79 protein-coding genes (2 of these 79 running past the window's edge) are annotated in these 115,343 nt (G+C 33.2%); 32 read left to right on the top strand and 47 right to left on the bottom strand.

The genetic code is table 11. The features are described from left to right. A protein-coding gene (locus ATE84_RS06305; RefSeq protein WP_101446802.1) for a hypothetical protein crosses the window boundary here: on the top strand, positions 1 to 1,191 show its 3' portion. Its footprint begins 30 nt before the window's first position; 1,191 of the gene's 1,221 nt are visible here — the last part of the coding sequence; its start codon lies beyond the left edge, outside the window; it ends in the stop codon at positions 1,189 to 1,191. Between the two features lie 56 nt (positions 1,192 to 1,247). On the opposite strand, the gene ATE84_RS06310 is transcribed toward ATE84_RS06305, so the two are convergent. Both ATE84_RS06310 and ATE84_RS06315 read right to left on the bottom strand, forming a co-directional pair. Then, positions 1,248 to 2,639, bottom strand: coding sequence for a hypothetical protein (locus tag ATE84_RS06310; RefSeq protein WP_101446804.1), 1,392 nt, complete (start codon positions 2,637 to 2,639; stop codon positions 1,248 to 1,250). A gap of 25 nt (positions 2,640 to 2,664) precedes the next feature. Further along, positions 2,665 to 4,296, bottom strand: coding sequence for a hypothetical protein (locus tag ATE84_RS06315; RefSeq protein ID WP_143273583.1), 1,632 nt, complete (start codon positions 4,294 to 4,296; stop codon positions 2,665 to 2,667). A gap of 277 nt (positions 4,297 to 4,573) precedes the next feature. Here ATE84_RS06315 and ATE84_RS06320 point away from each other — a divergent pair, with 277 nt between their 5' ends. The 4 genes from ATE84_RS06320 (at position 4,574) to ATE84_RS06335 (ending at position 7,580) form a co-directional block, all read left to right on the top strand. Continuing rightward, entirely contained in the window at positions 4,574 to 5,158 is a 585-nt protein-coding gene (locus ATE84_RS06320; RefSeq protein ID WP_101446808.1) for a HupE/UreJ family protein, read from the top strand. An 86-nt stretch (positions 5,159 to 5,244) separates the two neighbouring features. Then, positions 5,245 to 5,676 carry a dCMP deaminase family protein gene (locus tag ATE84_RS06325; protein ID WP_101446810.1) on the top strand — a complete coding sequence of 144 codons (432 nt, stop codon included), beginning with the start codon at positions 5,245 to 5,247 and terminating at the stop codon, positions 5,674 to 5,676. Next, entirely contained in the window at positions 5,676 to 7,259 is a 1,584-nt protein-coding gene (locus ATE84_RS06330; RefSeq protein WP_101446812.1) for a S41 family peptidase, read from the top strand. The genes ATE84_RS06325 and ATE84_RS06330 overlap by 1 nt, the downstream gene beginning before the upstream one ends. A gap of 15 nt (positions 7,260 to 7,274) precedes the next feature. Continuing rightward, a complete protein-coding gene (locus tag ATE84_RS06335) occupies positions 7,275 to 7,580 on the top strand; it encodes a hypothetical protein (RefSeq protein WP_101446814.1) in 306 nt (101 codons plus the stop codon). Positions 7,581 to 7,643: 63 nt separating this feature from the next. Here ATE84_RS06335 and ATE84_RS06340 read toward each other — a convergent pair whose 3' ends face one another. After that, positions 7,644 to 7,844 (bottom strand): hypothetical protein, encoded by a 201-nt coding sequence (locus ATE84_RS06340; RefSeq protein ID WP_101446816.1) that lies wholly within the window; start codon positions 7,842 to 7,844, stop codon positions 7,644 to 7,646. Between the two features lie 14 nt (positions 7,845 to 7,858). After that, on the bottom strand, positions 7,859 to 8,431 hold the full coding sequence (locus tag ATE84_RS06345) for a MarC family protein (protein ID WP_101446818.1): 573 nt from the start codon (positions 8,429 to 8,431) through the stop codon (positions 7,859 to 7,861). Between the two features lie 115 nt (positions 8,432 to 8,546). On the opposite strand from ATE84_RS06345, the gene ATE84_RS06350 reads away from it, so the two are divergent. The 5 genes from ATE84_RS06350 to dgt all read left to right on the top strand — a co-directional run bounded on the left by ATE84_RS06350 (position 8,547) and on the right by dgt (position 16,086). Continuing rightward, a complete protein-coding gene (locus ATE84_RS06350; protein WP_101446820.1) occupies positions 8,547 to 9,116 on the top strand; it encodes a DUF3109 family protein in 570 nt (189 codons plus the stop codon). A 398-nt stretch (positions 9,117 to 9,514) separates the two neighbouring features. Next, positions 9,515 to 10,492 (top strand): ribonucleotide-diphosphate reductase subunit beta, encoded by a 978-nt coding sequence (locus ATE84_RS06355; protein WP_024772204.1) that lies wholly within the window; start codon positions 9,515 to 9,517, stop codon positions 10,490 to 10,492. 353 nt (positions 10,493 to 10,845) lie between these two features. Next, positions 10,846 to 13,308 carry a ribonucleoside-diphosphate reductase subunit alpha gene (locus tag ATE84_RS06360; RefSeq protein ID WP_101446822.1) on the top strand — a complete coding sequence of 821 codons (2,463 nt, stop codon included), beginning with the start codon at positions 10,846 to 10,848 and terminating at the stop codon, positions 13,306 to 13,308. Between the two features lie 401 nt (positions 13,309 to 13,709). Further along, a complete protein-coding gene (locus ATE84_RS06365; protein WP_101446824.1) occupies positions 13,710 to 14,666 on the top strand; it encodes a hypothetical protein in 957 nt (318 codons plus the stop codon). Positions 14,667 to 14,742: 76 nt separating this feature from the next. After that, positions 14,743 to 16,086, top strand: coding sequence for a dGTP triphosphohydrolase (gene dgt / locus ATE84_RS06370; RefSeq protein WP_101450862.1), 1,344 nt, complete (start codon positions 14,743 to 14,745; stop codon positions 16,084 to 16,086). 145 nt (positions 16,087 to 16,231) lie between these two features. Here the strand turns inward: dgt and ATE84_RS06375 are convergent, their stop codons facing one another. Together ATE84_RS06375 and ATE84_RS06380 are read right to left on the bottom strand one after the other, a co-directional pair. Beyond that, complete coding sequence (locus tag ATE84_RS06375; RefSeq protein ID WP_158237193.1) at positions 16,232 to 16,639, bottom strand: lipocalin family protein; 408 nt, start codon at positions 16,637 to 16,639, stop codon at positions 16,232 to 16,234. A gap of 106 nt (positions 16,640 to 16,745) precedes the next feature. Continuing rightward, a complete protein-coding gene (locus tag ATE84_RS06380; RefSeq protein ID WP_101446828.1) occupies positions 16,746 to 18,512 on the bottom strand; it encodes a 1-deoxy-D-xylulose-5-phosphate synthase in 1,767 nt (588 codons plus the stop codon). 98 nt (positions 18,513 to 18,610) lie between these two features. Between ATE84_RS06380 and ATE84_RS06385 the strand changes: the two genes are divergently transcribed. Further along, entirely contained in the window at positions 18,611 to 19,060 is a 450-nt protein-coding gene (locus ATE84_RS06385; RefSeq protein WP_101446830.1) for a nucleoside deaminase, read from the top strand. A gap of 84 nt (positions 19,061 to 19,144) precedes the next feature. On the opposite strand, the gene ATE84_RS06390 is transcribed toward ATE84_RS06385, so the two are convergent. From ATE84_RS06390 to aspS, 4 genes are all read right to left on the bottom strand, one after another. Next, positions 19,145 to 19,342: a cold-shock protein gene (locus ATE84_RS06390; RefSeq protein WP_074409501.1), complete on the bottom strand. Its 198-nt coding sequence runs from the start codon at positions 19,340 to 19,342 to the stop codon at positions 19,145 to 19,147. Positions 19,343 to 19,427: 85 nt separating this feature from the next. Continuing rightward, on the bottom strand, positions 19,428 to 19,685 hold the full coding sequence (locus ATE84_RS06395; RefSeq protein ID WP_101446832.1) for a hypothetical protein: 258 nt from the start codon (positions 19,683 to 19,685) through the stop codon (positions 19,428 to 19,430). A 90-nt stretch (positions 19,686 to 19,775) separates the two neighbouring features. Continuing rightward, positions 19,776 to 21,563, bottom strand: coding sequence for a chloride channel protein (locus ATE84_RS06400; protein WP_101446834.1), 1,788 nt, complete (start codon positions 21,561 to 21,563; stop codon positions 19,776 to 19,778). A 61-nt stretch (positions 21,564 to 21,624) separates the two neighbouring features. After that, the gene (gene aspS / locus ATE84_RS06405; RefSeq protein WP_101446836.1) at positions 21,625 to 23,373 is read right to left on the bottom strand and encodes an aspartate--tRNA ligase; all 1,749 of its coding nucleotides are present in this window, start codon (positions 23,371 to 23,373) and stop codon (positions 21,625 to 21,627) included. A gap of 407 nt (positions 23,374 to 23,780) precedes the next feature. On the opposite strand from aspS, the gene ATE84_RS06410 reads away from it, so the two are divergent. Both ATE84_RS06410 and ATE84_RS06415 read left to right on the top strand, forming a co-directional pair. Beyond that, positions 23,781 to 26,756, top strand: coding sequence for a SusC/RagA family TonB-linked outer membrane protein (locus ATE84_RS06410; protein WP_233195755.1), 2,976 nt, complete (start codon positions 23,781 to 23,783; stop codon positions 26,754 to 26,756). A 16-nt stretch (positions 26,757 to 26,772) separates the two neighbouring features. Then, on the top strand, positions 26,773 to 28,116 hold the full coding sequence (locus tag ATE84_RS06415) for a RagB/SusD family nutrient uptake outer membrane protein (protein ID WP_101446840.1): 1,344 nt from the start codon (positions 26,773 to 26,775) through the stop codon (positions 28,114 to 28,116). Between the two features lie 280 nt (positions 28,117 to 28,396). On the opposite strand, the gene ATE84_RS06420 is transcribed toward ATE84_RS06415, so the two are convergent. From ATE84_RS06420 to ATE84_RS06460, 9 genes are all read right to left on the bottom strand, one after another. Then, entirely contained in the window at positions 28,397 to 31,342 is a 2,946-nt protein-coding gene (locus ATE84_RS06420) for a T9SS type A sorting domain-containing protein (protein ID WP_101446842.1), read from the bottom strand. Positions 31,343 to 31,374: 32 nt separating this feature from the next. Continuing rightward, a complete protein-coding gene (locus tag ATE84_RS06425) occupies positions 31,375 to 34,350 on the bottom strand; it encodes a T9SS type A sorting domain-containing protein (protein ID WP_158237194.1) in 2,976 nt (991 codons plus the stop codon). A 4-nt stretch (positions 34,351 to 34,354) separates the two neighbouring features. Continuing rightward, the gene (locus ATE84_RS06430) at positions 34,355 to 36,418 is read right to left on the bottom strand and encodes a fibronectin type III domain-containing protein (RefSeq protein WP_101446846.1); all 2,064 of its coding nucleotides are present in this window, start codon (positions 36,416 to 36,418) and stop codon (positions 34,355 to 34,357) included. An 88-nt stretch (positions 36,419 to 36,506) separates the two neighbouring features. Then, on the bottom strand, positions 36,507 to 41,270 hold the full coding sequence (locus ATE84_RS06435; RefSeq protein ID WP_143273584.1) for a hypothetical protein: 4,764 nt from the start codon (positions 41,268 to 41,270) through the stop codon (positions 36,507 to 36,509). A 337-nt stretch (positions 41,271 to 41,607) separates the two neighbouring features. Continuing rightward, entirely contained in the window at positions 41,608 to 41,952 is a 345-nt protein-coding gene (locus ATE84_RS06440) for a hypothetical protein (RefSeq protein WP_101446849.1), read from the bottom strand. Between the two features lie 245 nt (positions 41,953 to 42,197). After that, positions 42,198 to 42,590 (bottom strand): hypothetical protein, encoded by a 393-nt coding sequence (locus ATE84_RS06445; protein WP_101446851.1) that lies wholly within the window; start codon positions 42,588 to 42,590, stop codon positions 42,198 to 42,200. A gap of 5 nt (positions 42,591 to 42,595) precedes the next feature. After that, positions 42,596 to 43,423, bottom strand: coding sequence for a hypothetical protein (locus ATE84_RS06450; RefSeq protein WP_101446853.1), 828 nt, complete (start codon positions 43,421 to 43,423; stop codon positions 42,596 to 42,598). Then, positions 43,383 to 48,866: a fibronectin type III domain-containing protein gene (locus tag ATE84_RS06455; RefSeq protein WP_101446855.1), complete on the bottom strand. Its 5,484-nt coding sequence runs from the start codon at positions 48,864 to 48,866 to the stop codon at positions 43,383 to 43,385. The genes ATE84_RS06450 and ATE84_RS06455 overlap by 41 nt, the downstream gene beginning before the upstream one ends. Positions 48,867 to 48,894: 28 nt before the next feature. Beyond that, the gene (locus tag ATE84_RS06460) at positions 48,895 to 51,381 is read right to left on the bottom strand and encodes a hypothetical protein (RefSeq protein WP_101446857.1); all 2,487 of its coding nucleotides are present in this window, start codon (positions 51,379 to 51,381) and stop codon (positions 48,895 to 48,897) included. A gap of 447 nt (positions 51,382 to 51,828) precedes the next feature. Here ATE84_RS06460 and ATE84_RS06465 point away from each other — a divergent pair, with 447 nt between their 5' ends. The 3 genes from ATE84_RS06465 to ATE84_RS06475 all read left to right on the top strand — a co-directional run bounded on the left by ATE84_RS06465 (position 51,829) and on the right by ATE84_RS06475 (position 55,782). Then, positions 51,829 to 52,557, top strand: a complete 729-nt coding sequence (locus tag ATE84_RS06465) for a LytTR family DNA-binding domain-containing protein (protein ID WP_101446859.1) — start codon at positions 51,829 to 51,831, stop codon at positions 52,555 to 52,557. A 2-nt stretch (positions 52,558 to 52,559) separates the two neighbouring features. Continuing rightward, entirely contained in the window at positions 52,560 to 54,491 is a 1,932-nt protein-coding gene (locus tag ATE84_RS06470) for a tetratricopeptide repeat protein (RefSeq protein WP_101446861.1), read from the top strand. 130 nt (positions 54,492 to 54,621) lie between these two features. After that, on the top strand, positions 54,622 to 55,782 hold the full coding sequence (locus tag ATE84_RS06475; RefSeq protein WP_101446863.1) for a hypothetical protein: 1,161 nt from the start codon (positions 54,622 to 54,624) through the stop codon (positions 55,780 to 55,782). A 98-nt stretch (positions 55,783 to 55,880) separates the two neighbouring features. On the opposite strand, the gene ATE84_RS06480 is transcribed toward ATE84_RS06475, so the two are convergent. The 4 genes from ATE84_RS06480 to ATE84_RS06495 are packed head-to-tail and all read right to left on the bottom strand — an operon-like array spanning position 55,881 to position 62,525. Then, on the bottom strand, positions 55,881 to 59,378 hold the full coding sequence (locus ATE84_RS06480; RefSeq protein ID WP_101446865.1) for an efflux RND transporter permease subunit: 3,498 nt from the start codon (positions 59,376 to 59,378) through the stop codon (positions 55,881 to 55,883). A 6-nt stretch (positions 59,379 to 59,384) separates the two neighbouring features. Then, positions 59,385 to 60,551, bottom strand: coding sequence for an efflux RND transporter periplasmic adaptor subunit (locus tag ATE84_RS06485; protein ID WP_101446867.1), 1,167 nt, complete (start codon positions 60,549 to 60,551; stop codon positions 59,385 to 59,387). 7 nt (positions 60,552 to 60,558) lie between these two features. Beyond that, on the bottom strand, positions 60,559 to 61,920 hold the full coding sequence (locus ATE84_RS06490) for a TolC family protein (protein WP_101446869.1): 1,362 nt from the start codon (positions 61,918 to 61,920) through the stop codon (positions 60,559 to 60,561). A gap of 5 nt (positions 61,921 to 61,925) precedes the next feature. Beyond that, positions 61,926 to 62,525: a TetR/AcrR family transcriptional regulator gene (locus tag ATE84_RS06495; protein ID WP_101446871.1), complete on the bottom strand. Its 600-nt coding sequence runs from the start codon at positions 62,523 to 62,525 to the stop codon at positions 61,926 to 61,928. A 183-nt stretch (positions 62,526 to 62,708) separates the two neighbouring features. Here ATE84_RS06495 and ATE84_RS06500 point away from each other — a divergent pair, with 183 nt between their 5' ends. The 3 genes from ATE84_RS06500 (at position 62,709) to ATE84_RS06510 (ending at position 64,723) form a co-directional block, all read left to right on the top strand. After that, on the top strand, positions 62,709 to 63,683 hold the full coding sequence (locus ATE84_RS06500; RefSeq protein WP_101446873.1) for a polyprenyl synthetase family protein: 975 nt from the start codon (positions 62,709 to 62,711) through the stop codon (positions 63,681 to 63,683). After that, positions 63,676 to 64,029 carry a hypothetical protein gene (locus tag ATE84_RS06505; RefSeq protein WP_233195756.1) on the top strand — a complete coding sequence of 118 codons (354 nt, stop codon included), beginning with the start codon at positions 63,676 to 63,678 and terminating at the stop codon, positions 64,027 to 64,029. Before ATE84_RS06500 ends, ATE84_RS06505 begins: the two co-directional genes overlap by 8 nt. 67 nt (positions 64,030 to 64,096) lie before the next feature. Next, positions 64,097 to 64,723: a hypothetical protein gene (locus ATE84_RS06510; protein ID WP_101446875.1), complete on the top strand. Its 627-nt coding sequence runs from the start codon at positions 64,097 to 64,099 to the stop codon at positions 64,721 to 64,723. Positions 64,724 to 64,729: 6 nt separating this feature from the next. Here the strand turns inward: ATE84_RS06510 and ATE84_RS06515 are convergent, their stop codons facing one another. Continuing rightward, the gene (locus ATE84_RS06515; RefSeq protein WP_101446877.1) at positions 64,730 to 65,254 is read right to left on the bottom strand and encodes an alpha-ketoglutarate decarboxylase; all 525 of its coding nucleotides are present in this window, start codon (positions 65,252 to 65,254) and stop codon (positions 64,730 to 64,732) included. 114 nt (positions 65,255 to 65,368) lie between these two features. On the opposite strand from ATE84_RS06515, the gene ATE84_RS06520 reads away from it, so the two are divergent. Both ATE84_RS06520 and odhB read left to right on the top strand, forming a co-directional pair. Further along, positions 65,369 to 68,143 carry a 2-oxoglutarate dehydrogenase E1 component gene (locus ATE84_RS06520; protein ID WP_101446879.1) on the top strand — a complete coding sequence of 925 codons (2,775 nt, stop codon included), beginning with the start codon at positions 65,369 to 65,371 and terminating at the stop codon, positions 68,141 to 68,143. Positions 68,144 to 68,212: 69 nt separating this feature from the next. Further along, positions 68,213 to 69,433: a 2-oxoglutarate dehydrogenase complex dihydrolipoyllysine-residue succinyltransferase gene (odhB, locus tag ATE84_RS06525; protein WP_101446881.1), complete on the top strand. Its 1,221-nt coding sequence runs from the start codon at positions 68,213 to 68,215 to the stop codon at positions 69,431 to 69,433. Between the two features lie 59 nt (positions 69,434 to 69,492). Here odhB and ATE84_RS06530 read toward each other — a convergent pair whose 3' ends face one another. From ATE84_RS06530 to ATE84_RS06540, 3 genes are all read right to left on the bottom strand, one after another. Then, the gene (locus ATE84_RS06530; RefSeq protein WP_101446883.1) at positions 69,493 to 69,903 is read right to left on the bottom strand and encodes a hypothetical protein; all 411 of its coding nucleotides are present in this window, start codon (positions 69,901 to 69,903) and stop codon (positions 69,493 to 69,495) included. A gap of 228 nt (positions 69,904 to 70,131) precedes the next feature. Next, positions 70,132 to 71,058 carry a GYDIA family GHMP kinase gene (locus ATE84_RS06535; RefSeq protein WP_101446885.1) on the bottom strand — a complete coding sequence of 309 codons (927 nt, stop codon included), beginning with the start codon at positions 71,056 to 71,058 and terminating at the stop codon, positions 70,132 to 70,134. Next, positions 71,059 to 72,375, bottom strand: a complete 1,317-nt coding sequence (locus ATE84_RS06540) for a hydroxymethylglutaryl-CoA reductase, degradative (protein ID WP_101446887.1) — start codon at positions 72,373 to 72,375, stop codon at positions 71,059 to 71,061. It abuts the gene before it with no gap. A 382-nt stretch (positions 72,376 to 72,757) separates the two neighbouring features. Between ATE84_RS06540 and ATE84_RS06545 the strand changes: the two genes are divergently transcribed. From ATE84_RS06545 to ATE84_RS06565, 5 genes are all read left to right on the top strand, one after another. Beyond that, the gene (locus ATE84_RS06545) at positions 72,758 to 74,929 is read left to right on the top strand and encodes a S9 family peptidase (protein ID WP_101446889.1); all 2,172 of its coding nucleotides are present in this window, start codon (positions 72,758 to 72,760) and stop codon (positions 74,927 to 74,929) included. Positions 74,930 to 74,946: 17 nt separating this feature from the next. Further along, positions 74,947 to 76,338 (top strand): peptide MFS transporter, encoded by a 1,392-nt coding sequence (locus tag ATE84_RS06550; protein ID WP_101446891.1) that lies wholly within the window; start codon positions 74,947 to 74,949, stop codon positions 76,336 to 76,338. A gap of 12 nt (positions 76,339 to 76,350) precedes the next feature. Further along, positions 76,351 to 77,898, top strand: a complete 1,548-nt coding sequence (locus tag ATE84_RS06555) for a peptide MFS transporter (RefSeq protein WP_101446893.1) — start codon at positions 76,351 to 76,353, stop codon at positions 77,896 to 77,898. Between the two features lie 101 nt (positions 77,899 to 77,999). Then, positions 78,000 to 78,539, top strand: coding sequence for a thioredoxin fold domain-containing protein (locus ATE84_RS06560; protein WP_101446895.1), 540 nt, complete (start codon positions 78,000 to 78,002; stop codon positions 78,537 to 78,539). A gap of 494 nt (positions 78,540 to 79,033) precedes the next feature. After that, positions 79,034 to 80,317 carry a serine hydrolase gene (locus tag ATE84_RS06565; RefSeq protein ID WP_101446897.1) on the top strand — a complete coding sequence of 428 codons (1,284 nt, stop codon included), beginning with the start codon at positions 79,034 to 79,036 and terminating at the stop codon, positions 80,315 to 80,317. A 13-nt stretch (positions 80,318 to 80,330) separates the two neighbouring features. Here the strand turns inward: ATE84_RS06565 and ATE84_RS06570 are convergent, their stop codons facing one another. Both ATE84_RS06570 and ATE84_RS06575 read right to left on the bottom strand, forming a co-directional pair. After that, positions 80,331 to 82,280: a ComEC/Rec2 family competence protein gene (locus ATE84_RS06570; RefSeq protein WP_233195757.1), complete on the bottom strand. Its 1,950-nt coding sequence runs from the start codon at positions 82,278 to 82,280 to the stop codon at positions 80,331 to 80,333. A gap of 298 nt (positions 82,281 to 82,578) precedes the next feature. After that, positions 82,579 to 83,094: a C40 family peptidase gene (locus tag ATE84_RS06575; RefSeq protein ID WP_101446901.1), complete on the bottom strand. Its 516-nt coding sequence runs from the start codon at positions 83,092 to 83,094 to the stop codon at positions 82,579 to 82,581. A 214-nt stretch (positions 83,095 to 83,308) separates the two neighbouring features. Between ATE84_RS06575 and ATE84_RS06580 the strand changes: the two genes are divergently transcribed. Next, positions 83,309 to 85,510, top strand: a complete 2,202-nt coding sequence (locus tag ATE84_RS06580) for a response regulator (RefSeq protein WP_233195758.1) — start codon at positions 83,309 to 83,311, stop codon at positions 85,508 to 85,510. 256 nt (positions 85,511 to 85,766) lie between these two features. Beyond that, entirely contained in the window at positions 85,767 to 87,977 is a 2,211-nt protein-coding gene (locus ATE84_RS06585; protein ID WP_101446905.1) for a response regulator, read from the top strand. Positions 87,978 to 87,981: 4 nt separating this feature from the next. On the opposite strand, the gene lpxB is transcribed toward ATE84_RS06585, so the two are convergent. The 3 genes from lpxB to surE all read right to left on the bottom strand — a co-directional run bounded on the left by lpxB (position 87,982) and on the right by surE (position 90,263). Further along, positions 87,982 to 89,097 (bottom strand): lipid-A-disaccharide synthase, encoded by a 1,116-nt coding sequence (gene lpxB, locus ATE84_RS06590; RefSeq protein WP_101446907.1) that lies wholly within the window; start codon positions 89,095 to 89,097, stop codon positions 87,982 to 87,984. Positions 89,098 to 89,191: 94 nt separating this feature from the next. Next, positions 89,192 to 89,488 carry a hypothetical protein gene (locus ATE84_RS06595; protein WP_101446909.1) on the bottom strand — a complete coding sequence of 99 codons (297 nt, stop codon included), beginning with the start codon at positions 89,486 to 89,488 and terminating at the stop codon, positions 89,192 to 89,194. Further along, entirely contained in the window at positions 89,481 to 90,263 is a 783-nt protein-coding gene (gene surE / locus ATE84_RS06600) for a 5'/3'-nucleotidase SurE (RefSeq protein WP_101446911.1), read from the bottom strand. The genes ATE84_RS06595 and surE overlap by 8 nt, the downstream gene beginning before the upstream one ends. A gap of 258 nt (positions 90,264 to 90,521) precedes the next feature. On the opposite strand from surE, the gene ATE84_RS06605 reads away from it, so the two are divergent. Further along, entirely contained in the window at positions 90,522 to 92,660 is a 2,139-nt protein-coding gene (locus tag ATE84_RS06605; protein ID WP_101446913.1) for a carboxy terminal-processing peptidase, read from the top strand. A gap of 9 nt (positions 92,661 to 92,669) precedes the next feature. Beyond that, positions 92,670 to 93,782: an ABC transporter permease gene (locus ATE84_RS06610; RefSeq protein WP_101446915.1), complete on the top strand. Its 1,113-nt coding sequence runs from the start codon at positions 92,670 to 92,672 to the stop codon at positions 93,780 to 93,782. Between the two features lie 91 nt (positions 93,783 to 93,873). On the opposite strand, the gene ATE84_RS06615 is transcribed toward ATE84_RS06610, so the two are convergent. After that, a complete protein-coding gene (locus ATE84_RS06615; RefSeq protein WP_101446917.1) occupies positions 93,874 to 94,077 on the bottom strand; it encodes a hypothetical protein in 204 nt (67 codons plus the stop codon). A 233-nt stretch (positions 94,078 to 94,310) separates the two neighbouring features. Next, complete coding sequence (locus tag ATE84_RS06620; RefSeq protein WP_158237195.1) at positions 94,311 to 95,903, bottom strand: vitamin K epoxide reductase family protein; 1,593 nt, start codon at positions 95,901 to 95,903, stop codon at positions 94,311 to 94,313. A gap of 420 nt (positions 95,904 to 96,323) precedes the next feature. Between ATE84_RS06620 and ATE84_RS06625 the strand changes: the two genes are divergently transcribed. Further along, the gene (locus ATE84_RS06625) at positions 96,324 to 97,124 is read left to right on the top strand and encodes a DNA/RNA non-specific endonuclease (protein WP_101446921.1); all 801 of its coding nucleotides are present in this window, start codon (positions 96,324 to 96,326) and stop codon (positions 97,122 to 97,124) included. Here ATE84_RS06625 and rodA read toward each other — a convergent pair whose 3' ends face one another. From rodA to purH, 6 genes are all read right to left on the bottom strand, one after another. Continuing rightward, positions 97,125 to 98,378 (bottom strand): rod shape-determining protein RodA, encoded by a 1,254-nt coding sequence (gene rodA / locus ATE84_RS06630; RefSeq protein ID WP_101446923.1) that lies wholly within the window; start codon positions 98,376 to 98,378, stop codon positions 97,125 to 97,127. After that, positions 98,378 to 100,249: a penicillin-binding protein 2 gene (gene mrdA, locus ATE84_RS06635; protein ID WP_101446924.1), complete on the bottom strand. Its 1,872-nt coding sequence runs from the start codon at positions 100,247 to 100,249 to the stop codon at positions 98,378 to 98,380. Before mrdA ends, rodA begins: the two co-directional genes overlap by 1 nt. Continuing rightward, positions 100,246 to 100,752: a rod shape-determining protein MreD gene (mreD, locus tag ATE84_RS06640; RefSeq protein WP_101446925.1), complete on the bottom strand. Its 507-nt coding sequence runs from the start codon at positions 100,750 to 100,752 to the stop codon at positions 100,246 to 100,248. Before mreD ends, mrdA begins: the two co-directional genes overlap by 4 nt. 3 nt (positions 100,753 to 100,755) lie before the next feature. Beyond that, the gene (gene mreC / locus ATE84_RS06645; protein ID WP_101446926.1) at positions 100,756 to 101,568 is read right to left on the bottom strand and encodes a rod shape-determining protein MreC; all 813 of its coding nucleotides are present in this window, start codon (positions 101,566 to 101,568) and stop codon (positions 100,756 to 100,758) included. Positions 101,569 to 101,698: 130 nt separating this feature from the next. After that, entirely contained in the window at positions 101,699 to 102,727 is a 1,029-nt protein-coding gene (locus ATE84_RS06650) for a rod shape-determining protein (RefSeq protein ID WP_101446928.1), read from the bottom strand. 43 nt (positions 102,728 to 102,770) lie between these two features. Continuing rightward, a complete protein-coding gene (purH, locus tag ATE84_RS06655; protein ID WP_101446929.1) occupies positions 102,771 to 104,303 on the bottom strand; it encodes a bifunctional phosphoribosylaminoimidazolecarboxamide formyltransferase/IMP cyclohydrolase in 1,533 nt (510 codons plus the stop codon). Between the two features lie 151 nt (positions 104,304 to 104,454). On the opposite strand from purH, the gene ATE84_RS06660 reads away from it, so the two are divergent. Continuing rightward, positions 104,455 to 105,708, top strand: a complete 1,254-nt coding sequence (locus tag ATE84_RS06660) for an ABC transporter permease (RefSeq protein WP_101446930.1) — start codon at positions 104,455 to 104,457, stop codon at positions 105,706 to 105,708. A 79-nt stretch (positions 105,709 to 105,787) separates the two neighbouring features. Here the strand turns inward: ATE84_RS06660 and ATE84_RS06665 are convergent, their stop codons facing one another. The 7 genes from ATE84_RS06665 to ATE84_RS06695 all read right to left on the bottom strand — a co-directional run. Continuing rightward, complete coding sequence (locus ATE84_RS06665; RefSeq protein ID WP_101446932.1) at positions 105,788 to 106,663, bottom strand: type IX secretion system membrane protein PorP/SprF; 876 nt, start codon at positions 106,661 to 106,663, stop codon at positions 105,788 to 105,790. Between the two features lie 63 nt (positions 106,664 to 106,726). Further along, on the bottom strand, positions 106,727 to 111,019 hold the full coding sequence (locus tag ATE84_RS06670; RefSeq protein ID WP_101446933.1) for an Ig-like domain-containing protein: 4,293 nt from the start codon (positions 111,017 to 111,019) through the stop codon (positions 106,727 to 106,729). A gap of 22 nt (positions 111,020 to 111,041) precedes the next feature. After that, complete coding sequence (locus tag ATE84_RS06675; protein WP_101446934.1) at positions 111,042 to 112,163, bottom strand: ABC transporter substrate-binding protein; 1,122 nt, start codon at positions 112,161 to 112,163, stop codon at positions 111,042 to 111,044. A 49-nt stretch (positions 112,164 to 112,212) separates the two neighbouring features. Continuing rightward, the gene (locus tag ATE84_RS06680; protein WP_101446935.1) at positions 112,213 to 112,779 is read right to left on the bottom strand and encodes a phage tail protein; all 567 of its coding nucleotides are present in this window, start codon (positions 112,777 to 112,779) and stop codon (positions 112,213 to 112,215) included. Positions 112,780 to 112,824: 45 nt separating this feature from the next. Next, the gene (locus ATE84_RS06685; protein WP_158237196.1) at positions 112,825 to 113,787 is read right to left on the bottom strand and encodes a methionyl-tRNA formyltransferase; all 963 of its coding nucleotides are present in this window, start codon (positions 113,785 to 113,787) and stop codon (positions 112,825 to 112,827) included. 616 nt (positions 113,788 to 114,403) lie between these two features. Beyond that, entirely contained in the window at positions 114,404 to 114,841 is a 438-nt protein-coding gene (locus ATE84_RS06690) for a retropepsin-like aspartic protease (protein ID WP_101446938.1), read from the bottom strand. After that, positions 114,838 to 115,343, bottom strand: partial view of a CHAT domain-containing protein gene (locus ATE84_RS06695; protein ID WP_158237197.1) — the 3' end only. 2,101 nt of this gene lie beyond the right edge of the window; only the last 506 of its 2,607 coding nucleotides appear in the window; its start codon lies off the right edge, out of view; it ends in the stop codon at positions 114,838 to 114,840. Before ATE84_RS06695 ends, ATE84_RS06690 begins: the two co-directional genes overlap by 4 nt.

Genomic DNA, 115,343 nt, shown 5'->3' on the forward strand with positions numbered 1-115,343 from the left:
GCACTAACCTTTTTTTTATTGGCAGCCGCACTTGGTGTCTTTTTAAGGTCTTTGTATGTTTTTGATATATCCTTTGATTATAGATATATTGTACATGCTCATTCTCATATAGCATTGCTAGGATGGGTATATGTTGGTTTAACGACGCTACTTTATAAACTATATTTGAATGATTGTAATGTTGGTAAACGATATAATATCATTTTTTGGTTTACCCAATTTACATTACTAGGAATGTTGTTTAGTTTCCCTTTTCAGGGGTATGCTTTATTCTCGATAACCTTTTCTACATTATTCCTTTTTACTTCGTATTGGTTTACTTGGTTTTTTGTTAAAAATATACCAGAGAAATTTAAGAATACAAAATCTTATAAATGTATAAAGATTGCTTTGTGGTATATGGTTGTTTCTAGTATTGGTCCTTGGGCTTTAGGAGCTATAATGAGTACCTTAGGAACGGATTCTATCTGGTATAGACTAGCTATTTATTTTTATTTGCATTTTCAGTATAACGGATGGATGATATTGGCTTTATTTGGATTACTATTTTTCGTTCTTGAACTTCGAGAAATAAAAATCTCCGACAAGCACTTTAATCGCTTTTCTTGGGCAATTAATCTTGGAGTTATTCTGAGTTTTTTCCTTTCTGTATTATGGACTAAACCAGCAGGAATTTATTATATTTTAGGAGGAGTAGGCGGCCTGTTTCAGATCATAGCATTTATGTTATTTGTTGAACTATTAATGAAATCAAAAACGATATTAAGCAATATATTCTCTGGTTTTCAAAAAAAACTCTTAAAAACCGTTGGTATTCTTATCATAATTAAATTTTTGCTGCAACTGATCTCTGCTTTTCCGTATGTTGCAAATCTCGCAACTACTGTTTTGGATTTTACCATAGGGTATTTGCATTGGACTTTTCTGGGAGTAGTAAGTATTGGTTTGTTTTTGTTTTTAGAGTATTTCAAACTTATTAAAATTCCCGAGAAAGGATATTACATCTATCTTTTAGGGTTTGCTCTAACAGAAGTGTTGATTTTTTATAAAGGAGCTGTCATTTGGCTTGATTTCATTTTTTTTGAACACTATTTTATTGCACTTTCAATAGCGAGTGTTGTGATCTTAATTGGTATTAGTTCTTTTTTTGTAGCAAATTTGAGATTGATTATAAAACACGATAATGCATGAGTTCGATGTAATAAAATTTACATCGAACTCAGTATTTTGTCATAAGAACCTTACTATTATTCTTGAAACCTATTGGTAATCACTTTATCAATGGTTCTTTTGATCATATCAGCATATTCTTTATCAGCTTCTTCAACTCTGTAATTAATATCTACAGCGTTTACTCCCGTGAAGAATTTAGCAAAAGATAAACCTACCATATACATCCCTTCTATAGAAAGATGAGTACTGTCGCTGTTTCCTGCATATAATCGATTATATAAAACTTTATCTGTAGAAGTATCATCCAGATATATCTGATGTACTACGGATGCTACATCTACGAATTGAATTCCAAGCTCCATACATAATTTCTTAGTTTCCTTAAGATTGGTGTCATAAGTGCTTTGACGATTTTTTAAAGACCAGGGATGATAAAGAATAGGAATACTTTTTTCTACTCTTATAAGGTCTACAAATATTTTTCCATAAGTTCTAAAATCTTCCAAGCCATCAAAAGGCTCATCTAGCATGGGCTGAAGTACAGTAACGTTGTGCTGCTCCTTGATTCGGGCTATTTCGTAGGTGTTTCCTGGACTATCTGGATCTGGGGGGTTATCGTATCCATAATGTCTTTTTAGAGTAGCTCCGCCTCGTATGGTTTCTACAAAACCATTATTCAAATTTAATTCATTATAAATTTGTTGTAAATGATATTTTACAGCTCCTTTTTTACTTTCACTGTCATTGCCCCAACGAGGACCAAAAGGATGTGTTAAACTATTACCTACAAACAAAATATCTGCTGGAGCTTCAAGGAATATAGGTTCTTTAACCGAAATTGTTATGTTTGCCTTGGTTTCTGTATTATCTTTTTCTTTGGCAGTAACGCTTAATATGTGCTTTCCTATAGTGCCGTTATTATATGTTATGGTATTTTCTGAAATACGGGTAAGATGCTCTTCTGGTGTAACCGTATAAGTAATTGGATTTCCATCTTTGTCTTTATCAGGACCTAGAGTAATTGTTAAGTCCTTGTTTTTATGAACACTTAAAAACTGATCTTTAATTATAGGTTCTTCCTCATTAGTATTCACTTCTTTGAAGACCAAGTTGTCAATAGTCTTTTCTGAGTCTTCTAGTATTATGTCTGTATTGGCATAGAACTGAACCTTATCATTTTCATAAAACGTGACCTCTAACTTATATTTTCCGTAGGGGATTTTGGATGATGTTCCATCAAAAACATGATTGTCGTGATCTATTTTTAAATCAAATGAGTTTTGATATGTTTCATTTTTGATAATAGCAGTTGCTTTTGATATCAAAAACCCAGCATCAAATATGATTTTATTATTGTGTTTGATATATAATAGTGCTTCATTATTTGTTTGTCCTGTGTCATCATCTTTATTACAGGCGAATAAAAAGGAAAAACAAATAATTATAAAAGTTAGTTTGGTTTTCATTTTTAATATAGAATTTGGGTTGTTTTTATAAATTAGGAATCTGATTTGGTTCTAATTCAATAATGTAGGCATTACTATCGTTATCACTTCCGGCAAACCATGTACTAGTAAATATTATTTTTGTAAAATCTCTATTTGTAGATGCTTTGGTTTCTGTCCAGTAATTTTTGCCAGGGAATTTTGCATGATCTCCGTAGGTGTTCGAGATATTCAGTATTCTTCCATCTTGCTTTAATTCTATTGCCATAATTTTGTTCTGTGCCCATCCATTCAGTGGATTTTCGCCTGAATAGGTGGATAATAGCGCCCATCCTGGTTTATTAAAGGCTTTTAATGAATAGTGATTTGAAGCATTAATTGGTTTGTCGCCACCAGTAGTATATTGATACAAATGGTTGAATTCAGTTTTTTTATTAGCTTGTATATCATACATAAAGATTTGACCTTCATTGTCTTGGTAATCGGCTGCTATATATACATCATGCCCATTGGGTAAAACCCCTAAATCAGAATGTTCTGAGGTGTGGTGCAATTGTACATAAGAAGAAAAATTTTTGGTATAAGCGCGTGTTCCTACTCCATTTTGTGTGCTAGAAGGAACTATGTAATCACCAGAGGGCGACATGCTTACATGATCTGGCTTATCTCCGTAATCTGCTTTGTTCAAATAGCCTACAATAGCATTCTCTTGTTGATCATAAACCATTAATCCTAAAAAATGGAAATCATTACCCACTACCTTTTCTATCATCAAACCTCGATATCTTCCATCTTTTGAGCTGGTTCCTTCGGCTTTTGTCCAAGCCACAGCAGCATCAGGCCATATTTGTTTTACAGAATTCAAACCTGTATCACCTTTTATAGAAGTAACTTTTGTAAGGTCTATTATTGTTTTAACTTCATCTGTTGCTATATTATGTTCAAAAAACTTAAGACCTACACCATTGTTACCAGTATATATAACCTTATTAGGGTCTGTATGATGCCAATCTATTTCACAATCTCCGGCAGGGCCTTGTAATTTTTTGTAATGACTTCCATCTGTGTTGTATACATGCCAAAACCCATCTGTTGCAAAGATTAAAATTTTGGTGTCATTACTATTAAATGATTGTTTTCTCGAATATTCATTGACCATGAAATCTACACCAGGACCATCTTGTGTAGGATTTGATATTCGTCTAACTGTTGTTTTGTAATGAGGGTTGGTGTACGATTCTCCGGGTAATAAAACAGAAGGTAAGTTTGGATCAGATTTTGGATTATAAAAATCATAACCTTCGATCAAGTCAAAACTATTGGTTTCAGTTTCTTTTACTGTAATATTTATTTTGGCAGTTATAGGTGTGTTTATATCATCTGTAGCAGTAACATTAAGTGTTTCAGGACCTACTTTGTCAGATTTGTATTCTATGATGTTTTTTTCTGATTTAAAAGTGATTTTGGAATCCGGAGTTACTGTATATATTAGGAGGTTACCTGATGAATTTTTAATATCCCCTAGGGTAATTTTTTTAGATTCATTTAGAATGATTGTTATGTTCTGATCTTTAAGTCTGTATGAATCAGTATTTTCGTTAGTAGAAATATTATTATCGTCTTTAGAACTACAGGATAAAAATAAAAAAGCTAATATAGCGTGTAATAGGATTTTCATGATTATGGAGGCATGTAAATGAATATCCAAAATTATTATTTTGATAATATAATTGACACCCGGTTTTCAGTGAAAAATACCCCTATTTTCAGTGAAATTAATACATTTTTTTTAAGGTATAATCAGTTACTTCTTCTATGCCGATTCGGCGGCAAGAAATTACCAAGCGATTACTGTTTTTTGTCAGAATTTCTTAAATTTTTGATAAGATTTTTTATGTATTTCTTCGTTCATGTATTTAGTTGTACATTAGTCGCACACCTCAAAACCTAAAATTATGTCAGAGTTTTGGCTTTATCTAAAGCTAGGTTTTGGTCACGTGCTGGATTGGCATGCTTATGACCATATTTTGTTTCTAATTGTGTTAACTGTAGGGTATACTTTTGATAGCTGGAAACGAATTTTAGTGTTAGTTACTTTATTTACAATTGGGCATACCTTTTCTTTATTCTTGGCAGCATATAATGTGGTGTCAGTGAATTCAAGATTGGTAGAATTTCTTATCCCCTTGTCCATTTTGATGACAGGTTTGTTTAACGTATTTACAGCAAAAAACACGTCAAAAAATAGTAAAATTGGAATCTTATATGGGGTAACGATCTTTTTTGGGTTAATTCATGGATTAGGTTTTTCTAGTTATTTCAAAGCAATTAGCAGTAATGTAAGTTCTAAGATTTTACCTTTGATTGAATTTGCATTGGGAGTTGAAGCAGCACAGATTATTATTGTTTTATTAGTCCTTATAGTTAGTTTTGTATTTCAGACCTTTTTTAGGTTTTCAAAACGAGATTGGATACTTGTTGTTTCTTCAATCGTGATAGGAATGGTGATCCCCATGCTTATTGCTAATAAAATTTGGTGAATAAGTAGTGATTAGGGTTGTATTTGCCATATCGTAATAATATATTCGTACTTTGATTGTTATCAATACACTAGTCATTCTATTTTATGTCCAAAAAAAAACAACTGAAGTACGATAAAGCCTATCTTAGGATTGCAAGAGAATGGGGGAAATTATCTCATTGTGATAGAAAAAAAGTTGGTGCGGTTATTGTAAAGGATAGAATGATTATTTCAGATGGATTTAATGGAACCCCAACAGGTTTTGAAAATCCATGTGAAGACGAAGAAGGATATACAAAGTGGTATGTATTACATGCAGAAGCAAATGCAATTTCTAAAGTGGCTTCATCTACTCAATCATGTAGAGGGGCAACATTATATATTACATTATCACCATGTAAGGAGTGTAGTAAATTGATCCACCAAGCAGGAATAAAACGTATCGTGTATCAAACAGGTTATAAAGATGACTCTGGCTTGCAGTTTCTTGCTAAAGCTGGAGTAGAGATAGAACAGATTACGGATTTAGAAGAATAATGGGATATTCAAAAAAATACTTGCCTTTGTTTTTGGGTTTGGCTGTAGGAGCCGGAGTGTTTTTGGGTAGCAAACTTGATTTTAGCAACCCTTCAGCAAAGTTATTTTCATATAACCCAAAAAAAGAAAAACTAAATAGGCTTATTGATTATATAGATTATGAGTATGTAGATGAAATCAATACAGATAGTATTGTTGAGGTTACAGTAAATAGGATATTAGAAAATCTAGATCCTCATTCAATATATATACCATCAGAAGAACTCGAAGGGATTACAGAAAATATGCAAGGGGATTTTATTGGTATTGGAGTGAGTTATTATCCTTATAGAGATACAATATCTGTAATTAATACCATAAAAGGAGGGCCAAGTGAAAAATCGGGAATTAAGGCAGGAGATAGAATATTAATGGCAGATAGGGATACCTTGTTTGGAGAACGACTTATAAGAGATGGTTTAGCTAATAGATTAAAAGGTGAGCTTAATAGTCAGGTACAGCTTAGGGTATATAGAAAAGGTAAAGGCACATTTGATGTTGTAGTAAAAAGAGGACGCGTACCTATACAAAGTGTTGATGCATCTTATATGCTAGATGATAAATTAGGGTATGTAAAAGTAAACCGTTTTGCAGAGACAACTTATAAAGAGTTTAAAACGGCAATGGATGAGTTAATTGATGAAGGGGCTGAAAATATGGTGATTGATCTTCGTAATAATGGAGGAGGATTTATTGCTCCGGCTCTAAAAATGGCAGACGAATTCTTGAAAGATGATGTGCTGATTATGTTTACCAAAAATAAAAAAGGAGCCATAGAAAATAATTTTGCTACTAATAGAGGAAGTTTTGAGAAAGGAAAAATCTATGTATTGATCAATGAAAATTCTGCCTCTGCCAGTGAGATTTTCGCCGGAGCAATACAAGATAATGATAGAGGAACTATTGTAGGTAGACGCTCTTATGGTAAAGGCCTTGTACAAAGAGAAATGGCACTAGGAGATGGTAGCGCAATACGATTAACAATTTCAAGATATTATACACCTACCGGGCGATCAATACAAAAACCGTATGCTAACGGAAATAAAGAGTATTTTAATGAGTATATGGAGCGATATAAAAATGGAGAATTGCAGAATGCAGATAGTATTCAGGTAGCAGATTCTTTAAAGTTTAAGACTCCGGGAGGCAAAATTGTTTATGGAGGTGGAGGTATTATACCAGATATATTTGTAGGTAAAGACACTACACGTGTTGGTGAAACATTAGATTATATGTTACGCTCTGGCCGTATGGGGGGATATGTATTCGAAGAACTGGATAAAAACAGATCGTATTATAATGATTTATCAGAAAATGAGTTTAATGAAAAAATCAATTTAGATAATACTTTTGCTGAAGATTTTTTAAAATATTCAAGACAAAGAGGAGTAGAAATTGAATTAAGAAATTATGAAGATCAATTAAAAAAATATTTGAAAGCGACAATGGCGCGACAATTATTTGGAACTGGGGCTTTTGAAAGAATTATAAATGAAGATGATGCAATGATTACTAAAGTATTATCACTTTCTAAAGAAGAATAATTTATACCAATATATATGTCAGAATTTGAGGAATATCTAGTAGCTATTGCAATATGCTCTCCGCTTTTTTTCTTTATTATAGGAGTTGCTTTTAGGTTATTGGATAATAGTGCTTCTATTTTTTTAAAACATGAGATATTAGTTGATACCTCCTATGTTTCTGGTGATATAATAAGAGAACACATACATAGTTCTGAAGATATAAAGCTCAAAAAATCCTTAATGCGAGCATTATTGTTTAGAAAGCTGCATAATTTTTTTATGATCCTAATGGTGATTTCGATACCACCTGTTATTATCGCTTGCTTCTTCGTATTTTAAGTAGTGCTTTTGAGAAAATATACGTTATTTAAAACAATAGCTATAACTAATAAGCTTCAAGAATTAGTTACCTCTTTTCTTCTTTTGAATACTTTTAGAAACCAATAAGATTGACATTAAAAGAATTACACAGGCAGAAGAAAAAATGCCAATAAGAGCCGTTTTGCTATCACCAGTCAATAAACTATCAAAATCTAGATAGGTTATATTGAAAATAATTAAACCTGTCGCAATCGCAATTAATAGGTATATAAAGTATTTCATGTGTTTAATTTTATTTAAAAAAGGCCTTTGATATTTGTAGCAAATAATTTAACAGCAATAGCAAGTAGAATTACCCCAAAAATCTTTCGAATCACATTAATCCCTTGTTTACCTATTATTTTTTCTATTCTTTTCGAAGATTTTAAAACGATATACACAAAAATAATATTAATCAGTATGGCAATTACTATGTTAATTGGATGGTATTCTGCTCGTAGAGAAAGAATAGAGGTCATGGTTCCGGCTCCAGCAATCAACGGGAAAGCTAAAGGGACTACTGCTGCTGTTTCTGGCTCATCATCTTTATATAATTGGATACCTAATATCATTTCTAAGGCTAGAAAGAAAATGATAAAAGCCCCAGCTACAGCAAAAGAATTAACATCGATTCCGATAAGATTTAAAATTTCTTTTCCTACAAAAAGAAAAACGACCATTAATATAGCAGCAACAATCGAAGCTTTTTCACTTTGGATATGCCCCACTTTTTTACGTAAATCGATGATAATAGGGATGCTTCCTATGATATCTATTACAGCAAATAAAATCATACTTGCAGTAAAAATTTCTTTAATGTCAAAGTTCATAGTAAAAATGGTTTCAAAAATTTGAGCAAATATAAATAGACTTTATTTAATAAAGGTATTATAAAAAGGTGAATAAATTGTAAAAAATCTATTGTATAAGATTTATCTTAGCGCCATGTTTCAATTAGGAAAAACCATAGTTTCTGAGGATATTATTGAGAAAGACTTTGTCTGTAATCTTTCTGCATGCAAAGGAGCTTGCTGTATTGATGGCGAGGCAGGAGCGCCCTTAGAAGAGTCAGAGACCCATAAGCTTAAAGAGATATATCCTATCATCAAATCTTATTTGAGAAAAGAAGGTATTGAAGCCATCGAACATTATGGAACTTCTGTCAAAACAGCTAATGGAGAGCTCGAAACACCTTTAATTGATGGCGCAGATTGTGCTTATGTGATTTTTGACGAAAAAGGCACAGCTACGTGTGCTATTGAAGAAGCATATAACCAAGGAGAGATCGACTGGAAAAAACCAGTATCTTGTCACTTGTATCCAATTAGAGTTCAGGAATACACAGAGTTTTCTGCAGTGAATTATCATAAATGGGAAATTTGTGATGATGCCTGTACATTAGGTAAAGAGTTTCAAGTACCGATCTATAAATTCGTTAAAGAAGCCTTAATCCGAAAATTTGGAGAAGACTGGTATATAGAACTTGAAAACGTGGCAGCAAAATTGAAAAAATAACCCCCTTCTTTATGTTTTTTGATGTAAATATGCCCCCTTTTTTATTCTTTTTTTTGTTAAAATAAGAGATTTTTTAGATTACGGGTTTACCGTAAACAGATGTATTTTCCCTTCTTTGTTTTTCTGCTGAAAAACCTCGGTTAGCAAGTGAAAAATAAGAGATTTTTGAAGATGATGTTCACATTATCTGTATTTTCTGAAAAACACTTAATATTTTGATTAACAAAGTGTTATATGTGTTTTTGTGAAAGATCATTTTTGTTGCAAATTCACTTCGTGTTGAAAACTTTGTTGAAAACGTTTGTTAACTTTCCGTAGAACTTTTAACCTATTTTTTGATCTTTGTAAGACCCTTAGGAAATAAGAAATTCTCAAAAAAAACAGCTAAAAAAAAAAGAATGAGCGCCGTAGAACCTATTTTGCAAGAAAACAAAGATCGATTCGTAATTTTTCCTATCCAACACCACGATATTTGGGAATGGTATAAGAAATCCGAAGCTAGTTTTTGGACAGCAGAAGAGATCGATTTGCATCAAGATATTACGGATTGGGCAACCAAACTTACTGAAGATGAGCAATATTTTATTAAACATATTTTAGCGTTTTTTGCAGCATCTGATGGGATCGTAAATGAAAACCTTGCAGAAAATTTTATAAACGAAGTACAGTATAGTGAAGCAAAATTTTTCTACGGTTTCCAGATTATGATGGAAAACATTCATTCGGAAACATACTCTTTACTAATCGATACTTATGTAAAAGATGAGAAAGAAAAGGATATATTATTTAATGCATTAGAGAATTTTCCTGCAATTAAGAAAAAAGCAGATTGGGCATTACAATGGATAGAATCTGATTCTTTTGCAGAACGTTTAATTGCTTTTGCAGCAGTAGAAGGGATATTCTTTTCAGGAGCATTCTGTTCTATATTCTGGTTGAAAAAACGAGGATTAATGCCAGGGCTTACATTTTCTAATGAGCTAATTTCAAGAGATGAAGGAGTACATTGCGATTTTGCAGTTCATCTTCATAACAAACATTTGATAAATAAAGTGCCAAAGGATAGAATTAGAAAAATCCTGATAGACGCATTAGATATAGAAAGAGAATTTATAACAGAATCTCTTCCGGTAAGTTTGATTGGTATGAATTCTAAATTGATGACTCAATATCTAGAATTTGTTACCGATAGATTATTGGTAGAATTAGGATGCGAAAAAGAATATGAGACATCAAATCCATTTGATTTTATGGATATGATCTCTTTACAAGGGAAAACCAACTTCTTTGAGAAAAGGGTTTCAGAATATCAAAAAGCAGGAGTACTTAATAAAGATACAGAAGACAACAAAATAAGTTTTGATGCAGATTTTTAATCGGAAAGAATATTAATTTCTTAAGATTATCATTCCAGCGAGAGTTGGATCCAAATGCTTAAAAATAAAGATATATTCATTCTGAGCTAGTCAAAAAACATTTCTTCTGTTTAATTCAGATTAGCTCAGTTTGATAAAGCTTTATAAAAAGCTACACAAAAAAACAAAAGGGACGAAAGTCATATTATTATTTACCTATAAAATTACTCTGATTTTTGGATGTAGAGATCGCTCTTTAGTATCCAATTTCAAGGAAAAGGAATATAATTTTTGACTTTCAAAATATAAAATTAGTAACGCGAATTATCATCAACTTCTTCATTAAGAGGAAAATTTAAAAACCAAAAAAAAATATGTATGTAGTAAAAAGAGATGGGCGTAAAGAACCAATTATGTTCGACAAGATTACCGCAAGGGTAAGAAAATTATGTTATGGACTTAATCCACTAGTTGATCCTGTAAAGGTAGCAATGAGAGTGATAGAAGGGTTGTATGATGGAGTAACGACTAGTGAGTTGGATAATTTGGCTGCAGAAATAGCAGCAACAATGACTATAACACACCCTGATTATGCGAAGCTTGCAGCTCGTATCTCTGTTTCTAATCTACATAAAAATACAAAGAAAACTTTTTCTGAAGTCATTACAGACTTATATGAGTATGTAAATCCAAGAAACGGTAAAAAAGGACCACTGATAGCCGATGATGTATATGAGGTAATTATGGCTAATAAGGAAAAGCTGGATTCTACTATTATATATAATAGAGATTTTGGCTATGACTATTTTGGTTTTAAAACATTAGAACGTTCTTATCTGTTAAAAATCAATGGCACAATTGCTGAACGTCCTCAGCATATGCTTATGAGAGTTTCTATCGGTATCCATCTTAATGATCTTGATGCTGCTATAGAGACTTATGAATTGATGTCTAAAAAATACTTTACACACGCTACACCAACATTGTTTAATTCGGGAACACCAAAACCGCAAATGTCATCTTGTTTCCTTCTGGCGATGAAAGATGATAGTATTGATGGTATTTATGATACACTTAAACAAACAGCAAAAATTTCTCAGTCTGCTGGAGGAATAGGATTATCTATACATAATGTACGTGCTACAGGTTCTTATATTGCTGGTACTAATGGAACATCTAACGGGATTGTACCTATGCTACAAGTATATAATGATACAGCTCGTTATGTAGATCAGGGTGGAGGAAAGCGTAAAGGGTCTTTTGCAATATATGTAGAACCCTGGCATGCTGATATTTTTGATTTTTTGGATCTGAAAAAGAATCATGGTAAAGAAGAAATGCGTGCGCGAGATTTATTCTATGCAATGTGGGTGCCGGATTTATTTATGAAACGTGTACAAGAAGATGCAGAATGGACATTAATGTGTCCTAATGAGTGTCCTGGTTTATTTGACATACATAGTGATGAGTTTGAAGAAGCTTACCTTCGTTTTGAATCAGAAGGAAAAGGACGAAGAACAATCAAAGCACGTGAACTTTGGGAAAAAATATTAGAATCTCAGATCGAAACGGGTACACCTTATATGTTGTATAAAGATGCTGCAAATCGTAAATCTAATCAACAAAATCTGGGAACCATACGATCCTCTAATTTATGTACAGAGATATTAGAATATACCAGTCCAGATGAAGTAGCCGTATGTAACTTGGCATCTATTGCGTTGCCAATGTTTGTGAAAAATGGGCAGTTTGATCATAAAGAACTCTTTAGAATTACAAAACGGGTGACTAAGAACCTGAACAGAGTAATTGATCGTAATTACTATCCGGTAAAAGAAGCAGAAAATTCTAATATGCGTCATCGTCCAATTGGATTAGGAGTGCAAGGATTGGCTGATGCATTTATCCAATTACGTTTGCCATTTACCAGTGATGAGGCTAAGAAATTAAACCAAGAGATTTTTGAAACTCTATATTTTGCTGCAGTAACAGCATCTATGGAAGAGGCAAAAGCTGATGGGGCATATCAAACTTATGAAGGCTCTCCAATATCTAAAGGAGATTTTCAATACAACCTATGGGGAATAAAAGATGAAGAATTAAGTGGTCGTTGGGACTGGGCAAAACTTCGTAAGCAAGTGCTTAAAAACGGAGTGCGTAACTCATTATTAGTTGCACCAATGCCTACAGCATCTACTTCTCAGATTTTAGGAAACAATGAAGCATTCGAACCGTACACAAGTAACATTTATACCAGACGTGTACTCTCTGGAGAGTTTATCGTAGTAAATAAACACTTATTAGAAGATTTAGTGAAATTAGGATTATGGAATGATAACCTTAAGGATGCTATTATGCGTGCAAATGGTTCAGTACAAAATATAGATATCATTCCGCAAGATTTAAAAGAACTGTACAAAACTGTTTGGGAAATGAGTATGAAAGATATTATCGATATGTCTCGTCATAGAGGGTATTTTATCGATCAGTCTCAATCTCTAAACTTGTTCTTAGAAGGTGCTACTATGGCCAAATTAACTTCAATGCATTTTTATGCATGGAAGAGTGGATTAAAAACGGGTATGTATTACCTGAGAACGAAATCTGCGGTAGATGCAATTAAGTTTACGCTTAAAAAGGAAACTAAAGAAGAGCCTAAACCAGAGCAAGTAGCCGTAGCTGCTGCACAAGTAATGGAAGCGCAAGCGACCAAAGAAGAACCAAAACAAGAAGCTGTTGCACCAGAAGGAACAGCTCTTACTCCAGAAGAACTTCGTGCAATCATTGCACAATCTAAAGAAGGCGAAGGAGACGATTGTTTAATGTGTGGGTCTTAGACCTAGATTTATATAGGGCAAAAGGGAAGTTTTCTTAGGATGCTTCCCTTTTATATGAAGCACTAATTTTAAATTTAAGAGTTTTGTGGCTTAAAAGCCAAAGAATTATTTTTGAACAGATTAAAATATTTATGCTGAGGTAAAGAAAATTTATAAAAAGAAAAAGGGACGAATGAACATCCCTAATTTGTAATTCTTAATAAAATTTAAAGTCGTCGAAAACCAGATTTTAATTAAGAAATGAAGAGAATGAGATAACCTCATCTCCGTATTTTGTTCTTCAAATGTACAGGATTAGACTCTTCTATACAAATTAAATTGTTCTATTTTTAATAAATAGTTTTTCAAAAGACTGATTATAAGTTAGTTATAAAAACTATAAACAATTAAATTAGAATATTATGAATATTATTAATATTTACAGATTGAGCTTAGAAAACAAGAAAAAAGAAGCTCAAATTTTAAGCCATTTCAATGGTGAAACCGATTTTTTGAACACTTTAGAAGAGTTTTGTAATCATACTTTTCGTGAAATACATTATTATACAGATAATAAGGGAAGACAAAGATCATTCAGTTTAGCTAGTCCGGCTGTAAAGGATTTAAATCAAAGATCTATTGTCGGAATTTTTGAACCGGGTTATACAGGCGATAAATTTAAAGTTAAAGATGGCATGACCAATTCTTTAAAGTATAGTGCTTCAAGAAGAGATCTTCAAAGTAGAGAATTATTTACTATGATCTATATTCCTAAAAACACTGAATATGCATATTTATGTATTGAAAAGAAGGAAAATTTTTCTATTAAAACAGTTATTGAAAACACGTTAAATAAGTTTTTAAAAGAATCTGGATATTTAGATTATAAATTGAAGATTGAAAATTCGCCAAATTATAATTATTTAAGAAGGATGATAATAGAAGGGGAGCTAAAAGAGATGAATTTGATAAGAGAAAAACCATTAACTTTTGATGAAAAACCATATTCTAGTGCTCTTGATAAAGCTCGAGTAAATAGAAATGAACAAGTTTATAAGTTTAATAAAGAATCTAATACAACTATACTGAAGAATGAATTGTTTAAGGTATTTAGGGAGAAATATTCAGAATTTCAAAAAATAAACTTTTTAGGTAGCCTAGAAGAATTTGATGAAATATCTTTTATACTTTCTTTAGATAAAATTACTAAAACATTTTATGTAAAGGATAAATCTAAAATAAGATCTAATATGGATATTACTAATTTGGTTGATATTGTAGAAGGCGAAGTTGTTTTAGACTCTTTGATTAAAGCATGTTTTATGTGTATTGGTAATATAGAAAACTCATCTTTTGATGATATCGAAGATGTTGCTTAAAAGTAGTATTTAGAATGTAATAAGGGGAGCAATTTTGCTTCCCTTTTTTGTATATTCGAATTTTCTTAGAAATATGATGAATTGGGAACAACTCCTGTCCTTAAAACGACAAGGAGATAGAAATAAAAGATTACGTAAAGAGCAAGACGAAACTCGATTAGGTTTTGAAGTCGATTATGATCGTATTATCTTCTCTTCGGCCTTTAGAAGTTTACAGGATAAAACACAGGTTATCCCGTTATCCAAAACGAGCTTTGTACATACACGATTAACACATAGCCTCGAAGTATCTGTAGTAGGACGTTCTTTGGGTAGAGTAGTGGGTAAGAAGATTTTAGAAAAACATCCACATCTTGCCGCTGTTCATGGATATCAGTTTAATGATTTTGGCGCTATCGTTGCGGCTGCCGCATTAGCACATGATATTGGTAATCCACCCTTTGGGCATTCTGGAGAGAAGGCTATAGGAGAATACTTCAAAACAGGAAGCGGTAACCGATATAAAGATTTACTTACTCCGAAGCAGTATCAGGACCTGATAGATTTTGAGGGAAATGCTAATGGATTTAAAATTCTTACAGAGTCTCGTGAAGGGATAGAAGGAGGTCTTAGGTTATCCTATGCGACACTAGGAGCATTTATGAAATATCCTAAAGAGTCGCTACCTAAAAAACCAACGACACATATTGCTCATAAAAAATTTGGGTACTTTCAGAACGATACTTCTTTTTTTAAAGAGGTAGCAGAAGAAGTGGGGTTGTTGCAATACCAGATAGGCGATGAGGTTACCTATAGTCGTCACCCACTAACTTTTTTGGTAGAAGCAGCAGATGATATTTGTTATACTATTATTGATTTTGAAGATGGTATTAATCTGGGGTTAATAGAAGAAGAATATGCTTTAGAATACTTGATTAAATTGGTGAAGGATACTATCAATACTTCAAAATATAATAAACTTATTACCACGGCAGATCGATTAAGTTATCTTAGGGCGCTAGCGATTAATACTTTAATAGGAGAAGCAGCAAGTATTTTTGTCGAGCATGAAGAAGCCATATTATCAGGAACTTTTGATATGGCATTAATAGACAAAAGTAAATACGAAGCTCAAATCGATGACATTATAAAAATAAGTGTTGCTAAGATATATCAAAGCCAGGAAGTCACCGAAAAAGAAATTGCAGGATATGAGATTCTAGCTACACTTTTGGATCGCTATTGCGTGGCGACAGATAACTTTAACAAGGGAGAGAGTTCTAACTATGATAAGCTTATTTTGAGAGCCGAAGGTATTAATTTTGATTATACAAATGCAGATCTCTATACTCGTCTTATCGGGATAAGTAACTATGTAGCGAGTCTAACGGATGGTAATGCATTACTGAAATTTCAGAAAATTAAAGGGCTACAGATATAAAAAAACCTATCTGTTTTTAATGTAGATAGGTTTTGTAAAGAGTATCAATAAAAAATAGCTTTTTATTTCTTTTTATAAATATAGGTTAGCAAAACTCGTTTGTGATTATAAGCCTTCGAAGTAGTTGTTTTTTTAGATTTAAAATCTATACTTTTTTATAGGTAAATGTTGAAATATCTCCTTCTTCTTCATATTTGAGTTTTAACATAGTTTCATTTAGTTCAAGAATAGTAGCATCTTCGGTAGTTTTATCATATTTTGCAGTTAAAATATTCTTAGAAATAGACCAGGTTTCCTTGCTTTCATATGGAATACAGCTTTCTGCAGTTTCTCCTCCATGTTCAATATATATAGCAGTTTTGTCAGATTTAAATTCATAGGAATCCATTAAATCACAAACATTAAGTGTTTCTGAACCTTGACTATCTGTTATTTCTGTAAGTTGCCATTTCCCGATAATTAATTCTTGATTTGTTGGAGTTGCGTCATCATCTTTAGAGCAAGAAATAAAAGTTGTTACAATAAGTAGGGTAATTAGACTTAGTTTTTTCATAGTTGTAAAAAATATTAATGTAATTGATTTAGATTTTATTCTAAGGTATATGTCATGACAAGAATAATTGTTACCATGCATATTGTCAAATTTTATAAATAAATACTTAGAGGTATGTATTGATTGTATTAAAGATTTTTTTAGGAGAAATCCCACAAATGTCATGTAATTGATCTACAGTACCATGATGAATAAATTGATCAGGAATACCTAGGGTAATGATAGTATTTTTAAAACCATACTGATTGGCAAAATCGAGTATTGAACTCCCAAAACCACCTTTGATGACTCCATCCTCTACAGTGATAATTGTTGAGTATTGTTGCAATATTTGTTTCAGTAGATCAATATCTAAAGGTTTTATAAAGCAAAAATGATAGTGGCTAATTGTTTCTTCTATAGTTGCTATAGCTTCGGTTACATTATGTGCAATAGTACCCGTAGAGATCACTGCGATTTTAGAACCTTTTTTTAGGCTAGTTGCTTTACCAATTTCTAGTTTTTGCATGGGAATTTCCCAGTCAACAATATGTCCTCTTCCTCTGGGATAGCGTATTGCTATGGGGTGGTCTAACCCCAATGAAGCAGTATAAAGTAGATGTCTTAGCTCAATTTCATTGATTGGAGCTGCAACAATCATATTAGGGACGCATGTAAGATAGGCAATATCAAAAACACCATGGTGTGTTGCGCCATCTGCACCAACAATACCTGCGCGATCAATGCAAAAAATTACAGGCAAATTTTGTAAGGCTACATCGTGGATTACCTGATCATAAGCGCGCTGTAAAAAAGTAGAGTAGATAGTGCAGAAAGGAATCATTCCTTGTGTTGCCATTCCGGCAGCAAGGGTGACCGCATGTTGCTCAGCAATACCTACATCAAAAGCCCGATCTGGTATTTCTTCCATCATATATTTTAGAGAACTCCCGGTAGGCATTGCAGGTGTAATACCTACAATCTTTTTGTTTTCTCTTGCCAGTTCAAGAATAGTAAACCCAAAAACATCCTGAAACTTAGGTGGTAATCCTGTATTATCTTTTGAAATTAGATCTCCGGTAGAAGCATCAAATTTACCCGGTGCATGGTACTTTACCTGATTTTCTTCAGCTTGTTTTAAACCTTTTCCTTTAGTAGTAATAATATGTAAAAGTTTTGGGCCTTTTGTTGTTTTTAGTTTTTCCAAAGTTTTGAGAAGCATAGGTAAGTCATGCCCATCGACAGGACCAAAATAATTAAAGTTCAATGCTTCGATAATATTATTTTTTCTTGGTCTAACTCCAATCTTAGCTTTAGTAAGGTATTCTTTCAAAGCACCTACACTAGGGTCGATACCGATAGCATTATCATTAAGAATAACTAACATGTTGGTGTCGGTTACTCCGGCATGATTAAGCCCTTCAAAAGCCATTCCGCTAGCAATAGAAGCATCACCAATTACTGCTACATGCTGTTTTGTGATATCTCCTTTTAGTTTAGAAGCAATTGCCATACCTAATACAGCCGAAATAGAAGTAGAAGAATGCCCAACTCCAAAAGTATCATAGTCACTCTCATTACGCTTAGGAAACCCACTTATACCACCCAATTGCCTATTGGTGTGAAATGTATCTTTTCTTCCGGTAAGGATTTTATGTGGATATGCCTGATGTCCCACATCCCAAACAAGGAGATCATTAGGGGTGTCAAAAATATAATGAAGCGCAATAGTAAGTTCTATAACTCCTAAACTTGCTCCGAGATGCCCCTCTTTAGCAGCAACAATATTGATCACAAAATCCCGAAGTTCTCTTGCCAGTTTAGGTAACTGATCAGGAGATAATTTTCTTAAATCAGATGGGTATTTGATATTGGATAGAAATGATTGTTGCATAGCACAAAAGTACTATTTTGTAATGGTTCTTTATATACTTTTTATTTCATTCAGAATGCAAATATTTTTATTTAGCTTTACCTAAAATTTAATAGTATATGTTAGACCCATTGGATGATTCTTACTATATGAAGAAAGCCCTTCAGGAAGCAGAATTGGCATATGAAAAAAATGAAGTTCCGATAGGAGCAGTTATTGTGGTAGGTGACCGAATTATAGCCAGAGCTCATAACCTTACAGAATTATTAAATGACGTTACAGCTCATGCTGAAATGCAGGCAATAACAGCGGCAGCAAATTTTTTAGGAGGAAAATACCTTAAAGAATGTACATTATATGTAACTCTCGAACCTTGTCAGATGTGTGCCGGAGCGTTATATTGGAGTCAGATCAAAAAAGTAGTATATGGTGCAGTTGATGAACGAAGGGGATGCGCTGCAATGGGAACAAAACTTCACCCAAAAACTGAAATTATAGGTGGTGTTTTGGAAGAAGAATGTGGAGAACTACTTACCCGTTTTTTTATTGAAAAACGAAATCTTAACTGAAGATTACTTTTTGTACCAAGAGGTAATAAAAAACAAAAAAAACACTACGATCGGTAGTGCTTTTGAAACTTAAGAGTATGCGTTTTATCCATGAATTATACGCACATTCGCTGCAGTAAGTCCTTTTCTTCCTTCTTCTTCATTATACTCCACTTTGTCACCTTCATTTAATGCCTCGCCATCAATTCCTGAAGCGTGGACAAAAATGTCTTTTCCTGTTTCGTCGTTGGTAATAAATCCGTAACCTTTTGATTCGTTAAAAAATTTTACTGTTCCTTCCATTGTGATAAGATAATAAGTATTTAAATAATAAAGGTAGTTTTAAATTTTTTATGAATTGTTATCAAAGTATGAATATTTTAAAAATTTATTGGGTATTATTTCCCTTATTCTTGTCATAATCTCTCATTTTCTTTAGGTTTTCTTCGGTAAGCATATAGTCTTTAACTTTTTTATTTTTCCATCTATGATAGATGAAAATGGGCATTAGAATAAAGGAAGATGCTAATATTCCAATCCCAACTAATTTATCTCCGGTACCATGATCTCCCGAATTTTTGAAGTAATATCCGACACAAATCAGGATGACAATAGCTATAAAAAGTATTCTAATAATATATTTCATGCGTTTAAATATTGTAAAAATAAATTCATTAAAAAATTGAGATCCTCAGCAATAGCAGTCATATAATATATTGACGATAGATTGAGGGGGTTATCGTGTAAAATTAATCAACTTTCTACGATATGCAGTAAGAAGTTTTGATTTTGAAATAAAACCAAAATACTTACCGTTTTTAATCACGGGTAGATTCCAGGCTCCGGTATCCTGAAATTTTTTCATTACCGTTTTGGCATTGTCATGCTCATAGATTATAGTAACCGAGGTTTGAGTCATCAAGGTGTCTACAGTTATTTTGTGATATAAAGTAATATCAAACATAATATCTCTAATGTCATCTAATGAAACCATTCCTATGAGATGATTAGATTCATCAGTAACGGGAAATAGGTTTCTATTTGATTTTGCCACAGCTTCACTTAAAAGTTGTTTTAAGGTATATTTTGGTTTTACAGGGATGAAATTAGTTTCTATACAGTCTTCAAGATTCATTAGGGTTAACACGGTTTGATCCTTATCATGAGTCAATAAATGACCTTGTTTTGCGAGTTCTCGTGTATAGATATTATGTTCTATTTTATTTTTTGAAATTATAAATGATATTGAAGTAGTAATCATTAACGGAACAAATAATTCATAACTAGAAGTGATTTCTGCAATGAGAAATATTGAGGTTAGCGGGGCATGTAACACTCCGGCAATAAGCCCAGCCATTCCTAATAATGTAAAATTGGCTTCAGAAACATGAAAACCTATTCCAGAATTATTAATTACTTTAGATACTACATTACCTAATGCGCTACCCATGACCATTGTTGGAATGAATATTCCTCCAGAGCCTCCTGCGGCAAAAGTAGCGGTCATAGCAACCGCTTTAAATATAGTAATACCGGTTAATAAAGCAATGACGATCCATATATTACTCGTCATAGTATCAAATGGAGTTTTACCAATAGCAGTTAGATGATCACCATGTAATAATCCATTTATAAAACCAAGGCCTTCACCATAGAGAGGGGGAATAAAATATAGCATGATCCCGATAGCAAGTCCGCCAATTAATAACCTATGAATCTTTTTAGAAAACCGATCAAAAAAATGTAGTATTCCAAAATACATCTTAGTAAAATATATAGAAGCAAAAGCTGTACCTACTCCTAAAATAACGTAAAATGGAGTATCATAGATATCAAATTTTTCTAGAACATTAAATCTAAATAAAACTTCATCACCCAAAAAAAAATAAGATGTAATTATCGACGATACCGAAGCAAAAAGTAATGGTAACAAGGAAGTTAATGTAAGGTCTAAACTAAATACTTCAACTGCAAAAACCAACCCAGCTAAAGGAGATTTAAAACCAGCAGAAATAGCTCCGGCAGAGGCACAACCGATAAGTAATACTCGTGTTTTTCGATTAACATGAAATAAGGTGCTAAAGCTAGAACTTAATGCTGATCCAGAACTAATTGCTGGACCCAAAAGCCCCACCGAACCACCAAAACCTACTGTGATCGGAGCAAGAATAAGTGGTAAATATCCATGAATAGGTCTGATGACTCCATTTTTTTTTGAAAGCGAATGTAAAATAAGCGGGATTGCTGATTTTATGTCTCTTTTAAATACATATTTTGTGAATATATAAACGATTAATAAGCCTATTATAGGAATGATAAAATAAAAAGAAGCTTGCCAGGAGATAATATCACTTTCTAAAACGACCTGGATTAAATGAGTAATATTTTTTAATAATAAAGAAACAAGTCCAGCTGTAAACCCAACAAGAATGCTTAAGATAAGAATAAAAGTCTTATCAGAAATATGACGATACCTCCATTTAAGTATCTTATAAAGTAGTGTCTTTTTCTTTTGGGGAGACATATGTACTTGACTTAAATCGTTTTAAAGGTAATAAAAATCCCGCTCGTGGCGGGATTTTATATTATAAATCAAGTTTTATATTTAATTCTTTGAGCTGTTCGCTATCAATGTCAGATGGTGCATCAATCATAACATCTCGTCCACTATTATTTTTTGGAAAAGCTATAAAATCCCGAATTGTTTCCTGACCGCTAAGAATAGCGACTAATCTATCAAATCCAAAAGCAATACCACCATGAGGAGGAGCTCCGTACTGGAAAGCATCCATTAAAAATCCAAACTGTGCTTTTGCTTCTTCTGGGGTGAATCCCAAATGATCAAACATTAATGCCTGTGTCTCTTTATCATGAATACGGATAGAACCTCCACCAATTTCATTTCCGTTTAAAACAAGATCATATGCATTTGCACGAACATCTCCAGGTTTGGTATCTAATAAAGCAATATCTTCTGGTTTTGGAGAAGTAAAAGGATGATGCATAGCGTGATAACGTTCTGTTTCTTCATCCCATTCTAATAATGGAAAATCTATTACCCATAGAGGAGCAAATTCCTCAGGATTTCTTAATCCTAATCGTTCTGCAAGTTCCATTCGAAGAGCACTTAATTGGGCTCTTACTTTATTTGTTTGACCAGAAAGTACACAGATTAAATCTCCAGTTTTTGCTCCTGTTTTCTCTGCCCATTTGGCCAGATCATCTTGATCGTAAAATTTATCTACAGAAGATTTGTATGTTCCATCTTCATTGCATTTTACATATACCATTCCTAGTGCTCCAACTTGAGGACGTTTTACCCAATCTATAAGCTTGTCAATCTCTTTTCTGGTATATGAAGCTCCGCCAGGAACAGCGATCCCAACAACTAATTCTGCAGTATTAAATACATTAAACTCTTTGTGTTGAGCAATATCGTTAAGTTCACCAAACTTCATCCCAAACCTGATATCAGGTTTGTCATTACCATAAGTCCGCATGGCTTCATCGTAGGTCATTCTAGGGAAATCACCAATGTTTACTCCTTTTATTTCTGATAGTAGATATCGGGTAAGCCCTTCGAATGTGTTTAAAATATCTTCTTGTTCGACAAAGGCCATTTCACAATCTATCTGTGTGAATTCTGGCTGTCTATCGGCTCTTAAATCTTCATCTCTAAAACATTTTACAATCTGAAAATATTTATCCATTCCACCAACCATAAGTAGTTGCTTAAAAGTCTGTGGAGATTGCGGTAATGCATAGAATTGCCCTTCATTCATTCTGGATGGCACAATAAAATCACGAGCTCCTTCGGGTGTAGACTTGATTAAATACGGAGTTTCAACTTCGATAAACCCTTCATTAGAAAGATAATTTCTTACTTGCATTCCCACTTGATGACGAAATATCAGACTGTTTTTTACTGGATTACGGCGAATATCGAGATAACGATATTTCATGCGTATATCTTCACCATCATCTGTTTGATCTTCAATAATAATAGGAGGGACAATTGATTCATTAAGAATGGTTAATTCATTCACCAGAATTTCAATTTCTCCTGTAGGGATATTTTGATTTTTAGATTCCCGCTCAATTACTATTCCTTTTACCTGAATTACATATTCTCTTCCTAAGGTTTTAGCCTTTTTGACAACAAGCGCAGGAGTACGTTCTTCATCAAATATCAATTGAGTGATACCATAGCGATCTCTAAGATCAATCCATATCATAAATCCTTTATCACGAGTCTTTTGCACCCATCCTGATAAGGTGACTTCTTTTTTGATATCCGAGGCGCGTAGTTCACCGCATGAATGACTTCTATACATATGTTATATATTAAGGCTGCAAAAATAAGAAGTTTTATGGATTAGTTGATGATTGATGGTTGATAGTTTTTGTGAGATATAATTAAGAAAGGTTGTTTTTATAGTTCTTAAAAGTATGGTCTATGTTTATACGTGATTATAGTAGTAGTAGATGACTGTCATATCCTGTCAAAACAAATGCCCAAGGAGGCATAAACTTCAATAAATTTATGTTTACTAAATATTAGGTAAAAAAGTAAATGGAATCATGAGATTAAGAGTTGAGTGATTTGTAAAAATCAAAATTTTTACGTTTTTAGTGCAGAATTAATAGTGTTTTACCAGATTTTATACGAACAATTGTTAGTTTTAACATTGTTTTATCAAAATCTTTTAATAGATTTAACCAAACATTTAAACAGATCATTATGAAAAAACACAATCATTTTTGCAAAATGAAGATTTTGCTATTACTAATTTTTGTTCCGACTTTGTTGTTGGCTCAGGAGACCATTACTGGAAAAGTAGTCGTTGAAGGGACTGGCGAAGGAGCTCCTTTTATGAATATTGTTGAGGAAGGAACAAATAATGGTACCTCTAGTGACATTGATGGTAATTTTAGTATTACCGTGAATAGTTTACCCGTCAATCTAAAAGTATTTGCACTAGGATTTGCAGAAAAAACAGTATCTGTAGCAACTGCGGGTAATATTACGATTCAAGTAGCTGAATCTACAGAATCATTAGAAGAAGTGGTAGTAACGGGGTTAGCTACTTCGGTAAAAAGAAGTAATGCAGCAAATGCAGTAGCATCGATTTCAGCGCAGGAATTAGTAGGGTCAACACCTCCACCAACATTGGATGGTGCGTTGTACGGAAAATTTGCGGGAGCTATAGTAAGTGCAAATTCGGGTGCTCCAGGAGGAGGACTGTCAGTAAAACTTAGAGGGATTACTTCAATTGCAGGAAATTCTCAACCTCTATATATTGTAGATGGAGTATATATTGATAATTCGTCTATTGCAGCGGGATTAAATACCGTATCGGGTGCGGCTGCAGGAGGAAGTACTTCAAATCAAGATAACCCTACTAATCGTATTGCTGATATAAATCCCGATGATATTGCTAATATAGAAATATTAAAAGGAGCTTCGGCTGCAGCCATATATGGATCAAGGGCCTCTGCTGGAGTAGTAATAATTACTACTAAAAGAGGTAAAGCAGGAAAAACAAATATTAATATTACTCAATCCAATGGTTTTACACAGGCAATCAGATTGCTAGGAACGCGTGACTATACGGAGGAGCGTATTACTGCTTCTAGTAGTTTTAATAATGATGATTTACAAAATTTTATTGCAGCTAGAAATGCTGGACGTTTAGTGGATTATGAAGAAGAACTTTTTGGTGAAGAAGGATTTATTTCAAAAACAAACCTTAATGTAAGTGGTGGTGGAGAGAAAACAACATTTTACGCAGGAATCTCACACCAAAATGAAGATGGAATAGTTAAGAGAACTGGGTATGAAAAAACATCACTTCGATTAAATATTGATCATAAAATTACAAATAATATTAAGCTTAGTATAAGTAATAATTATATCCAGTCGTCTTCTGATAGAGGGTTTTTTAATAATGATAATACGGGTACTACCATTGGAGTTGCTTTAACATCAACAACACCTTGGTTAAATTTATTCCCAGATGCTAATGGAGTTTATCCTGATAACCCTTCTGGGGCTTCAAATATTCTTCAAACTAGAGATCTAATCACAAATAATGAAAAAAATAAAAGATTCATTTCAGGTGCTAACTTAGATATTAATATCTATAAAGCTGATCATTCCAATTTGAAAGCTGTTTTAAGAGCAGGTATAGATGCATACACTTTTGAAACTTTGGCGATATTTCCAAAGACATTACAATTCGAAAACCCGGATAATGGTGGTGTAGGAGGTGTTTCTGCTCAAGGAACCACAAGAAATACGAATAATAACTATTCTGGATTTTTAGTACATAATTATTTTACTGATAGTAATCTTAATTTCAGGACTCAAGTAGGTTTAACAAGAGAGCTTTTTGATCAAAATTCAATATTAACTACAGCGACTGGTTTAGTATCAGGTCAAACAAATTTAAATTTGTCAGCAGCTAGAAATGTGGTTCAAAATAGACTAAAACAAGAGGATTTTGGATTTTTTGTACAGGAAGAGATTAATTTTCAAGATAAGATCATAGCAACTTTTGGAGTTAGAGGAGATAAATCATCTAATAATACAGAAGTAAATAAGTTTTTTTATTATCCAAAAGCTTCATTAGCGGTTAACATACCTAAATTTGGTTTTTGGAGTTTAGATCAGGTTAATGAACTTAAGTTAAGAATTGCTTATGGTGAAGCCGGAAACTTTCCATTTTTTGGCGGAAATACAACTATTTTCACAAATACTGCAATTGCTGGTTTAAGTGGAATCACACTAAACGGTCAATTAGGAAATACTGATATTGAGCCAGAAAGACAAAAAGAATTAGAATTTGGATTTGATTTAGGGTTACTAGATAATAGAGTAGGATTACAATTTACTTATTATCAAAAAAAGGTTGATGACTTGATAATTTCATCTGCAATAGAACCATCAACAGGTTTTATTAATCAGGTAGTTAATGCAGGTAATTTAGAAAACAAAGGTTTTGAAGTAAGTTTAAATGCCGTTCCTGTTAGTAATGATAATTTTGAGTGGTCTACTTTTGTTACATTCTTTAAAAATACATCAGAAATAACAAAATTAAACATCCCAGCTTTTAATACAGGAGCTTTTGGAGCTACCTTGGGAACATTTAGAATAGAAGAGGGTAAAAGCGCAACACAAATCGTAGGGATTACACCTAATGGGTTAGCAGTTTTAGGAGATGCTGAACCTGATTTTCAGATGTCTTTTCAGAATAGTTTAAAATATAAAAACTTTGATTTGTCATTTTTATGGCAATGGAAAAAAGGTGGTGATAATGTAAACCTAACAGCTCTATTAACCGATTTAAATGGTACTAGTGCTGATTATGATGATATTGATTTAGACCCAGCTGGTGTTTTAGGTAATGGAGATTACAGACAAAGTCAATTAGGAGTTTCTGCAAGACCTTTTGTTGAAGACGCTTCTTATTTACGTTTAAGAGAACTAGGGTTGTATTATAATGTTCCTAGTAAAACATTACAAAACTGGTTTGGAAAAATTATTGAATCTGCAAAAATCGGATTCTCTGGAACCAATATAGTTAACATATTTGATTATAATAGTTATGACCCTGAAGTTTCGAATTTTGGATCTAATGGTATATCAACAGGGGTAGAGGTTACTCCATTTCCATCGTCAAAAAGATATTTGTTTCACTTATCTGTGAGTTTATAAAAAGAAAGAAATGATTATGAAAAATATATATAAAATAGTAGGTGTTGCGGTTCTTGGCTTTATGACGCTTACTTCATGTGATATTGATGAGGTAGGAGATTTAAATGGACCTACACTAGAAAATATAATAGATAACAGTACCAAAGGAGATATACAGGATTTGGTTGGAGGTATACTATCCGATATGAGAGTCAGATTAGGAACTTACTATGATGATGTAGGTGTTATCGGTCGAGAATATTATCGCTTTTCAAGTTCTGATCCTAGATTTACATCGGATTTATTAGGGAAAGATAAAGCTGTATTAGATAATAATACGTTTTATACAACAGGTCCATGGGGTGCTCGCTATGGTACAGCAAAAGGAGCTAGTATTCTAGTACAAGCTATTGAAAATACTTCTCCTGCATATAGCGAACAAGAGAAAAATGGACTAAGAGGAATAGGAAAAACAATTCAGGCTTATGAATTACTTCTTAATTTGAATTTGACATATCAAGGAGGAATAAGAGCTGATATCAGCAATCCAGAAAGTTTAGGTCCATTTATAGGATTTACACAATCTTTGGATGCAATAGAGGCATTATTGGTTTCGGGTGCTACAGATTTGAGTAATGCAGGAAGTGAATTTGCAGTTAATTTATCGTCTGGTTTTACAGGATTTAATACTCCGGCTACTTTTCTTCAATTTAATAAGGCAATCTCAGCCAGAGTAGCTGCGTATCAAGGAGACTTATCTGCTTTGTCAGGATATTTGACAGATTCTTTTCTTAGTCTGACCAATTCTTCTGATGATTTAGCTAAAGGAGTATATTATGTGTTTTCTGCCGATGGTGGTGATCTAAGAAATCCAATGTTTTTTGCTTTAAATGCTTCTACAGCAGGAGTTAGAGTAGCACATCCTGATTATATTACTGATATTGGTGCTACAGATAGTAGACGTTCTAAAGTGGCTCAAAGAAGTTCATCTATTACTTCTGATGGCCTTTCGGGAGATTATGACTTTAGGTTATATACTACAGATGTAGATCCTATTCCACTAATTAGAAATGAAGAATTAATTCTTTTATATGCTGAAGCGAATCACATAAGTAATCCAACAAATGCTGTTACAGCAATTGATTTAATAAGAAACGCTGCAGGAATTGGAGCTTATGTAGGTGGTACTAGTCCAGCTGAATTGCTTAACGAAATTCTAACACAACGTAGATTTTCATTATATGGAGAAGGTCATAGATGGATTGATATGAGACGTTTTGATAGATTAGGAGATTTGCCTATCGATAGAGTAGGTGGTGGTGATGTTGAACCAGATGATGTTTGGGTTCAGTTCCCTATACCAGCAACAGAGAATCAATAGATTACTATTTTAAATAGAGTAAACGCCGCAATTTTTTGCGGCGTTTTTTTTATAAGATTAAATTTCTCACTGATCTAGAAAATAGTCATTCAGTTCTTGTTTATTCGCCTCGTAGTTTAAACGATATTCAATACTAATACCTGGGGATATAAGGTTACCTATGTAGGTTTTGAATTGCTCAATCCTTTTGGCTTTGATACGAATTAAGATGTAACTGAGGACTTCTCTTCCGCTCTGCGGAATCTATGGATTTTCAGTGTCATTGTTTGATGTTTTCACTTTATTCTACTACTATTTTTCTAACATGAGTTTTACCAGGAATTTCTAGTAATAGGAAATAGATTCCTGATGATAGATTCCCTTCTAAATTGAAAGGGATATTGTATTCTGAAGCACCATCATCTTGATGTCTATGCAGTACACTATTATTCGCAACATTAAACAGCTTTATGTCTATAGGCATTTGCTCCTTAAGGGTTAGTTCAACGGTGAAGTTTCCACGAGTAGGATTAGGGAAAATTTTATATGTTTTTAGTTTTTCTTTTCCTTCAGTTTCCTCTTTAAAAATACGTTCTCTTATTGTTATATTTTTGGTGTAAGATTCTTGGCATCCAATTGCATTGGTAGTTTGTAGTGAGATATCAAAACTTCCTTTTTCTGTGAATTTGATTTCTGCATACTCTCTTGTAGATTCTATTATCTCTGCATTATCAGGAATGATCCATGCTACTGTAATAGGAGAAGGATTACTTACATCAACAATTATAAAAGATTCATCTACAAAAATATCTGAGGGTACAACAAATTCTGGTGTAATGGAGGTTTGCGTAGCTGTAATTTGTATGCTGCTATTGATTTGGCATCCTAACCCTGTGATTGCAGTAACGGTGTATAATCCTGTTTCTGATAAGATGACCTCTGGCGTGGTTGCGCTAAACCCATTATCAGATTCCCAGAGGTATGTTGCTAAGGGATCTCCTATGGTTGCATCTACAGTATGAGATTGTCCTTTGCATAACATTGTATTTTCCCCCAGATCAATGCTCCATAGTAGTGATGGATCAGTTATGGTTATAATTCTTTCTAATATCGGGTTTATGATATCACATCCGTTTTCATCTTGTACGGTAAGTGTGTAGACTCCCTGACTAAGATTATTGATAACAAAATCAGTACTGTTGTTAGGGATAGTATTGATTACTTTATTGAATCCTGGGTCACCGTTTTTTGCTATGCTAATCGTATAGACTCCTGTTCCTCCAATGATATCTAGAGTAATGGTTCCAGAAGCTTGCCCTATACATAACGCTTCGGTAGTTTCTATATTTTGAATAAAAAAAGGATCAGGTTGTATAATCTGGAGATCCCCAGAGGTTAATAACGGATTAGTGTTGCCAGCGTCCTGAAGGTTATCTTTGACTTGCACACGATATGTACCACCAGATAATCCAGTAGCTACAAATTCCTGAGTAGCCCCTAATATTACAGGATTTTCATAAGAATCAAAAGTACCGGTATTATTTCTAAGCAATAACTGATATTGATAATTGGGTAGTCCACCTTGTACAGTAGCTTTGATTATTCCATCATTATTAGTTTGGTCGTTATCCCCACAGCTAACATCATTTTTTTCGGTGGTTATAAACCTTAATACCGGAGGCTCATTAATTACAAAATCACTTGTTGTCGAGCATCCTTTGTTATCTGTAATGGTTAAGGTATAGGTGTCTGCTGATAAATTTGGAAGATTGATTTCATATCGATCAGGCCCTGATTGTGCTACTCCTGATCCACCAGTTACATTTGCTCCTAATGAATTTTCCCAGCTAAAGGTATAATATCCATTACTAAGAGGAGTTCCTCCTGTTACTGTTGCATTTGCATATCCATTACTAGCTCCATTGTACGTAGTAGATACTTCATCTGTTTTGATAATTACAATACCAGAAGTAGCTGGGTCAATGATTTCGGTTACTGTGGTATTACCTGTAGATGTACCAGGGCATTGATTTACATCTCGCACTTTAATAGTGTAAGTACCCGCTCCTTTTGGGATACTAACACTGTTTCCTGTAAAGGAAACCCAATTGCTATCACCATCGATTTCATAAAAGTAAGGAGGTGTTCCATTAGATACATTGTTAATAATAATACTCCCATCATTAGTAGGTCCTTGCCCTGTGGTACAGGAAGGATTGGAGTGATCAGTATTGAAAGTAACTGCGGTTGATGCATTAATTGTAATGGGAATGGTTCCTCCCGTACCTCTGGGGTCACCACTAGCATTTCTGTATTGATATTTTATCCTATAATCCCCAGGAGGGACAATATTCCCAGGTTTCCAGTCATAATAGAATACTGAACCAGAAGTATTAAAAGAATATTGTTTTTTTTGTGCTACAAAAACACCATTAGGGTCTAAGGAGACATCAAGTAATTGAAGATCCATATATCCACCTCCGACAGGGACTTGCTCATTAAACCAAAGTTTAAACCACCCATCGGTACTATCTGGGCAAGATGTGTTTTGTGGGTCTACACTAGTTAAAACAGGTGTGCATGGAGAATATTTTGCAGTGTATGTCCCCGAAAAAGGAACATTAGTACCACGACCTAATCTAAAGTGAATATCTGTAGCAACACTCGGTGGTGGAGTAGGGGCCATTATTTGTTGTATAGTTGTAGTTAATTGGTGGTTTTGTACACCTGTATCTACCCATGTTACACCATCTAAAGAATATTGCCAATTATAAGCTTCCTTAGGAAATCCTGGTGGAAACGCAAGCATGTTAATGTTGTCCCCCATACACAACTCATCTCCAGAACCTTGTCTTTGTATACTTGTGATATTGGGGAGTATACCACTGACTCTTACAGATCCTCCACAACCACCAGCACTCAATATCTGACCCAATAATAGTTCGGAAGCTGTTTTGCTTCTTGAACCATTTCTTGAACAATCTTGAGATGGAGGTCTAAGCCCTTCGCATCCTGAGTCAAAAGTTACAGAAAAATTACTATAGATTGGAATAGTAGAGTATGTTTTAGAGTTACTTCCACTGGTTATTCCACCAGAATCTATAGTTGTACCATCTCCTCCAAAACTCCAATCTAGCGATCCTGCATGACATTGAGCTTTAGAATAATTTACTGTTGCAGTATATGTTTGCGATAATCCTGTAATGGATATTAATACTAGCAACAAAAAAAATATTTTCTTTTTCATAATAGTCAATATTCATATTAAAAATAGATAAGTTATTCTACTACTATTTTTCTAACATGGGTTTTACCAGGAATTTCTAATAATAGGAAATAAATTCCTGATGATAAATTACCTTCTAAATTGAAAGGGATATTGTATTCTAATGCACTATCATCCTGGTATCGATATAGCACATTATTATTAGCCACATTAAACAGCTTTATGTCAATAGGAATTTGTTCTTTAAAGGTTAGTTCAACGGTGAAGTTTCCACGAGTAGGATTAGGGAAAATTTTGTATGTTTTTAGTTTTTCTTTCCCTTCAGTTTCCTCTTTAAAAATACGTTCTCTTATTGTTATATTTTTGGTGTAAGATTCTTGGCATCCAATTGCATTGGTAGTTTGTAGTGAGATATCAAAACTTCCTTTTTCTGTGAATTTGATTTCTGCATACTCTCTTGTAGATTCTATGATCTCTGCATTATCAGGAATGATCCATGCTACTGTAATAGGAGAAGGATTACTTACATCAACAATTATAAAAGATTCATCTACAAAAATATCTGAGGGTACAACAAATTCTGGTGTAATGGAGGTTTGCGTAGCTGTAATTTGTATGCTGCTATTGATTTGGCATCCTAACCCTGTGATTAGAGTAACGGTGTATAATCCTGTTTCTGATAAGATGACCTCTGGTGTGGTTGCGCTAAATCCATTATCAGATTCCCATCGGTAGGTTGCCAAAGGATCTCCTATGGTTGCATCTACTATATGAGATTGTCCCATACATAACATTTTATTTTCCCCCAGATCGATATTCCATAGTACTGATGGATCAGTTATGGTTATAATTCTTTCTAATATCGGGTTTATGATATCACATCCGTTTTCATCTTGTACGGTAAGTGTGTAGACTCCCTGACTAAGATTATTGATAACAAAATCAGTACTGTTGTTAGGGATAGTATTGATTACTTTATTGAATCCTGGGTCACCGTTTTTTGCTATGCTAATCGTATAGACTCCTGTTCCTCCAATGATATCTAGAGTAATGGTTCCAGAAGCTTGCCCTATACATAACGCTTCGGTAGTTTCTATATTTTGAATAAAAAAAGGATCAGGTTGTATAATCTGGAGATCCCCAGAGGTTAATAACGGATTAGTGTTGCCAGCGCCCTGCAGGTTATCTTTGACTTGCACACGATATGTACCACCAGATAATCCAGTAGCTATAAATTCCTGAGTAGTCCCTAATACTACAGGATTTCCATAAGAATCAAAAGTACCGGTATTATTTCTAAGCAATAACTGATATTGATAATTGGGTAGTCCACCTTGTACAGTAGCTTTGATTATTCCATCATTATTAGTTTGGTCGTTATCCCCACAGCTAACATCATTTTTTTCGGTGGTTATAAACCTTAATACCGGAGGCTCATTAATTACAAAATCACTTGTTGTCGAGCATCCTTTGTTATCTGTAATGGTTAAGGTATAGGTGTCTGCTGATAAATTTGGAAGATTGATTTCATATCGATCAGGCCCTGATTGTGCTACTCCTGATCCACCAGTTACATTTGCTCCTAATGAATTTTCCCAGCTAAAGGTATAATATCCATTACTAAGAGGAGTTCCTCCTGTTACTGTTGCATTTGCATATCCATTACTAGCTCCATTGTACGTAGTAGATACTTCATCTGTTTTGATAATTACAATACCAGAAGTAGCTGGGTCAATGATTTCGGTTACTGTGGTATTACCTGTAGATGTACCAGGGCATTGATTTACATCTCGCACTTTAATAGTGTAAGTACCCGCTCCTTTTGGGATACTAACACTGTTTCCTGTAAAGGAAACCCAATTGCTATCACCATCGATTTCATAAAAGTAAGGAGGTGTTCCATTAGATACATTGTTAATAATAATACTCCCATCATTAGTAGGTCCTTGCCCTACGGTACAGGAAGGATTGGTGTGATCAGTGTTGAAAGTAACTGCGGTTGATGCATTAATTGTAATGGGAATGGTTCCTCCCGTACCTCTGGGGTCACCACTAGCATTTCTGTATTGATAGATTATTTTATATTTTTTTGGAGGGACAATATCCCCGGGTTTCCAATCATAAAAGAATACTGAACCAGAGGCATTAAAAGAATACTGAAATTTTTGTGCTACAAAAACACCATTAGGGTCTAAGGAGACATCAAGTAATTGAAGATCCATATATCCACCTCCGACAGGGACTTGCTCATTAAACCAAAGTTTAAACCACCCATCGGGACTATCTGGGCAAGATGTGTTTTGTGGGTCTACACTAGTTAGAACAGGGGTACAAGGAGAATATTTCACGGTATATACTGGTGAGAAAGCACGATTATTGTAACCTAACCTAAAATAAATGTCTGTAGATGCACTAGGGCTACTTCCTAATATTTCTTGAATTGTCTTTTCTAGTTGTGGATTTACAACACCAGTATCTGTCCAAGAGGTACCATTTAATGAATATTGCCAGTTATAAGCTACAGAAGGGAATCCAAAAGGAAAAGCTCCCAATTTTAAGATTTCTCCTAAACAAACTTCGTTTCCTCCTCCTCCTATTTTTTGTATATTTAGATTAGGTTTGAATGATGAAACTATAGCACTTCCATAACAACCAAAATTAGATAAATTTTCTCCAAGAATTAATTGAGAAGCGGTTTTAAATTTTTCATTAACATAATTACATCCGCCAGGTTGACTAAGATCTATGATACAATATGCATTCATATTAATCGAAAAATTATTAAAATTAGAAACACTAGGGAAAGTTTGATTGTATGTAACAAATGAGGAGTTAAAATCACTCATAGTATAATTTGTAATACTAGTGTTGTCTCCTCTAAGGTTGAAAAAAAAACCTCTGTCATTTCCTGCACATGTATTATTCCCAGAATAATTAGAGCTTATTTCAATGTTATAGGTTTGAGCTTGACAATCATTCACAAAAAATGTTGTAATAGCTAATAATAACAAAAATATGCTCTTCCTCATCATTTTAATATTTTACTTTTATGGTACTATACCTTGAATAGGTGCCATCATTAAATATGGCTCTAATAATATAGGTGTAATTAGAATTAATGGTAAGCCCAGTATCCACAAATCGTTTTGTTTCTACAGGTAATACTCTATAGAGTAATGAGGGTTTTTTGTTATATGCTCTGTATAATTCAAATTCGGCAACTTCTGGTTCTTTATAGTTCCAGGTTAATACGATTGTTTTGTCAATTTCATTTACAGTTGCATAAAATCCTTTTACACCAGACTTTAATGTTGTTTTTGGAACAATAACAGATACCGGCGGAGCAGGAGTAGACTCCAGACCACTTTGGTCTCTGGCCAGTATGGTATAACTATAGTATTTTCCTTGTTCTACTTTGGAGTCATTGTAGGTTGTATTTTTAAATTTTGGACTTTGAAATATCAGACTCCAATCCAGATCATCTTTTCCTTTTCTATAGATATAATGTGTTTCTACATCTTCACTAGAACTATTGGCCCATTCTAGTAGTACAACTCCATTTTTAATGGTATAGGATGTAAAAACAGGCGAAGTGGGAGGAATTACATCTGGTTTTACCAATTCTAATGTTTCTGAAGGTTCAGACTTGTTATATCGTTGATCCACAGCAATAATTCTATAATATACTTTAGTATTTAAACTTTTTACTTTTACAGTATCTGTAAATGTGTAATTTTCATGAGGGGATTCTGTTAATTGAGAATATTCTTCGTGTTGCAGATTTCCTCGGTATACTCGATATCCCATAAGATCCTCTTCGGTATTAGGCTTCCATTGTAGTTGTACCACACCTGTACTATCTACTTTTCCTTCTAGGCCTATAGGTTTTTCTGGTGGGATAGAGTCTATAGGTTGTACCAGCATAGAAAAAGAGTCTCGTTGATTATTATTTTTACCATTTGCGGTTATTTTAAAATAATTGGTAGCTCTTAATTTAGTATAGCTTACTTTTCTCGAAGTTGGAGGAATATTGGTTACTACAGGTTTATATCCTCCACGATCTGTATCAGACCGTTTTAAGGTAAATCCTGTAATATCATTGTTTCCTTCTTCTGGAAATGTCCAGGTGAGTTCTACGTCACTTTCTGATGTGATGTGTTTTGTTTTTAGGTATGGAACAAATTTCAATACTTTTTTCCCTTCTCCTGAAACTACATTAGAAGCAGGGCCTATTTCACCAAAAGAAGAAACGCCTTTAATTCTGTATATATAATTTTTATCATTTGTAATAGAATCAATATAAAGGGTGCGATTATTTTCTGATTTTTCTTTATTAATTGCAGCATAAGGAATATCTCCTAATCTCTTAAAAGTACTTCCGTTTTCTGAGCGTTCTATAATATAACTATTATATGTGTTTTTCAACAATTTAGAATCCCAACTTAATAAGGTACTTCCATCCTGAAAAATTCCAACAAAGTCTACAGGTTCTGGTAAAGGTTCATAATCAATAATCCCAATATAAACGCCTCCTTCTTTAGTCTTTAATTCAAATTGAGGGATATTAGATATCACCTTATATAGGTATTTTTCATTAGGTTTAATATTAGTATCAATATATCCTAATCCTGCTTTTTTTGCAATTTCAAAATCCTGATCTGCTGCATATAACCCAAAAGCAAACCGTTGCTGTTGTTCTTCTGCACGATTTATAATAGAAGCAAGACCTCCGCCACCTTCTACTACAAAGCTTTCTCCCCATAATGCCTGTGCCATGATTGCACCATTATCACTGGTTTCGGCAATACCTTCCCATTCCATCATAGAGACGGGCATGAATTTTTGACCGATGATCAATTTTTCAGGATTTGGTAGTGTTTTTCGATCTCGGGAGATGGTATATCGCTCTAGTGTATATCCATATCGATTTCCTTTACGCCAAGCTATAGGAGTGTTTAGAGTCCAGCGCAACAAGATTTTATCTTCTTGCGCTCTTGCTATAACTTTTACTTCAGGTAATTGTTCTTTGGATTGAGCAAAAGAGAACTTTTGCCCAAAGAGGAGTATAATTATTGCTATTCCTATTTTTTTGTTCATTTTTATGTTTTTCAACCTTCGGTTTTGATGTAGCTTCGACATGCTCAGCCTGATACTGTTTTTATTTTTATATTGTTTCTGTTTAAAACTAATCTGGATTAATGTAATTAACATTACTGCTTGTGCCTGTAATACCACCAGGTAATACATATTGATATCTTGCAGGGTATTTCCCTTTTTTAATATGTGGAAATTGAGCATTTATGATATAATCGTATTTAGGATTTGGATTGGTTAAATTTGCATTAACAATATTATAAACAATATCAATAAAGTCTTCATGATAATAATACGGTAGATTATAACTATATGGCATTCTTTCTTTTAAGAAATGACTGTCTGGAGCTGCTTCTAAATACGTCTGATACCAAGTCAATTCATCCATTCCTTTTGTTGGGGGTATTCCTAATATCGATTCATCCCTATCGACTGTAAATTCTGGTTTAAGAGGATACCCTTTATAAATCAAAGGATAGATTTCATTTTTATAATAATTATCATCTAATACAGCTTCTGCCCGAATTAATGGTTTCTGCTCGGTATATTGATTTCCGGCAAGATCAACCTCATCAAATGGTTCTGAATTTTTTACGACCATCCTTAGCTTATGAATCCTCATGGTAAGCGTTTCTCTAAAGGTATTTCTATATTTTTTCCCTTTAATTTTTTCACTGAAACTATCAAATTTACTAGTGTTAAATACATAAGAAAGCATCTCTATAGTTTCAGGGTTTGTAGTAAGTCCATCAATACTTACATTTTTTATTTCCACTGTATTTTCACCATCCCCAGCAGTTGTATACTTTTCTTTTACCGTACTCGAAGTTGCACTTGGGGGTAATGTAAGTAGCTTCAACGTATATTCTTTAGTGTTTTCGATTTCTGGTAAAGGAATCATCACTTTTTTATCTCCTGCATTATATGATAGAGAACTCTCAATTGCCATATCATATTCATCTGTAAAATAGGAACGTTGAGACCATCCGGCATCCAGATTGAATAAATAGGCTTGTCCTCTTTTAAGCTTTATATATCCCTTATTGTATTCTTTTGGAAAGAAATATTTTTGCCCAATTACAGGATATGAATATGCGATATTAGTTTCTGGAATATAATCTGGCGCTGTTCCTGTCGTAAATGTGGTGTTTTCTTCTTCTTTTAGTAATTCACCGTTATAAACAACAGGTATCCATTTTCCATTAACCTTCTCTTCAAAAGTTACTGATACATATAAATTCATAGTAGTTTTTGGGGGAAGAATTTCATTAGATGTGAAACTTAAAAGGTCATTATTGTTATTCAGTGCTTGCTCACCCAATACGATTGAACCTTTATCATCTTTTATCCAAAAATCATCTAGTTTAAAACGGTAATAGTGTATCTTATATTCTTCATCTTCAACTTTTATAGGACTACCTATTTGCATATTAAATGCGACCTGAGGTACTGCAAATACATCTACTTCATTGATTTTATCACGAGGAGATATGTCAGCAATGATTTTGATATCCCCGAGTGGAGACCCTCCGCTAATCAATTCACATTCTTTACCAAATTGCATTTCGAACCTGAAATTTCCTTTTACTAAGCCTCCTAATAATCTATAATAGCCTCCCAGATATCCTCTAAACCATACTGGATTTGGTAGTTTGGCTTGCATTAATGTAGCAGCTCCGGCTTCTATAATCGGAATTCTTCTTCGTTTACCGAAAAGCTTAAAGTTAATTCCCATAGAGCCTTGTAGGTACACATAACTTTGACCATTGGCATACCATCCATTTACACCAATTTGACCACTACCTTTACACATGGCATCTCCATAATCTTTGACCATAATGTCGAAACCAAAACCTGCATTAAATCGTGCATAAAACATAAAGAAGTTCATATCTCCAGTGTCAAACTCCAGACTTGCACCAAAGGCTACTCCACGACCACCAGCCAATGCATTTTCATCGCGCATATAATCTAATACTTCGGCATCTAGTCCAAGTATTTCTGCCACCTGAGCAGGAGGAGGTGGGGATGGAGGCATATAATCTCCCATCATAAAATAACTTTTTGATGTTAATGCAACACTTCCTATTCCGATTTTGATTCCGATTGGATCTGTTGGAGTACCAATGTGAACGTACCATTCTCCAGGGCCAAAATGTATCACTGCCCAGGCAGCACGCCCTCCTGGGCCAACTCCCTTAAATACACCTCCCAGAACATCAATATACAGTTCAAAAGTGCCATGAAATGTTTTTGCTGTAAAGTCAAATTCTATAGCCATATAAGCATTGAGGCCTTTTTGACCTTCCATTACTGCAGGGTAAATAGCTTTGGATGCTCCGATAAGATCTGTTTCTTTTAATTGATTTTCTACGGCATCTGGCATCCCAGATTCATTTTCTACAATCCCACCAAAATTCTCTGATATTTCATCTCCGGCATCTTCAAAACCAGGAATTTGTAGTAAGTGAGCTTCTCCATAAAGGCTAACTCTATTAATTCCACCATGCCTGTTGAAAGCCATTTCGAAACCAAATCCACCATTGATCAAACTTTCACCTTTGGTTATAGAAAATAGCATCATCGCTTTTACGGTAAGTCCAGAGTCTCTATCAGGGACATAATTGAGTCCAGAAGATCCTATTCCGATATTAGAACTAAATCCTTCTTTTTTCATTCTATAAGAGGCACCACCACCAAATCCGGTAATCGCAAATACAGGAGGAATAGGAATAGATAATCCTTCGACCAGTCCATCAATATACCAATATCTATAATCTGTTTTCCCGAAGGCAGCACTAATGGTCACAGCAATTCCTCCGGTAAACGTAGCTTTGACCATTCCGGCAAACCCATCACCGTATACAGGATCATCATCTCTAAACTCTACAAAACCTTCTATTTTGAAGCCCATATCGGCTGCAATCTCTACACGTCGGAGTTTTATTCGTTTAAATTTCCACTTCTCAAATCCATCACCTTGTTTTAGGTCACCTTCTATAGATAAGCTTGCATTACCACTAAAACCGGCATTATCCATCAGATTAATCGCGATAGTAAAGTCTAAGGCTGCAATATTGTCTTTTGCTCTAATCCCAATTTCTGATATGGTTACAGGAAAATTGCCTACCTTAACTTCACCTGTATAGCCTGCATGACCAATTTTGATAATTGGGCTTATTGTCTGTAGTTGGAAATCCTGAAAAGTAATCCCTTCAAAATCTGCAGTTGCTGTAGCAGAGGTAGATCCACTATTAGAACCTTTGATGGCCATATTACCATGTAGTAGGGCTTTTGGTCTAAATTTTCCTTTACTAAGCCGGAGTTCTATATAGCTATTTTTGGTAAGAGTGGCTTTGGCCTTAAAAATATCAAAAGCAATATCATTTTCTGGACTGGCATTAAGCACATATTCTTCGTTAACCGGGTCAATTAATGCATTGTAGATTAGGACTGTCGTATCAGAAGATTCATATGCTATAGTTAGTCTACTTTGCTCCTTACCATTTTTGTCGATATATTTTTCGGTATGGGTACCAGAAACGGTTTCTGTAGTAACAGGTAATACCATTGCACCACCAAAACCGGCTCCCGATAAATCTCCTGCCACGAAACTTAACTGAATCCTATCTACCGAGAATTGCCACCCATCGGCATTTCCTGTATCGAGGGGGAGTATATTTTCTGCTTTAAAAGTTCCTGAAACTCCGTTGTTATCAATCAGCATTTTTTCTGCACCAAAGGAAATACGCTTATCACTTCCTTTTCTTTGAAATTGTTTAGGAAGCACTACCGTTAAGGAGGCTACATAGACTCCTCGCCATAGATCTTCTTCACCAGGAATCAGATAGGTTTGTTGATAATCATCAGTGGGCCATTGCATATTTGGTGAATTTCGCGTATCACTAAAATCAAAGATTGCTGTATTGAGTTCAAAAATGGTGTTCTTTAATTTTGGTACCTGAAATCTAGGTAGGGATATTTCTACCAAAATATCATTCCAACCGGTTGTGACGACTTCAAAACTAGTCGTTACTTTTTTTAAGATTTTGGTTGTGCCAATGGTAGAATTGTCAATGGTATTATCGGCTTTTACAGGCAGTATTTTTTTTCTAGAAAACTCTACATCTGCTGCCAGTCCTAGTTCTTTAAATCCATCGCAATCGATAGTGACATAGGTTTTTTTCTTCAAATCTCCTGTTTTGAGATCAAAGCCTCCTTTAAGGATCATTAATATATTCTTACCTTGAAATGGAATGCCTACATCGCCGAGTAGTACCAAATCGGCATCACCAAACAAACCCCCTTTATGCGATAATTTTACTCTGCTGGCGCCAAAAAATAGTTCCCGTCGTTTACCGGTTTTATCATACTGTGGTAATCTAATACGAACAAATATCTCTAACTCAGAATAGTCTTTGCCAATCTTGATCTGGCTTACCCCCATGATAAATTCTGAGCTACCTATCTCTTTCTTTATTCCTATGGGTAAGGTTACAGGAGTTTCGCCGGTGATATAATCAGTAAGGCTTTCTAAAAATTTATTTCCTGCAACCAATGTGTCAATTACACTTTTGGCTTTTGTTCTAAGGTTATTTGCTACTGTATCACTTTCAAAACGGGTATATAACTCATCTGGAGCAAATTCTTTTACAGTAGCTTTTTTGACTAACTGCTTTATATCTTTCTCGATTTTGGCATCTAGATTCGCAAACGAACGGCGCATCATTACAGGGGGTAATGGTGCGGTAGTTGTTTTTTCTGAAACCGGTTTTTTGGTGTCTTCATCTCCTGTATTCGCCACCATATGGAGCGATAGGAGTAGGGTGAGTATAAGTAGGTAGTATGGTTTCATATTAATTCTTAAAAATTATTTTAAATGTTGCTGCATCAAGTCTCCCGACTTTGAGCGCTGTATTTTACTTTATGTTTTTTAGTCCCTTATTCGTCTTTTTTATTTCTATTTAGACTTTTCGTTTTTGTTTGTTCCGCGAAGTCAGGAGACTTTTCGGAGCGGTGCCTCTACAAGCTCAGCATGACATTTTTTTATATTTATGTTGTGTTTGTATTGTTTGTTACGTTTTTTTAATTTCTTTTACTTTATGCTTTAGCTTTTTCGTTTTTGTTGTTCCACGAAGTTGGGAAGCTTTGCGGAGTGGTTTTCGTTTTTGAACTTACTTTTAATTGTTTTTTTAAATTGGATTAAAAATTTCTTTTATTTGATCAATCTTATTACGAGGTTCTGTTGCTGGTCTATAGATTATTAAATAGATCGATAAAATAACCAAGGCCATCCCCATTAATCCTAATATAATGATTCCTGATACTCTGTTTTTAAATGAATTGACAACCTCCCCTTCATTACTTGTGCTACTTTTTTTATACGATATATATTTTCGGAAATTATAAATACTAGCTGTTATAAAAAGGATTCCAAAAATACCAGGAACTATAGCATCAGTTATTTTGACATAGTTTTCGACTATCACAAATATGAAGCTTGTACTTACAAATTTTATGTTATTTAGCCAATCCATATAAACTTCTATTGTTGTTCTTTTTTAATTTTGTTTGTTCTACGCTCCGCAAAGTCTTCTGACTTCGCGGAAAACATATTCCTATATTTATTTTCCCGCTTCATAAAGTCCCCCCGCTCGCGTCTCGCTCGTGCCACTCCAGTATTATGCTATTTCTTTTTTACTCGTTTTTTCTTTCCTTATACTTTGTTCATTTTTTCTTTTATCCTCTTCTTATACTTACCGTCTCGAGCGTGATGCTCGCGCTAGCAGGGTTTATTATTATGCTTTAAGTATTCAAACCATTCTCTTACTATATATAAAAAATCTTTAGTAGGAATTATCCCAAAAATTTTTTCTCCTTCATCTAAAAATTTTTTGAATTCTTCAAGTTCAGCAAGATTTTCATCTATGTATTGACCAAAACACACTTTATTCTTAGATATTCTTATAAATGAATCGATATTAGAAATATATTCTGTTATTTCTGCCTCATTTTTCTCATCATTTTGATAACTTATGATAATATCGATCATAGATTTTAAGTCATCAAGATTATGGAATGAATCAAGTTTACTTATAAAAGAGAAATTTTGATTACTAACTATTATAGAATCGCGCCAATCATTTATTTTTTTTATTTCAATTTTGTAACTCATTAGACCTAATATATATTTGTTATAAACCCTGTGTTTAAAATATCATCTTCAATAGAACTACCTTTTACTCCGTAACCCTCCACAACAACTGTTTTTCCTTTGAAGTTTATTTGACTACTCCAAGCTGATCCATTCCAGGTTTTACTATTACTGGAAAAGGCTATAGCTACAAGTTCTTCAACTTCTTTTAAAATGAGTCCTTCAGGATATAAGCTAGCTAAACCAGCAGAATTATTCCCTTTTTTTAACCATATTAACTTGGAACTTTCATTCAAGGCAACTATCGATCCATCATTTTTAATCTGTAACCATCCATTTTTGTCCAATACTCTTACTGCTGCAGGAATTATGTTTAATGCTTTAGTGCCATCATCCAATTCAGACCCTATTTGAGTTTGCGAAACGGTTATGGTCCTTGTAACCGGAGGCATTACGGGATTATACGCTATACCTCCAGTATTAGGTCTTTCCAAATAGGTAATCGTTGAACTAGGTTGAGCGAAAACTTCAGAATTATTAGGGTTTAGATAATGTCCCCCATGCAGGCCTGATAGAGACATATGAATTACATCTACTTCTCTTGCTAATTGATTTGGTCTTAAATTGTGTTTTACATTATTAATTAACTCTGGATTGTTTTGTAATATACTTTGGATAGTAGATGCATCCTGCACAATTCCAGTACTTCCGGATAAGAATTCTGAAGGATTATATATTTTTTCATGTACCTTAACTCCTCCAGATTTTATAATTAATTTTAGGTCTCCATTATATACGTGACCTATTTTACCATTATCTATTATATTTTTCCAGACTTCTAAAAAAAACAACATCGCTAGAATCCCCTAGTTTTACGTTTTTCCAGATATCGATTAATTCTGCACTATTCTCGTTTAACTTAGTTAATTGCGCTGAATTTATTCCTTTAAAATCTGTTATGAATTTAGTTTTTAATGATTCTGAAAAACCATTTACTTTAGTGTATATTTCCGGGTAATCTCGTTGTAAAACAGTAATGAATGATTCTTCTAAAGCTAAATAAAATTGTCCTCTATTGTTTAGATCTTCAATAATAGATAATAGACTAGTTTTCAAAACTTCATTTGCATCGATATATGCAATATCTTTTATTGTTCCAACAACTTTTGTGTTTTGTAAAGCTATAGTTGTAGGTAACCATCTTACAGATTCAAGAGCAGGTTTTGCAACTCCAGCTGTAGGATATACAATATTAGCAATTGAAGAACTACTACCATCTCTGAAAATCTTCAAATAAGGAGAGTATGCGTTTACAGATGCTTCAACGCCCATAGTTATTCCTGTTGTCGTAAATTGAGAATTAAATATCTTTAATCTAGCTTGAACTAAATTTCTATATAATGAACGAGGAATATATGCTGTTCTATTAAATCGAGGAGTATTTTTTACTGCTAAAATTAAATTATCTATTAACTCTAGCTCCTTAATTTTTTTGACATTAGATAATTTCTTAAATTGAATAATGTAATCATCCAAATACTGTGGATTTATGACCACTTTTGAAAATTTATTTACAGTTTGACTATTTTCTACAAATGTTATAAACCTTCTACTACCATTTACTAATAAACTACTAGTTGATGCAACTGCTCTTGGGATATTAGCTATATTGTATAGGTTATAGATAGCATTCCAGGTTGCTGCTATTTCTGGATCTACGTTATCTGAACTTTCATTGACTATTGTAAAGACAAAGTCAGTACCAAAAATAGCTAAATCTAATGCCAACAATGGTGTTGTTGCTCCACCTGTGGCAAAAATACTTGCAACTACTAATCCATCGGCAGCAACTCTAATAATTACCTGATTTTGTTCTGTATCAATTGATGAGTCAAGCCAATGTAAGAATATTGCGGGAACATTTGCAATTTGATTTTTTTTAAGGATTATTTTTCCATTAAGTTTTATATCCTCTCTAACAACCAGAACTATTAGTTGGAAAGGTTCTATTTTTGAATCGAAAAGATGTCCTCCAGTAAGGTCTCTAGTAAAATACTCCCAATAATCTTCTAACTCTGAATAATCAATGTAATTAGTAGAAGCAACGATATCTACTTTGTTATTCTCATTTGAAGTTTCTAAAGAATAGTCAAATTCTTCCGTTAAACCACCATTACTTAGATCGAAAGCAAAATTTACTACTCCCAAAGCATTAGCTCTCCATAGAGGTAAAATCTTATATTCATTTAAATCACAGGGATTATCCACGAATGTATTATCAGTTACATTACCTTCTACACAATTCTTTAGGAAAGTATGATAAACTGTTTTTCCGGCGCTTTTCGTTGTTTCATTAATTAGATTCTCATTTAAATAACTTACCAAAATACTTCTTTCCGTAAAATCTAAAACATTCCAAATTTTCCAAAACAACTCATAGCCTTTATCCTTTAGACTATTTATCATTGACGCTTTATCGGTTTCATTTATGACTAAATAAAGAAGGATCTCTTCGGTTCTGTCATTTCCACGATTTTTACTTGGCAGATAATTAAGAGCACTAATTCTATCATCAAAAGGAATGCTTTCCCACAAACAGAATACATCATCATATTGTCTTAATAATTGAGTGTCAGTAATATTTTTTATTTTATCAAGTACAACTCCAGATTCCCAATATATTGTTCCAAAACGGAGGCTATAAGAGTTAGCATTTGATGAAGATATTTGTTCAGGAACATACTGCTTGAGAAAATCATGCATTGCGTATGGTTCTGAAGATGAAGAAAAGGATGTTGATAATTGTTTGAATTTATCAATGTGACTCTTTAAAGTGGTAAAGCCATTGATATTTTTTTCTTCCCAATCATTAACAACAACGTAGTGAAACTTGTCTGCATCTACATTTTCCTCATAAAAAAATAATGGAACATCTGAATTGAAGCAAGACAAAAGTTCCTTGTTTTTTTGTAGTTGTGTTGCGTAAATAAAGCCGTATGCTATTGCTGTAAAATCATTTTCATCACAAAAGCAGAATTCTGAAGCTAAGAAATTGATAACATCAGTTTCGAAACGAGGGTTAAAATCAGCTGGGACATATACAATATTATCATCACTTATTTGATCAAAACCATGTTCGTTTATAATGTAATCATAAGGTTTTAAGCTTCCACTCCCATTATATGTTGATGTAATAGTACCAAAATCAAACTGACCAAAGAAGTTATTTATTAACATTGCCTTAAACACTACCGCATCTCCAGATACACATGGTAATCCTATAATAGCATTCTTGTTCTTTTCATTGGAGTAAATATCTATATATTGACTTTCAGATGTACAACCTTTACCTTGTTTAAAGTACCCTGCAAAGTTTGTACTATTACAAGAAGCGCAAAAGGAATACTTTATATTGTCAATCACAAAACTTTTAAGTGATCCAAAGGGTTCTATTGTAAAATTATCTTCACAATTTTGTAGGTTTAGATCATCACCCGTACTAAATGTCACTGAAGATGTTTTTCCAGGCAGTGATATTGGTTTTCCTGACATTGAAATGAATGTAAAAGAACCGTCTTCATTCTTAAACTTGTCTAAGTTTTCCATATTGGAGACTGTAGCTTGCTCCCCATCCTCATCTCCTTGAAACCAATAGATCTGAATCCCCGGAGCATGCATTTTCTCCCAATCCATATGGTTTAATTGGATACCGGTACCATAATCCATTAACAGATCTGTATTGCCGGATTGAGTATCATATTCGGTAAAAGAGTGTTCTAATCCAAATACACCGTGTCCTAATTCGTGGGCGGCGACTCTACCTTTGTCGTTTTGTGCAAATACAAATCCAAATTGGCTTTTTAGCGGCATAAAACCATCGGTACTACTATCAGAAGGAGGGATATCTGTTACAAACAGGTAATACGTATTTTTTTGGTATGTACCTGTAGCTTTAAATGTATTGATCCAGGCTTTTTCTGCTTCGGTATAGTAGGTTAATAGTTTGCTGTCTCCAACATCTATAGTGGTATCTGATATAGAGATAGGGTTAGCTTCGGTTACTTTAAAACGAATTCCTGCCGGGTTATAGATTTCATTAATTCGATTTGCAATCCCAGATAAGCTGGCTCCATTTACCGAGATGAGTTTTATATTAATATTGCTTACTTCCTGGCTGGCTAGGTGCATTAAGCTAAAGGTACCTGCAATGGTGTATTGCCCTCCAGAATCCTTAGGTTTTACCGTTGCCAGAATTTCTTCTTTGGTAAAATCAAATTTTTTCTCAAGAGTAAGTGTAGCGATGGTGCCGTTACTATTCCAGTTGGCGTCTACTTTACCTCCTTGTGCGGTTTTAAAGACAATATCATCTTTGGTGATCTTGCTGTCAGAGAATGAGGCTTTTGCTATTATAACATCAGATTGATGAGAACTTAAATCAGATATCGCTTTATAGGGTACCGGATATGTTCCACCGTTTGCTATAGGTAGTTCTTCGTATTTTCGTTTTAGTTTATCAGAAGCTCCATTGGGTAGCATATCAAAGGAGTAATATCCGCTTCCTTTTTCAAAAACGATATTGACTCCTGTAGCCGTTATGTTTGAAACTCCGCTACTGCTCATCCCTGCAGTATTACTGGCTGTAGGTTCTCCTCCTTCTGCAGCAGGAGTTTTGGTTACATCACCTTCGCGACTAACTTCCCATGAGGTTCCGTTGCTATCTATGAATACTACATTTTCTCCTCCTTCTTCTGTAATCTCCTGCCCATCTGCTCCTGTAACGGTATATGTTCCATCTTCATTAGCGACTACATTTGTAATGACAAAATCTACATGAAATACATCCAGATCATCATTGTCACCAGTTACGACCTCAATGATCTCATCGGCATCCACAATACTACCCCAATTTGGATCGTATGTAGTAACCACAAAACCATCTACCAATTTCATATCAGTATTGATTTTGATATTTTTAAATTTTACAGGAATACGCACCGTAGCTAACCAAGGAGTACTGATATACCCCTCGCCGGTAAAACTACCTGATCCGGATACTTTTTTTACATATACTGGGAAATCACCAGCAGTAAATACGGCATTCTCTAAAAGCTCGGTAAGCAACTCCTGATTAGAAAGATCTACGGGATCTGCTTCTATACCGCAAGCGGTATATTCTGCTAATTCATCACTTAGTGTTCTAAAAGTTTTGGTATTAGATTCTGCAAAATTATCGGTCGTACAGTTTCCTAGTATTTTATATTCATAAACGGTATCTGGTTTAAACTCATCTACAGTAACATATTCCCGAGGGGTTGTTTTTTTATACCATTTATTGCTCCCCGATTCTCGATATAGTACAGAATAATCCAAATGATCAGGATGTCCAATCCAACTTATGGTTGCATTGGTTCTACTTACATCCTGAACCTCTATATTTGTAGGAACAGTACAGGGACTTAGATAGTCAAACCAAAAAATCTCGCTATTACCATTATTGGTAAATACAGAAACTTCTTCGCCGTTATTGGCAGCAATTGCACGTATTCTCCATGCATATCGTTTACCAGGTAACAATAAGGGATGTATAGGACCATATAATAAAGAAGTCGCTGTAGTGATTTCCTGATATAAGGGAGGAGAAGATAAAAACACGGCTTGTGGATCAATATACCGATCCCACACTTCTACAATACTAAATTCGTAAGATACATTGGGAACATTGATATGTCTCGGTGTCCATTGAAAAATAATATTGGTGGGGTTATGTTCTGTTATTTTAGATTTGTTATCCGGTTTGTTAAGAAAAGGCGGATAATTATTGACCAAAAATATGTTGGCACAAGTTTTTGCAGATAATCGATTTCCATTAAAGGCATCAAAGACTTCGAAACAAAACTGATATCTCCCGTCTGGTAATGTACCATTATGTTGTGCCGGTGATATACCTCGCAGGTTTTGCTGCTCAAAATATGGGGCTAATTCTGCAATCGATAACTGTAAAGGAATACCTGGATCCAGAATTAGAGTGGGTGCTCCGACAACTACAGATGTACTTGTGGCATTAAGGTCCTCACCTTCTATAGAAACACCTAATCGTATTTCTCTACTCGAGGCAGTAATATCTGCAAATACGATTTGAACTCGTAATGGGCTATTGACCAATGCTGCATTTGCATATCCAGATAGATTTGTTGGATATGGCGGTGTTGCCTGAGCGGCAACGCGTACAGGATAATTTTGTGCAGATACAAAAGCAAACTGCAGTACTAACAGAAATATAGGTAGTAATTTTTTCATACTTTACTTTGGGGATTACCAGAAATGATTACTCTGAGCTTTGATATAACTCATCATAATATCTAATAATTTGCTCCTCTAAATATATGTTAATTTTTTCTAAATCTTTGTCTTTCAGGTAAACTGTGAATGCTCCTTCCTTTGTCAAGGTTTTAAATTGATTCAGTTTTTCATCATTTTTGACTACAGTATTACCGTTTAATATTTTGTCTATTTCAAACCTAAGATTAAGATAAGATTCCAGGCGATTTCCATCTACCCGGTAAATGGTTTTAAGTTTCATATAATCAAATTGATCTCGCTCATCTGTTTGCTCCTTTTCAGCATCATTTAGCGTATGTAAAGGATGCGATTCCAAATCACTTTTTGCAGTGGCATACTTTACTTTCATTTCTTGAGATTTGGCTAAAAGTTCTTTTTGAAGAGTAACTAAAACATACTGAAGTCTTTCCTGATATACAGGAATAAAGTCTTTTCGCAGATAGATGCTATCCAGATAATTTAAAGCCGAATTTTTGAAATCAGTATCAGTTTTTGCTTTTTCTTTAAGTGTTGATAATTGATTTTGAATTTTATCTTTAGAAAAAGCTTTCTTTTCTTTAAAGTATTTTTGTTGAGAAATAGCTTCTATTTTATTAGCTACAGTAAAAGCATCACCTTCATAAATTTCGTTACGATATCTAAAACGATAGTAATTCTGCTTGCTTGTTTTTTCTTCTTGAAGTTTATTTTCTAGTTTCTGTAAAGTGTCTGTAGTTTTTTCTTGATTTTTTTCACTGTCAATATCTTTAGAAGCTCTTTTTCTAAATCTAAGGTCCGGTTTCTTAACATCAAAAGAATAGCTATATCCTAAAGTTACTGTAAAATCATGAGCACTAGTGTTGGTTGTATTTCTAAAAAGTGTTAGAGCGTTAAGATTGATATTATGTTTTTCTTTATATACATATCCTGCATTTGCTCTAAAATTCATTACATTACCTTGTGAATTACCATCTACAAGGCTTTCATTATATGAAGCTGATATACCAGTTCGTAATTTCTTGTCGAACAATTGTTTGCTTGCAGATAGAGTAGGACCATAGGTCAATGCATCTGCCAATTCAACAACATTATATGCGGCATTAATGGCTGCATTAATAGTTAATGTACGCTCTGGGTATGTAATTGCATAGTTTGCTCCCGCATTATAAAAATTAGTTTCATTATTAGTAGCATCGGCAGTACCTTGTTCATCTTTTGTAGTTTGAAAAGTAAGATTGAGGCCAAGATTCTGTTGCTTTTGTGGGCTTTGAGATACTAGATATCCAAGATTTAGTGCAGCATTTTGGGAAACCTGTTTAAAATCCAGGGTATCTAAATTTTCAAATTGATTTACCTGATTGATCTCATCAAAAGCTGTTCTTATATTGGTGTACGACTGAAAATTGGAATAAGAAGCGCCAATATTCAATCGATCTGAAGCTTGTATAGTTGCATTAATAGCAGAAACGATTCTATTCGATTGTGCTTCTTTTTCATTTTTTAAATCATCACGTTGTAAACCTGCGTTGAGGGCCAAAGAAACCCTGCCATTAAATAATTCTTGAGCAGCATTTAGTGTAATATTTTCGAGATCATTATTAAAGAAATAGGCTCCAAAGGTTCGGTATTGAGGATCAATACGTTCGTAACCCACACCTACGCTTCCTTTACCAAAGGAATAAGTGAAATCAGTGTTTAAAGCAGTATAATAATCAGTAGAAGCTTTTTCGTTTATTAAAAAACCTAGTACATTAGAGCCTTTGTTGATTTCCTCACCTTCTATATTTTCTGTTACAGCACTTTGGGCGACCTCTATATTGAAGCGTAATCCTTTTGCAATTTCTAGAGAAGATTCTAAACTAACGACTAAATTTTCTTTAGGGTCAATATGTAGTTCTTCTGGGATGATAATGTCTAGCGAAGAGGCTTCGTCTTTAGCCTTAAAAAAAATGAACCCAACAGAAAATTTATTAAAATCATAAGACGTTTTTAATCCATATCCCATTCTCTTATATGCCGGAATAGCGTCAGGTACGTCCTCATTATATTCTGTAGCTTTTAATAATCGACCATAGAAAGCACTAATTTTATAAGGTTTGTTAGGTGTTAAATCTGTACCAAAACCTGTAAATTGATGACCACTCACAGTATATGGAGAAAAAGTCATCGAGACATCACCAATATGAGTTGCAACCCATTTATAAGAGGGATGAATACTTAAACGATTTATTTTGAAAGGAGTGCTATATCCAAAATCCTGATTGGTATACGAAAATGATAAAGGGATATTGTAAATACCACTAATATTGAAATTGAGATTACCATTAATGAAGTATGTAAACGGATCTCTATTTGCTGATCCATCATAGTATACAGAGTTTGCAGAAACACCACCATTAACTTTCACTAATGGAGCTTTACCAATTTGTTCAAGATTTTGACTTGTGGTAATTAATGTACAGCCGAGAAAAAAGATGAGTAGTTTTAGTTTCAATATGTAATAGCAATTTGGGACGGCGAAATTAAGATAATTTTAACAATTAAGCAATATAAATTTCTAATAATCAATATTTTAAATTTTAATAAATAAAGGGTATGATATACTTATGTCTACAATGTTTTAGGCAAAAATAAGGTGTGCTAGTTTCATTTTTCGGGACTGAACAAAATTTGTTTTATTTTAAGACTATAGCTACTGTTTTATTGTAATAGAAATTCCCTTACCTCATTTTTAGGTTCATTCACCATATAAACTATACCATTAACCATATTGATTTTGCCAATATGTATGAATCAAATAGGTTTATGTGAATAAAAAAATAAAGGCCAGAAATAATTTATTTAAAACATGTGCATTTTTATTGTTTGTAATCTGTTCTATTAATCTTGTCAAAACTTATACTTTTTTAATACTTTGTAGCCTAAAGCAAAGAGGTTTTTTATGATAAAGAACAAAAAAGTATTAATAGTCGAAGATGAGTTTTCAATTGCATTAGATATTAAAACTAGCTTAGAGAAATTAGATTATGTTATAGTAGGGATTGCAAGTAACTATAAAGAGGCAATGAAATATAGTGTAGAAACTATGCCGGATATTGTCATCATGGATATTAATATCTCAGGAGATAAAAATGGTATTGAAGCAGCAGAAGATATTTACGCGAAATATGAAATTCCAATTGTTTTTCTTACTGCTAATGGAGATGATGCTACATTTAAAGAAGCTTTGCAATCCAAACCTTTTGGGTTTTTATTAAAACCCTTTAATATAAAAGAGTTGTCTTTTGCGCTTCAAATAGCTTTAAAAAAACAACTTGAAAACAAAAGTTCCAGAACTACGTGGTCAAATAATAAAGTATCAAATACTCTATTTATTAAGGATAAATCTCAGCTTATACGTGTTAAAATAGATGAAATTTTATGGGTAGAAGCCATGGATAATTATACTCAAATTATCACTAGAAATAAAAAGATTGTAGTAAATATGTTTTTGAAAGAGTTCTATGAGAAAGTACCACAAGATAAATTCTTGAGAATTCATAGATCATATATGGTGGCATTAGACAAAATTGATAAAATAGAAAACAGATTTGTTTTTATTGGGGATAAAAATATTCCGGTAAGCAAAGCGTATAAAAGTCAATTATTAGAACGATTGGATATTCTATAAATATGAAGAGAATAGTACATTTTTTTAAGAGGTATAGTTATCTCTTTTTTTTTATTTCAATAACTACTGCACAAACTGATAGTTTAGAACAAAAACTAATGACAGGCTCTAAAGCAGAAAAAATAGAAATCTATAAACAATTAGTCAGTACATATGGTAAGACAGAAATAGAAAAAGCTCTTGATTATGCTAAGCAAGGATTAGAATTAGTGAAGGATGACTATACTAAGGATACCAGTTTTTTTTATTTAAGAATGGGGAATTTCTATAATGCTAAATCAGAACATGAAAAGGCATTGTTTTATAATAAAAAATTACTAGAGGTCGTAAAAAAGTTAGAATATGAATTGGGAATTGCAAAGAGTTATCAAAATATTGGGGTGACTTATGTAAAAATGGGCGATTATAACCAGGCACTGGATTATTATTTAAAAGCACTTAAGATCTATGAAACATTAGAAGAAGAGAATTTTGTTGTGGGAATAACGGGTAACATAGGTTCTTTATATTCTTGTAGGTTGAAAGATGATGAGAATGGATTAGTATACTATAATAAGGCATTAACATTATCTAAAAAAAATGGAAACGAAGAATTTAGAGCTCATATTTTGGGTGCTGTTGGTGAAATGTATATGCGTCAAAAAGAGTTTGAAAAGGCCAAAAATATATTAAAAGAATCTATTGTTGTTGCTGAAAAAACAAATTATACCGAAGTCGTTATATCGGGATATAATAATCTATCCCAAATAAATATAGAGGAAAAAAATTTTATTGAAGCTTTAGAGTATACTAAAAAGGCATTACAGATTCGATTTGAAAGAGGATCTTCTGAAGATATTACATTAGCATATTTAACATTGGGAGATATCTACGATAAACTTGGAAACACTAAAACAGCAATATCTTATTACGATAAAGCGTTGTTGGCAGCTACAGAAACAAAAGCTTTACCACAACTATCAAGAGTATATCAGGCACTTCATGAATATTCTAGCAAGAAAAAGGAATATAAAAAAAGTTATGAATATCTATTAAAATACAATGCAGTTAAAGATTCACTATTTTCAAAAGAAAAACATAAGCTACTTCGTGAAATACAAGCAAAGTTTGACTTAGAAAACAAAGAAAAAGAAGTCGAAATACTAACCAAAGAAAATAAGATAAAGGTTTTAGAAAACGAAAACCATCGAACCACGCAAATTGTACTGATAACAGGGTTAGTAACACTAATAATAGTATTGGTAACATTATTGTATGCATACAAAAACAAACAAAAAACTAATAGAATCCTTGCAGAAAAAAATAGTAAAATATCTCAGACCCTGAAAGATCGAGAAATACTATTAAAAGAAGTGCATCACCGAGTGAAAAATAACTTGCAGATTGTATCTAGTTTGTTAAGTCTTCAGCATAAATTTAGCGAGCATAAAAGTGCTACAGAGATTTTACAAGAGATTCAGAATAAAATACAAGCGATGGCAATTATTCATGAAAAACTGTACAAGTCTAGTGATTTATCCTTAATTAATTTGCAAACCTATTTAGATGGTTTATTAACTCATTTCAAGACCAGTTATCACCTTTCTGAACGAAATATCACTATAAATGGAACGATAGAAGAGATTAATTTAGATATGGACTATCTGGTTCCTTGTGGCTTAATTATTAATGAGATTATTGCTAATAGTATTAAGCATGCTTTTCGAGATAATCAAGGAGGGCAAATTAGTATAGAAGCTTCTAGAAATAAAGACCAATGTATCCTTACCATAAAAGATACAGGAGTTGGTTTTCCAGAAGATTTTGAGATTGAAAATAGCCGATCTCTTGGGATGAAGCTCATACAAGGACTAACTCAACAAATTAATGGATCAATACATATTGCTTCTAATCCAGGAGCTTGTTATACCATTACATTTAGTATCGCTACATAATACTAGAAAAATCAATCAGCTTTACCCTGTTTTTTAGTGCATTCACCAAGTAAAGAGAGCAATGCACCATATTAATTTAGAAACCATATAAAAGGAGTATAAGTTTGCTCGATAAATATAAAAAAAAGCAATGAAACATATTTTAAAATTATCAAATATAGGAAGTGTTATTTTCTCTGTATTTTTTATGATTAGTTGTAGTTCTAGTGATGATGACGCTACAGTTTTAACACCTGAGGTTACTATAGAAGAGGGGAAACTTAAGGATTTCCCTTTATTTGGAATACAATACAAAGAAATAGATATTGTTGATCCAGAGATTGTCGATAATAAGGAAGTAAAGTATGGAGAAATCAAAATTACCGTCTCCAGTACAACCTCTTTAGATAATATAAGTGCCTCTATAACATCAGCAGAACTAAATCTGAGTAAATTTAGTGTTTCTCCTGGTAATGAGATTGCGCTGTCTTATGAAGATCAAAAGATAAACGTGTATACTATTAGTGCTGCCATTGGCGAAAAAGAAGAACTGCTTCATTATAATGTTAGTATAGTAAAAGAAGACCCTGTTATACCCGAAACTTTAAAAATAACGGGCTTTGTGTTTGAAAAGAGTAAAAATCCAAGCTTGCCAAATGATATTATAATTTCAAGAACTATTGAAGATACCGGAAAAGATGTAATATATCTTTTTATGCCCCTGGGAACAGATTTTTCAGATCTTGTACCAACCGTAACTTATGATGGAGCAAAGCTTGAGTACTATCAAGGTTCGAGTTCTACAGATTCGAATAGTGTAGAAGAAGAATATCCCACAGAAGGGAAAAGTATTAATTTTAAATACCCTAATACTGTAGTGTTAACAGTTAAGGATAAGAATGGTAAAGAATTTAGGAGAACTTCTGTAATTGTAGATGTAAAAAATCCTATTAGAATGGAAACAGAATCTATTACAACCCCAGATGCAACAGAAGGTAACTCAGAAACATTTACGGTTACAAAGTGGATTAATCAAGGAAACCATGTGCTTGAATATGAGAAGGCTACTACATATGAAAATCAAGACCCTATAACTCCTACCCGAGTGATTACAGCTCGTAGAATTTTACCATCAGGAGGATTATTGCCTGGCGAAAGCAGGGACATATCCGTAACTGTGAATTCTAAAGACTATCCAGAAGGAACGTATACAACAACTGCAGTATTCTACCCTAGTATAAAATATAATAAAGGAATTGATGATATATTAGACCCCGTAAAGCTAAGTATTACTTCAAAAATTGTTAAATAATAGAATAATTTATATAACACAATAGGAGTATAGGAACTAAGCAAAAAACGTCACGGTATATACCGTGACGTTTTTGTTGTAATCAATTTTATAAAATATTATGTTGTTGCAGCAACTACAGGAACTGCAGCAACTTTCTTTTTGCTAAATCTAACCTTTATCCGGTGCACAATAAAGAATAAGCAGGGCACAATAATTAAAGTTAAGAATGTAGCTATAATCAATCCATATATAACTGTCCAGGCTAATGGTCCCCAGAAAATTACATTATCACCACCTAGATATATTTTGGGATCTCCGGTACTAAATAAGGAGAAGAAATCTAAATTAAATCCGATAGCTAGCGGTATTAACCCTAATACAGTAGTAATTGCTGTTAATAGTACCGGTCGTAAACGAGCTTTACCACCTCTAATAATAATTTTCATTACTTCATCATTAGGTAGAAGTTCTTTTTCTAGTACATTATGTTCTACTTTTTTACGATCGATCAGTAACTGTGTGTAATCGAGTAGAACTACTCCATTATTTACAACAATCCCCGCCAATGAGATAATACCCATCATTGTCATCATAATTACAAAAGAAGCTCCGGTAACTAATATACCTCCAAACACTCCAATAAAACTCAAGAAAATAGCAATCATAATAATGGTAGGTTTAGAAATAGAACTAAATTGAAATATTAGAATCAACATAATAAGCCCTAATCCAGAGAAAAATGCTCCCATTAAAAATGCCATCTGTTTACCTTGTTCTTCTATCTGACCTGTATAATCAATCTTTACTTCTCTGGGTAACGTTATAAAACTAGCCATCTCTGTTTGAATCTGAGATACAATTGCTCCTGCATCTGTGAATCCTGGCTGTAAACCAGAATATACCGTTACTACTCTCTTGGTATCTTTATGTTTTACAGCACTAAATGAAGAAGTGTTTTTTTGTGAAGCTACGGTAGAAACAGGTATTTCTTTTAGTTTTCCTGAAGCCGGATCTCTAAAGGTGATATTTTGATTAAAGAGTGCGCTGGTATTATATCGATTATCTTCGTTAAATCGAACATAGATGTCATAATCTTCTCCTTCTTTTTTGTATATACCTGCTTTTTCTCCAAAAATCGATCGACGTAGTTGATTCCCTACCTGACCGGCAGAAACTCCTAATTCTCCTGCTTTTTCACGATCAACAACTACTTGCATAGCAGGCTTACCTTTATTAACATCAATTTTTAATTCCTCGATACCGGGGATGTTTTTTTCGTTAATAAAATTACGCATCTGTTCTGCAATAGTAATCAACTCATCATAATCAGGGCCTTCAATTTCAATATTGATGGGGTACCCGGCAGGAGGACCTACAGGATCTTTCTCAACAGAGATAGCGACACCAGGATAAATTCCTTTTAAAGATTCTTGTACTTTTTGACGTAATATTTCAGAATCTTTTCCTTTTCTATATTTAAACTCTCTCATTGTAGCCGTAATCTTTGCTTTATGAGGCATTTCGGCATTACTTCCTCCATCAGTCTGAGGATTTCCAGCTCCAGCTCCTACTTGCGATACTGCGGATTCTACAAGAAAATTATGGTCTTTTCCTTCTATATATTCTGACTCATTTACAACGGCATAAACACGTTGCTCAATCTCTTTAGTAATGGCATTCGTTTTTTCTATATCCGTTCCTTGAGGATATTCTACATAAACCACAATTTGATTAGGCTTATTGTCAGGAAAGAACTCGACTTTGGTACGCTGACTACCAATAGATGCACCAAACATGGCAAAAACTACAAATAGTAAAACAAAAGTCCCTACGACAAACCCGTAAGCTCTCCATCCTTTTAGTGCATAGGTTAAAAAACGTTGGTATTGATTCTCTAACCATGCCAGAATCCTTTGTTGAAAAAAATTTGCCGCTCTTTTTAAAATATATTTATAGACCCAAAACATAATAGCCGTAAAAATCATTACGCTACCAATTCCTCTAACAGGTCCACCAACTATTAATATAAAAACTCCAGTACCTCCTAGTATAGCGCTTAACTTAATTAATTGTTTTACAGTTAATGTCTTTTCGCCAACTTCCATAAATTGTGATACCAGCATGGAGTTGATGAATATAGCTACGAATAATGATGACCCTAATACTACTGATAAAGTTTTAGGAAAATAAACCATGAATTGCCCCATCACCCCAGGCCACATTCCCAGAGGAATAAATGCTGCTACTGTAGTCAAAGTTGAAATGATTATCGGAAATGCAATCTCTCCGATACCTTTTTTTGCTGCTTCTGTTCGAGACATCCCTTCTTCTTCCATCAAACGATATACGTTTTCTACTACTACGATACCATTATCTACAAGCATACCTAGCCCCATAATTAATGCAAAAAGAATCATAGTGTTCAAAGTATATCCAAGAAATGAAAGTATCATAAAAGACATAAACATAGTCAAAGGAATTGCAAATCCAACAAATAGGGCATTTCTAAAGCCTAAAAAGAACATCAAAACTCCAACGACCAAGATGATACCAAAAATGATATTGTTAACCAGATCACTTACTTGATTTTCAGTTTTTTCAGATTGATCATTTGCTACTGTAATCTCCAAATCTTTTGGGAACACATTTTCTTTAGCGTCGTCAAGAATTCCATTTATTTTCTCTACAGCTTCGATCATATTTTCCCCAGAACGTTTCTTTACATCTAGCATGACTACATTATGACCAAATTCTCTGGCATAAGTAGTTTTATCTTCTTCTTTGAAACTTACTTCGGCAATATCTCTTAGGTAAACAGCTCCGTCCTGAGATTTTACTACAAAGTCATCTAATTGCGAAGGGCGATCAATTTCTCCCAGAATTCGTATTGTACGTCTTTGCCCGCTAGCAATCATGTTTCCTGCAGACATAGTCATATTCCCATTACGGATGGTATTGATTACATCATCAAAACTCACTTTGGCAGCCATCATTTTGTAGATATCTACAGCAACTTCCACTTCTTTTTCCTGAGCACCACGAATATCTGCTTTTTTAATTTCTTTAAGATCTCCTATTTCGTCTTCAAGATATTCTGCAAATTCTTTTAGTTTACCAACCGTATAGTCTCCCGAAATATTAATGTTCATTATTGGAGTTTCCTCAGAAATACTCAAATCAAAAACATTAGGATCTACTTTAGCGCCATTAAAAGTAGGCCAATCTTCATTTGCTGTCTCAGAATCTACTTCGTCTTTTACTTTTTGCTTAGCTGCAGACACAGAGAGTTTTTCATCAAATTCTACAGTTATAATAGCGTAATCTTCTTGCGAAGTCGATAGAATCTCTATTACATTACTTACACTTTTTAACTTGTCCTCTAATGGATCTACAATTAAACGTTCAATATCTTCTGCCGTATTCCCTGGATAAGGAACACTAATGTAAATTTTGGTTTCATTGATTTCAGGAAAATTTTCTCTAGGCATAGAGAAATATGCAGAAAGTCCTAAAACCAAGAATATGCCGATCATTACATAAATAGTAGTTGGATTATTTATCGCCCAGGACGATAACTTAAATTCCTTATCTACCTTTTTCTTGTTAACTTCCATAGATTGTTAGTTTAAAATTTTAACTTTCTGACCATCTTTTACACTTCTAGCACCTTCACTAATAATGGCATCTCCATTAGTAATACCTTCTATAATCTCTATAAGATCTCCTTGTGTCTTCCCTGTTTTTACAATTACTCTTCTAGCCTCAGCTATATTTTGAGCATCTTTACCAGAGGTAACATAAGTATATTGATCTCCTTCTGCATTTTCAGAAATAATACTTTGTGGTATTAAGATTGCTTTTTCATTAGTATAATCATTGATTTTTACCTTGGCTGTAAGGTTAGGTTTTACAGTTCCTCCATTTGAAGGAATACCAACTTCTACCATAAAAGAACGATTGTTTGGATTAATATAATTTCCTACTTGACGAATTTTTGTGCTAATTGTTTTTCCAAGAACCGGGAAATATACTTCTACATTCTTACCCATAGTAACACTTGGGATATAACGTTCTGGCACTTCGGTTTCTATATACATGTCATCTAGGTTTACAATTCGAATCAATGCTGATTGTCCAGGAGATACTACACTTCCTTGTTCCGTAATAACATCATCTATAACTCCAGAAAATGGAGCGGTTACTGTTGTTTTAGCCAATTGACGTTTGATCTGATTTACTACGTTTTGCTGTGCTTCAAAATTTGTTTTAGCTTCGAGATATTGAATTTCTGAACCTATTTTTTGTTCCCAAAGTCTTTTTTGACGATCAAAAGTTGTTTTAGCTAATTGTGCCTGCACCTCTACTTGTGACAATTGCTGACCTAATCCACCATCATCAATTCTGGCTAACAATTGTCCTTTCGATACTTTTTGTCCTTCTTTAACATAAACTCTGGTTAAAATACCACCCATCTCAGGATATAGAACTATGTTCTTTTTGGTTTCAACATTTCCTTGTAACTCCAGATAATGATTAAATAGCGTGTCTTTTGCCATGATCGTAGTCACCAAAGGAAGTCTTTTTACAGAATCCAAAGCTGCTATTGCTTCATCTAATTGTTTTAATTGATCAGCAATAGCTTGTTGTTCAGCGACTACCTCGGTCCTTTTGGTCCGTATTGCTTGTAGATTACCGTCTTCTATAATTTTATCAATAGACTTTGCATTATTTTGTCCACATGAAATGATAAGAAGTGATATAGATAATATGGTAAGTATCTTTTTCATAATATGGTTAATTATTGTTTGGTGTGTTTAAAATCGTTTCTAGTTCAGCTTTTTTGTTAATGATATTAAGCATAGCATTTAATACTTCATTCTGAGAAGAATATAATTGTAATTGTGCTTGTCTTAATTCAAAACTGGAGGCAAGACCTTCTGTATATTTAATCTGATTTTTTTTCTCAATTCGTTCTGCGAGCGTAAGATTCTGTTTCGAAGTGTTATAACTTTCTATTGAAAATTTGTAATCACTTATGGCAGTATCATACTTAAGTTGTATCTCTCTTTGGATTCTTAAAAAATCAGTTCTTGATTGTTCATCAGCTATTCTAGCTTGTTGTGTTCTGGCACTTCTTTTTAAAGAACTAAAAATAGGGATCTTCAGACTAGCACCTAGAATAGAAGATTGAAACCAACGTTGATCACTATCTAAAAAGGTAAAAGAATTACTATTAGCTTGTGTACCATAATTAACAAAAGCAGATAAAGAGGGGAGTGCTTTACTTTTTTCTAGTTTTAACTCTAGACGTGTTTGTTCAGTAAAAAGATACGCTAGTCTGTAATCTATATTATTCTCTATATTAAATGGTTTGGTGATAACAGACTCATCCATATTTTTTAAGGCAAGACCATCCAAATTATCAGAAAGCACAATATTCGAGTCAACAGGTACTCCTAGAGATAAGTTAAACATCTGTAAGGCAATTTTTTCTAACCGCTCTGCATTACTAAACTGATTCGTAATCTGTAATAAAGTGATTTGTAGTTGTTCTACATCTTCTTCTTCTGCCAGACCGTTTTCAAAAATCTTTTTTGTCTCTAAATAGTTTTTCTCTAGAGTAGAGGCATTATTTTTAAGAATTTTTACGTTTTCCTGAGCAATAAGCACACTACCATACGCATTAATAACACCTTTACGGACTTCGAGTTGAGTTTTTTCTTCAATATCATTACTGTATTGCAAGAAACTCTTTGCCGCCTCTAAGCCTACCAGATATGATCCATTAAAAATAAGTTGACTTAGGGTTGCCGTTGCAGATGCTTGTTGTTTTGTACCAAAAACCACAGGAACAAAAGTTCCAGGGTCTCCACCAGTAACTTCACCTGGTAATAGTGAAACAGGTTGTTTCAGTTGATTTTGATAATCAACTGATGCATCAATTTGTGGAAGACCATCTGCAGTGGTTTCCCATTTTCTTTTAAGTGCTTTTGCTACATCGCGTCTTGCGTTAATAGATTGATAACTGTTTTCTAATGCGAACTCTATCGCTTCATCCAGTGTAAAAGTGTATGAAGAATTTGCTGGTGGTTGTTGAGCTATTAATGTGGTTGTAAATAGCCAACCCAGACAGATTAACCAAAGGTCGTTTCTCATAAATATTACTCTTTTATTAGTAGATTGTTTAAAATTTTTAATCCTTTTTCTGTGGCAATGCCTCTAATATGATATTCCAGATAATCTGCCATAAGTTGGGTTATAGGAAATTTTTGCATTGGAAACATTTCTTGATCTTTAATTCCAATCATTCCATTGAAATATATCCTTGAAATAAATTGAATGTCTATATTTTTTCTAAAAACACCTTTTTTAATTCCTCCATCTAGGTTTTCAATAACACATTCTTGCATTATTTCAAATTGTTTAGCTTTAAGAGCTTTATAGATTTTCGGATAGTATTTCTGAAGTTGATATTGTGGAGCGGTTTTTTCATTTTTAAGATGATGCATCACAAAAGCTTTTATTGCATATAATTCTTCAATTGGCCCATTTTTTTTATCTACAATAGCATCTATTCCATCAGATATAATACAAAATAAATGATCTGTAGTAGCTTTTACCAATTCAGTTTTGTTTTGAAAATGAGTGTAAATCGTCTTTTTCGAAATTCCCATCTCGGTAGCAAGATCATCCATTGTGACACTCTTAAAACCCAGATTCAAAAACATATCATTAGCTTTCTCTATTATTTTGTCTTTCATTAAGGGGTACTTATTTTTAGCCAAATGTACACATGGAAACTTTAAAAACAATAAAAGTTTCCTGAGTTTCACATTTTTTTAACATTACGTTCAAATTTCGATTGATAAAATGTTTTTGGATACGAGATTATAATTAACATTAGTTTTTAAAAAGTTTCAATTACTTTAGCATAAAAAAGTACTGTGCACACGATTTCTGATTATCAGAGGTATTTTTTAGAATATCTATCTAAAAAAACGATAACTAAAGAGCCTAAGAACCTCTATGAACCGATATCTTATATCCTTAATCTTGGTGGTAAACGATTGCGACCGATTTTAGTATTAATGACTTCAGAGATTTTTGGAGAATCATATAAAAAGGCTTTAGATGCGGCACTAGCAATAGAGGTTTTTCATAACTTTTCATTAATACATGATGATATCATGGATGATGCTCCCCTTAGACGAGGAGAAGAAACCGTTCATGAGAAATGGGATGTAAATACAGGAATTCTTTCTGGAGATGCTATGTTGATTAATGCCTATCAATTATTTGAAAGTTATGAAGGGGATACTTTTCGAGAGTTAGCTAAACTATTTACAAAGACGGCAATAGAAGTGTGTGAAGGGCAACAATATGATATTGATTTTGAAACCAGAGATGATGTAACTATTCCCGAATATATCAGAATGATCGAATATAAGACGGCGGTTTTAGTTGGTGCAGCAATGAGAATGGGAGCTGTCGTAGCGAATGCTCCAGAAGATTGTAGGTCTTCGATTTATGATTTTGGAAGATTATTGGGGTTAGCATTTCAACTTCAGGATGATTATTTAGACGCTTTTGGTGACCCAAAGACTTTTGGTAAACAAGTAGGAGGAGATATAATCGAAAATAAGAAAACTATTTTGTATCTAAAAGCTGTAGAGTTTGCAAGTGAAGATGAGCAAAAACAATTAAGAGAATTATTTTCTTTTAGCCCTGATGATCCATCTCAAAAAGTAGATGCTGTAAAACACCTTTTTGAGACTACAGGAGCAAAAGATAAAACACGATTAGAGATTGAGAAATATACTAATCAAGCATTTTTGGTTTTAGAAAATCTTTCTATTGAAGAGGATAAAAAAGTAATATTGAAATCGTTTGGAGAACAATTAATGAATCGAAGTGTCTAATAAATATAATCTTATTACAGCGAAACAATTAATGGAGGAGGTCTCTAATTCTGATCTGTACCCTCAGTTTCTGATTCAGCTACAAAAAGATCTAAACCGTGCAGGAATTGATTATGATATCAAAAGTAAGACTCCTCAAGATCTGTTTTCTGAAATAGTGTATTTACTTATTGAGAAATTGCAAAATACATTTAATGAGTATCTTAATTTATTATATGCTGTAGATGTCTCTGAAGCTAAGATAAGAAGTCTGGATTCTGAAGATAGTGTTGATATAGCAGAATATGCTGCATATTTGATATTAAAGCGAGAGTGGCAAAAAGTTTGGTACAGAAATAAAGGATGAGGTTGTATTTGCCAAAAAATATCTGGATATGGTATAGAATATTAGGATAACAGAAAATTTTAAACGTATGAAATTATATAGTAGCATTTTTTTATTTTTCGTTTTAACCTTTACTTTTAGTCAAGAGATTTCTCAAGATAAAATAAGCGCTTCTTATGAAGAGTTTTTGAAAGAAGTTGGTAAAAAAGAAAGGGATACTTTGATTAAACAATCAACTAAAAGATATATTTGTTCAGAGTATTTCTCCGGGTATATTCATTATTATTATAAAAATGATCAATTAAAATTGATAAAACATATCTATAAACAAAATTTTGATAATAGTTTAGAGTATTACTATGTAGAAAATGATACGTTACGATTATTTACAACATTTACTGAAATTATTCGTGCTAATACTCGTTATACTGAGAGCGAAAGAGAAACCTCCTTTTCTATGGAAAAAGTGTTAGATGTTACCGAGAATCGAACATTTTTAAGCCAAAATCGCATTGTAATGTGTCATGAAAGACAGGATATGAAAAAACAATCAGAGTGGGATCGAGATTTTTTTAATACGCTAAACTTTAAAAAAGTAAATTGTACTACAGATATTGAAGATTTACGGTATAAATATAGGATACTTCGCAAAGCAGAAAAAAAACTCGTAAAATATGGAGGAAAACCTCACGGTTGTATCTTTTATTTGTGGTAAGACCACTTAGAAAAACACGCTTACAAAAGGGACATAGGCATTTCCGTAGATACTTTTATTGTTATCATAAAGGAGATCGTAACGAATCCCAATACTTACATTACCTATACGATAACCACCACCAACAAATAGGGACGGATACCAATAATTCTCTTTGAAATCTGCTGTATTTTCAATTTCAAGAGTTCTCGAAACTCCCATTTCCTGAAATTCAAGAGAGAGTTGAATTTCTCGTATTGGACTATAAAAAGCGAGTACGCTCCCTCCATAATTGGTTGCTGTAAAATTATTGGATTCAATATATCCAAAACTAACTCCTAATCCAGCAGCAAATTGTTCGTTAAAATTGTACACTGCCAGCGGCTCGATGACTCCACTAAAAGTATCATTCCCAAATCCAATTCCCAAATTACCTCCAAAACTAATGTTAGACCAAAAATCATCATTTTGAGAATAACTTTTTTGTAAGGAAAATAGAATTAAAATAACTAAGACAAGGATTTTGATATTTTGGCGAACATTAACTTTCATTGTTAATTTTATGAAAAATTATACTATAAATATAAATAATTCGATACCTATTATAGCGTAATTATTGTATTTTTGTTGCGTTTTATTATTTAAAAGACAGTTGAATACTTACATATGGATAAATATTCATTTTTGAATGCGGCTAATACCGCATTTTTTGCAGATTTATACGATCAATATTTACAGAACCCTGATAGTGTAGAGCCTAGTTGGAGAGCATTTTTTCAAGGATTTGATTTTGGATTAGAAAGTGCTAATGATTCAGGAGAAACTATGTATGCTGATCAAGCACCAGGAGAGACTGTTGCCGTTCCCCAAAATGTTCAAAAAGAATTTCAGGTAGTTCGATTAATAGATGGATATAGAACTCGAGGGCATTTGTTTACCAAAACAAATCCTGTTAGAGAACGAAGAAAATATATCCCAACATTGGCTTTAGAAAATTTTGGATTAAGTCAAAGTGATCTCAATACGGTTTTTAATGCAGGAGAAATTATTGGAATAGGACCCAATACACTAAGCAATATTATTGTTCACCTAGAACAAATATATTGTGATTCTATAGGTATAGAATATATGTATATTCGTAACCCCGAAGAAAGAGAATGGATACAGGCTCGGGTTAATTTTAATACCAATAGAACTAAATTCTCTGTAGAGCAAAAGAAACATATTCTTAGAAAACTAAATCAGGCAGTTTCATTCGAAAGCTTTTTGCATACCAAATATGTAGGTCAAAAACGATTTTCTCTCGAAGGAGGAGAATCTCTTATCCCTGCTCTTGATGCATTAGTAGAAAAGGCAGCTGATCTAGGAGTAAAAGAGTTTGTAATGGGTATGGCACACCGTGGTAGGTTAAGTACACTTACAAATATTTTTGGAAAAAGCCCTAAAGATATCTTTAGTGAATTTGATGGAAAAGATTATGAGGAAACTGTATTTGATGGAGATGTAAAATATCATTTGGGTTGGACCTCTAAACGAGAATCGGATTCTGGAAAGGCAATTAATATGAATATTGCTCCAAATCCATCACATTTAGAAACAGTAGGTGCGGTTGTAGAAGGAATAACTAGATCAAAACAAGATACCCATTATAAAGAAGATATTTCTCAGGTACTACCAATAGTAGTTCATGGAGATGCTGCTGTAGCAGGGCAAGGATTGGTTTATGAGATTGTTCAGATGGCTCAATTAGAAGGGTATAAGACTGGAGGAACTATACATATAATCGTTAATAACCAAATTGGTTTTACGACTAATTATCTAGATGCACGTTCATCAACATATTGTACAGATGTTGGTAAGGTTACCTTATCTCCTGTTTTGCATGTAAATGCAGACGACGCAGAAGCAGTAGTTCATGCAACTAATTTTGCATTAGATTTTAGAATGAATTTTGGTCGTGACGTATTTATAGATTTACTTGGATATCGTAAATATGGACATAATGAAGGAGACGAACCACGTTTCACCCAACCTAAGTTATATAAAGCTATTGCCAAACATAATAATCCACGAGATATTTATGCAGAAAAATTGATTTCTGAAGGTATTATAGATAAAGACCATGTTACTAAGCTCGAAAAAGAGTACAAAGCATCACTCGAAGAAGAATTGGAAGATTCTCGTAAGCAGGAAAAAACAGTAATAACACCATTCATGGAGGATGAATGGGCTGGTTTTGAAAGAGTACAAGAAGATAAAATGATGGAAGTAGTTGATACTACTTATCCTAAGGATAAATTGACCGAAATTGCTGAAGCTATTACTAAGCTTCCTTCGGATAAAAAATTCCTTCGTAAAATAGAAAAAATAGTAAACGACCGACATAAAAGATTCTTTGAGACGGACCAGTTAGACTGGGCAATGGGAGAGTTACTAGCTTATGGCTCTTTGTTAAAAGAAGGATATGATGTGAGAATGAGCGGGCAAGATGTAGAACGAGGAACGTTTTCACATAGGCATGCTGTTATCAAAGTAGAAGATAGTGAAGAAGAGGTAGTGCTACTAAATAACCTAAAAGGAGATCAGTCAGATTTTTATATCTATAATTCATTATTATCAGAATATGGAGTAGTAGGATTCGACTATGGGTATGCGATGGCAAGTCCAAAAACATTAACTATTTGGGAAGCACAATTTGGAGATTTTAGTAATGGTGCCCAAATTATGTTGGATCAATATATTTCTTCGGCAGAAGATAAGTGGAAGTTGCAAAACGGTTTGGTGATGTTGTTACCACATGGTTATGAAGGACAAGGAGCAGAACATTCTTCGGCTCGTATGGAACGATATTTACAGCTTTGTGCAAAAGATAATATGTTTGTGGCTGATGTAACAACGCCTGCTAATTTATTTCATTTGCTACGTAGACAAATGAAAGCAAAATATCGTAAACCTTTAATTGTATTTACACCAAAGAGTTTATTGCGTCATCCTAAAGTACATTCTTCTGTAGATGAATTTGCTAACGGTAAGTTTCAAACGGTATTAGATGACCCGGATGCGAAAGCAACAGCTGTAAAAACACTGGTTTTTTGTACAGGTAAATTCTATTATGATTTATTAGAAGAAAAAGAAAAACTAGGAAGGAAAGATGTTGCTTTGGTAAGAATAGAGCAATTATTCCCTTTGCCAGCGGCAGAGATGGATGCTCTGATTAAGAAGTATAAGGCAGATGAAGTAGTTTGGGCACAAGAAGAACCACGTAATATGGGTGCATTAAGTCATATGTTAATGAACTATGATGAAGCAAAAACATTTAGATTTGCAAGTAGGAGATCATATGGAGCTCCTGCGGCAGGTAGTGCAACCAGATCAAAGAGAAGACATCAACAGGTAATCGATTATGTGTTTGATGAAACAAAGAATAATCAAAGAAGATAAAATTTAGTAAATAAGTAAGTATAGTTAAAAATTTCCGAAGGAAATTATACAAAGGATAAATTCAGAATTATGGCTTTAGAAATGAAAGTCCCATCACCGGGAGAATCTATTACAGAAGTAGAAATAGCTCAATGGCTTGTTGAGTCTGGTGATTATGTCGAAAAAGATCAGGCAATTGCTGAAGTAGACAGTGATAAAGCAACCTTAGAATTACCTGCTGAAGCAAGTGGAGTTATAACACTTATGGCCGAAGAAGGGGATGCAGTAGCAGTTGGTCAAGTGGTATGTCTTATTGATACAGAGGCTGCTAAACCAGAAGGAGGCGAAACCAAATTAGCTTCTGAGGCAGAAACTCCTAAGGTAGAAGAGAAAAAAGAAGAAACTCCGACAGCACCTGCCAAAACAGAAACTTATGCAACAGGAACCGCTTCTCCTGCAGCTAAAAAAGTACTTGCCGAGAAAGGTATAGATGCTAGTCAGGTAAAAGGAACAGGTAGAGACGGACGTGTTACTAAAGCTGATGCACTAGACGCAAAACCGGCAATGGGAACTCCAGGGCTAGGAAGTAGAGGAGAGTCACGTCATAAATTATCTATGCTTCGTCGTAAAGTAGCAGAACGTTTAGTTTCAGTTAAAAATGAAACTGCAATGTTAACTACATTTAACGAAGTGGATATGCAGCCAATTTTTAATCTTCGTAGCCAGTATAAAGAAACGTTTAAAAGCAAACATGGAGTGAGTTTAGGGTTTATGTCTTTCTTTACTCTTGCATGTGTACGAGCATTAAAGTTATTCCCGGCAGTAAATTCGATGATTGATGGTAAAGAAATGATCTCTTATGATTTTCAGGATATTAGTATTGCAGTTTCTGGACCTAAAGGACTGATGGTTCCTGTGATTCGTAATGCAGAAAATTTAAGCTTCAGAGGAGTAGAATCAGAAGTAAAGAGGTTGGCAATCCGAGCACGTGATGGTGAGATTACTGTTGATGAAATGACAGGAGGAACCTTTACTATTACTAATGGTGGAGTTTTTGGTAGTATGTTATCTACACCAATTATTAACCCTCCACAGAGTGCTATCTTAGGAATGCATAATATTGTAGAGCGTCCGATCGTGAGAGATGGGCAAATTGTAGTAGCACCTATTATGTATGTGGCATTATCTTATGATCATAGAATTATTGATGGTAAAGAGTCTGTAGGATTCTTAGTAGCGGTAAAAGAAGCATTAGAGAACCCAGAAGAATTGCTTATGGATAATAATGTAATGAAAGCACTAGAATTATAGTAGTGTTATGAAATATTTAAAAAGCCTCGGTTTGTAAAAGCTGAGGCTTTTTTATTTGACTAAGGGTTAAATAACTCCCAAATTGCAAACACAACTTCTGAATTAAGAACAGCATTTTCTAATGATACTGAATTAGAAGGGTTGTCCCATGATCCTTCTCTAGACATGGGATTAAAAGGTTTATTTTGAATACTTGATAAGGATTTGGCATTTTGATACAAAATCCTATTATTGGTTGATTGGTCTATTGTATTAATATAAATATTCGTGTAGAAATTATGATGAAGTAAGTAGTTATTATCTAGCGTTTTAGGGTATTTGAAATGTGGGTTTTGGAGATCATAAAGCGAAAAATAATTTGGCTGATTTGTTAAAGCGTAATTTAAATTGGGAGTGTTTGTAATAGATTGAGAAAAAGCCAGGTTACTGGATATATAAAATGATATGAAAAATAAAATTTTTAGGTTCATGATACATAGGTTTTGTTGTCTTTCATATGAAAAATGACTTATGAAATAGGAATCTATATTAATAACAACAAATAAATAGTGGATTACCCTATTTTTAAAAGGTTAATTTTAGGATTTATAATATACATAATGTAGACACTACTAAATTATATGACAACCACTCTTAATGTGTTGCCGTCTTAATACAAACTATTATTAGGCCTTCTAGATATAGTAGGTTGGTGTGTGCTACTCTAATATCATTTCCTTATAAGGTATAATTGTAGTGTATCCTTTTTCTTTGAAATAAGACATTTCTGAAGAATTTCCGGTAACCAGGACAAAATCTCCACCCCAACCCCCAAGACTTTTAATACTACCAGGATAATCAGAGAATAAGATAGATTTTATTGTTGGAGTCTTAATAATTTTAGAAATGATTTCTTCGTGTAAATCGATTAAGGTATTAAACTTGGCAAGAGTAGTGCAATCTAATATTTTAGAAGTAATTTCATTCACTGTAGTTTCTGCATTATCAAAATCCTTTAGCGGTAGTGATTGATAATGCTTGATAGAAGCTTTACTGTCCTGTTTTTTGTTTAAATGAATGAAAAATAGATTCTCTTTAAAAGAAGGATTGAAATTAGCAGTTTTTATAATTGGTTTGCCTTCGGTGCGTTTATATAAAATAGGAGAATCATGTTGAGCACATGCAATATCATACCCACTACCACCAAAGCTTTTTTCAAGTAAAGTAAATGCATCTACTTTTGCCCACTGCGCAATGTTATTAATTAATGTAGATGAAGATCCAAGTCCCCATTGTCTATGAAACTCTAATCTACTTTCTACACGATACCCTTTTCCAGAGGAAAGAAAATTAGGATTTAGCTCTTTTGCAGCTGTAAGGATGGCAATCAGAGTAGTAGAGATATCATTTTCTTCAATATTATTTTGAATTTGTTTAAAAGTATTGTCTTCTGCGATTAAATTAGCCTCAAACCAACAGTTGCCTTCTTGATCAAAGCTTTTCCATATAATTTGAGGAACATCACTTTCTTCAATTAACAACCATTGCCCTTTTTTAGTAGGTATAGCTAAAGCACATGCGCCATCCAATACCAAATATTCGGCAGTAAACAATAATTTACCATGGCTATAAAAGGATTTTTTCATTTAAGTTCTTAATTTTTCAATCTGTGTTACTACTTCGCTATGGGTAACTGCATTGGTTTCAAAATATTTTATAAGCTGTTTTTTTTCGTCTTCTGTAGCTTTAAATTGATTAAGGATATTCATCAAGTGCATTTTCATATGTCCTTGTTGAATTCCTGTGGTGATCAGTGAATTTATGGCCGCAAAATTTTGAGCAAGTCCTGCTACGGCTGTTATTTCCATTAGTTTTTTAGCATTAGGTTTTTCAAGAAGCTGCAATGCCAATTTAACCAAAGGGTGAAGAGAGGTTAGCCCACCTACGGTACCTAGCGCAAGAGGTAATTTGATAGAGAAAGTTAAAATATCATTTTGTATTTCAGCATGAGTAAGGCTGGTATATTTGCCATTTCTTGATGCGTATGCATGCGCTCCTGCTTCTATTGCTCTAAAATCATTCCCGGTGGCTAATACTACGGCATCAATGCCATTCATGATTCCTTTGTTGTGTGTTACTGCACGGTAAGGCTCAATCTCAGCAATACGTACTGCTCTCACAAATTTTTTGGCATATTGCAGAGAAGAAAGTGATGAGGTATTGGGTAAATCTTTAATATCACAAGATACAGAAGCTTTTACTAAACATTGTGGAACATAATTAGAGAGAATACTCATGATAATCTCAATATCCTTTTCGGCAGTAGAAAAATCTTGATATTCTTTTGCTTCTATGACTATTGTCTTTGCAAACTGCTCCAAACAAGAATTAATAAAATTAGCTCCCATAGCATCTGCAGTTTCAAAAGTGCAATGCAATTGATAGTAGTTATCAATTTCTGTGGTTTTGTCACGAAGTTCAATATCAATTACTCCTCCACCTCGCTTTTCCATATTCTTAGTCATATGGGATACAGAGGTTAGTATTTTGGATTTTACTATAGAGAAAAATTGCTGTAGTTTTTCAGAGTTTCCGGTATATGTAAAATGTACTTGTCCAACTTTTATAGTTGATAATACTTCGGCTTTAAACCCACCTCGCGTTTGCCAAAATTTAGCAGCCTTGCTCGCTGCAGCAACCACAGAACTTTCTTCGATGGTCATAGGCAGCGTATATCGCTTATTGTTAATGAGAAAATTTGGAGCTACCGAAAAAGGCAGGTAATAATTAGAGATAGTATTTTCAGTAAACTCATCATGAAGCTTTTGAAGCCCGTCATCAGAATTCCAGTAGGTTACTAAAGTGTCTATTGCATTTTGATCATCATTAAAATGGTGTTTTGCCAACCATTTGATTTTATCAGCTTTAGAAAGTTTAGAAAACCCAGAAACTACAGGTGCCATTATGTTTGTTGTTATAAGTGGCTTCAAATATACTATTCTGTTTTGTCATACGCATAGCTAAATGATTTTTGATATATCAAGAGCATTATTCTTAACATGTTGATTTAGGATTAAAATGGAAAATACACATTCTTTAAAATTAATATTTTTGATTGTAAATATTTGTAAATGATTAGTTTAATGATTTCGTGTTGATTGGCAATAGTGTAAATATAATTATTTGTGAATAGTTAAATAAGCAGATAAAATTTCAGGTATTATTGATGATATGCTAAAAAATACGCATACGATTTTATGATTTTATTGTATTTAACAGCAATTGTTGTATTTTTCACGAATTTTTTAGTATTCTTGGCGTCAACAATTTTTAAAATTATATCATATGAAAATTACAAAATTGTTTTTTACAATTACAATTTTTATAGGGCTTGTCGTATCAGCACAAGATAAGGCTTTTACTCTACAGGAAATCTGGGGAGGAACTTTCAGAACCGAAGGGCTACAATCTTTACATTCTATGAATAATGGGACAGAGTATTCAGTTATAGAAAGAGATGCTGTTTCTGGAGCTGTTAGTATTGAAGTATATTCATACGAAACGGGTGAAAAAGTCAGAACCTTAATAAATACTGCTTCTGTTGATGATCTATCTACGTTTCAAGGGTATTCTTTTAGCAAAGATGAAAATAGAGTTTTGCTTTCAAGCGAGCTAGAACAGATCTATCGTCATTCTTCAAAAGGGATTTATCATATTTATGACGTTCCTTCTAAAGGTATTTTTAAAGTCAGTGATAAAAAAATACAATCTCCTATGTTATCGCCAGATGGAAATAAAATAGCATACATTCTGGATAATAATATTTATGTGTTAAACTTTGCGACAGGTAAGGAGGTACAATTAACCGATGATGGTAAGAAAAATGAAATCATTAATGGGATTACAGATTGGGTATACGAAGAAGAGTTTTCGTTCGTAAGAGCCTTTGATTGGAGTGCCGATAGTGACAAAATTGCGTTTTTACGATTTGATGAAAGAGAAGTGCCTGAGTTTTCTATGGATGTCTATGGTAAAGATTTATACCAAAAGCAAGAGGTTTTTAAATACCCTAAAGCAGGAGAGAAAAATGCAAAAGTCTCCCTGTATGTAGCAGATATTAAGGCAATGGCTTTAGATCAGATTAAACTAGGTGATTATAAAGATTTTTATATCCCTAGAATAAAATGGACAGCAAATCCAGATATTTTGAGTGTACAGGTAATGAACAGGCATCAAAATAATCTGGATTTAATTTTTGTAGATGCCAAGACCAAAGCTGCTAAAGTTGTACTTAACGAAAAAGATGATGCTTATATTGATATTACAGATAATCTTACATTCTTAGATGATAATAGCTTTATATGGACTAGTGAAAAAGACGGATACAATCATATCTATCATCATGCAGTAACTGGTGAATTGATAAATCAGGTTACCAAAGGGCCTTGGGAGATAACTAGTTATTACGGTTATAATAAAAAGAATAAAACTATATACTATCAAAGTGTAGAGAACGGAAGTATCAATAGAGATATTTATAGTGTTACTTTAGATGGAAAAGACAAAAAGCGATTAAGTCAAAAAGATGGAACTAATGACGCTGACTTTAGTGCAGATTTCAGTTTATACATTAATTATTTTTCTAATGCGACTACTCCATATGAATATTCGCTAAATGATGGCAAGACAGGAAAAGTTGTTCGTGAAATCAAAAATAATAAAGGACTGCTAGAGAAACTGGCAAAATATGATATACGACCAAAGGAGTTTTCTACAATAGAAGTTAATGGAGAACAACTAAATATCTGGATGATAAAGCCCAAAGATTTTGATCCTAAGAAGAAATACCCATTGTTGATGTATCAGTATTCTGGACCAGGGTCTCAATCGGTAAAGAATTCCTGGCATAGAGCAAATGATTATTGGTATATGATGTTGGCGCAACAAGGATATATTGTTGTTTGTGTTGATGGTAAAGGAACTGGCTTAAAAGGTGCCAAGTTTAAAAAAGCTACACAAAATGATCTAGGAAATCTAGAAGTTCAGGATCAGATTGCTGCTGCTAAGCATTTTGGAGGATTGGAGTATATAGATGCATCACGAATTGGGATTTGGGGATGGAGTTACGGAGGTTTTATGTCTAGTAATTGTTTATTTAAAGCTCCGGACACCTTTAAAATGGCAATTGCTGTGGCTCCGGTTACAAGTTGGAGATTTTATGATACCATTTATACGGAACGATATTTGATGACTCCCCAGGAGAATGCAAAGGGATATGATGATAATTCGCCTATTAATTTTGTGAATGGATTAAAAGGAAAATTCTTATTAGTACATGGTAGTGCAGATGATAATGTGCATGTTCAAAATACAATGCAATTGGTTGAAGCATTGATACAGGCAAATAAAGATTTTGATTGGGCAATTTATCCCGACAAAAACCATGGAATTTACGGTGGTAATACTAGATTACATTTATTCAATAAGATGACTAACTTCATTAAAAACAACTTATAATTAATTAAACAAACATAATGGCAAATACAGTTAAAGCAGCTCATCAGAAAGAGCTTTTTGGGCATCCGGTGGGATTATACATTTTATTTTTTACAGAAATGTGGGAACGTTTTTCATACTATGGTATGAGAGCAATTTTTGTGTTATATCTAACAGCTAAAACCGTGGATGAAAATGCAGGTTTAGGCTGGTCATCTGGAGAAGCTTTAGCACTGTATGGATGGTATACGATGTTGGTTTATGTAGCATCAATTCCTGGTGGATGGATTGCAGATAAATTTCTGGGACAAAAAAAATCAGTTTTAGTCGGAGGGATTTTACTGGTTGCCGGACATAGTATTTTGGCTGTTGAAGAAATGTGGGCATGGTATTCTGGTCTTGGTTTAATCATAGCAGGAGTAGGAATGCTAAAACCTAATATTTCGACTATGGTAGGAGGTTTGTATAAACAAGGAGATATACGAAGAGATAAAGGGTTTACTATTTTTTATATCGGAATTAATGTTGGCGCATTTTTATCAAGTTTAATAGTAGGATATGTAGGAGAAGTACATGGGTGGCACTATGGGTTTGGCCTTGCAGGAATAGGAATGGCATTGGGATTATTACAATACCTATTAGGGCAAAAATACCTTGCAGGAGTAGGTAACTTTTTGGGAGCTTCTGAAAAAGAAGAAGATAAAGAAGCAATGAAAAAACCATTAACTAAGATCGAAAAAGATAGGATTGTTGTGTTGTTTATTTCATTTCTTTTAGTGATCGTTTTTTGGGGAGCTTTTGAGCAAGCGGGAGGATTAATGAATATCTATGCCAAAGAAAAAACAAACAGAATGCTAATGGGCTGGGAAGTTCCTGCTTCATGGTTTCAATCTCTAAATGCTATGTTTATAATTTTCTTAGGAACCACTATAGCTTGGTACTGGGCGAATAGAAAACTAAAAGGAAAAGTTTCGAGTTCTTTATTTAAGATGATTATTGGACTTATTATTATGGGAACAGGATTCTTTTTCATGACAGCTGCATCTATGGAGTTTAACTCTGATGGATCTTCTGCAATGTACTGGTTAGTATTGGCATATTTGTTTCATACTATTGGAGAATTATGTATATCGCCTGTGGCATTGTCGTTTATTACAAAATTGGCTCCGGTTAAATATGGAGCATTAATGATGGGGGTATATTTTGCAATGACAGGTTTTGGAAATAAGCTGGCTGGTTTATTAGGAGAATCTGCAGAAAACCTTGGAGAGTTTACCATCTTTACCGGAATAGCCGTTTTTTGTGTGATCTTTGGATTACTCGTTATGGTCTTTAGAAAAAAATTAGAAGTTCTAACGCATGGTGTTGAAGATAGAGAAGGAACTTTACATGAAGAAGCTGAAGGTTTTGAATTAGCTGATAACGCATAAAATATTATCATGATGGTTCAAGACAATTCAAATGACTTTAGTCTATTAGGTCATAAACCCGCATTGTATGTATTGTTTTTTACAGAAATGTGGGAACGCTTTTCGTACTATGGAATGCGCGCAATTTTTGTATTATTTTTAACTTCTACTTTTGCAGAAGGAGGTTGGGAATGGTCTAATGAAAGAGCGCTAGCCCTTTTAGGAACATACACTTCTTTAGTTTATGTAACCCCCGTTATAGGAGGGTGGATTGCCGATAAATTTACAGGATATCAAAAAGCAGTTGCACTAGGTGCTCTGGTAATGACGCTTGGGCATGCTGCAATGGCATTAGAAACAGAAACTACACTATATATAGGTGTAGGACTGTTAATCATAGGTAATGGTTTATTTAAACCAAATATTACATCGATTGTTAGTGGTCTGTATGATAAGTTTCCAGAAAGGAAAGATGGGGCTTTTACCATTTTTTATATGGGTGTAAACTCTGGTGGTTTTATTGGTGTTTTGCTTTGTGGTTTCTTAGGAGAGAACTTAAGTTGGGCATGGGGATTTGGTTTGGCTGGTATTTTTATGATGCTGGGCATGCTGCAATTCTGGTTTGGTAGAAGTATTTTTGAGAATGTAGGAGTAGAACCATCCAAAAAAATAGATTTATCCGATGCTATCGAAAACATGCCAGATGAAGTTGAAGAAAAAGTGCCTGCTCATGTACAAAGAGATCGTTACATTGTTGTAGGGGTCTTAGCATTTTTTGTAGTATTCTTCTGGGCATCTTTTGAGCAAGCCAGTGGATCTATGACTATTTTTGCAAATAAATTTACGCAACGTGTATTGAGTGGAAGTTCTGCATCAATATTTAAAATAGTAGACACATTAATAACGATTGTACCTTTAGGAGTTATCACCTGGGTTTTATTTAAACTGTTTTCACAAACGTTTAAAAAAATATCATTATCCAATATTGTTTTAGGAGTAAGCTTCTTAAGTGTATGGGCAATTGCATTATGGAAACTTTCTGTAATTCTACCACAGAAAACAACTGAAATTCCGGCATCCTGGTTTCTGATTTTGAACTCATTATTTATTATTACACTTGCACCCTTATTTTCTAAAGTATGGGAAAGTAAGTATAACCCTTCTGCCACTGTGAAATTTGGACTAGGAATGATATTATTAGGTGTAGGGTTCGGAATGCTAGCATGGGGTTCTGCATCGATTCCCCAAGGAGCAAAAACTGCATCCGTTAGTTTAGTATGGTTGGTTGTGGCTTACTTACTGCATACTATGGGTGAATTATGTTTATCTCCGGTAGGATTATCCTATGTTTCAAAATTAGTACCAGCAAAAAAAATAGGAATAATGTTTGGTCTATGGTATCTGGCCATTGCTATTGGTAATAAATTAGCTGGTTTTGTTGGTAGTTATATCGATGTGATTGTTAATACATATTCGATGTCTGCTTTCTTTTTAATCTTTACTATAGTACCAATAGCGGTTGGGGTAATACTAATTTTGATTACTTCAAAAATGAAGAAAATGATGCATGGAGTGCATTAATATGTAATAAAATATATAACTTTACTTGCCTCCCAAAGGCAAATGAATTTTTTAATAAGGAATAATTTTTGTTTACGACTAGTTATAAAAATTTAAGATTTATGAAAAACCTACTTTTTATTTTTGGATTTCTATTCTGCTGTTATACTCAAGCACAAGAGATCAATTGGATGTCTATGAATGATGCTCTGGAGGCTCAGAAAAAAGACCCAAAAAAGATCTTTATGGATGTGTATACAGATTGGTGTGGACCTTGTAAACTTCTGGATAAAAGAACTTTCCATAATAAGGATGTAGTTTCCTATGTGAATAAGAACTATTATGCAGTAAAGTTTAATGCAGAAGGAAAAGAAGAAGTAAAATATAATGATTTCACCTATACCAATCCAAATTATAATCCAGATAGGAAAGGAAGGAATAGCCAACATTTTTTTGCAAACGCGCTCAAAATAACTGGATATCCTAGTATGGTATTTTTTGATGAAAAAGGAAATCTTATTGCTCCTGTAGTGGGTTATAAAACACCACAACAGTTGGAGATATATCTTAAAATGATTCATAATAATGATTATAAAAAATTAACCAGTACAGACGCTTGGCAGAAATATGAACAGTCTTTTGTAAGTACTTTCGAAAATTAATACATATTATTATACTTTTAAAAAGCTCCTTTCTAATTACATAATTAGAAAGGAGCTTTTTTTTCAAATGTAACTAGTCACGAAAAAATGCTTTTGTATAGATATTTGTGTATTTTGTCTTGGTTTTGTGTCTTTTTATCGTAAATTGACCGTCATAACATTCAGTATAGAATGTTTTTTGTTTTTGTGAGTGATTTTTCTTTCAAATTCAAATATTTAGAATGATTTTGACATTAAATTTTTTACGCAACTATCTTTTGTACTTGTAGAATTGACTAAATTTAGAGTGCTTTAAGAGGAGATCTTAAATAGAGATAGTACAATTAATTGAAGATCTATTCGTTAGTTAATAATAAACCTAAAATAATACCCAAATCTGATTCAAAAAATGAAAATAAAACTAATCTAGTTTAATACAGTTTTAATACCTACTCTATAAATTGTACTTGCTTTTTTTGATTTTATTTACTCTTTTTTGAATTGTAAACTTACTTATGAAAAAAATACTAGTCATAGCTGTCCCATCTATGTTGTTTATTGTGCTACTTTTTTCTTTTGTTTCAGCCAAACAACCAGAATTACCTCAAGAAGTCCAAACCAGCCAAATATCACATCAAATATCAGAACCACCAGAAGTTCACTTCTCAGACTCGTTTAAGGAGCGATTGGTAGATACTATTCAAGCATATTTTAATAAAGCTATAGATAAGCACCAAATTGTAGGAGCTGCTGTTGCTATTGTAAAATGTGATTCTGTTATTTATTTAGATGGTTATGGTAAAAGGAATGTAGCTTTAAAAGATAAAATCAATAAAGAAACAATCTTTAGAATTGGATCTGTTTCCAAAGGTTTTGCTGGTATACTAACTGGAATTCATGTAGAAGAAGGATTATTAAATTGGGAAGATAAAATTGTGGATTATATTCCTGAATTTCAAATGGCTAGTAAAAAACAAACAAAAAAAGTAACTCTGTCTCATGTGTTGTCACATACTACAGGTTTACCATATCATAGTTTTACCAATCTTGTAGAAGATGGATTGCCAATAACAAGAATTGCAAGCAAATTTAGAGAGGTGGTTACTATTGAACAACCAGGTAATATTTATAGTTATCAAAATGCCGTTTTTGCATTAAGTGGTAAAGTAATAGAACAAGTTACTGGTCAATCTTTGAGAGAAGTTATTCAAAATAAAATTTTTGACCCTTTACAAATGACTTCTGCTTCGGCAAGTTATGAAGCTCTTGAAGAGTCTGATAATGTGGCGCAACCACATCAGCGTATTCGACATGGGTGGCGTTCTACACGTATTAATAAAAAATATTACAATAATGCTATAGCTGCAGGAGGAATTAATGCAAGTATAGCAGATATGGGGAAGTGGATGAAATTTTTGCTTGGGAATAATCCAGAAGTTATGATGCCTAATACAATGCACGCAGTATTTAGCCCAAAAATACAAGTAGGAGGAAGAAGACAGTATTATCAGAGGTGGCCCGGATATTCTAAATCTTTTTATGGTATGGGATGGCGTGTGCATTCTTTTGTAGATACTGATACCAAAGAGTCAAATACTATTGTGCATCATGGAGGGAGTGTCAACAATTACAGAAGCGAAATTGCAATTTACCCTAATGAAGATCTGGGAATTTGTGTGCTTTTTAACAGTCAAAACAAAATGGCAAAAGATTGTATACCTACAATTTATAAAATGATACAAGAAATAATGAATACTCAGAAAGACCCATTGCTCAAAGAGTCTTTAGTATTATTATAAGATTTTTAAAGGATTATTTTAATATAAATGCTCCCTTTTTGTCTGTACGGTGAAAAGGGATTTCTTGTTTTTTACAACTAATTTCCCATTGATTGATATAATTTTTGTAATTGCTCGCATCTGCAACGATTTGTTTTGGATGTAAACTGTCTAGTACTCTATCCAAATGAATTTTTGGAGAACCTGATAAAATAATAATATCTGGATGAAAATTTTTGAGATGATAGATTGAAGTGCTATCAATAACCATAATAGTTTGTTTTTTATATTGATAGATATTTTTTAATTGCATAACAGTATCCAAAGTGGCTTGATTCCTAGTAAGATAATTGCCAAATAAAAAATGTTGGGTTGTTGCTGTAAGAGAATCTTTGCTATAGATTCTAAATTGTTGGTTTTTTAGTATACCCAAAGTGGTGTTACGCTGATTATGAAATACGATTAATTCTTCCATATTTGAAACAATATACTTTTCATATATCATAACAGAGAATAGCATAATTAAAGATATCCCTAGCCAATATGGTTTTCTTTTTTCTTTTTTTTTAAACATCATGACCGAAATAATAATAATCAGATATAAAATAATACACATACAGGTGGAGAAAGGAATGTTTTTAATAACAAAGCCTTCTTGATTGGCTATCCATTCAATAATGATATTCATGACGTCAATACAGTTACCGAATATGGTAGCTATAAACTGGGGAAGAATGCTTAGATAAGCAAGTAGAATAACCAAAATACCAAGCCCGAGAATACCTCCCAAAAAAGGGAGAATGATAAGATTGGAAATAAAAAATAAAAGCGGGAACTGATGAAAATAGAATAATGTGAGCGGTAATAATCCAAGTTGAGCAGCTATGGTGACTGTAAATGTTTCCCAGAGTTTTTTAAGAATATAAAATTTTGGATGATATATTTTTGCCAATAAAGGTTGTATCCATGCTATTGCAAAAACTGCTGCATAACTTAATTGAAACCCAATAGAAAACAATAGTAAGGGGTTAAAACAGATTAATATAAACAAAGAAATGAACAATGAATTATAAATGCTTGTTTTGGATCTAATTTGCATTCCTATAGCAAGAAAAGAAAACATAGTGACAGCTCTAAGTACCGATGGAGATAACCCAGCAATTATAGCAAAACACCAAAGTGATAAAATAGTGAGAATTAATTTGATTATTTTTCCATTTTTATGATATCTGTCAAGAGGTTTCAGGAACAAATTTAATAGTAGTAAAATGATCCCCACATGAAGCCCTGATACTGCCAAAATATGGATAGCTCCTGCATCTCGATAATTGTTAAAAGTGTCTTGACTTATATCTTGCCTTTGTCCCATAAGTAAAGCGTTGATAATGGATAACTGAGTAGAGCTGAAATTATATTTGGACAATTTTAAATTGCTGGTTTTTCTGATTTGATTTGCGACATAGCCTAAAGAATATTCAATTTTATGGTTATCAATAACTTGATGGGGTGATACAATGATCCTATGTGATATATATTGAGTGTGTAAATGTTTTGCATAATCAAATTGATATGGATTTAAAGCGCCAGGAATACGTTTTAATACTGTAAAAGTGGTATATGTATTGCCTATATCCAGAATATTTTGTGAGCTGTCTCTTGCAACCTGAAGTAATATTCTACCATGTGCTGATTTGCCATCAACAAATTTGGTAGTAACAATATACTTGTTGTAGTGAAATGATGGCTTTAACCGTTCTTTAATATTGAATTGAATTCCTATGTCATAAGGTTGTTCTTTTGAATCAATTTGATTGCTGTAATGACTTGAGTAATTTTTTGGGTTGTGGATTTTGACTAATGCTATTCCAAAAATGATAAAAAAACCAACCATAATAATAACAAAGAAATATCCTTTGTTGAACATTTTTTTTGACCGCTTCCATGAAACACCTAGTACGCAGATAGCGATTGAGAAACTTAGCATTACAATTTTAGTAACAATAGCTACATGGTACCCTATAAGTATACCTATTAGGGTAGAAATAGTAATGATTATGAAGGGAATATTAATGAGTTTCACATTAAAGACATAGTAAAGGATTATTTTGAGTACTTATTAAGTATTCAAAAATATATTCACAGTACAATGATAGGAGACCTCAGTTTCATTTTTCGGGACTGAGATTATTAAGAAAAGTAGAAGTACCTCTGTTTTAAATAATGTTGATTTGTCAGAGGAATTTTAACTATTTACTTAGATGGAAGATATGTAAATACGCGAACTATAAAACTCTTCTGGCACCAGCAAAACACTTATTCCAATATTTTTCATTAAGACTCGATATAATAACTCCTCTTGATGTAGAAGCATGTATAAATCGAATGACTCCTTTAGTTTCAACCACCAGTCCCACATGAGAAATAACATTTTTTCTTCTATTAGTTTTAAAAAAAAGCAAATCACCAACGATTACTTTTTTTAATGATATGGCCTTACCTTGAGTAGCCATGGTTTTAGAAGTTCTAGGAAGAATGATATTCTCTTTCTTAAATGAAGTATACACCAAGCCAGAGCAGTCCATCCCTTTTTTTGTAGTACCACCAAATTTGTATCGAGTACCACCAAAGGTTTTGGCATGACTTACAATGCTTTTAATCTTTTTAGAATTAGAGTTTTTGGTTCTTTTAGATTTGACGGTAGTTTTAGTTTTTGAAGATATAACCGCTTTGCTTTTGGAAGAACTCCCACAAGAGGCTAAAACTAATGTGATTAGAAAATAAAATACTACTCTTTTCATCTGGATTTGGGTTTATAACAAAAATACATGTTTTTGCTCAATATTTTAAAGAGTTTATAATTTACCAGATAGTATTTAGTTTTTGTATTGAAAAATATTCATCTTTATTGTTAAATAATTAACTATAAATCATGATAATTGTGATTTTTTAGTGTTTTTATTGTTAAAAAAGAATATTTGAGTACCTTAATAAAGAATGCTTAGTATACTTCAAATGAAATTGCCTCTACATATTATTTGTTTTCTTTTGTATTTAGCAAAGGCTTCTTTGCTTGCACAAGTCTCTCAAAGCAAAATAAATCCTGATAGTATTAAGCAAGTTCTGGAGAAATCTGCAGAATCATTTTCAAAGTTAACAAAAGAAGAAACAGAAAAAGGAATTCATCTATTAGAACAGGCAGAAAAATTGGCAGATAGACTCAATGATCCTTATTCTAAAATTTTGGTGAATAGAGATAAGTTAAGTTTTTTCTTTAATAATAATGATACAATAAGTATTGAAAAATATTTAACTAAAAACCTTGATATTATCAAACAATTAGGGGATAAAAGACAATTAGGGTTGTATTATGAAGATGTAGGGGTTTATAATGCTTCACAAGGAAAAGAAAAGGAAGCACATTATGCGATGTTGATAGCAGAAAAGTTATTAAGTGAATATGGAGAAATAGAAGATGCTATAGATGTAAACTATAATCTTTGTTTACAATACCTTAGAAAAGAAAACTGGGATTCTTCGATAGAACATTGCTTAAAATCTATAGATGCGATAATAGCAACAGGGATTAAGCAGAATAGACAGAAAAACTTATATCTGTTTTTGGCGCGGAATTATATTAATCTGGGAAAATTTGAAAAAGCAGAAAAATGTTTTGAGAATATAGAAAAAGATGAGGCTGCATTTGATGATCCCCATTTTAAAGGAAAGTATTTTTCTGTAAAAGGTTTTTTTTATGATGGAATAAAAGATTATAAAAAGGCTGCTTTTTATTATAATAAATCTTCTAAAAGTTTCTATGAATATCACAGTAAAAGAACAAAAGAAGTAAGTGCTTCTCTTATTTTATCGAGCCAATTGGATCTTCAGAAAGAAGAAAATAAAAGAATAAAAATAGAGAATGAATTAAAGATGCAGGGACTAAAGAATAGAGGTTATATTATTTCTTTAGGTGTGCTAATCATTTTTGGATTAATAATCTTAAGTGTAATTCAGTATAGAGTTTCTAGATATAAAACGAATATAAATAAGCTACTTAAAAGAAATAATGAACAGTTAGTAGGAGCCAATCAAAAAGTTGATAAAGCTTTAGAAATTAAATCAGAATTTTTAGACTCAGTTACACATGAGCTTCTTACTCCTTTAAATACAATTAAGGGAACTACTTTTTTATTACAAAAAGAAAAATTAACGACACATCAGGTAAATCAAATTAAATTAATTAATGTATCCAGTGATTATCTGTTAAATTTAATTAATGATGTTATTCAATTAAATGATCTCGAAAAAGAAAATTTAGAACTAAGAAATGAAGAATTCGACTTAAAATCATTATTAAATAATCTTATCGACTCTTCCTTAATGATGAAGAATAATGGTAATGAAATTCATAGAAAAATTGATAGTGATATTCCAAGTATTCTAAAAGGGGATATGCTTAAAATCTCTCGGATTATTCTAAACATATTAGATAATGCTTTAAAATTTACTAGAAATGGAAATATTTATATAAAAGTATCGCTTATTTCTACTTCAAATAATAATGCAAAAGTAAAATTTTCAATACAGGATACAGGAATTGGTATGACAGAAGAACAGATTCACAACGCTTTTGAAGCATTTCATCAAGGATCTGTTAGAATTAATAGGGAATATGGTGGTACTGGATTAGGGCTGTCTATTGTAAAAAGAATGCTGAAATTATTAAATAGTAATATTGTTTTGAAGTCTAAACCAAAAGAAGGAACATTGGTGACATTTATAATAGATTTTGATATTCCTGAACCGATAAAGGAAGAAAATATTCTTTTTGAAAATGATTCAAATCAATTGCAAGAAAACATCAATGTTTTATTAGTAGAAGATAATAAAGTGAATCAGTTAATCACAAAAAAAATAATTTCTAACTATGGATTTTGTTGTGACTCTGCATACGATGGTATTGAAGCAGTAGACATGGTTAAGGAAAATGAATATTCAATGGTGTTAATGGATATTATGATGCCAAAAATGGATGGTTTTGAGGCTACAACAAATATAAGAGAGTTTAATAACCAAATACCTATAGTTGCATTAACTGCACTATCAGAAAAATTAAACAAAGAACGTTTTGACGAAGTTGGGATTTTTAAAATTCTTCAAAAACCTGTGAATCCCAAACAACTATATGAAGTGCTTGTAGATTGTAGCAAAAGATAAAGTTATAGCGCCCTTGTTTTTAGGAAGAATTCCTGCTAAAATATTGAAAAAATACAATGATATTCTTTCAATCAGATAATAATCTATAACAATATAGGTTTTCATTAAGATTTTTCAGAAAATCAAATATTTTGTTCTACTGTAAACTATCATAGATCACAGAATTACGGTTTTTCATCGAATATTCTAAGGTTATGGAGTAAAAGACAATATATTTTAATATCTTATTAGTTAAATACTTATTAATATTCTTCAGATGAAATTGAAGGTGCTTCTATATAGTATATGTTTTTTGATACACTCTAATATCGTCTCTTTGGTAGCCCAAGTTTCTGATAAAGGCGTAAGTTCTGATAGTATAATAAAAATTTTAGAAAGATCTTCAAAGTCATTTTCAACACAAACAAATGAAGGGAAAGAAAAAGGTGTCTATTTTCTGGAGCTTGCAGAAAAATTGATCAAAAAAGTTAATGATCCCTTGCTTGAAATAGAGATTAATAGGAAGAAAATGGAATTTTTTCTTGGAACTCGAGATACCATTAGAGTTGAAGAATACTTAGCTAAAAATCTAAAAATCATTAAACAAATAGATAATAAAAGGCAACTAGGATTGTATTATGAAGATCTTGGGGTGCACAAATCCATGCAAGGGAAAAATGAGGAAGGGTATCAAGCTTATCTTATCGCAGAACAATTATTGAGGAAATATGGTAAAACTAAGGATGTAATTGATATCAATTACAACCTTAGTCTAAGATATATAAGAAGGAAAAGGTGGAATGAAGCTATTGAGCATGCTTTAAAATCAGTAAATGCAATAAGGAAAACCGGAGTTAAACCGGATAGAAGAAAGAATTTAAATCTGTTTTTGGCAGAAAGCCATATTAACTTGAAAGAATTTGAGAAAGCAGCACTCTATTTTGACACTATAGAAAGAGAAAAATCTGCGTACTCTGGGAATTTATATTTTGAAGGAAGGTTGTTTTCTAAAAAAGGATTGTATTATAAAGAAATGGAAGACTATAAAAATGCAGCACTTTTTTATAGTCAATCTTTCGACAATCTATTAGAATATCATAGTCAAAGAACAAGAGAAGTAAGCACAGCTCTTGCATTATCAAATCAATTAGATTTGAAAGAAGAGGAAAATAAAAGGATAAAACTAGAAAATGACTTAAAAGCAGAACAATTAGAGAATAGGGGATATATCATTTTGTTAAGCGTGATAATTATTCTGGGATTGGTGTTAATAAGTATAATTCAATATAGAATTTCTTTATATAAGACAAGGGTAAATAAATTACTTCAAAAAAATTACAAAGAATTAGTAGAAGCAAATAAAAAAGTAGATGAAGCATTAGAAGCCAAATCAGAATTTTTGGATTCGGTAACTCATGAACTTCTTACTCCTTTAAATACAATTAAGGGAACTACATTCCTATTGCAAAAAGAAAAATTAACATCATACCAGGTGGATCAAATGAAGTTAATTAATTTGTCTAGTGACTATTTGTTGAATTTGATTGCTGATGTAATCCATTTAAATGAACTTGAAAAAGGGAAACTAGAACTAAAAAATGAGAAATTTGATCTAAAGGCGTTATTAAATAATTTGATAGATTCTTCTGTGTTGATGAAGAATAATAATAATAAGATTCATAGAAAAATAGATCATAATATTCCTGACTATCTAAAAGGAGATGTGCTAAGAGTTTCTCAAATCTTCTTGAATATATTGGATAATGCTTTAAAATTTACTATAAACGGAGATATTTATATTGAAACCTCACTGGTTTCAAAAACAGATAATAATGTAGAGATAGAATTTTCTATCCGAGATACTGGTATAGGCATGTCAGAAATGCAAATTAGTAAAGCTTTTGAAGCTTTTCATCAAGGGTCAGTTAAAATCAATAGAAAATATGGAGGTACAGGATTGGGGTTGTCTATTGTAAAAGAAATACTAAAATTACAAGGGAGCGATATTGTTTTAAAATCGAAACCCGAAGAAGGGACTTTAGTTTTATTTTCGATGAAATTTGATATTCCTGAACAGCGAATAGAAAAAAATATTTTTTCAGGAAATGGTTATGACGAATCACGAGAAGGAATTAATGTCTTATTGGTTGAAGATAATAAAGTAAATCAATTAATTACAGAAAAAATAATTTCAAATTATGGCTTTCACTGCGATTCGGCTAATGATGGTAAAGAAGCGGTAGATATGGTTAAGAAAAATAAATATTCTATGATTTTAATGGATATTATGATGCCAAAAATGGACGGTTTTGAAGCGACAAAGTATATAAAGAAATTTAATAGAGGAATACCTATAGTTGCATTAACTGCAATATCAGAAAAATTAAATAGAAAAAAATTTAATGAAGTTGGGATATACACTGTTCTTCATAAACCTGTAGATCCCGAATTACTTTATGAAACCATTATGGGACACTGTGATAAATAGAAAATTATTTTTTTATAGACTCGACAATTAATTTTGCAGTCTTATCATTTGCTCCCCTGCCACCAAGTTTTTTTTCGAGATCATAGTAATCTAAAAACATAACGGCTCTTTTGTAATCATCAATTATTATTGTAAGCTCTTCTTTAAGTCTTTTAGGATTAAATTCATTTTGTATTAATTCGGTTACAACTGGTTTATCCATAATTAAGTTTACCAAAGAAATATAATCAAGACTAATAACTCGTTTTGCAATTTGATAAGAAATATAACTTCCTTTATAACAAACAACTTCTGGTACTTTAAATAAGGCAGTCTCCAAAGTAGCAGTGCCCGAAGTTACTAAGGCAGCATTACTCAGGCTTAACAGGTCATATGTTCGATTCATAATTAAGTGAACTCCCTGTTTTTTAATAAAAGGAGCATAAAAAGAGGTTTCCTGGCTTGGTGCTCCAGCTATCACAAATTGATAATCTGGAAAATCATCTACAACGGTAAGCATAACCTCAAGCATTTTACGAATTTCTTGTTTTCTGCTTCCAGGAAGTATAGCTATAATGGGGCGGTCATCCAAATTATGCTCAGTCTTAAAGGTTTCGGGCATTATCTGCTTATGATCTGCAATTGCATCAATTAAGGGGTGACCTACAAATTGAACCGGAAATTCATGTTTGTCCTCATAAAAAGATTTTTCAAACGGCAGAATTACATACATCGTATCTACACATCGTTTGATAGATTTTATTCTTCCTTCTTTCCATGCCCATATTTGGGGAGAAATATAATAATGTGTTCTGAATCCTTTTTCTTTTGCCCATTCTGCAATACGCAAATTAAACCCAGGGTAATCTATAAATACAATCGCATCTGGTTGAAAACTTGTTATATCTTGTTTGCAAAGTTTTAGATTTTTAAGAATGGTAAACAAATTTAATAAAACCTCTATAAACCCCATAAATGCCAAATCCTTATAGTGTTTCACCATCGAACCACCAACAGCTTGCATAAGATCTCCACCCCAGAATCTGAATTCTGCTTGAGGATCTTCTTTAAGAATGGATTTCATAAGGTTTGCACCGTGTAAATCACCAGATGCTTCTCCTGCGATGAGGTAGTATTTCATGTTTTTTAATTTTCTAAAAGGCAGACAAAATATCGAATACTAACATTTGTTTTATCGATTTTATCTAAAAAATATGATATTAATGTTTTTAAGGTCATCCAAATTTACTAATTGCAATACAAATAGCCGCAATAAGCGTAGCAAGAAGCACGCCACGAGCTCGATATATATTATTTTTTCTTAAAAAAAGAAAGAAAACAATTAAATTAGGCATCGCTCCTAAAGCAATTAAGCTTCCTAAAGAATCATTTTCTGCAGAAGCTTTTATCATTTCAGCAAATGATAATTCCTGAGAACTTAGTGCAGAAAAAATAAATACACATAAGATAAATCCTATAGCATTCACAAATAAGCCGATTGTAAAACCAATAAAAATCTCTTTTTTAATCATGTAATGACCAATTGTTTAGTTCTTGTATAAAGTGATGAGCAGTAAGATCAAATTGAGTAGGTACTATTGAGATGTAGCCATGATGTAATGCCCATTCATCAGTATCCTCACCTTTATCCTCGTTAATAAATTCACCAGAAAGCCAATAATATTCTCTCCCCATGGGATTTATTCTCTTATCAAATTCTTCTACCCAATGGGCATTGGCTTGACGACAAATTTTCACACCTTTTATATCTTGTTCGTTTAATTTTGGAATATTTACATTAAGAACAACTCCTTTTGGTAATCCGTTTTTGAGGACATTTTCTACAATAACTTTCACATATTTCTTCGAAGGCTCAAAATTGGCATCCATACTGTAATCCAGTAATGAAAAACCAATGGCAGGAATTCCTTCAATACCAGCTTCAACAGCAGCACTCATTGTACCCGAGTAGATCACATTAATTGCAGAGTTTGAACCGTGATTAATCCCGCTTACACATAAATCAGGCTTCCTGTCAAGAATTTCCCGAGAAGCCATTTTCACGCAATCTACAGGTGTTCCAGAACAACTATATTCTTTTTGTGGAGCTTTTTCATTAATAACAACAGGGTCACAATAGAGCGTGCTATTAATTGTTATGGCGTGACCCATTCCACTTTGTGGACTATCTGGGGCAACTACCACAACATCACCAATTTCATTCATAACATCTATAAGCGCACGTATTCCTGGGGCAGTAACTCCATCGTCATTAGTGACTAAAATCAGTGGTCTTTTTTGCGGCATAGCTTAAAATTTTACGATTGTAAAAATACACTTTTTTTATACGAAATAAGAATTCCTAAAAAGTCAATATCTACTAAAATGGTAATGATAAATATTTCATTAAAAAATTATAAAACTATAAATACGAACAGATGAGATTTTATGAGAATAAAGAGTAAGAAATAATATTAGCTCATTTAAGAAAAATTTAGTATTATTACGTGTTATTGGCACGATTTTTAATGTATTTTGCCTTGAATCCCTAAATTAAATGAGCGTATGAAAAAGAGTTTTTTGATTTTGATGCTTACCGTTATCGTTTCGGCGGCTTCTTGTAGTTTTACCACAAAGGTTGAAAATGATCCGGATAAAGATAAATTACTAATTGATTTAATAAGTTATGTCTTAGGTAAAGGGCATTATGATGCAAAGGATATAAATGATGATTTTTCTAAAGAAGTTTTCTCAGATTATGTTGATGCTTTAGATCCCCTGAAACGATATTTTTATAAAAGAGATATTGAAGAGTTTAGAAAGTTTGAAAAACTAATTGATGATGAGATTAGAAATAAAGAAATTACTTTCTTTAATCTAACTTATGATCGTTTGCAACAACGAATGGCAGAGGCAAGAACGTTGCATAAAGAAATTTTAGAACAACCCTTTAACTTTGAAAAAGACGAAAGTATTGATACAAATTACGAAGATTTATCTTATGTAGAGAGTAAAAGTGAGATGAAAGATCGTTGGAGAATGCAACTTAAATTTAATGCATTATCCAGTTATTATGATAAAGTTGAAGAACAAATAGATTCTGTTACTAAAAACAGTAATTATAACCGTAAAACTTCGATTGTTTTAGAAAAAGAATCTCGTGAAATCACAAAAACTTCATTAAAAGAATATTTTGAATTTGCCGATGATTTAGAACGAAAAGATTGGTTCTCTATATATATAAATTCTATCGTAGAAGAATTTGATCCTCATACTTATTATTTTGCTCCTCAAGATAAAGATAGATTTGACATTCAAATGTCAGGAAAGTTAGAAGGAATCGGAGCCAGATTACAAAAGAAAAATGATAATGTAAAAATAATAGAAGTTATTTCTGGAGGTCCTGCATGGAGAGGTAATGAAGTAGAAGTGGGAGATCTTATCATGAAGGTGAAACAAGAAGATGAAGAAGAACCTGTAAGTATTGTTGGAATGCGTCTTGATGATGCTGTAAGTTTAATTAAGGGACCTAAAGGTACCAAAGTAATGCTAACAGTAAAAAAAGTTGATGGGACTATCGAGATTATAGAAATTATCAGAGATGTAGTAGAGCTTGAGGAAACATACGCAAAATCATCTGTGGTTAAAAAGAATGACAAAACTTTTGGTATTGTTAATCTACCTAAGTTCTATTTCAATATGCAAGATTACAATCAACGTAATGCTGCTAAAGATGTAAAACAAGAAATTATTCGTCTTAAAGAACAAGATATGGATGGCTTGGTTATTGATTTACGAGATAATGGAGGTGGTTCTTTGCAAACTGTAGTAGATATTGCAGGACTATTTATTGAAAAGGGACCAATAGTTCAAGTTAGAACAAAAGGAGAATCTCCAGAAGTTTTAAGCGATAAAGACAGAAATATACTTTGGGATGGCCCATTAGTTATATTAGTAAATGAATTGTCTGCTTCTGCTTCAGAAATTTTGGCTGCGGCAATGCAAGACTATAAAAGAGCAATCATTATAGGAAGTAAACAAACCTATGGTAAAGGAACGGTTCAAAATGTTATGGATCTTAATAGGTGGATGCGTAGTAATGATTTTGGAGACCTGGGGGCCTTAAAGCTTACTACTCAAAAATTTTATAGAGTTAATGGAGGTTCTACGCAGTTAGAAGGAGTAAAAAGTGATGTTGTAGTTCCAGATCGTTATAGTTATATTGATATTGGTGAAAAAGATCAGGAAAATCCATTACCATGGGATAAAATAGCAGCCGCTGATTATGATCTTTGGGATGGTTATATCGATTTTGATCAAACAATCAATAATAGTAAAGAAAGAATGTCTAAAAATGATCAATTAAAACTAATTGAAGAAAATGCAAAATGGGTTAGACAAAAAAGAGATATAAACAGGTACTCTTTACAGTTTAGTAAGTATAAGTTAAATATATCACTTAACAAGAAACAAGCAGAACGTTTTGATGCAATAAATGATTATCAGACCAATTTGACTTTTCAGTCTTTACCTTACGAAAAGAAATTGATGAAAGAAGATTCTGTTTTAACAGAGAAAAGAAAAAGATGGCATGAAAGTCTTAGTAAAGATGTTTACGTAGAAGAGGCGATTAGTGTTCTGGAAGATTTGAAGATCAATAATATTCGAAGATCTAAAAATCCACTTACTACGGTAAAGAATTAATAGATATTAATGCTCAAAGCAAAATCAAACTCTTTAAGTATATTAGCGCTCCAAAAATTCAAAAAGAATTTTTGGGGCGTTTTGAGTTTTTATTTTATTGTTTTTTGTGCAATTATAGCAGTTTTTGCTTATGTATTGGCTCCAGATGACTCTCAGAATGCAAATCAGATGCACTTATCTATTCATTCAAAACCTCCTGGATTTGAAGTTCAAATGCTTACTATTCCTTCTCAGGATGAGTCTGATCAGTCTCTTTTAAACAAAATATTTTTTGGAGAAAAAAATACAAATACAGAGATTCCAATTGATCGATATACTGTACAAAATAATACATTAGAAATTTCCCCTTACAGCGAAGGGGAGGTCATAGAGTTATCAAAAAAAATCAAATTTGAACGCTTTCCTAAGGGCTTAACATCTGAAGAAATAACGAATACCTATATAAAAACACAAACTTTTATTCTAGGTACCGATAAATACGGAAGAGATCTGTTAAGTAGAATGCTGATTGGTATAAGGATTTCATTTTCTATAGGCTTTGTGGCGGTATTAATTTCCTTGATTTTAGGAATATCATTAGGGGCAATCGCAGGATATTTTGGAGGTAAGGTAGATGCTATGATTATGTGGTTAATAAATGTAACCTGGTCAATACCTACTTTGTTGTTGGTTATTGCTATCACTTTGGCCTTAGGAAAAGGTTTTTGGCAGGTTTTTATCGCAGTTGGATTAACAATGTGGGTAGAAGTGGCTCGTGTGGTTAGAGGACAGGTATTAAGTGTAAAACAAATGCAATATGTGACTGCTGCAAAAGCATTAGGTTTTACCAATTTTAGAATTATTACAAAACATATATTGCCCAATAGTTTAGCACCTGTAATTGTAATTTCTGCAGCCAACTTTGCAGGAGCCATTCTTATCGAAAGTGGCTTGAGTTTTCTGGGAATAGGAGCACAACCACCAATGCCAAGCTGGGGAGCGATGATTAAAGATCATTATTCTTATATTATCTTAGGTAAAGCATATCTTGCAATTATACCTGGCTTAGGGATTATGAGTCTGGTAATGGCATTTATGTTAATAGGTAATGCATTGCGAGATGCTTTGGATGTGAAAGGGTAGAACGAAATTCCCTTTTAGATTTAATAAATACAAAAAAACGACCTTTTACATAGGAAAAGGCCGTTTTTGGTTCAAAATTATATTTATTAGTTTAGAAACAGACGCAATACCCATTTCTATATAACCCACCACTATGAGGGCCTACACCACATTGCCATTGTGCAGTTCCGCAACACTCTGGATCACTACTGGGGTAGCATCGTATTAGAACAGGAACTCTACCACCAGAGATTGATTTTTGATCTTTTTTTTCAATTTTCTGGGCATCTTTTAAACTTAAAATTTTCTTCAACATTTCTTTTGGTTTTAAGATTATGATTCAACTAATAATTTTAGAAAGGGGAACAGTATCTTCCATCACGATATTCACATCGATCAATGATACATGTACAATATGAAGGGCAGTATACCAGACAGATTGGACCATTACCAATAATAGTACCTTGATCTTTTTTTGAAAGTATCTTGACTCCGTTCAAATTTTTAATTTCTTTCATGATTTTGGGTTTTAAGATTATATATTCTTGTTTATTCAGTTTCAAGAGGTTCCTGAACTTCAGAAATAGTATCTTCATGATTTTCTGTCATCATACTCATGAAGTAGAAAAATTCATTATAATTATACTTTTTAGGATATAGTGTATTATTAATAAGCGATGCAGGAGTGTAGTAGAGGTTATTTTCTTTAGCCCATTCAGATTGTTTTTTCAAAACTTCAAGATGATTTTGATTATCTTGTGGTATACCATACTCTTTTATCCATTTGCTATGAGTTCTGTCTGCAAACCATTTGTTATAAGCAATAATAAATTCATCAGGACCTTTACTGTCGTATATTTCTAAAAGAATAAGAGCTATTTGTGTAGCCTTATCGCTTGTGTCTTCTGTTTTAACATTTAAACGAATGCTAATTTGAAGTTTATCTCCCATAGCTTTTAAGACACGCGTGTATGCCTCAAAAGCATCTTTGCAATATCCACACATAGGATTGGTAAGGCTAATAATTTTAAAACTTGCATTAGGATTACCTAAAATAATTTCATTCGGAATTGTGGTATTATCTTCAATTTTTTCTGAAATACTAAGCAAATGATTATAAATCTGTCCATCTCTTTTGAAATGATTTAATTTAAAGTTTTCTGCTTTAAATTTTTTATTTTCTTCTACTTTTTCTTTAGTATATAAATAGGCTAAAGCAAATAAGGAGGAGAGCATTATAAAGCTTATGCCAGCTGAAATATCAATATTAAATGGAGTATTAAGTACAGCTATGATTGCTAGCCCAATAGATATAGAACCCATTGCTAAACATACAGCACACCATTTTTTTACAATTAATGCTTGAGAATATATAGAATATAGAATAAAAGGAATGCCAATTAATGACGGGATGAATAATATACTATTGAAACCGTATAATAATTGATATAATGAAATAGAACCAAAGAAAACTATACCTGCATCAGCTAAAGAAAAATTCTTAAAAAGTTTACCGCTATTATTGTTTATAACTTCTCCACAGTTCGTATTTCCTACCGATGTACAAAACTGGTGCATAGCCTGTGACTGGATTCCTAAACTTTCTCGTACAGCAAAAAAACTGAAAACAACACCTGTAAATGATAATAGTAAAAAGAAGATTTGATTAATATTCCAAGATCTTCCGTAAAAAGCAAAAATTAAACTAGCTACTAATCCAACAAATAGTAAGTTTTGGATAAGAGACTGATTAGAAATAAGTTTTTGTTTTGCATTATACTCAACTGCAATCACCTTGGGAATCCAAATCTCTTTAAATTCGTTAAAAGTAAATTTGTTTTTCTTTAAACTGGTGTGTTTAAGTTCGATGCTATCATTTTTTTTGATTACCGTAACGATTTCCTCAGCGTTTTCTAATGTTATTAATGAAATAAAACTTTTTGGAAGTTGATCCAAAGCATCCATAGGGATCTCTACAGCAATATTGTCAATATCAAAATAATCTAAAGTATCTGTAATTGATTGAAAACTAGGATAACTGGGGTGGATTTGTAATTGTAATTCCAAATCCTTTTTGGTATAGTTCCCAATTCTGTTTTGAATTAAAACACTTTCTACAATTTTTTCAATAGTATTATTCATGTATGTCAGGCTTAATGTTGCTATACTATGTAGTATTTTCATTCTTAATGACAGAAATACTACAAGTCATCTAGTTTAAGAAAATTATTTTCTCTAAAGTAAAGATTTTATTGTGTAAAGGAAGGGGTGATAGACTCAAAAAAGATGCGGATAAACCATAGGTTTGCTACTTTTTTATGATATTTTTTTGATTTAAAAAACTGATAATCATGTGTTTGTGTTTATTTGTGTGTTGACTAGAAACGAATAGATAAAGATTGTTAATTTTTTGTAAAGTTTAAAAACCGACCTTTTTTAGAATTGAGTGAAATATTAAAATAAAACTGATATATAGTCTGTCTTTTAAAAATAAAGATGATTTCATAATTCAACTTTTTAGCATAATCATTTTACTATTTTTGTCATTCTAAAAAATGAAAAATGAAAAGAAAGTATATCTATCCAATGTTGATTATTATCGTTACTATTGGATTTTATTATTTCGAGGGATATATAGATAATAAGGTAGACTTTAGTAGTGAGAAAGCAAATAATACATCAGAGTACAGCTTTTATTACCTGCCTACATCTACTACAGGAGCTATAATAGTTCATGATTTTTATGCACTATCGTATTCTGAAAAACACGAGCAAGCAGAGTGGGTAGCTTATGAATTAAAAAAAGAGCATCTATCTAAAAATGAATTTAAACGACCTTTTTTTGAAGAAGATAGAAAAGTAAAATCATTATCGGCCGATTGGCGTAATTATAAAAATTCTGGTTTTGATAGAGGTCATTTATGTCCTGCTGGAGATAGAAGATTTACATATGAAGCCTTTGAAGAAACATTTTTCACTTCGAATGTTGCACCTCAAAACCATGAATTTAATAGTGGTATTTGGAATCGTTTAGAGCAAAAAGTAAGATATTGGGCCAAAATATATGATGGGGTATATATAGTAACCGGAGGTGTATTAGTTGATGATCTTTCAACAATTGGTTATGAGCATATTTCTATCCCCAAACACTTTTATAAAATTATCCTTGATAATACTGGAGCAAAACCAAAAATAATTGCTTTTTTAATCCCACATAAGGATGTTAAAACACCTTTGAAAGAATTTGTTGTATCTGTAGACAAAATCGAAAAACTAACAGGGATTGATTTTTTTGAAACATTAGACGATAAAATTGAAAATCAATTAGAAAGTTCTTCAACGGTAGAAGAATGGAAATTTTGATTACCACTCATTCACTCGATTTGAATCTAATTTTATAAAAATAAAAAGTAAAATGGTGAACCCCCATAAACTTGAACCTCCATAACTAAAAAAAGGCAAAGGAATACCAATGGTGGGCATTAATCCTGTTACCATGCCAATGTTTATAGTAAAATGAATGAATAAAATACCTACAACACTATAACCATATACACGGCTAAATTGAGATTTTTGCCTTTCTGCGAGGTGAATAAGTCGAATTAATAATAAAACAAAGAGAATTATAATCATAGTTGCACCCAGAAATCCCCATTCTTCACCAACAGTACTAAATATATAATCGGTGCGTTGTTCTGGAACAAAACCTCCTTTGGTTTGTGTTCCTTCTTTAAACCCTTTACCAATCCAGCCACCGCTACCAATAGCAATCTGACTTTGGTTGGTGTTGTAGCCAATACCTTTTGAATCTACTTCCTTGCCTAAAACAATATTGAATCTATCTCTATGCCTTTGTTCAAATACATGATTGAAGATATAATTAACCGAAAAACAGAATCCAGCGACTACCATAATAGTAAGAAGGTATCTTGAGTATTTTGGTTTTCGTTTTCTATTTCTGATAAGTATAAAGAGCATAACAGCTGCAACCGCTAGAACTACCCATATTGGATTAAAAAGTAACGTAAGGATAAATAATCCTGCAGCAGAAGCTCCTACAATTAGATATATAGTAGCTAGACCTTCTCTGTACAATGGAAAGAAAAAGGCAGCATAAACCAATGCACTCCCTGGATCAGGTTGAGGTATAATAAATACAGCTGGTATTGCAATAATCAAAAAAGCTCTAACCTGATAACCAAGAACTTTTATATTGGTTTGCATATCGCTTAAGAATTTGGCTAGGGCTAGTGCAGTGCATGCTTTTGCAAATTCTGAAGGTTGTAATCCGGCAGGACCAATCTGATACCAAGATGTTGCACCATTAACATTTTTTCCGAATACAAAAAGACCTAATAAAGATAGTAATGATATTACATAAATTAATCCTGCAAAGCGTTCATAAAATTTTGCTTCTATAGCCTGAGTAATAATAATCAAGATTATACTGAATAGAATCCAATAGGCCTGTCTAACATATGCTTGTGAGAAGTCTGTTAATGAGAAGGCTTCATTTTCAGAAGAGGCTGAGTATATATTTACCCATCCAAAACTAACAAGTAATAGAAATAATAAGACTGTTATCCAATCGATTGCTGCTACACTGGATCTTGCCATTATTGATTAATTTTAAAAGGTTTGCCACTGTAGGGTTTGGCATATTCTTCTTCGAGACTGTGTGTAAGGATCCAATCTTCTAAATCTGTTCTAGAGATGACCCCGTTTATATGTTGTTCTATCATTAGGGAAGCAATTTTTCCAGCATAACGAGCACCCCAATATCCGTTTTCAACAAATACTGCTATTGCTATTTTAGGATTATCTTTTGGTGCAAACGCTACAAATACAGAGTGATCGGTGAGCTGAGTCTTTTTACCATCAATTTTGGTGAAGTTTTCTGCTGTTCCTGTTTTTCCACAAATCTCAATACCTTTAACCAGCAAGGATCTTGCAGTACCTTGAGTATATACCTGATACATTCCTTCTATTACAGGCTCAAAATGTTCTTTGTCAATTGTTGTAACTTTAGGAATAGTATAGTTTTCATTTTCTATAGGTTTGGTATCTATTGCTTTTATAATATGAGGGGTGAAATAATGTCCTCTATTTGCAATTGCTGCGGTCATATTCGCTAATTGAATAGGAGTAGAGAGTACTTCTCCCTGTCCTATAGCATTAGATAATGTCGCTGATGCATACCATTTATAAGTTGGGTATTGATAAATTTTATTGTAATATTCTGCCGTTGGTACTTTTCCTTTTTTACCCGTTGGTAAATCATAACCCAAATAATTTCCTAAACCAAAGCTTTCAACATGTTTTCTCCAGATTTCCATTCCTTCTTGTGGAGTATCATATTTCTCAATAATTCTTCTGTATACAGTAGCAAAATAGGCGTTACAGGAGTTTGCAATACCTGGAATCATATTTAATGGACTTCTATGAGAATGACAACCCAATTTTCTTCCATTTTTTCCATAATAATACCCCATTCTACAAGAAATACTTTCCTGAGTATCAATTACCTCTTCCTGTAATGCGATTAATGCATTAACGGTTTTAAACGGTGATCCCGGAGGGTATTCTGCTTTTAAACCTCTATCATATAATGGTATTGCTATAGTGTCATAAACTAATTTGGTGAAATTTGGAGACCGTTTTCTTCCTACTAATAATTCTGGTTTGTATGTCGGGGCCGTCACCAAAGCCAAAATTTCTCCTGTAGAAGGCTCTAAGGCCACAATACCTCCCCGTTTATTTTGCATAAGTCTTTGCCCATATGCTTGTAGTTTTGAGTCTAAAGTTAAGGTAAGATCTTTTCCATTTACAGGAAGGGTGTCAAATTTCCCGTTTTTATATGGGCCTATATCTCTGTTAAATCGATCTTTTTGAATTCGTTTTACTCCTTTGATGCCTCTAAGTTCATTTTCATATTGTTTTTCTACACCATCAATACCAATAAGATCTCCAGAAAGGTAATAGGGGTCTTCTTTTATTAGGCCTTCGTTTACCTCACCAATATATCCTAATACATTTGCAGCATTAACAGTTTGATAATCTCTTAGTGAACGTTTTTGAATGTAAAAACCTTCAAACTTTCTCATCTTTTCCTGTAGATAGGCATACTCATTTTTGGTTAACTGTGGTATAACAATTGATGGTACTCTAGGAGAATAGATTCTGGCTTTTTTTAACCTTCTTATTAGTTTGTCTTTACTGATGTTAAGGATAGAACAAAACTCTAAAGTGTCAAAAGGTTTTAATTCTCTAGGGATGACCATAACATCATATGACGGTTGATTGGTAACCAATAACCTTCCGTTTCGATCATAAATAGCACCTCTTTGGGGATAGTCGTAAATTACTTTGATCGCATTATCTTCTGATAGAGAAGCAAAAGAGGTATTATATATCTGCAAATAAAATAGCCTTGCGACAAAGACAATACCAGTAGTAATAATTATTAGGTAGAGTAGTAACTTTCTCATGAATCATTCTTTCTAAACAATACCAAAACCAACATGGCGATCACTATTGTAAATAAACTAGAAAATAACGTTTTTTTAATGATTAATAGTATATGAGAGAAGTTAAAAATTTCTAACGAGAAAAGTACAATGTGATGTGTTAAAACCATTAAAATAACATAGGCAAAACGCTCACCAAATCCAACATTGCTTAGTTTTACGGTTTGAAACTCATAACTAAGACCAAATACTGACCGTAGTGCTACTGGGCGAAAAAATGCAATTATGGTACAAGCTGCGGCATGTACACCTCCAGAATCACCAAACATATCTATAATAAGCCCTAACATAAAACTTATTACAAGAAAAAGCCCTTTGTTAATATTAATTGGAGCCAAAAGAATAAAAATGATATAGATGTATGGGTTTAAGTATCCTAAAAAGTTAATATGATTTAAAATAAAAACCTGGATTAAAACCAAAACAATGAATCTAATGATATGTAGTAGAGTATCTCTATTCATGATCTAATTTTCTAAGCTTTTGATTTCTTTGATATCCCTACTTTTTATGGCATAAATAAAACCAATATCACTCATGTCGTTAAATAATTTGACATCTATTAAATAGTAGCTTTTATTTTGATTTAATTTATAATTGACAATCGTTCCTATTCCTATCCCTCTAGGGAAAATAGTTGAACGACCATGTGTTATAATAGTATCACCTTCTCTAATGATTGCTTGTCGGGGTATAGTCTCTAATTGAACAATATTTGGATCTTTTCCGTTCCAGATCAAAGAACCATACTGGTTAGATTTTTTTAACCCCGCATTGATACGAGAATTACTGTTAAGAATAGAAATTATTCTACTATAATTTTTAGAGGTATTCTCAATAATCCCTATAATACCTTTGTCTGTTATAACCCCCATATCGGGTACAATACTATCTTTTTCACCCTTATTAATTAGAATGTAGTTATCTATTTTGCTATAATCGTTTTTAATTACTCGGGCTTTGGTAAAAGTATAAGGTTTGTCAAATGATAGCGTGTCTAAATGTGTTGTAGTAACAGAATCTACCCCCAGAACACTTAATCGATTACGAAGCTTTTCATTCTCATCTAATAATCGTTGATTTTCTTTTTTTAAACCAAAATAATCACTCACAGAGTGTTGCCAGCTATATAGTTCGCCACTTAAGAAATTAGTAGAACTAACAAATTTACTTCTATGATAAGAATGTGATTGTATGGTGAAAATCAATGCTATACATAATAGCAGTAGAAACAGCAGAAAACGTTTATTCTTAATTAAAAAATTAATAATCTGCTGCATGATTTAAAGTATGATGACTTCTTTAGTTAAACGTTCTATGTTGTGGCTAAGTGTTACTTAGCAAGTATTAAAGCAGGATAACGTAAAATCAGAAATTTAGGTATATTTCAGGAATGTTTTTTTTAAAACATTATTTTATCAATACACTCTTATACCTGTTTAGGTTTTTTAGTGTAATTCCTGTACCTCTCACAACTGCTCTTAACGGATCTTCTGCAATATAGACTGGTAAGTCTGTTTTTTGTGATAACCGCTTATCTAATCCACGAAGCATAGAACCTCCTCCTGCAAGGTATATACCGGTATTATAAATATCTGCGGCAAGTTCTGGAGGAGTTTGTGATAAGGTTTCCATTACTGCATCTTCTATACGTAGGATAGATTTATCTAGTGCTTTAGCCATTTCTCGATATGAAATCTGAACCTGTTTAGGTTTTCCTGTAAGTAGATCACGACCTTGAACATTCATTTCTTCGGGCGGTAATTCTAAATCCTCTGTAGCAGCACCAATTTGTATTTTTATTTTCTCGGCAGTACGTTCTCCAACATATAAGTTATGTTGTGTACGCATGTAATATATAATATCATTGGTAAATACGTCTCCTGCAATTTTTACCGATTTATCACACACAATTCCTCCCAATGCAATAACTGCAATTTCTGTAGTACCACCTCCTATATCCACAATCATATTTCCTTTGGGCTGCATAATATCTACACCAATACCAATTGCAGCTGCCATAGGTTCATGGATAAGGTATACTTCTTTTCCATTTACACGTTCTGCACTTTCTTTTACTGCACGCATTTCTACTTCGGTAATACCTGAAGGAATGCATATCACCATTCGGAGAGCAGGTGCGAATAGCTTTTTCTTTAATGCCGGGATATCTTTGATAAACATGCTTATCATTTTTTCACTGGCATCAAAATCAGCAATTACCCCATCTTTAAGAGGACGAATAGTTTTTATATTCTCATGAGTTTTTCCTTGCATCATGGCAGCCTCTTTTCCTACTGCAATAATTTTACCAGTCATAATATCTCTGGCTACAATAGAGGGGCTATCCACTACTACTTTGTCGTTGTGGATCACTAATGTGTTAGCGGTTCCTAAATCTATTGCTATTTCTTCGGTAAAGAAGTCAAAAAATCCCATAAAAGTCAAAAAAAGGGGTTAAAATTCAGTAAATGTAATAAAATTAATGTTTAAAATGACGTGTTCCTGTCATAACCATTGCAATTCCGTTTTGATCACAGTAATCAATACTTAATTGATCCTTGATAGAACCTCCTGGTTGGATCACTGCTTTAATACCTGCGTTGTCTGCAATTTCTACACAATCAGGAAAAGGAAAAAAAGCATCACTAGCCATAACTGCGCCATTAAGATCAAAATTAAATGCTTGAGCTTTCTCTATAGATTGCTTTAAAGCATCTACTCTTGAGGTTTGTCCTGTTCCACTTGCTAATAATTGTTTTTCTTTAGTAAAAACTATAGTATTTGATTTGGTGTGTTTACAGATTTTTGATGCAAATAAAAGATCTTCTACTTGTTCTGAAGTAGGCGCTACCTTAGTTACAGTTTTCAAATCTGTTTTGGTATCTGTTTTAAGATCTTTGTCCTGAACCAATGCCCCATTTAAACAAGTACGCACTTGTGTTTTTGGTAAATTAGAACCTTTCTGTACCAAAATGATTCTGTTTTTCTTTCCTTTAAGTATTTCTAATGCTTCGTTACTGAAAGAAGGAGCGATAACAACTTCACAAAATAGTTTATGAATTTCATCTGCAGTTGCTTTGTCAATTTCGGTATTGCTAATTAATATTCCTCCAAATGCTGAAACAGGATCACCAGCCAATGCATCAGTATAGGATTGAAGAACAGTTTCTCGTTGTGCTAAACCACAAGCATTGTTATGTTTTAAAATTGCAAATGTTGGTGACTCTCCTTTAAATTCACTCATCAGATTTACTGCAGCATCAACATCAAGCAGGTTGTTGTATGATAATTCTTTACCGTGTAATTTGTCAAACATAGCTTCAAAATCTCCAAAGAAAAATCCTTTTTGATGTGGATTTTCACCATAGCGCAATACCTTACCTTTGGTTTCACTTATTTTAAGAGAAGCTATTTCATGATCACTATTAAAGTAATTAAAAATTGCCGAATCATAGTGAGAAGATACATTAAAAGCTTTAGCAGCAAAACGTTTACGGTCTGCTAAAGAAATAGTTCCGTTTCTTTCAGAAATCACTTGTAAAAACTCGGCATAATCATCAACTGAAGCTACACAAGTTACATCAGAAAAGTTTTTAGCAGCTGCTCTAATCAAAGAAATCCCTCCGATATCTATTTTCTCAATGATATCTTGCTCTGATGCTCCAGAAGCTACCGTTTTTTCAAAAGGATATAAGTCTACTATAACAATATCAATTTGTGGAATCTCATATTGCTCAAGCTCTGCAACATCACTATCGTTATTTTGACGATTCAAGATTCCTCCAAAAACTTTTGGGTGCAATGTTTTAACTCTTCCACCTAAGATTGAAGGGTAAGACGTTACATCTTCAACAGGGGTAACATCAATACCTAAATCTTTAATAAATTTTTCGGTCCCACCGGTAGAATAAATTGTGACATCAAGTTCGTTTAATTTTTTTACGATAGGTGCTAATCCGTCTTTACTGAATACAGAAATTAGTGCAGATTTAGCAGTTTTTGCGTTGCTCATGAGAAAATTTAGTTAGTAAAACACAAAAATAGCAATTTAGTACCCAATTAGACAATCAATTATGCGTAATTGTTTTCAATAAATTGTAACAAAAATATAAGGAAAACGTCCTATATTTAAATAATTTAAAATCCAGTTCAAAAAATAGAGTATGCTAATCTATCTTAGAGTACTTAAGGAAAGCTTTAATTTTGCTATTAATGCACTTATAAATAATAAGTTGCGTACATTTCTTTCACTATTAGGTGTTACTATTGGGATTTTTTCGATTATTGGAGTTCTTGCTGCGGTAGACTCTTTAAAACAAGAAATTAAAGGAAGTATCAGCTCTCTGGATAATAGCACAATTTATTTGATGCGTTTTTCTTTTGGTCCTTCCGATATACCACAGTGGAAACGAGAACAATTTCCAGATGTAACTTTTGAAGAATATCAATACATCAATAGATCAATGCCGGATCTTAAAGCAGCCAGTTTTATTTTAAATGTAGCTCCTGAAACGATTAAATATGAGGACAATAGCCTAAGTAATGTAGAGATTGCGCCGGTTACCAATGATTATTATGATATTGAAGAATTGCAGGTTGTAAAAGGAAGATTTTATAACGAACAAGAATCTGTATCTGGTGCTCCTGTAATCGTTATAGGAGATGAAATTGCAAATAGCTTATTCGGAGCTAGCGATCCTATAGGAAAAAAAGTCCGTTTATACGGAAGAAAACTTACTGTAATAGGAGTGCTTAAAAAAGAAGGAACTGGTCTCTTTGGAGATAGTAAAGATACGGTAGTTATTCTTCCTGTTAATTTAGTAAGAAGGGTTTATGGAGATAATAATAAATCGTCTTTTCCCGCCATAATCATTAAACCAGAATCTGGTATTGATATACCAGAATTTGTAGCAGCATTAAAACAAAAAGTAAGAGCATATCGTGGGTTGAAACCTAATGAAGGGGATAATTTTTTTGTTAACCAACTACAAGGGTTTACTGATTTTATAGATAATATTACAGGTACAATGTCTACTATTGGAGGTTTTATTGGAATGTTTTCACTTCTGGTTGGTGGTTTCGGTATTGCCAATATCATGTTTGTAAGTGTTAAAGAACGTACGAATCTAATAGGCATACAAAAGGCATTAGGAGCTAAAAAAAGATTTATATTATTTCAGTTTCTCTTCGAAGCGATTATTCTTGCCATTTTTGGTGGATTAATAGGACTTGTGTTAGTTTGGTTAATTTCGATATTTGCCTCACAGTTTACAGGAGACTTTAAGTTTATCCTCTCAACTTCTAACATGTTTTGGGGAATGTTTTCTTCTACAATAATAGGCCTGATTGCAGGGATTTTACCTGCATTGTCTGCTTCAAAATTAGATCCTGTAGAAGCAATTAGGACTGGAATGTGAAAATTAAGAAATAATAGAATTGAAATACCTCACAGATTACTGATCAATTTTAAAGATAGTAATCTGTGAGTTTCTTTTTTTATTTTAGTTTAAATTTTAAAATTACTTCGTGAGTACCACTGGTATATGTATTTATACCTGATGTAACATGCTCATATGCGTAACCGATACTTAAGATGTTTTCTAAGAAATTGGCAGTAAAAAACCCTGTTATACTTTCATCTAGTCTATAATTTGCACCAAGTTCAATTCGTTCTTTATATAATATAGAAGAGGTAATATCCAGAGATATTGGGGCATCATTTACTACCTTACCTAATACAGAAGGGCGAAATTTAAAATCAGTATTTAGATCAAAATCATATCCGCCACCTAAAAACATTTGTAGATCATCACTCGCCGAAACAGGATTTAAACCTTCTTTTTCGTATCTGTCATTAGAGAGTAATCCAGGAGCAGAAAGTGATATGTAGTATTTTTTTGCTTTAAGATAGAACCCTACTCCCACATTGGGGTTGAATGTATTCACATTTTGGGTGAATAATGGATCGTCTTCAATGCCAACTTCATTAAGATTTATTTTTAAAAAAGACCCTCCAGCTTTAACTCCTGCGTGTAGATTTAATTCTTCATTAATTTTTATTTTATATGAAAAATCAGCGTAAAGATGTGTTTCGTCTAACACAAAAACCTTGTCGCTTATGGCGGTCAATCCAACGCCTATTTTATCACCCACAGGAGAATTTATATTAAAGTTAAGAGTTTCTGGGCCGTCCTTAACCCCTGTCCATTGGCTTCTTACAGCAAATAGCGCCTCAAGACTACCGTTAATCCCTGCATAAGCAGGAGTAATTACATTCATATTATATCGATACATGCTAAAATGGGGGTCTTGTTGTGCATGACTTACAAATGATATAGTGATGATAAAAATTATATATTTTAAATATTTCATTTCTTTGGTTTTGTTGGTTTTTGGAAATAGCTACCGTTGCATTTTTTTGAAACTATATATTATTTAATAGTTTATATAAATCCAACCGGTTAAAGGAAGTGTTTCTTTAATATTGGTTTCTATAATATAATAATAAGCTCCTGTAGGCAATTTATCATTGCCAAGTACTAAGCGACCATTTGAGATTCCACCCCAGTTATTTTGATAATTTCTAGCTTCAAATACTTTATTTCCTGATCTGTTAAATATTTGAATGTAGTGATTAGGGAAGTTTTCAATTCCATTAATAACCCAAGTATCATTGATGCCATCTCCATTAGGAGAGAATCCTTTGTTGAAGGTTAGCCTAGTTGAAGGTTTTTGTTTTGTATTTATTGAAAAATTATTAGATTCTACTACACCTGTACCTCCATTTCCTGCAATATCAGTATATCCTGTATTGTCTAAGGAGATCACATTGGTATCACTTTGAATATCTTCTGTTGGTGTAAATATTGCTGTGAAAGTGATATTGCCATCTGTAGAATTTACAGTTGCTAATGTTCCGTTAGGAATCGTTAAATCTGCGTTATCAAAACCAGTAACTGCTTCAGAAAAAGTAATAGTAACTGTTGCAGTTTCTCCTGTTGTTAATTCATTGTCATTTATACTAATAGTAGCTGTTGGAGCAGTAGTGTCATTAATAGTAATATTTACATTAGTGCTATTAGGGCAACTTCCAGAAGTTGTATAGGTAACGGTATATGTATTAGGAGTTGACGCCGATACATCAATTGCTCCAGTACTTTCGCTAACACTTAATCCATCAGGGGTAGAAGAGAATGTGCCACCTGCTAATCCGGTAATTGTTGGTGCAGGGTCAGATCCAGATTGAGCATAGGTTGCTGCATCATATAAAAATGAAGCATCGTCTAATTCATTAATGGTAATAATGACATTAGAGCTGTTCGGGCAAGTTCCTACCGTTGTATAAGTAACGGTATACGTATTAGAAGTTGACGCCGATACATCAATTGCTCCAGTACTTGCACTAATGCTTAACCCTGCAGGGGTTGAAGAGAATGTTCCACCTGCTAGTCCTGTAATAGTTGGAGTTGGATCAGTATCATTAGTACAAAAAGCAGCTGCAGAGTAGTTAAATGAAGCATCATCTATTGCGTTAATAGTTACAGTTACATTAGAACTATTAGGGCAAGTTCCAGCAGTTGTATAAGTAACGGTATATGTATTAGGAGTTGAAGCAGATACATCAATTCCTCCAGTACTTGCACTAATGCTTAATCCTGCTGGGGTCGAAGAGAATGTTCCACCCGTTAGTCCTGTAATCGTTGGAGTTGGATCAGTATCATTAGCACAAAATGAAGCAGCAGAGTAATTAAATGAAGCATCATCTACTGCGTTAATGGTCACATTTACATTAGAACTATTCGAGCAAGCTCCTACAGTTGTATAAGTAACGGTATACGTATTAGGAGTTGACGCCGATACATCAATTGCTCCAGTACTTACACTAATGCTTAATCCTACGGGAGTAGAAGAGAATGTTCCACCTGCTAGTCCTGTAATGGTTGGAGTTGGATCAGTATCATTAACACAAAATGAAGCAGCAGAGTAATTAAATGAAGCATCATCTATTGTATTAATAGTCACATTTACATTAGAACTATTCGGGCAAGTTCCAGCAGTTGTATAAGTAACGGTATATGTATTAGGAGTTGAAGCAGATACATCAATTGCTCCAGTACTTGCACTAATGCTTAATCCTGCGGGGGTTGAAGAGAATGTTCCACCTGCTAGTCCTGTAATGGTTGGAGTTGGATCAGTATCATTAGTACAAAATGAAGCAGCGGAGTAATTAAATGAAGCATCATCTAGTGCGTTAATGGTTACAGTTACATTAGAACTATTCGGGCAAGTTCCTGCCGTTGTATAAGTAACGGTATATGTATTAGGAGTTGAAGCAGATACATCAATTACTCCAGTACTTGCACTAATACTTAATCCTGCTGGGGTCGAAGAGAATGTTCCACCTGCTAGTCCTGTAATCGTTGGAGTTGGATCGGTATCATTAGTACAAAAAGCAGCTGCAGAGTAGTTAAATGAAGCATCATCTATTGCATTAATGGTTACAGTTACATTAGAACTATTCGGGCAAGTTCCTGCGGTTGTATAAGTAACGGTATATGTATTAGGAGTTGAAGCAGATACATCAATTACTCCAGTACTTGCACTAATACTTAATCCTGCAGGGGTCGAAGAGAATGTTCCACCTGCTAGTCCTGTAATAGTTGGAGTTGGATCGGTATCATTAGTACAAAAAGCAGCTGCAGAGTAGTTAAATGAAGCATCATCTATTGCATTAATGGTTACAGTTACATTAGAACTATTCGGGCAAGTTCCAGCAGTTGTATAAGTAACGGTATATGTATTAGGAGTTGAAGCAGATACATCAATTGCTCCAGTACTTGCACTAATGCTTAATCCTGCGGGGGTTGAAGAGAATGTTCCACCTGCTAGTCCTGTAATGGTTGGAGTTGGATCGGTATCATTAGTACAAAATGAAGCAGCAGAGTAATTAAATGAAGCATCATCTATTGCATTAATGGTTACAGTTACATTAGAACTATTCGGGCAAGTTCCGGCGGTTGTATAAGTAACGGTATATGTATTAGGAGTTGAAGCAGATACATCAATTCCTCCAGTACTTGCACTAATACTTAATCCTGCTGGGGTCGAAGAGAATGTTCCACCCGTTAGTCCTGTAATCGTTGGAGTTGGATCAGTATCATTAGCACAAAATGAAGCAGCAGAGTAATTAAATGAAGCATCATCTATTGTATTAATAGTCACATTTACATTAGAACTATTTGAGCAAGCTCCTACAGTTGTATAAGTAACGGTATATGTGTTAGGAGTTGAGGTCGATACATCAATTGCTCCAGTACTTGCACTAATGCTTAATCCTGCTGGAGTCGAAGAGAATGTTCCACCTGTTACTCCTGTAATCGTTGGAGTTGGATCAGTATCATTAACACAAAATGAAGCAGCAGAGTAGTTAAATGAAGCATCATCTATTGTGTTAATAGTCACATTTACATTAGAACTATTCGGGCAAGTTCCGGCGGTTGTATAAGTAACGGTATATGTATTAGGAGTTGAAGCAGATACATCAATTCCTCCAGTACTTGCACTAATGCTTAATCCTGCTGGGGTCGAAGAGAATGTTCCACCTGTTACTCCTGTAATCGTTGGAGTTGGATCAGTATCATTAACACAAAATGAGGCGGCAGAGTAGTTAAATGAAGCATTTTCCAGATTAGTGACATTCACTGTGACGCTTCCACAAGAACCGGGTGTTACACAGCCACCTTCGCCTCGTACATAATAAGTAGTAGAAGGTGAAGAAGGGGTTACTGCAATAGTAGATGAAGCAGTTGTAGCTACTTGTGTTCCTCCACAAGAACCGGTATATACTACCCATTGTGTTGCATCATTTAAAGAACCAGTGATGGTTAAGGTAGCATTGTTGCCATTACATATTGTTGATGGAGTGTACGTTACGGTTGGAACATCTGGATCGGTACAAGCTACCACACATGTCACAGAAGGAGAATATGCACTTGTAGATATATCGAATCGGGTGTCGTTGTCTTTAGACCAATTGGATTGATCATTAATAGCGGTTCTTAACGCTGTTGAAGTACCTGTTAAGGTGCCTGTATATTTAGCATTATCTTGCTCAGTTCCTATAGAAGGGAATAAGGATACACAATCTACGCCGTTTGTTAACCCTGCGGGTAGTGCAGATCTTGCAGTTCCAAGAGCTGCAACAGTTGGGTCATTCCAGAGTGTTATAGCATCAAGAGCGAATGGTGTTCCGTTACCATCATCTCCATTAACCCCTGTTATAAAAGTGGGTGTTGTCGAAGGCTCAGCACTTGCTGCCTGATACACCAATACCTGATCACCCCCTGTAAGAGACCAATTAGACCCACTAGCCAAAGAAATACTAGCTCCTGGTACGCTAGAACCAATCGTAAATGAATTTGCCGAAGTTTCGTTAATATGAACGACTGTTCCACAAGGTAATCCACCAGAGGGAGCAGTATATTGAATGTGCCCTTCGCTGGTTCCTGCCCAGCTCCCTGCTGCTACAGTATTCCATCCTTCTTCTGTGAAGAAAATAACTTCGCTTCCAGAAATATCGGTTAAGGCTATAAACGTAAAATCATCACTAGTTCCAGTACCGCTATCGGTATTGTAGCCTATAATTGCGATATCTCCGGGATTTAATTGTGCAAAAGAAATGACACTTGAAAAAAGTAATAAAATACTTAAAATCGTAGTTTTTTTCATAAGTTAAGGTTTGTAGTTTGCATTAGTGACAGAGGTAGGTGTTAAACCACCCTTGATTATTTTCTTTTCCTGTTAAAGAATTAAGAGGATTTTTATTTAAGTTTTTAAAAATTTGCCTTTTCCAGAAAGAACCTTCTGTAAAGGTGTTCTCCCAAATATGATGGTTAAAATTAGTAGTGTTAAAATCATTGTTAAAATTGATTATTCCTCTTGGGCCTCCAATAGATATGTTTTGAATTGCTGTACTAAGGTTGTTCTGATCTTGAATCAAAGCTGATTTGATAACAAGTCCATTTTCATAACCTAGCAATGCAAAAACATCAGGCTTTTTTCTAAATTGTTTTTGATGCATTTCTGCAAACGAAATATTAGTATCGTTATCCAGTTCGGGATACCAGCTCGATATTGTTTTTATTTGGTTAAATACATCTGGAAACTCATTTATCAGAGCATCTTCTGCTGAAAAAGGCAGTGTATATAATGGATGTTTCTTATGTAATTTGTTTTGACTTAAGTAAGAAGCGTGTTCTTTGGCAAATATTCCGTTATGAAAAGCTACTATTGCATCGGGTTTTGTTTCGTTAAAATAGAGATCCATTAATTCACTTTCATTTTCTCGAGGATGTAAAGGAGTGATAAAATGTCCTGCAAAAGAAGCATGTTCTTCTTGAGTAATAATATCATCTAGTGCTTCGATAAAGCCATACCCAGCCTCATAGTAGCAAGTAGAAGTTGCTACCTTATATTTTTTATGCTCCAAAAGATAATGCACTAACTTATGAAGCGAATCATAGAGCCCTAAAGAATTTTGAAAAACTCCATTAGGTAATTTTATGGGGCGTTTAGAACCAAAATTGGCGGCAAGTAGTGTTTCTTGATTGTTAAATGTAAAATCTGAAAGTTCTTTAAATCCAGTATGACCTATAATACCAGTTGTTATTTTAACGTTTTCTTGATAACATAATTTTTGAAAACTATTGATAAGTTGTTTTTGATCCGACCCAAATCCGATACTCTCTATGACTAACTCAGTCTCAATTCCTTCTATAGCCAATCTCATTCCATTCAAGAAAGATTTTCCCATTGTTGGATATGCATTAGATTGAGGGATTAATACACCAATTTTATGTTTTGAACCAATCATTATAAAAATTTATTAGAAAATTAGAGGGAGGTGAACCCCTCTAATTATTTTAGTTTCTTGAAGGGAATATCCCTTGCATAGCAATACAAACATTAATACCAAGAAATGGGTTTCTGTTTTCGAATGGTTGACTTCCACCTGTTGGATTGGTAGTGCCAGAAATAGATACTCCTCCGAGTTTATCTCCAGCTGTTGGGTTTTCTCGAAATACTTCTGGCATATTACCGGCTGTTCCAAGCGCATTAGCACCTGCATCAGTTTCATTTGTAGCATCGGTATTGTCTGTTGTGTAAACACTAACATTAGCAACGCCATTGGTTAATGAGTGAGAGTGATTAGGCATATTTAACTGGTTTAAATAGATTTGTTCTATTCCTCCTCGTTCTCCCCATGAAATGGTTGATAATCCAGGCCCATGACCAATATGAACAATACTTCTACCTCTTAAATCAGGTAATCCAAAGGATGTTCTACCATCACCACCAAACGTAGTTCCTAACAATGAAAAAAGTGCAGAGTATTGTGAGATAGCTAATAGTTGCCCATCACATTTATTCCAGCCTCTGGGTGCGAAATTGAATCCAAAAGGTTGGATTTGTCCTAAAAATGGTTCCATAATAAATTTTGGTTTTAAGATTAATAGTTGTTTTAATGTTTTTCTTTATGTTGCAATAAGGGGTTCTGCTTTTATACTGGTTGTAAAATGTTGGTTTTGTTTTACTCCTAAATGAAAATATTTTTGACCTGTTAATACACCTGCATCCGAATGAATAATGTTTACTCTTAGTAATTTTTTATCCTTACAGTATACAAATAACCCTTCTTGTGGATGGATATGCACAATTTCACCTGGAGTCTTGTCGGTTAGAGTGTCTGGGCAATCTGAAGGAGAAACTTCTATTATTTGTACAGGAGAGCCTTGATAATATGTTGTTGCACCGCCATATTTAGGATTACAAGCATTTACTAGGTTTTCAATTTCATCTGCTGTTTGCTCCTCCCAATTGATAGTTAACTCTTCGGGATTGGGGTGTTTATTATAGATGCATTGGCTTTCGATAGATTGAGTTTTGTAGTTTTCAGGATTTTGGATTAGGTGCAAAGCTTTTTCTGCTAATTGCTCGAGCATAAAACTCATTTTAGAATTTACCATTCCCGATGTTTCACCTGGTATAATAGGAACCACTTGTTCTATAAGGATTTTTCCTGTGTCCCATTCTTCATCCATTTGATATATAGTAATAGCGGTATTTTTTTCTCCATTTTTTATTGACCAGAATAGAGGGTCTGGCCCTCGATTTTCGGGTAGCTTTCCAAAATGAATATTTAAAAAACCATGTTTGGGAATATGTAATACCTCTTTTGGGATTTTTAATGAAAAACTACAGACTAAGACTAAATCAGGAGATTTATCGAGTAACCAATCTTTAAATTGGCTTGAAATGTTTTTATTATTAATAACAAAAGTCTCTATCTCTTGTTGTTTAATCAAACTTAGAGAGTCTTGATTTGATTGTTGAATTGTTTTTTCTTGCATGCAGACAGCTTGCAAGTGGTTGTTTTGATGTAAATATTGATATAGCGATATGCTAGTTGGAAAACTCCCTATAAGTATAATTTTCATGCTCATAAATTAAACCGGTTTGATATTGGTTTACTTGTAAATGACAATAGCAGCCTTTTTAACTTCATTTCTTTTTTATAGAAAACAGAAGTTAGAAACTAGTCAATACATATAATTACTTGATTTTGACAGATATGTTAGCTTAAAATAGCCTGGGAATGATTGCTTAAAATTTGCAATATGTGGGGTAATTCGTAATGCTTTTAGATAAACTTCTTTATTATAAAGTTTATTGAGGGGGTAATTAATGTGAATATTTGCAAATTAGAATACCCGAGTATAAGTTTTGTATACCAAGATATTGGATGCAATAATTACTGAAGGAAACATTTGTATGATGGTAGAATCCGTACCATTGATTAGAAAATCAATTATATCTTAAATTTAGTTAAAAAATAGTAACAAATCCTAATTTTAAACTGTTTTTTAACCTGTACGTTATACTCAATGTGGTTGTTGCACAACTCACAAAAATACTAAAAGAACTATAATTTTTGTAATCATAAAATCGTATTCAATTGATTTACAGTGTTTTTTGTTTTGTAATCATTAAAAAAACATTGATTTATTCAAAAATACGAGTTGTGTAACGGTTACCAATGTTAGATAATTATACTTATTTCAAATACATACATTTTTTATCGTAATCAATAACTGCTTTTCCTCTTTTAAGAATATCAGCTCCGATAATACCGTCTACAGGCTCAGCATGATGTGCTATTAGTGCTGCATTTACATGATTAAGATCAAATAAAACAAGGGATATTCTTTTTCTAGACCATTTTCCAATTTGCATAGTGTTTTTTTGTGAAAGTTGCGTAAGCATATCGGTAGCTCCAGCTCCGGCAGCTTTGACATCGCTGTCTTGAGCAAAAAGAGAAAATTTATCCACTGCTTCAAAGCCTACACAAGAGTTAGAAGCGCCGGTATCAACAATAAAATTACCTTCTACACCATTTAATACTGCTCTAACTTCAAAATGATTTGTCTTTGTAAAAACTAATTTAATTCTATAATATTCTTTTTGGTTTAAAAATTTTCGAAGTGTACTCATTTTTTATTTTGAAGAAACTTGGGTAAAAGTAGTATAATTAAAATAAATAAAACAATACCTATTCTATACCAAAGGTAGTTTAGAGAATAAGAATGTTCAACCTCACCATAATATACAAATGCGGCCCAATAATAAGGTGATTTTTGAGCATTAGAGATGTTTTCAGCATCCAGATAATCTAGTTTGGCGCGATGTATTGCTCTTGCTTTGGGAATTGAATGATTAAGATTTTTGTAAAAGTTTTTCATTACTGTAGCAGTGGTTTTGTCATTTACTTTCCATAGTGAAAAAAGTATATTTTCTACTCCAGCATAATGAAACCCTCTACCTATGCTTATAGGACCTTCGCCTTTTGCTAGTCTACCAACACCAGTTTCGCAAGCGCTTAAGACTACCAGATCGGCATTAAGTTGTGTCCCGTATAGTTGATTAACCAGAATGTTCTGATCCCTAAATTGTATAGAGGCAGGTCTGGAAAAGTTTCCGGATTCTGCATGCGTAG

This window comes from Aquimarina sp. MAR_2010_214, assembly GCF_002846555.1.
In the GTDB taxonomy this organism is placed as follows: Bacteria; Bacteroidota; Bacteroidia; order Flavobacteriales; family Flavobacteriaceae; genus Aquimarina.

Coding starts and splice junctions, on each gene's coding strand:
- ATE84_RS06310 (WP_101446804.1), bottom strand. CDS start 2,639: ATGAAAACCAAACTAACTTTTATAATTATTTGTTTTTCCTTTTTATTC.
- ATE84_RS06315 (WP_143273583.1), bottom strand. CDS start 4,296: ATGAAAATCCTATTACACGCTATATTAGCTTTTTTATTTTTATCCTGT.
- ATE84_RS06320 (WP_101446808.1), top strand. CDS start 4,574: ATGTCAGAGTTTTGGCTTTATCTAAAGCTAGGTTTTGGTCACGTGCTG.
- ATE84_RS06325 (WP_101446810.1), top strand. CDS start 5,245: ATGTCCAAAAAAAAACAACTGAAGTACGATAAAGCCTATCTTAGGATT.
- ATE84_RS06330 (WP_101446812.1), top strand. CDS start 5,676: ATGGGATATTCAAAAAAATACTTGCCTTTGTTTTTGGGTTTGGCTGTA.
- ATE84_RS06335 (WP_101446814.1), top strand. CDS start 7,275: ATGTCAGAATTTGAGGAATATCTAGTAGCTATTGCAATATGCTCTCCG.
- ATE84_RS06340 (WP_101446816.1), bottom strand. CDS start 7,844: ATGAAATACTTTATATACCTATTAATTGCGATTGCGACAGGTTTAATT.
- ATE84_RS06345 (WP_101446818.1), bottom strand. CDS start 8,431: ATGAACTTTGACATTAAAGAAATTTTTACTGCAAGTATGATTTTATTT.
- ATE84_RS06350 (WP_101446820.1), top strand. CDS start 8,547: ATGTTTCAATTAGGAAAAACCATAGTTTCTGAGGATATTATTGAGAAA.
- ATE84_RS06355 (WP_024772204.1), top strand. CDS start 9,515: ATGAGCGCCGTAGAACCTATTTTGCAAGAAAACAAAGATCGATTCGTA.
- ATE84_RS06360 (WP_101446822.1), top strand. CDS start 10,846: ATGTATGTAGTAAAAAGAGATGGGCGTAAAGAACCAATTATGTTCGAC.
- ATE84_RS06365 (WP_101446824.1), top strand. CDS start 13,710: ATGAATATTATTAATATTTACAGATTGAGCTTAGAAAACAAGAAAAAA.
- dgt (WP_101450862.1), top strand. CDS start 14,743: ATGAATTGGGAACAACTCCTGTCCTTAAAACGACAAGGAGATAGAAAT.
- ATE84_RS06375 (WP_158237193.1), bottom strand. CDS start 16,639: ATGAAAAAACTAAGTCTAATTACCCTACTTATTGTAACAACTTTTATT.
- ATE84_RS06380 (WP_101446828.1), bottom strand. CDS start 18,512: ATGCAACAATCATTTCTATCCAATATCAAATACCCATCTGATTTAAGA.
- ATE84_RS06385 (WP_101446830.1), top strand. CDS start 18,611: ATGTTAGACCCATTGGATGATTCTTACTATATGAAGAAAGCCCTTCAG.
- ATE84_RS06390 (WP_074409501.1), bottom strand. CDS start 19,342: ATGGAAGGAACAGTAAAATTTTTTAACGAATCAAAAGGTTACGGATTT.
- ATE84_RS06395 (WP_101446832.1), bottom strand. CDS start 19,685: ATGAAATATATTATTAGAATACTTTTTATAGCTATTGTCATCCTGATT.
- ATE84_RS06400 (WP_101446834.1), bottom strand. CDS start 21,563: ATGTCTCCCCAAAAGAAAAAGACACTACTTTATAAGATACTTAAATGG.
- aspS (WP_101446836.1), bottom strand. CDS start 23,373: ATGTATAGAAGTCATTCATGCGGTGAACTACGCGCCTCGGATATCAAA.
- ATE84_RS06410 (WP_233195755.1), top strand. CDS start 23,781: ATGAAAAAACACAATCATTTTTGCAAAATGAAGATTTTGCTATTACTA.
- ATE84_RS06415 (WP_101446840.1), top strand. CDS start 26,773: ATGAAAAATATATATAAAATAGTAGGTGTTGCGGTTCTTGGCTTTATG.
- ATE84_RS06420 (WP_101446842.1), bottom strand. CDS start 31,342: ATGAAAAAGAAAATATTTTTTTTGTTGCTAGTATTAATATCCATTACA.
- ATE84_RS06425 (WP_158237194.1), bottom strand. CDS start 34,350: ATGAGGAAGAGCATATTTTTGTTATTATTAGCTATTACAACATTTTTT.
- ATE84_RS06430 (WP_101446846.1), bottom strand. CDS start 36,418: ATGAACAAAAAAATAGGAATAGCAATAATTATACTCCTCTTTGGGCAA.
- ATE84_RS06435 (WP_143273584.1), bottom strand. CDS start 41,270: ATGAAACCATACTACCTACTTATACTCACCCTACTCCTATCGCTCCAT.
- ATE84_RS06440 (WP_101446849.1), bottom strand. CDS start 41,952: ATGGATTGGCTAAATAACATAAAATTTGTAAGTACAAGCTTCATATTT.
- ATE84_RS06445 (WP_101446851.1), bottom strand. CDS start 42,590: ATGAGTTACAAAATTGAAATAAAAAAAATAAATGATTGGCGCGATTCT.
- ATE84_RS06450 (WP_101446853.1), bottom strand. CDS start 43,423: ATGTTGTTTTTTTTAGAAGTCTGGAAAAATATAATAGATAATGGTAAA.
- ATE84_RS06455 (WP_101446855.1), bottom strand. CDS start 48,866: ATGAAAAAATTACTACCTATATTTCTGTTAGTACTGCAGTTTGCTTTT.
- ATE84_RS06465 (WP_101446859.1), top strand. CDS start 51,829: ATGATAAAGAACAAAAAAGTATTAATAGTCGAAGATGAGTTTTCAATT.
- ATE84_RS06470 (WP_101446861.1), top strand. CDS start 52,560: ATGAAGAGAATAGTACATTTTTTTAAGAGGTATAGTTATCTCTTTTTT.
- ATE84_RS06475 (WP_101446863.1), top strand. CDS start 54,622: ATGAAACATATTTTAAAATTATCAAATATAGGAAGTGTTATTTTCTCT.
- ATE84_RS06480 (WP_101446865.1), bottom strand. CDS start 59,378: ATGGAAGTTAACAAGAAAAAGGTAGATAAGGAATTTAAGTTATCGTCC.
- ATE84_RS06485 (WP_101446867.1), bottom strand. CDS start 60,551: ATGAAAAAGATACTTACCATATTATCTATATCACTTCTTATCATTTCA.
- ATE84_RS06490 (WP_101446869.1), bottom strand. CDS start 61,920: ATGAGAAACGACCTTTGGTTAATCTGTCTGGGTTGGCTATTTACAACC.
- ATE84_RS06495 (WP_101446871.1), bottom strand. CDS start 62,525: ATGAAAGACAAAATAATAGAGAAAGCTAATGATATGTTTTTGAATCTG.
- ATE84_RS06510 (WP_101446875.1), top strand. CDS start 64,097: ATGAAATTATATAGTAGCATTTTTTTATTTTTCGTTTTAACCTTTACT.
- ATE84_RS06515 (WP_101446877.1), bottom strand. CDS start 65,254: ATGAAAGTTAATGTTCGCCAAAATATCAAAATCCTTGTCTTAGTTATT.
- ATE84_RS06520 (WP_101446879.1), top strand. CDS start 65,369: ATGGATAAATATTCATTTTTGAATGCGGCTAATACCGCATTTTTTGCA.
- odhB (WP_101446881.1), top strand. CDS start 68,213: ATGGCTTTAGAAATGAAAGTCCCATCACCGGGAGAATCTATTACAGAA.
- ATE84_RS06530 (WP_101446883.1), bottom strand. CDS start 69,903: ATGAACCTAAAAATTTTATTTTTCATATCATTTTATATATCCAGTAAC.
- ATE84_RS06535 (WP_101446885.1), bottom strand. CDS start 71,058: ATGAAAAAATCCTTTTATAGCCATGGTAAATTATTGTTTACTGCCGAA.
- ATE84_RS06540 (WP_101446887.1), bottom strand. CDS start 72,375: ATGGCACCTGTAGTTTCTGGGTTTTCTAAACTTTCTAAAGCTGATAAA.
- ATE84_RS06545 (WP_101446889.1), top strand. CDS start 72,758: ATGAAAATTACAAAATTGTTTTTTACAATTACAATTTTTATAGGGCTT.
- ATE84_RS06550 (WP_101446891.1), top strand. CDS start 74,947: ATGGCAAATACAGTTAAAGCAGCTCATCAGAAAGAGCTTTTTGGGCAT.
- ATE84_RS06555 (WP_101446893.1), top strand. CDS start 76,351: ATGGTTCAAGACAATTCAAATGACTTTAGTCTATTAGGTCATAAACCC.
- ATE84_RS06560 (WP_101446895.1), top strand. CDS start 78,000: ATGAAAAACCTACTTTTTATTTTTGGATTTCTATTCTGCTGTTATACT.
- ATE84_RS06565 (WP_101446897.1), top strand. CDS start 79,034: ATGAAAAAAATACTAGTCATAGCTGTCCCATCTATGTTGTTTATTGTG.
- ATE84_RS06570 (WP_233195757.1), bottom strand. CDS start 82,280: ATGCTAAGTTTCTCAATCGCTATCTGCGTACTAGGTGTTTCATGGAAG.
- ATE84_RS06575 (WP_101446901.1), bottom strand. CDS start 83,094: ATGAAAAGAGTAGTATTTTATTTTCTAATCACATTAGTTTTAGCCTCT.
- ATE84_RS06580 (WP_233195758.1), top strand. CDS start 83,309: ATGAAATTGCCTCTACATATTATTTGTTTTCTTTTGTATTTAGCAAAG.
- ATE84_RS06585 (WP_101446905.1), top strand. CDS start 85,767: ATGAAATTGAAGGTGCTTCTATATAGTATATGTTTTTTGATACACTCT.
- lpxB (WP_101446907.1), bottom strand. CDS start 89,097: ATGAAATACTACCTCATCGCAGGAGAAGCATCTGGTGATTTACACGGT.
- ATE84_RS06595 (WP_101446909.1), bottom strand. CDS start 89,488: ATGATTAAAAAAGAGATTTTTATTGGTTTTACAATCGGCTTATTTGTG.
- surE (WP_101446911.1), bottom strand. CDS start 90,263: ATGCCGCAAAAAAGACCACTGATTTTAGTCACTAATGACGATGGAGTT.
- ATE84_RS06605 (WP_101446913.1), top strand. CDS start 90,522: ATGAAAAAGAGTTTTTTGATTTTGATGCTTACCGTTATCGTTTCGGCG.
- ATE84_RS06610 (WP_101446915.1), top strand. CDS start 92,670: ATGCTCAAAGCAAAATCAAACTCTTTAAGTATATTAGCGCTCCAAAAA.
- ATE84_RS06615 (WP_101446917.1), bottom strand. CDS start 94,077: ATGTTGAAGAAAATTTTAAGTTTAAAAGATGCCCAGAAAATTGAAAAA.
- ATE84_RS06620 (WP_158237195.1), bottom strand. CDS start 95,903: ATGAATAATACTATTGAAAAAATTGTAGAAAGTGTTTTAATTCAAAAC.
- ATE84_RS06625 (WP_101446921.1), top strand. CDS start 96,324: ATGAAAAGAAAGTATATCTATCCAATGTTGATTATTATCGTTACTATT.
- rodA (WP_101446923.1), bottom strand. CDS start 98,378: ATGGCAAGATCCAGTGTAGCAGCAATCGATTGGATAACAGTCTTATTA.
- mrdA (WP_101446924.1), bottom strand. CDS start 100,249: ATGAGAAAGTTACTACTCTACCTAATAATTATTACTACTGGTATTGTC.
- mreD (WP_101446925.1), bottom strand. CDS start 100,752: ATGAATAGAGATACTCTACTACATATCATTAGATTCATTGTTTTGGTT.
- mreC (WP_101446926.1), bottom strand. CDS start 101,568: ATGCAGCAGATTATTAATTTTTTAATTAAGAATAAACGTTTTCTGCTG.
- ATE84_RS06650 (WP_101446928.1), bottom strand. CDS start 102,727: ATGGGATTTTTTGACTTCTTTACCGAAGAAATAGCAATAGATTTAGGA.
- purH (WP_101446929.1), bottom strand. CDS start 104,303: ATGAGCAACGCAAAAACTGCTAAATCTGCACTAATTTCTGTATTCAGT.
- ATE84_RS06660 (WP_101446930.1), top strand. CDS start 104,455: ATGCTAATCTATCTTAGAGTACTTAAGGAAAGCTTTAATTTTGCTATT.
- ATE84_RS06665 (WP_101446932.1), bottom strand. CDS start 106,663: ATGAAATATTTAAAATATATAATTTTTATCATCACTATATCATTTGTA.
- ATE84_RS06670 (WP_101446933.1), bottom strand. CDS start 111,019: ATGAAAAAAACTACGATTTTAAGTATTTTATTACTTTTTTCAAGTGTC.
- ATE84_RS06675 (WP_101446934.1), bottom strand. CDS start 112,163: ATGATTGGTTCAAAACATAAAATTGGTGTATTAATCCCTCAATCTAAT.
- ATE84_RS06680 (WP_101446935.1), bottom strand. CDS start 112,779: ATGGAACCATTTTTAGGACAAATCCAACCTTTTGGATTCAATTTCGCA.
- ATE84_RS06685 (WP_158237196.1), bottom strand. CDS start 113,787: ATGAAAATTATACTTATAGGGAGTTTTCCAACTAGCATATCGCTATAT.
- ATE84_RS06690 (WP_101446938.1), bottom strand. CDS start 114,841: ATGAGTACACTTCGAAAATTTTTAAACCAAAAAGAATATTATAGAATT.